General features: G+C 72.6%; 80 protein-coding genes and 2 pseudogenes. 31 read left to right on the top strand and 51 right to left on the bottom strand.

The window, feature by feature from the left end; all coding sequences use genetic code 11:
* Positions 1–128 precede the first annotated feature (128 nt).
* Positions 129–233: a class III lanthipeptide gene (locus tag ACFYXV_RS20080; RefSeq protein WP_209441813.1), complete on the top strand. Its 105-nt coding sequence runs from the start codon at positions 129–131 to the stop codon at positions 231–233.
* A gap of 314 nt (positions 234–547) precedes the next feature.
* Here ACFYXV_RS20080 and ACFYXV_RS20075 read toward each other — a convergent pair whose 3' ends face one another.
* Positions 548–796, bottom strand: coding sequence for a hypothetical protein (locus tag ACFYXV_RS20075; protein WP_385466379.1), 249 nt, complete (start codon positions 794–796; stop codon positions 548–550).
* A gap of 156 nt (positions 797–952) precedes the next feature.
* Here ACFYXV_RS20075 and ACFYXV_RS20070 point away from each other — a divergent pair, with 156 nt between their 5' ends.
* The 5 genes from ACFYXV_RS20070 (at position 953) to ACFYXV_RS20050 (ending at position 5,744) form a co-directional block, all read left to right on the top strand.
* Positions 953–2,317: a LuxR C-terminal-related transcriptional regulator gene (locus ACFYXV_RS20070; RefSeq protein ID WP_389383644.1), complete on the top strand. Its 1,365-nt coding sequence runs from the start codon at positions 953–955 to the stop codon at positions 2,315–2,317.
* Between the two features lie 190 nt (positions 2,318–2,507).
* Complete coding sequence (locus tag ACFYXV_RS20065; protein WP_389383643.1) at positions 2,508–3,227, top strand: hypothetical protein; 720 nt, start codon at positions 2,508–2,510, stop codon at positions 3,225–3,227.
* A 181-nt stretch (positions 3,228–3,408) separates the two neighbouring features.
* A complete protein-coding gene (locus tag ACFYXV_RS20060) occupies positions 3,409–3,861 on the top strand; it encodes a VOC family protein (protein ID WP_389383642.1) in 453 nt (150 codons plus the stop codon).
* A 45-nt stretch (positions 3,862–3,906) separates the two neighbouring features.
* Positions 3,907–4,446 carry an ArsR/SmtB family transcription factor gene (locus ACFYXV_RS20055; RefSeq protein ID WP_385466391.1) on the top strand — a complete coding sequence of 180 codons (540 nt, stop codon included), beginning with the start codon at positions 3,907–3,909 and terminating at the stop codon, positions 4,444–4,446.
* A gap of 17 nt (positions 4,447–4,463) precedes the next feature.
* Positions 4,464–5,744, top strand: a complete 1,281-nt coding sequence (locus ACFYXV_RS20050) for an MFS transporter (protein ID WP_389383671.1) — start codon at positions 4,464–4,466, stop codon at positions 5,742–5,744.
* A 14-nt stretch (positions 5,745–5,758) separates the two neighbouring features.
* On the opposite strand, the gene ACFYXV_RS20045 is transcribed toward ACFYXV_RS20050, so the two are convergent.
* Positions 5,759–6,658 carry a LysR family transcriptional regulator gene (locus ACFYXV_RS20045; RefSeq protein ID WP_383347521.1) on the bottom strand — a complete coding sequence of 300 codons (900 nt, stop codon included), beginning with the start codon at positions 6,656–6,658 and terminating at the stop codon, positions 5,759–5,761.
* A gap of 109 nt (positions 6,659–6,767) precedes the next feature.
* A complete protein-coding gene (locus ACFYXV_RS20040; protein WP_389383641.1) occupies positions 6,768–7,754 on the bottom strand; it encodes a LuxR C-terminal-related transcriptional regulator in 987 nt (328 codons plus the stop codon).
* Between the two features lie 187 nt (positions 7,755–7,941).
* On the opposite strand from ACFYXV_RS20040, the gene ACFYXV_RS20035 reads away from it, so the two are divergent.
* A complete protein-coding gene (locus ACFYXV_RS20035; RefSeq protein WP_385466400.1) occupies positions 7,942–8,142 on the top strand; it encodes a hypothetical protein in 201 nt (66 codons plus the stop codon).
* 130 nt (positions 8,143–8,272) lie between these two features.
* Here ACFYXV_RS20035 and ACFYXV_RS20030 read toward each other — a convergent pair whose 3' ends face one another.
* From ACFYXV_RS20030 to ACFYXV_RS19930, 21 genes are all read right to left on the bottom strand, one after another.
* Positions 8,273–9,301 (bottom strand): TauD/TfdA family dioxygenase, encoded by a 1,029-nt coding sequence (locus ACFYXV_RS20030; protein WP_389383640.1) that lies wholly within the window; start codon positions 9,299–9,301, stop codon positions 8,273–8,275.
* 5 nt (positions 9,302–9,306) lie between these two features.
* Positions 9,307–10,404: an aspartate kinase gene (locus tag ACFYXV_RS20025; RefSeq protein ID WP_385466406.1), complete on the bottom strand. Its 1,098-nt coding sequence runs from the start codon at positions 10,402–10,404 to the stop codon at positions 9,307–9,309.
* Complete coding sequence (locus ACFYXV_RS20020) at positions 10,401–11,459, bottom strand: aspartate-semialdehyde dehydrogenase (protein ID WP_385466409.1); 1,059 nt, start codon at positions 11,457–11,459, stop codon at positions 10,401–10,403. Before ACFYXV_RS20020 ends, ACFYXV_RS20025 begins: the two co-directional genes overlap by 4 nt.
* Positions 11,460–11,493: 34 nt before the next feature.
* Positions 11,494–12,414 (bottom strand): transporter substrate-binding domain-containing protein, encoded by a 921-nt coding sequence (locus ACFYXV_RS20015; protein ID WP_385466412.1) that lies wholly within the window; start codon positions 12,412–12,414, stop codon positions 11,494–11,496.
* Positions 12,411–13,733, bottom strand: a complete 1,323-nt coding sequence (locus ACFYXV_RS20010) for a methylaspartate mutase (protein ID WP_389383639.1) — start codon at positions 13,731–13,733, stop codon at positions 12,411–12,413. Before ACFYXV_RS20010 ends, ACFYXV_RS20015 begins: the two co-directional genes overlap by 4 nt.
* Entirely contained in the window at positions 13,733–14,221 is a 489-nt protein-coding gene (locus ACFYXV_RS20005) for a cobalamin B12-binding domain-containing protein (RefSeq protein WP_383347545.1), read from the bottom strand. Before ACFYXV_RS20005 ends, ACFYXV_RS20010 begins: the two co-directional genes overlap by 1 nt.
* Positions 14,222–14,341: 120 nt before the next feature.
* Positions 14,342–15,367: a LuxR C-terminal-related transcriptional regulator gene (locus ACFYXV_RS20000; RefSeq protein WP_389383638.1), complete on the bottom strand. Its 1,026-nt coding sequence runs from the start codon at positions 15,365–15,367 to the stop codon at positions 14,342–14,344.
* A gap of 7 nt (positions 15,368–15,374) precedes the next feature.
* Positions 15,375–15,854, bottom strand: coding sequence for a DUF4188 domain-containing protein (locus ACFYXV_RS19995; RefSeq protein ID WP_385466421.1), 480 nt, complete (start codon positions 15,852–15,854; stop codon positions 15,375–15,377).
* Positions 15,855–15,863: 9 nt separating this feature from the next.
* Complete coding sequence (locus tag ACFYXV_RS19990) at positions 15,864–17,276, bottom strand: aldehyde dehydrogenase family protein (protein ID WP_385466424.1); 1,413 nt, start codon at positions 17,274–17,276, stop codon at positions 15,864–15,866.
* The gene (locus ACFYXV_RS19985) at positions 17,273–17,671 is read right to left on the bottom strand and encodes a hypothetical protein (protein WP_385466427.1); all 399 of its coding nucleotides are present in this window, start codon (positions 17,669–17,671) and stop codon (positions 17,273–17,275) included. The genes ACFYXV_RS19990 and ACFYXV_RS19985 overlap by 4 nt, the downstream gene beginning before the upstream one ends.
* Positions 17,664–18,077 carry an acyl carrier protein gene (locus ACFYXV_RS19980; protein WP_385466430.1) on the bottom strand — a complete coding sequence of 138 codons (414 nt, stop codon included), beginning with the start codon at positions 18,075–18,077 and terminating at the stop codon, positions 17,664–17,666. Before ACFYXV_RS19980 ends, ACFYXV_RS19985 begins: the two co-directional genes overlap by 8 nt.
* A gap of 5 nt (positions 18,078–18,082) precedes the next feature.
* Positions 18,083–18,715: an RNA polymerase sigma factor gene (locus ACFYXV_RS19975; protein ID WP_389383637.1), complete on the bottom strand. Its 633-nt coding sequence runs from the start codon at positions 18,713–18,715 to the stop codon at positions 18,083–18,085.
* A 230-nt stretch (positions 18,716–18,945) separates the two neighbouring features.
* Entirely contained in the window at positions 18,946–19,716 is a 771-nt protein-coding gene (locus tag ACFYXV_RS19970) for a 4'-phosphopantetheinyl transferase family protein (RefSeq protein WP_389383636.1), read from the bottom strand.
* Positions 19,717–19,738: 22 nt separating this feature from the next.
* Positions 19,739–21,496 (bottom strand): acyl-CoA dehydrogenase family protein, encoded by a 1,758-nt coding sequence (locus ACFYXV_RS19965; protein ID WP_385466437.1) that lies wholly within the window; start codon positions 21,494–21,496, stop codon positions 19,739–19,741.
* Complete coding sequence (locus ACFYXV_RS19960; RefSeq protein WP_389383635.1) at positions 21,493–23,412, bottom strand: acyl-CoA dehydrogenase family protein; 1,920 nt, start codon at positions 23,410–23,412, stop codon at positions 21,493–21,495. Before ACFYXV_RS19960 ends, ACFYXV_RS19965 begins: the two co-directional genes overlap by 4 nt.
* Entirely contained in the window at positions 23,409–25,031 is a 1,623-nt protein-coding gene (locus tag ACFYXV_RS19955) for a PfaD family polyunsaturated fatty acid/polyketide biosynthesis protein (RefSeq protein WP_389383634.1), read from the bottom strand. Before ACFYXV_RS19955 ends, ACFYXV_RS19960 begins: the two co-directional genes overlap by 4 nt.
* A 30-nt stretch (positions 25,032–25,061) precedes the next feature.
* On the bottom strand, positions 25,062–32,516 hold the full coding sequence (locus tag ACFYXV_RS19950) for a beta-ketoacyl synthase N-terminal-like domain-containing protein (protein WP_389383633.1): 7,455 nt from the start codon (positions 32,514–32,516) through the stop codon (positions 25,062–25,064).
* Positions 32,517–32,689: 173 nt separating this feature from the next.
* Positions 32,690–39,814, bottom strand: a complete 7,125-nt coding sequence (locus ACFYXV_RS19945) for an SDR family NAD(P)-dependent oxidoreductase (protein ID WP_389383632.1) — start codon at positions 39,812–39,814, stop codon at positions 32,690–32,692.
* A gap of 84 nt (positions 39,815–39,898) precedes the next feature.
* The gene (locus ACFYXV_RS19940) at positions 39,899–40,786 is read right to left on the bottom strand and encodes an alpha/beta fold hydrolase (protein WP_389383631.1); all 888 of its coding nucleotides are present in this window, start codon (positions 40,784–40,786) and stop codon (positions 39,899–39,901) included.
* Positions 40,770–41,036, bottom strand: a complete 267-nt coding sequence (locus tag ACFYXV_RS19935) for an acyl carrier protein (RefSeq protein ID WP_132760294.1) — start codon at positions 41,034–41,036, stop codon at positions 40,770–40,772. The genes ACFYXV_RS19940 and ACFYXV_RS19935 overlap by 17 nt, the downstream gene beginning before the upstream one ends.
* 14 nt (positions 41,037–41,050) lie before the next feature.
* Entirely contained in the window at positions 41,051–42,352 is a 1,302-nt protein-coding gene (locus ACFYXV_RS19930) for an NAD(P)/FAD-dependent oxidoreductase (protein WP_385470029.1), read from the bottom strand.
* A gap of 457 nt (positions 42,353–42,809) precedes the next feature.
* On the opposite strand from ACFYXV_RS19930, the gene ACFYXV_RS19925 reads away from it, so the two are divergent.
* The 6 genes from ACFYXV_RS19925 to ACFYXV_RS19900 all read left to right on the top strand — a co-directional run bounded on the left by ACFYXV_RS19925 (position 42,810) and on the right by ACFYXV_RS19900 (position 50,450).
* Entirely contained in the window at positions 42,810–43,220 is a 411-nt protein-coding gene (locus ACFYXV_RS19925; protein ID WP_383347588.1) for a DUF3291 domain-containing protein, read from the top strand.
* Positions 43,217–44,773, top strand: a complete 1,557-nt coding sequence (locus tag ACFYXV_RS19920; RefSeq protein ID WP_385470031.1) for an MFS transporter — start codon at positions 43,217–43,219, stop codon at positions 44,771–44,773. The genes ACFYXV_RS19925 and ACFYXV_RS19920 overlap by 4 nt, the downstream gene beginning before the upstream one ends.
* Before the next feature lie 714 nt (positions 44,774–45,487).
* Positions 45,488–46,582, top strand: a complete 1,095-nt coding sequence (locus ACFYXV_RS19915; protein WP_385470033.1) for a SagB/ThcOx family dehydrogenase — start codon at positions 45,488–45,490, stop codon at positions 46,580–46,582.
* A 2-nt stretch (positions 46,583–46,584) separates the two neighbouring features.
* Positions 46,585–47,793: a cupin domain-containing protein gene (locus ACFYXV_RS19910; RefSeq protein WP_385470035.1), complete on the top strand. Its 1,209-nt coding sequence runs from the start codon at positions 46,585–46,587 to the stop codon at positions 47,791–47,793.
* A 117-nt stretch (positions 47,794–47,910) separates the two neighbouring features.
* Positions 47,911–49,191 carry a JmjC domain-containing protein gene (locus ACFYXV_RS19905; protein ID WP_385470037.1) on the top strand — a complete coding sequence of 427 codons (1,281 nt, stop codon included), beginning with the start codon at positions 47,911–47,913 and terminating at the stop codon, positions 49,189–49,191.
* Entirely contained in the window at positions 49,188–50,450 is a 1,263-nt protein-coding gene (locus tag ACFYXV_RS19900; RefSeq protein WP_385470039.1) for an MFS transporter, read from the top strand. The genes ACFYXV_RS19905 and ACFYXV_RS19900 overlap by 4 nt, the downstream gene beginning before the upstream one ends.
* A gap of 102 nt (positions 50,451–50,552) precedes the next feature.
* Here the strand turns inward: ACFYXV_RS19900 and ACFYXV_RS19895 are convergent, their stop codons facing one another.
* The 4 genes from ACFYXV_RS19895 to ACFYXV_RS19880 all read right to left on the bottom strand — a co-directional run bounded on the left by ACFYXV_RS19895 (position 50,553) and on the right by ACFYXV_RS19880 (position 51,939).
* Positions 50,553–50,831 (bottom strand): helix-turn-helix domain-containing protein, encoded by a 279-nt coding sequence (locus ACFYXV_RS19895; RefSeq protein ID WP_389383630.1) that lies wholly within the window; start codon positions 50,829–50,831, stop codon positions 50,553–50,555.
* Positions 50,831–51,322, bottom strand: coding sequence for a DUF2975 domain-containing protein (locus ACFYXV_RS19890; RefSeq protein WP_383349492.1), 492 nt, complete (start codon positions 51,320–51,322; stop codon positions 50,831–50,833). Before ACFYXV_RS19890 ends, ACFYXV_RS19895 begins: the two co-directional genes overlap by 1 nt.
* 108 nt (positions 51,323–51,430) lie before the next feature.
* Complete coding sequence (locus tag ACFYXV_RS19885; RefSeq protein ID WP_389383629.1) at positions 51,431–51,697, bottom strand: hypothetical protein; 267 nt, start codon at positions 51,695–51,697, stop codon at positions 51,431–51,433.
* The gene (locus ACFYXV_RS19880) at positions 51,694–51,939 is read right to left on the bottom strand and encodes a hypothetical protein (protein ID WP_389383673.1); all 246 of its coding nucleotides are present in this window, start codon (positions 51,937–51,939) and stop codon (positions 51,694–51,696) included. Before ACFYXV_RS19880 ends, ACFYXV_RS19885 begins: the two co-directional genes overlap by 4 nt.
* 30 nt (positions 51,940–51,969) lie before the next feature.
* Between ACFYXV_RS19880 and ACFYXV_RS19875 the strand changes: the two are divergent.
* A pseudogene (locus tag ACFYXV_RS19875) lies at positions 51,970–52,914 on the top strand (IS110 family transposase); the annotation flags it as partial.
* Here the strand turns inward: ACFYXV_RS19875 and ACFYXV_RS19870 are convergent.
* On the bottom strand, positions 52,875–53,489 hold the full coding sequence (locus ACFYXV_RS19870) for a hypothetical protein (protein WP_389383628.1): 615 nt from the start codon (positions 53,487–53,489) through the stop codon (positions 52,875–52,877). The pseudogene ACFYXV_RS19875 and the gene ACFYXV_RS19870 sit on opposite strands and share 40 nt — an antisense overlap.
* Positions 53,490–53,857: 368 nt before the next feature.
* Between ACFYXV_RS19870 and ACFYXV_RS19865 the strand changes: the two genes are divergently transcribed.
* Entirely contained in the window at positions 53,858–54,310 is a 453-nt protein-coding gene (locus ACFYXV_RS19865) for a hypothetical protein (RefSeq protein ID WP_389383627.1), read from the top strand.
* Between the two features lie 107 nt (positions 54,311–54,417).
* Here ACFYXV_RS19865 and ACFYXV_RS19860 read toward each other — a convergent pair whose 3' ends face one another.
* Complete coding sequence (locus ACFYXV_RS19860) at positions 54,418–55,539, bottom strand: acyltransferase (RefSeq protein ID WP_389383626.1); 1,122 nt, start codon at positions 55,537–55,539, stop codon at positions 54,418–54,420.
* Positions 55,532–56,542: an alpha/beta hydrolase gene (locus ACFYXV_RS19855; RefSeq protein ID WP_389383670.1), complete on the bottom strand. Its 1,011-nt coding sequence runs from the start codon at positions 56,540–56,542 to the stop codon at positions 55,532–55,534. Before ACFYXV_RS19855 ends, ACFYXV_RS19860 begins: the two co-directional genes overlap by 8 nt.
* A 719-nt stretch (positions 56,543–57,261) precedes the next feature.
* On the opposite strand from ACFYXV_RS19855, the gene ACFYXV_RS19850 reads away from it, so the two are divergent.
* Complete coding sequence (locus tag ACFYXV_RS19850) at positions 57,262–57,960, top strand: class I SAM-dependent methyltransferase (RefSeq protein WP_389383625.1); 699 nt, start codon at positions 57,262–57,264, stop codon at positions 57,958–57,960.
* 274 nt (positions 57,961–58,234) lie between these two features.
* Positions 58,235–58,444 (top strand): hypothetical protein, encoded by a 210-nt coding sequence (locus tag ACFYXV_RS19845; RefSeq protein ID WP_389383672.1) that lies wholly within the window; start codon positions 58,235–58,237, stop codon positions 58,442–58,444.
* Here the strand turns inward: ACFYXV_RS19845 and ACFYXV_RS19840 are convergent.
* Positions 58,420–58,956 carry a GNAT family N-acetyltransferase gene (locus ACFYXV_RS19840; RefSeq protein ID WP_385470060.1) on the bottom strand — a complete coding sequence of 179 codons (537 nt, stop codon included), beginning with the start codon at positions 58,954–58,956 and terminating at the stop codon, positions 58,420–58,422. The genes ACFYXV_RS19845 and ACFYXV_RS19840 overlap by 25 nt on opposite strands.
* 315 nt (positions 58,957–59,271) lie before the next feature.
* On the opposite strand from ACFYXV_RS19840, the gene ACFYXV_RS19835 reads away from it, so the two are divergent.
* Together ACFYXV_RS19835 and pntB are read left to right on the top strand one after the other, a co-directional pair.
* Positions 59,272–60,813: a Re/Si-specific NAD(P)(+) transhydrogenase subunit alpha gene (locus tag ACFYXV_RS19835; RefSeq protein WP_389383624.1), complete on the top strand. Its 1,542-nt coding sequence runs from the start codon at positions 59,272–59,274 to the stop codon at positions 60,811–60,813.
* A gap of 7 nt (positions 60,814–60,820) precedes the next feature.
* Complete coding sequence (gene pntB / locus ACFYXV_RS19830) at positions 60,821–62,284, top strand: Re/Si-specific NAD(P)(+) transhydrogenase subunit beta (RefSeq protein WP_383349472.1); 1,464 nt, start codon at positions 60,821–60,823, stop codon at positions 62,282–62,284.
* Between the two features lie 29 nt (positions 62,285–62,313).
* On the opposite strand, the gene ACFYXV_RS19825 is transcribed toward pntB, so the two are convergent.
* From ACFYXV_RS19825 to ACFYXV_RS19795, 7 genes are all read right to left on the bottom strand, one after another.
* A complete protein-coding gene (locus tag ACFYXV_RS19825) occupies positions 62,314–62,952 on the bottom strand; it encodes an SRPBCC family protein (protein WP_389383623.1) in 639 nt (212 codons plus the stop codon).
* An 87-nt stretch (positions 62,953–63,039) separates the two neighbouring features.
* On the bottom strand, positions 63,040–63,777 hold the full coding sequence (locus ACFYXV_RS19820) for a formyltransferase family protein (RefSeq protein ID WP_389383622.1): 738 nt from the start codon (positions 63,775–63,777) through the stop codon (positions 63,040–63,042).
* Entirely contained in the window at positions 63,774–66,902 is a 3,129-nt protein-coding gene (locus ACFYXV_RS19815) for a non-ribosomal peptide synthetase (RefSeq protein WP_389383621.1), read from the bottom strand. The genes ACFYXV_RS19820 and ACFYXV_RS19815 overlap by 4 nt, the downstream gene beginning before the upstream one ends.
* On the bottom strand, positions 66,899–68,065 hold the full coding sequence (locus ACFYXV_RS19810) for an NAD-dependent epimerase/dehydratase family protein (protein WP_389383620.1): 1,167 nt from the start codon (positions 68,063–68,065) through the stop codon (positions 66,899–66,901). Before ACFYXV_RS19810 ends, ACFYXV_RS19815 begins: the two co-directional genes overlap by 4 nt.
* Complete coding sequence (locus ACFYXV_RS19805) at positions 68,062–70,110, bottom strand: fatty acid CoA ligase family protein (RefSeq protein WP_389383619.1); 2,049 nt, start codon at positions 70,108–70,110, stop codon at positions 68,062–68,064. The genes ACFYXV_RS19810 and ACFYXV_RS19805 overlap by 4 nt, the downstream gene beginning before the upstream one ends.
* Before the next feature lie 8 nt (positions 70,111–70,118).
* Entirely contained in the window at positions 70,119–70,970 is an 852-nt protein-coding gene (locus ACFYXV_RS19800; RefSeq protein ID WP_389383618.1) for a hypothetical protein, read from the bottom strand.
* 3 nt (positions 70,971–70,973) lie between these two features.
* Positions 70,974–72,041 (bottom strand): 3-oxoacyl-ACP synthase III family protein, encoded by a 1,068-nt coding sequence (locus ACFYXV_RS19795; RefSeq protein ID WP_385470077.1) that lies wholly within the window; start codon positions 72,039–72,041, stop codon positions 70,974–70,976.
* A gap of 416 nt (positions 72,042–72,457) precedes the next feature.
* Here ACFYXV_RS19795 and ACFYXV_RS19790 point away from each other — a divergent pair, with 416 nt between their 5' ends.
* The 3 genes from ACFYXV_RS19790 to ACFYXV_RS19780 all read left to right on the top strand — a co-directional run bounded on the left by ACFYXV_RS19790 (position 72,458) and on the right by ACFYXV_RS19780 (position 74,860).
* On the top strand, positions 72,458–73,585 hold the full coding sequence (locus ACFYXV_RS19790; protein WP_389383617.1) for an alpha/beta hydrolase: 1,128 nt from the start codon (positions 72,458–72,460) through the stop codon (positions 73,583–73,585).
* 144 nt (positions 73,586–73,729) lie between these two features.
* Entirely contained in the window at positions 73,730–73,996 is a 267-nt protein-coding gene (locus tag ACFYXV_RS19785; protein ID WP_389383616.1) for a hypothetical protein, read from the top strand.
* A 171-nt stretch (positions 73,997–74,167) separates the two neighbouring features.
* Complete coding sequence (locus ACFYXV_RS19780; RefSeq protein WP_389383615.1) at positions 74,168–74,860, top strand: DUF4232 domain-containing protein; 693 nt, start codon at positions 74,168–74,170, stop codon at positions 74,858–74,860.
* A 56-nt stretch (positions 74,861–74,916) separates the two neighbouring features.
* Here ACFYXV_RS19780 and ACFYXV_RS19775 read toward each other — a convergent pair whose 3' ends face one another.
* The 3 genes from ACFYXV_RS19775 to ACFYXV_RS19765 all read right to left on the bottom strand — a co-directional run bounded on the left by ACFYXV_RS19775 (position 74,917) and on the right by ACFYXV_RS19765 (position 79,034).
* Positions 74,917–76,665 (bottom strand): methyltransferase, encoded by a 1,749-nt coding sequence (locus ACFYXV_RS19775; RefSeq protein ID WP_389383614.1) that lies wholly within the window; start codon positions 76,663–76,665, stop codon positions 74,917–74,919.
* A gap of 196 nt (positions 76,666–76,861) precedes the next feature.
* Complete coding sequence (locus ACFYXV_RS19770; protein ID WP_389383613.1) at positions 76,862–78,094, bottom strand: 4-hydroxybenzoate 3-monooxygenase; 1,233 nt, start codon at positions 78,092–78,094, stop codon at positions 76,862–76,864.
* Positions 78,095–78,323: 229 nt separating this feature from the next.
* On the bottom strand, positions 78,324–79,034 hold the full coding sequence (locus tag ACFYXV_RS19765) for a hypothetical protein (protein ID WP_389383612.1): 711 nt from the start codon (positions 79,032–79,034) through the stop codon (positions 78,324–78,326).
* Positions 79,035–79,273: 239 nt separating this feature from the next.
* Here ACFYXV_RS19765 and ACFYXV_RS19760 point away from each other — a divergent pair, with 239 nt between their 5' ends.
* Together ACFYXV_RS19760 and ACFYXV_RS19755 are read left to right on the top strand one after the other, a co-directional pair.
* Positions 79,274–79,861, top strand: coding sequence for an ankyrin repeat domain-containing protein (locus ACFYXV_RS19760; RefSeq protein ID WP_385470091.1), 588 nt, complete (start codon positions 79,274–79,276; stop codon positions 79,859–79,861).
* Positions 79,858–81,006, top strand: a complete 1,149-nt coding sequence (locus ACFYXV_RS19755) for a YncE family protein (RefSeq protein WP_389383611.1) — start codon at positions 79,858–79,860, stop codon at positions 81,004–81,006. Before ACFYXV_RS19760 ends, ACFYXV_RS19755 begins: the two co-directional genes overlap by 4 nt.
* Positions 81,007–81,107: 101 nt before the next feature.
* On the opposite strand, the gene ACFYXV_RS19750 is transcribed toward ACFYXV_RS19755, so the two are convergent.
* The 5 genes from ACFYXV_RS19750 to ACFYXV_RS19730 all read right to left on the bottom strand — a co-directional run bounded on the left by ACFYXV_RS19750 (position 81,108) and on the right by ACFYXV_RS19730 (position 84,598).
* Complete coding sequence (locus tag ACFYXV_RS19750; RefSeq protein WP_385470095.1) at positions 81,108–81,452, bottom strand: antibiotic biosynthesis monooxygenase family protein; 345 nt, start codon at positions 81,450–81,452, stop codon at positions 81,108–81,110.
* 137 nt (positions 81,453–81,589) lie between these two features.
* Entirely contained in the window at positions 81,590–82,162 is a 573-nt protein-coding gene (locus ACFYXV_RS19745) for a dihydrofolate reductase family protein (protein ID WP_389383610.1), read from the bottom strand.
* Positions 82,163–82,244: 82 nt separating this feature from the next.
* Positions 82,245–82,982: an SRPBCC domain-containing protein gene (locus tag ACFYXV_RS19740; RefSeq protein ID WP_389383609.1), complete on the bottom strand. Its 738-nt coding sequence runs from the start codon at positions 82,980–82,982 to the stop codon at positions 82,245–82,247.
* Complete coding sequence (locus tag ACFYXV_RS19735; protein WP_389383608.1) at positions 82,979–83,674, bottom strand: ArsR/SmtB family transcription factor; 696 nt, start codon at positions 83,672–83,674, stop codon at positions 82,979–82,981. Before ACFYXV_RS19735 ends, ACFYXV_RS19740 begins: the two co-directional genes overlap by 4 nt.
* A 150-nt stretch (positions 83,675–83,824) precedes the next feature.
* Positions 83,825–84,598 carry a TioE family transcriptional regulator gene (locus tag ACFYXV_RS19730; protein ID WP_389383607.1) on the bottom strand — a complete coding sequence of 258 codons (774 nt, stop codon included), beginning with the start codon at positions 84,596–84,598 and terminating at the stop codon, positions 83,825–83,827.
* 58 nt (positions 84,599–84,656) lie between these two features.
* Between ACFYXV_RS19730 and ACFYXV_RS19725 the strand changes: the two genes are divergently transcribed.
* Both ACFYXV_RS19725 and ACFYXV_RS19720 read left to right on the top strand, forming a co-directional pair.
* Positions 84,657–85,871 carry an erythromycin esterase family protein gene (locus ACFYXV_RS19725; protein WP_389383606.1) on the top strand — a complete coding sequence of 405 codons (1,215 nt, stop codon included), beginning with the start codon at positions 84,657–84,659 and terminating at the stop codon, positions 85,869–85,871.
* A 74-nt stretch (positions 85,872–85,945) separates the two neighbouring features.
* A pseudogene (locus ACFYXV_RS19720) lies at positions 85,946–86,212 on the top strand (hypothetical protein); the annotation flags it as partial.
* A gap of 221 nt (positions 86,213–86,433) precedes the next feature.
* Here the strand turns inward: ACFYXV_RS19720 and ACFYXV_RS19715 are convergent.
* Positions 86,434–87,369 (bottom strand): LysR family transcriptional regulator, encoded by a 936-nt coding sequence (locus tag ACFYXV_RS19715; protein ID WP_389383605.1) that lies wholly within the window; start codon positions 87,367–87,369, stop codon positions 86,434–86,436.
* Between the two features lie 134 nt (positions 87,370–87,503).
* Between ACFYXV_RS19715 and ACFYXV_RS19710 the strand changes: the two genes are divergently transcribed.
* Genes ACFYXV_RS19710 through ACFYXV_RS19700 form a run of 3 tightly spaced genes read left to right on the top strand, consistent with a single transcriptional unit; the run spans position 87,504 to position 90,239 of the window.
* Complete coding sequence (locus ACFYXV_RS19710; protein ID WP_389383604.1) at positions 87,504–88,745, top strand: MFS transporter; 1,242 nt, start codon at positions 87,504–87,506, stop codon at positions 88,743–88,745.
* A 54-nt stretch (positions 88,746–88,799) separates the two neighbouring features.
* Positions 88,800–89,381, top strand: a complete 582-nt coding sequence (locus ACFYXV_RS19705) for a TetR/AcrR family transcriptional regulator (protein ID WP_389383603.1) — start codon at positions 88,800–88,802, stop codon at positions 89,379–89,381.
* Positions 89,382–89,420: 39 nt separating this feature from the next.
* Positions 89,421–90,239: a M15 family metallopeptidase gene (locus ACFYXV_RS19700; protein ID WP_389383602.1), complete on the top strand. Its 819-nt coding sequence runs from the start codon at positions 89,421–89,423 to the stop codon at positions 90,237–90,239.
* 92 nt (positions 90,240–90,331) lie between these two features.
* Here ACFYXV_RS19700 and ACFYXV_RS19695 read toward each other — a convergent pair whose 3' ends face one another.
* Positions 90,332–90,976, bottom strand: coding sequence for a CatB-related O-acetyltransferase (locus ACFYXV_RS19695; RefSeq protein WP_385470114.1), 645 nt, complete (start codon positions 90,974–90,976; stop codon positions 90,332–90,334).
* A gap of 127 nt (positions 90,977–91,103) precedes the next feature.
* On the opposite strand from ACFYXV_RS19695, the gene ACFYXV_RS19690 reads away from it, so the two are divergent.
* A complete protein-coding gene (locus tag ACFYXV_RS19690) occupies positions 91,104–91,493 on the top strand; it encodes a DUF4258 domain-containing protein (protein ID WP_385470116.1) in 390 nt (129 codons plus the stop codon).
* Positions 91,494–91,663: 170 nt separating this feature from the next.
* On the top strand, positions 91,664–92,443 hold the full coding sequence (locus ACFYXV_RS19685) for an alpha/beta fold hydrolase (protein ID WP_389383601.1): 780 nt from the start codon (positions 91,664–91,666) through the stop codon (positions 92,441–92,443).
* Between the two features lie 66 nt (positions 92,444–92,509).
* Here ACFYXV_RS19685 and ACFYXV_RS19680 read toward each other — a convergent pair whose 3' ends face one another.
* Positions 92,510–93,280 carry an MFS transporter gene (locus ACFYXV_RS19680; protein ID WP_389383669.1) on the bottom strand — a complete coding sequence of 257 codons (771 nt, stop codon included), beginning with the start codon at positions 93,278–93,280 and terminating at the stop codon, positions 92,510–92,512.
* Between the two features lie 8 nt (positions 93,281–93,288).
* Positions 93,289–93,840 (bottom strand): nuclear transport factor 2 family protein, encoded by a 552-nt coding sequence (locus ACFYXV_RS19675; protein WP_385470120.1) that lies wholly within the window; start codon positions 93,838–93,840, stop codon positions 93,289–93,291.
* Positions 93,841–94,000 lie beyond the last annotated feature (160 nt).

The following is a 94,000-nucleotide window of genomic DNA, read 5'->3' as shown; positions in this document are numbered from 1 at the left end:
AAATCGCCGAGGAGGAAGGCGGCCTGCTGCTCATGAGCAGCGCCAGCTTCCAGTGCCACAACACCAGCTTCCACTGAGCCACGGGTGACACACCCGTACGCGCGACCACGGAAAGGAGGTGAACCGACATGTCCATCCTCAACCTCCAGCAGCTGGAAATCGCCGAGGAGGAAGGCGGCCTGCTGCTCATGAGCAGCGCCAGCTTCCAGTGCCACAACACCAGCTTCCACTGAGCCACGGGTGACACACCCGCTCAGCCGGTGCGGTGACGGTCCGTTCGCGGATCAGAACGGTCTGCGGGGCATCGCCCCGCAGACCGTTCCGTCGTGTACGGCGACCGGCGTGGTCGCACGCAAGCAGAGCAATCGCGCGCCGCCGTACTGCCTTACTGCTCTACTGCCTTTGCTGCCCTTACTGCCCTTACTGCCCTTACTGCCCTTACTGCCCTTACTGCCCTTGCTGCCCTTCCACCGGGTTTGGGCCCACATCCACCCCAACCGGCGGCGGATGGATTCCGCCGCCCCCGCACCCGGTCACCCGGGCGGTCCTAGTTGAGCCGCCTGTGCGGGCAGTCTCCGGTGCCCCAGGCGGTGGTGGTGGCGCATTGGCCGTCGAGGTCGTTCTGGTCCTTCGGGTCGAAGCCCTCAAGGAGCGGGTTTCCCGGATCCTCGGCCGCCGCGCCGATGACCGTACCGGCGGTGGCCGCGCCCGTGCCCGCCGTCGTGCTCCCCACGCCCATCCACACCACGCCCGCGGCGGCCAGCACCGCCATCCCCCGTACGGTCTTCCTGATCACGGCAACTCCTCTGTGACGTATCGCAAGTTCCAGGTGGGGGGTTCCGGCCGGTCATGCCGTCGCCCCCTGCTGGTCCCGACTCTGCCAGCCGCGGGATGACAGCGGCAGACCCGTAGGGGATCATCTGTGTGCCATGCATCTTTAGGAGGCAAGCACATGGAGACGGGCATGGACGCGGGCATGCCCGAGGTCGACCACTCGGCGATCGTCCTCTACCGGTGGATGCTCGTGCAGGGCGGGCTCACCGCGTCGGCCCTGCCGAGGGCCGCGGCCGAGACCGGCCTGGGGGAGGAAGAATGCTCCGCCGCGCTCCGAACGCTCACCGACAGCTGTCTGGTACAGGCCGAGGGCGAGGGCTGGCAGGCCGTCAGTCCGCAAGCTGCGGGGGCGCGGCTGCTGTCCGGGCCGGAGGCCGCGCTGCGCGCGCACGAGGAACGGCTGCAGGCGCGCCGGGACGAACTCCAGCGTCGGCGGGACGCGTTCACGGGGCTGGTCCCCGTCTACCTCCAGGCGCGGCGGCACGCCTTTCCCCAGGGCACGATCGACCACCTGTCCGACCAGTTCGCGGTACGGGCGCTGCTGACGGAGGTCATCGACAACTGCCGCGAGGAGGTCCTCGTCTCCAAGCACGGCGGCTCTTTCCCGGAGGCCGCACTGCGCGAGGCGCTGCCGCGTGACCTGGCGCTGCTGGAGCGGGGTGTGCGGATGCGCAGCCTCTACCAGCACGCCACCCGCTTCGACCCGGCGACACGGGCTCACGCGGAGCGGCTGATCGAGGCGGGGGCGGAGGTCCGCACGCTCCCCGAGGTGCTCCCGCAGATGATCATCGTCGACGGGGAGCTGGGATTCCTGCCCTCCCGGTCGGGCGGGGCACTGCTGATCCGGGAACCGGACCTGCTCGGCTACCTGTTGGACGTCTTCCACCGCGACTGGGAGTACGCGACACCGTTCGCGACGGGCCCGCAGGCGGCGCACGACATCTCCGAGACGGTCAAGCAGAGCATCCTGGTCCTGCTGGCCAAGGGGCTGAAGGACGACTCGATCGCGCGGCGCCTGGGCATTTCGCTGCGGACCTGCCGTCGGCACGTCTCGGAGCTGCTGCTCGGGCTGGGCGCCCACAGCCGCTTCCAGGCCGGGGTGATCGCCGAGCGGCAGGGGCTGACGACGACGCGCCGGACGCCGCCGGAGGGGGCGGCGCCGGGTCCGGGCGCGGGCACGGCGCCCGGCACGGGTCCGGCCACGGTCCCTGGCACGGGCTCGGGCACGGCTCCGGGCACAGGCACGGGCACGGGCACGGTTCCGGTCGCCGGTCCGGTCTCCCCTGCGGAGCCGGGGGCGGCCGCTCCGCCGGGTCCGCCCCCGTGCTGCCCCGGCTGCGGTGCGGCGCTCCCGGCGGCGCAGGGCCGCCGCGCCGGGTCGGGCCGACCGGCCCGTCACTGCTCGGCCGCCTGCCGGGCGCGGGCGTACCGGAACCGCCGCAAGCGCGGGGCCGGGGGAAACGGGCCCACGGCCGAGGCGTGACGAAACACCGTCCCGTCACGAAATCCGAGTCCGCCCGGGGCCGTCGAGCCGATGGCGCCGACCCCGGACCCGTGTTCCGCCTGCCTGGTCGCGGGTTTCGGAGCCTTTGATCCAGAGGGTGGTGTGACACCATTCGTCGTGATTGTCCTCCGCGCCGTGACGGCGCCCGACGCGACATCCGAGGAAGAACATGCGTTGGAACGGCACACGTCGGACGGCCGCGTCGGCCGCACTCGCCGCACTGGTCGCCCTCGTCCTGGCGGCGCCTCCGGTCGGCGCCGAGCCCCGGTCCGGGACCGCGCCGCCGTTCGGGACCGAGGCCGCGCGGCAGGGCGGCTCCTCCCCGACCCCCGCTCCCCCACGCCTCCCCCGTGATTTCCGCGGCAAGGGCGAGTGGATCGTCCGGGACCTGGACATCACGGTGCCGTTCACCTGGCAGGGGAGGAACGGCGACAGCCAGATGACTGCCGGAGGCCCGCAGTACCCGATCTGGTTCACCAACCTGATCTACCACGGCACCCTTTACACACTGACGTACAAATGGCCCGGTCTGGACGAGCACCCCTGCTCGCGCATCCCCGGCTTCAGCCTGGAGGATCTGAACCAGGGGCTGGCGGGATCCCGGTTCGTGGGGCGCGAGACCTTGCGGCGCGCGCCGGAGCGGCGCGTGAACCACTGGAGGGTGGGTGTGGTCTTCCCGGAGCTGCCGCCCGGGAACCACCCGCGGTTGCCGCTCGCGCTGGGCGACATCTACGTCGACGAGAACGACCGGGGCACGTTCTGGCAGGTGCTGCAGTTCGGTGTCCAGAACCTCTACGACCCCGAGCTGGACGAGTGGCTGGTCATGGACACCTTCGAACACCGGCCCGGAACCGTGGCGCTCCCCCGGGAGTGCGAGCCGCCCAGGTGAGCGCCGGCACCGAGGTGGGTGCGAGCGCCTCGACGGTGCATGACGCGGTCCCAACCGGCAGCAACTGTGCGTGGCGGAAGGGCAACTGACGGGGCGCCCCAGTTCGGTGGCGGACCGGCCGGTCAGGTATATCCGCCGGGATAGGCTGCCGCCCCACCGTCCCCCGGGAAGGCAACTCTCCGTGACAGACCAGCCGCCGTCCGCCCCCGCCTCCGGCACGCTCCACCACATCGAGATCTGGGTACCCGACCTCGCCCGCGCCATCGCCGAGTGGGCGTGGCTCTTCGAAGACCTCGGCTACGTCCTCCACCAGAGCTGGGACCGCGGACGCAGCTGGAAACTCGGCCCCACCTACCTCGTCTTCGAACAGTCCCCCGCCCTCACCGGCCCGCGCCACGACCGCCGCGCGCCCGGCCTGAACCACCTCGCCTTCCACGTCGACACCCCCGAGCGGGTCGACCTGCTGACGGCGAAAGCCCGTCAGAACGGCTGGACGCTCCTCTTCCCCGACCGCCACCCGCACGCCGGCGGCGCCCGCCAGCACGCCGCCTACCTCGAGAACACCGACGGCTTCGAAATCGAGCTCACCACCCCGGCCCGCGTCCCGGACGGCAAGCTCCACGCGACGAGTTGAACAAAACCCCTTGCCCAATGGTCAAGAAACGTTGACCATTGAGGCATGGCTACCGATGACCTCCCCGAGACGTTCCGCGTCACCACAGACGAGCAGTTGCGCGCCGTCTCCAATCTCACGCGCCACCGCATCATGGCCGTGCTCCGCTTCGAGCCCGCGACGATCACGCAGATCGCCGAGCGCGTGGGCCTCGCGAAGGGCAGTTCCAGCTACCACGTACGGCTGCTGGAGCGGGCCGGCCTGGTGAAGGTGGTGCGCACGCGGAAGGTCCGGGGGGTCACCGAGCGGTACTACGCGATGGCCGCGCGGTCGATCGAGCTGCCGGATCCCGGCGACGGAGGGCCGGATGTGCTGATGCGGCACGCGGTGGCGGACCTGGAGGCAGCGCCGGCGGATGCCGAGCGGCACGTGCGCATGGCGCATCTGCGGCTCACCGACGAGCAGTTCGCGGAGTTGGGGGCGCGCCTGGACGCGCTGGCGGACGAGTACCGGCAGCTGTCCGACCCGTCGCTGCCGGACGCGTCGTTCGTCTTCGCACTCTTCCACCCGGCATCGGGCCGGCAGGCCGGAGGGGACGCCAAGTGATCTCGGACGCAAAGAAGTTGCCGACCGGCTTCGGACGGCTGTGGACCGCGCAGACGGTGTCCTCGCTCGGTGACGGGGTGACGCACGCCGCGCTGCCGCTGCTCGCGCTGACGCTGACGCGGGATCCGATGGCGCTCGCCGTCGTCACGGCCGCCGGAACCCTGCCGTGGGTGCTGTTCGGGGTGCTCGGCGGCGCGCTGGTGGACCGCTGGGACCGCCGGCGCACGATGTGGGTCACGGACGCGGCGCGCGCGGTGCTGCTCGCGATACCGGCGGCAGCGGCGGCGCTCGACGTGCTGAGCATCGCGCTGCTCGCGGCGGTCGCCTTCCTGCTCGGGCTCGGGGGACTCTTCTTCGACACGGCAGCCACGGCCTATCTGCCGGATCTGCTCGGCCGCGATCCCGCGGTCCTGGAGCGCGCCAACTCCCGCCTGCGCGGCACCCAGACCGCCGCGGCCGGCTTCGCCGGGCCGCCCGCGGGCAGCGCCCTGCTCGCACTCGGGCGGGCGGTTCCGCTGCTCGCCGACGCAGTGTCGTTCGCCCTCTGCGCACTGCTCGTACGGTCACTGCCCGCCGTGCCCCGGCCCGTACCGCAGGCCCGTGAGTCGCTGCTGCGGCAGGCGCGGGCCGGTGCCTCGTACGTGTTCCGCAACCAGTTGCTGCTCGGGCTCGCGCTGCGTCCGGCGGTCGGGAACATCGCCTTCCTCGCGGTGGAGACCGTACTCGCCCTCTTCGCGCACGACCGTCTCGGCATCGGCACCTTCGGCTTCGGCCTGCTCCTCACGGCGGAGGCCACCGGCGGTCTGCTGGGCGCGGCCATCGCCTCCTTCCTCGGCCGGCGGCTGGGCACCGGGACCGCGCTGACCTGCACGGCCGCGGTCGAGGGGCTCGCCATCCTGGGCCTGGCCGCCGCACCCGACGCGTACGTCGCCGGCCTCGCGCTCGCCGTCTGCGGGGCGGGCATGGGCGCCACGATGGTGCTCGGCCCCTCCCTGCGGCAGGCCATCGTCCCCGCCCACCTGATGGGCCGGGTCGCCTCCACCTCCCGCATGCTCTCCATGTGCGCCGCGCCGTTCGGTGCCTTCCTCGGCGGCTGGCTGGCCACCGTCTTCGACGTGCGCACCCCGCTCTACACCGCCGCCGGTCTCCTCCTCGCCATGACCGCCGTCACCGCGAGCATGACCGGCAACCGGCGGGTCGAGGCGGCGCTGCGTGCGGCCGCCCCGGCCGGCGCTGCGGATCACCCGGCGTCCGGGGAACCCGTCGAGGAGCGGGCCGTTCAGGGCTCCGCGACCTGAGCGCCGCCGCCCGGTCAGTGGGCGGCGTACTCCTCGGACAGGAAGCGGATGGTCTGGTCGATGAAGGTGCGCATCTCGCGCGAGAGTGTCTTGCCGCGGCGCCAGGCGATCTGCGTGTGGACCTCGAAGGGGATCGGCCAGGGGAGGGCTTCGAGGGTGCCGGCTTCCAGGGAGTCGGCGACCGTGGCCGTCGGGAGGAGGCTGATGCCCAGGCCCGCGGCCACGCCCCGTTTGATGGATTCGATGGTGCCGAACTCCAGGAAGGGCAGCGACTCGCCCGTCCCGTCGTTCAGTTCCGCCTCGAAGAGCTCCCGGTAGGCGCAGCCGGCTTCGGCCGAGATGACGCGTACGCCCCGCAGGTCATCGGTGGTCACCTTCTCCGCCAGGGTCAGCGGGTGGCCCGGGGCGGCGACCACGGTCAGCGGTTCGGAGCCGAGGATCTCGGTCTGGACCCCGGGGTGGCGCGTCTCGGCCTCCATGAGGAAGCCGAGGTCGAACAGGCCCTGGCGCAGGGCGTGGCAGGTCTCGGCGCAGAGGCTGGGACGCAGGACGATCTGGAGCGCCGGGTGGCGGTGGTGGAAGAACTCCAGGAGCATCGGCATGCGGTAGGAGGTGATGCTCTCCATCGAGCCGACGGTGAGCACCCCGGCCGGCTCGTCGGAGCCGAGCGCCGCCCCCCGGGCCTCACCGGCGAGGGCCAGCATCTGCTCGGCGTACGGCAGGAGGCGGCGGCCGGCCTCGGTGAGTTCGACCCGGCCGCCGAGACGGTCGAAAAGGCTCACCTCCAGTGATTCCTCCAGGCTCTTGACGTGGCCCGTGACGCTGGATTGCGCGTACTTCAGTTCAATCGCCGCGCGGGTGAAGCTGAGCAGCGTCGCCACCTTGTGGAACGTCGCCAACTGCCGAATGTCCATGTCTCCCCCATGGCTCGGTTTTCGCCGAACTTGCAGCGCCGACACAAGGGAATCAGGAACGGGAAGGTGCGGCCAGAAATTCCGCATGTCAAGTAGCGGACACCGCCCGTCAGGAACTTGACACACCATCGCCATCGGGGATCAATCCCTGGCGGGTGAGCACTATCCCGGCCTGGAAACGGCTGGTGGCGCCGACCTCGTTCATGATGGCGGAAATATGGCGGCGGCATGTCCGGGTGGCCATTCCCAGGCGCCTGGCGATCACCTCGTCCTTGAGCCCCATCGCCATCAGGCGGATGACCGACATCCGCAGCTCCTCGGTGTGGTGGTACTCCGCGGCTCCGCCGGTGTCGAAGACCTGGCTGCCCTGCCAGTCGGACTCGAAGGAGCGGCACAGGTAGGCGACGACCGTGGGGTCCGTCACGAGGGCCGCGCCGGGCGGCACCTTGCCCTTGCGTTCCTTGGGTATGAAGGCGAGCTTGCGGTCGTAGATGATGAGCCGCTCGGAGAGTTCCTCCGCGACGCGGACCTCGGCGCCGGCTTCGCAGATCTGGCGCACGTAGGAGCGCGTGGCCAGGCTGGCCGAGGCGGTGCTCTGGTAGAGGGTCCGGATCCGGACACCGCGCTGGCGGAGCTCCAGGGTCTGTAACAGGTCCTGTTCGAGCAGTTCCGCGCTGCGGCCGCCGCCCGGCTGGAGGGTGATGCGCTCCTCGGTGCAGCGCCGCCTCGCGAGATCGATCTCGCGCCGGACGTCCTCGAAGTCGTCCAGGACGCGGATGGGTACGTCCTCGGCCACGGGCTGGACGCGCGAGCGGTACATGGCCGACAGCGCCTGCAGCTGCTGGTGGATCCCGGAGATCTCGCGGCGCCGGTGGGCGATGGCCAGCTCCAGCGGCGTCACCAGCTCGGCCTCGGCGATCTCCGGGTCGAGCGCCACCACGGCGCGGTCGTCCCCCGCGGAGGCGAGCAGCCTGAGGTTCTGGAGGACCTTGCGGGCCTCGGTGATCAGGTGCACCTCGACCCCGAGGGAGCGGGCGACGTCGTCGTCCGCGAACGAACCCGTGCGGAGCGCGTACTCGTAGGTCGCAACGGCCACTTCGTCCAAAGGGTGGTGCTCGGTCACGGTCAGCCCCCGCCTGAATGTCCGATTTGCCGCTATCCACTTATGGCCGCTCCATCATAGGACATCCCTGGCCACTCGAACTCGATCTTTAGAAGTGTGAGATTTCCAGTGCGGCGCAGAGAGCACCGCACACAACCGAGGCATACCAGGGGATAGCGACATGAGCGCACGTACTTTCCTGACCCAGGGCATCGCCGCCGCAGTTCTGGCAATCGGAGTGATTCATTCAGCCGGGCTGGCGGGCGTGACGGCTTCCGCCGGAGAAACGCGGCAGCACACGGTGATTAACGCCGACGACAAGTGGGACATCCCCATCCCCCGCGGTGCCCAGCCGCCCGTTCCCGGCGACGGAAATTCCTGATTCGACTCCACAGAACCGAGGATTCACTGTGTCCCGTACGCGTTTCCCCGCGAATACGCACCAGGTTTTCCACACGGATTCCGGAACCCTCCACTGGCCGCGGCGGCTCTCGTAGGCGCCCGCCGTCCGATCAGAAGTGCACGCGGCGGTCCTGCGGAGTCACCCGATAGCGGATGTCCCACAGGCTTCGTCGCACGTAGGTCCGCTGGAGCCAGCGGTCCCGGCCGTCATGGCGGGCGCCGAAACGCGACCGGGCGTGAACGCCCTTGCGATTGTTGACCAGCAGGGCCTGACCCGGCTCCAGCCGGACGGCGTGCGCCACCGCGCGGCACGTCTCCTGGAGCCGCTCGAAAGCTGCCCCGGCATCCCGGTTCAGCGCGCGCACACCATTGGCCGACACCGTGATCTCCGGAGAGGCCTCGCCGCCGCTGATGATCGGCACCGGTTCGGAGAGCACCTCCGCACCGCCCGCGACACTGCGGGTGTAGCTGCCCGGCGCGTTGAGCCGGAAGAACGGACCGCGCAGGAGTTCCAGCGCGTCCGGCGGCAGCTGCCCGCAGATGTCGCGGGCATCGGCGTAGTAGGTGACCGCATCCCCGAAGGGGCCGGCGCGCAGGCAGTTGAGCACCAGGAAGTCCGGGTTGGCGAGGTCGTAGCGGCCCGTCGCGTCGTACGTGATGTCGCTGTGGAAGTTCAGGAAGACCGCGGAGCTCTGGTTGGTCTGGGTCCTTTCCCCGCCGGCGACCGGGACGACGTCGTGGATCAGCCGGCCGGCCTTCTCCGTGAGCACGCCGAGGGGTTCTCCGAGGAGGCCGCTCAGGCCCAGCAGCACTCCCTCGCTGACGAACCCGCTCTTGTCCCGGCCGGGCCCGCCGTCGAGCGGGGTCGGGCCGGTCCGCGCGTCGACGGGCAGGTTGCGCACCAGGGCGACCCCGGGCGTGTCGTTGTACCGGCCGAAGTCCAGTACGGAGCGCAGCAGGTCGAGGGGGAGCATCGCGAACACCTGGTGGCAGCGGGCCGCCGCCCGGTCGACGTCCTCGCCCGGGTCGGGCAGGGCACTCAGCTCCCGGCCGATCGCCTCCCGCACGGCATCCGGCAGCGCCAGGTCCGCGAAGGTCGCGTCCCTGTTCCCCGGCACGGTCGTGATGGTTCCGCTCATGTCGCTCACGCCTCCACTCGTATGCCGGTCCGGCTCGCGGCCGGGAAGTCCATTCCGTCGTGCAGCCGTTGCGCCAGGCGCACGGCGTCCTCGCTCCCGGGGGCCACGTGCATGGTCACCTTGCTGCCCCGCACCTCCGCAACGGGCACGCCCGCGGCCCTGCCGGCCTTGATGCCGTGCTTGCGCTGGAGGGCGTCCGTGTCGACGTACCCGCCGACGACCGCCACCGACGGCCTGCGGTTCAGCCGCACCGTGTCGAGTCCTTCGAGGTGGAACGCGTGGTGGGCGGAGTCGGCGTGCGCGTCGTCCGGGTAGTCGAGCACCAGGGAGCGCTGGTCGAAGACCACCGCCGCCGTCTGGGTTCCGACCCCGCTGATCGTCGTGCCCGTCTCGTACGGGGCGCGGTTGTGGCGCAGCACGATCTCGATCCGGTGCCGCAGCGCGAGCTGCACGGAGCGGCGGTGCAGCACCTTCGCCCCGTACAGCGACATCAGCGCCGCCATGTTGTACGAGACCCGCGGGAGCATGCGGGCCCCGGCGATCAGGTGGGGGTCGGAGGTGTAGATCCCGTCGACGTCCGAGTGGATCTCGCACACGCGGCTGCCGACGGCCCGGGCCACGGCCAGGGCCGACAGGTCGGAGCTGTTCTTGCCCAGCCAGGTCGGGCGGCCTTCGCCGTCCACCGCCTGTCCCCCGGGCACCACCACCACCTCGTGTTCCGACAGCGCCTTGAGCAGCGGGGCCGGATCGGTGTCGACCACACGGGCCCACAGGAAGGAGGCGTTCGTGGTCAGGCCGAGCTGGTGGCCCGCGAGCACGGTCGCGCTGCGCCCCCTGCGGTGCAGGGCGGTGGCCAGCAGATGGGCGCTGACCAGGTCGGCGGTGGTCAGCAGGCCGGCGCCGGTCGCGGCCTCGGGCTGCCGGTTGACCTCGTGCAGCCGCCCGCGCAGCCCCTCGGTCTCGCCGTGCATCGCGCTGACGACCACGGCCATCGGGCGGGCCTCGGACCGGATGCGCTCGTCGAGCCCGCGCGCGAGCTCGTCGTAGGCGCCGTGGGTGGGGAAGGTCGATCCGCCGAACTTCAGTACCACGGGAGTCTTCACCGGGTGCCGCCCGCCAGGAAGCCGCGGCCGAGGACGTACTCGGCGATCTGGATCGCGTTCAGGGCCGCGCCGACGCGGAGGTTGTCGGAGACCAGCCACAGCCAGAACCCCCGCGGATTGTGCGGCGACACCCGTACCCGGCCCACGTGCACGTGATCGGGGTGCCCCGCCTTCAGGGGGGTCGGGAACGACGCCCGGTTCTCGGCGTCGTGCACGGTGACCTCGGGCTGCGCGGACAGCAGGGCGATCAGCTCGTCGCGGTCGACCGCGGCGTCCGCCTCGATCCACACCGCTTCGGAGTGGCAGTTGACCACGGGGACGCGGACGCAGGTGGTGGTGACGTCCAGATGGGCCAGATCGAGGATCTTGCGGGACTCCCGCACCATCTTCTCTTCCTCCAGGGTGAATCCGCTGTCCTGGAGCACGTCGATGAAGGGCACCACGTTGAACGCCAGCGGCGGCCGGAACCGCTCGGCCGGCAGCTCCGCGTCGGGGTCCCGCAGCGCCAGGTCGCTGCCCTCCAGCAGCTCCTCGACGCCGTGGTGGCCCTGGCCCGAGGCGGCCTGGTAGGTGCTGACGACGGCCTGGCGCACGCCCCAGCGGCGTTCCACCGGCTGGAGCACGCGGACCAGCGGGATGGTGGAACAGTTGGGGTTGGCGATGATGCCGCTCTCGGGCGGCTCGTCCAGGGTGCGGGAGTTGACCTGGGGCACGACGAGCGGGGTGCCCGGGTCCATCCGGAAGGCGTTGGTGTTGTCGATGACCAGGGCGCCCTTGGCGACGGCGCCCGGTACCCACTCGGCGCTGACGCCGGTGCCGGCGGAGAAGAAGGCCAGGTCGACGAGGCCGAAGTCGAAGTCCTCCAGGGCCTGGACCTCGTACGGCCTTCCGCCCACCGGGATCATCCGGCCCGCGCTGCGCGACGAGGCGACCAGGTGGAGTTCGCGGTGGCGCAGCGCCCTTTCCTCCAACAGCTCGATGAGGGTGCTGCCCACGGCTCCGGTCGCGCCGACGATGGCGATGCGCGGAGCGGCGGGGTCGGTGACGAGCGTCATCAGACTTCTCCGTTCGGGACGAGGGGACGGCGGGTCAGTGCAGCGGTACCGGGTAGTGCAGCCCGCCCGCGGTCCACAGCCGGTTGAGACCGCGCGGCACATCGAGGCCGGACGCGGCGCCGAGGTTGCGTTCGTAGACGTCCGCGTACGTGCCGACGGCGGCGAGCACCCGGTCGGCCCACTGCTCGTCGAGGCCGACGGCCGGGCCGTGGGGGTTCGCGCGACGGGCCGCGGCCCCGGGCGTCTCGTACTCGGCGGCCAGGAGCAGTTGCAGGACCCAGCGGACGAGCCGGAACCAGTACGGGTCGGTCTCGTGGACCGCGGCCGCCATCGGCTCCCGGGATATCGACGCCGGGAGGATGTGGTGGTCGCGCGGCCTGGGCAGTCCCGCCCGGGCGCCGGCGAGGGCGGTGCGGTCCAGTACGTAGGCGGCGCAGGACCCGTCCGCGTAGGCGGCCAGGGCCTCGGCGGGGTCGTCGTAGGCGACGGGTTCGACGCTCAGGCCGCGGGGGCCGTACCAGGCGTCCAGGTTGACCGCGGTGGTGCAGCCCCGGTGGACCGCGAGGCGGTGGCCTGCGAGATCGGCGGGCCCGGTGAAGCCCGCGTCCGCGCGGACGAGGAAGCCTTCCCCGTCGTAGCAGGTGACGCCGGCGAAGAGCACCCGTCGGGCGGCCTCCCGGCCCATCGTCCAGGTCAGGTTGCAGACCGTCAGGTCCGCGCGGCCCGCTTCGAGCGCCGCCAGCCGGTCGTCGGCCTTGACCGGGCGCCAGTCGACGGCCTCGGGGTCACCGAGGGCGGCCGCGGCGACGGCGCGCGCGATGTCGGTGTCGAGACCGGTCCAGCGTCCGCCGGGAGTGCGCAGCGACAGGCCGTGGATGCCCTGGGAGACGGCGGCCCGCAGGGCCCCGCGGACGCGTACGGCCCGCAGGGTGGCCGTCGAGGCCGGGCGCGTCACGACGCACGCCCGTACGGGGCCTCGGGTGAGCGGCTGTCGAAGCGGCGGCGGTTGAAGCCGAGCAGTTCGATCAGCTGCCCGGCGGTGACGGGGGCGGCGGCGGCCGTGGGCGGCGGCGTCACGGGCATGCCGCCGGCCCGGCTCCAGCCGAGCGCGCCCGTCGCGTCGATGGTGGCGCGGGAGCGGTTGGCGTTGTCGGGGTGCAGGCAGTAGGGCACGTCGAGGATCCCGCGGGCGAAGGCCCGCAGCAGGCACGCGCCGACACCGCCGCCCGGCTCCAGCACGGCGTCGACGAGCGTGCGGGCCTCTTCGTAGAGGCCGGACTCGGTGGGGCTCCACCGGGCGGCGCCGTCTTCGGCTCCGGCGCCGTCCCCGGCACCGGTCCCGGGCGCACCGGCGGCGGCCTGTGCCTCGGCCGCGCGGGCCGCGTGGACGAGTGCCGCCACGTTCTCCGCGACCGTGGGGATGCGGTGCGCCTCGGCCGGGGTCTTGACGACGAGCCGTTCGGCGCCGCCGCGTACGGCGAGGCGGGCGCTGTCCGCGAGGAGGCGGCGGCTGCCGTGCCCGGTGCGCGGGAAGACCCCCATGAAGGTGTACAGCACGATGTGGTGGGCGGTGCCGGACAGCCGCTCGTCCGCGAGCCGGCGCAGCGCCGCGAGGGCCTCCAGGTCCTGCCCGGGGTGGACCTGCTGGGCGTAGCTGAGGGAGATCCCCCGCAGGCCGTGCTCCCGGAAGAAGAGCGCTTCCAGGACCGAGAGCGCGACCAGCAGGGACGGCGGGCACAGCTGTCCCAGCATGCAGCCGCCGAAGGTCTCCATGTGGGGCGGTACGGGCCGGGCCGCGAGCAGTTCGCAGCCGGCGCTCCATTCGGCGACGGCTCGCGCCAGCGGGACCCGGCCGTAGGGCAGGCAGTACGAGACGGGTCCGCCCTCGGTGGCGTCCGCGCCGGCCTCGGCCAACGCCCGCAGCAGCCGCACCGGGCGGGGCGTGCCGTGGCGGATCTGCACGGGGAAGCCGGCCGACGCGACCTCCTGGAGGAGGGTGCGCACCGCCGGGACCCCGTGGGCGAGGAGCGGGAAGCCGTTGAGGTCGGCGGGGCGTTCGCGCAGGGCGCGCAGGGCGGCCCCGTCCTCGTGGCACCGGGTGTAGCTGTCCACGGTGACGGTGCCCACGGTGGTGGCGTCCGCGTCGCGTACGGCGCGCAGGCCGGCGCGCATGCGGTGGAGTTCGCCGAATCCCATCCGGGGCTGGACGACGAGGTGTCCGGCGTCGCGGGCGCGTCGCACGAAGCCGGTGAACCGGTCGGTGGTGCCGTCCATCAGGCCGCTGCCCCGGGTCCCGCGGCGCACCGCGTGCCCGGGCGGTCGTCGGCGAGACGGGCGAGGAAGGTCTCGAACCGGAGGAGGCCCGCGTCGGGGCCGCCCTCGGCCGCGTCGTCGAAGACGGCGTCGTACCCGGCGGCGGTCAGGTGCGCGGCGGTGGCGCCCGCGTGGTCGCGGCCGTCGATGCCGAGCTTGCCGCCGATGACGACGGGCAGGCCGCGCAGGGCCGGTACGGCGCGCAGGGCACGGATCAGGCGCAGGCCGTCGAGCCGGCCGTGGCCGTTGACGGAGCTGATGACCAGCAGGTCGGGGCGTTCGGTGCGGCAGGCCCGGAGGATCTCGGCGTCGGGCGTCGTGCTGCCGAGGTTCGACACGTGGTGGCCCCGGTCCTCCAGGAGCAGTTGGAGGTAGACCAGGTTCCACATGTGGGCGTCGGAGGACAGGCCGGAGACGACGGTCCGCAAGCGGCGCTTTGTGGAGATCATGCCGTTCATTCGATCCCCCCGGGGGTATCTGAGCGATCAGTCGTGGCAACTATCCACTTCGCCCGACGGCCCGGTCCAGCCGCGCGGGCGGCGAATGCCGATGCGGCCGATCAGGCATTCCTATGCGTCGCGGTCCTGCTCCCGGGGGTCCCCGAGGAGGCCGAGCCGCTCGGCCGCCACGCCGAGCTGGAAGCGGGTCTCCACCCCGAGCTTCTCGCACAGTCCGGCCAGGTAACGCCGCATGGTCCGGGTGGAGATGCCCAGTTTGCGCGCGATGAAGTCGTCCGACCTGCCGCGCGCCAGATGCCGCAGGACGGCCGCCTCGACGTCCTCGAAGACATGGCCGGCCGCGCTGCCCGGGCCACTCGCGCCGACCGGCTCCGCGTGCTCCCAGATGTGGTCGAAGATCACGGTGAGGAAGGCGACCACGGTCGGGTCGCGCAGCACCGCGGCGCCGCCCGCCCCCGCGGGGACGACCGCGGTCTCCTCGTCGAGGAGGATCAGCCGCCCCGGTACCACCGCTGCGGTGCGGACCTGGGCGCCGAGGCCGTCCAGGAGCGTCATGTGGTGCAGCGCCTCGCGCTGCCGGCGGGCGGTGTGCGGCAGCACCGTCCGGTACCGCACCCCGCGCGCCAGGAGGTCGCGGTCGAGTTCCCGGGCGGCGCGCAGCGTCTCGGGGCTGCCGAGGGTGGGGTGCACCGTCAGCACGCTGCGGCGCACCTGGGCCGACAGCTCGGCGAACCGCCGGCGCACGGCCGCGCCGTCGGTGAGCAGTTCGGTTCCGGTTCCCTCCAGCTCCCGGCGTCGGTGGCCCTCGTACAGCGCGCCCAGTGGGCCGAGTTCGCGGCGCGTGGAGTCGATGCGGCGCATCAGCTCGTGCACCCGGACGTGGGCGGAGGCGGTCAGCGCGAGCGCCGCGAGCCCCGGGGAGAGCGCCTCGTGGCGGTACGGTCCGTCCGGGCTCAGGAGCCCGCGGTCCGTGAGCCGGCCGACCGACTCGGCGAGGCGCGCGGGCGGGATGCCGAGCCGTTCGGCCGCCTCGTCGGCGTCCGGCGACACCTCCAGGAACTGGCGGTAGACGGCGACGTCCTGGGGGGTGAGCAGGCCGTCGGACGGGAGGACCTCGTGTTCCGGGGCCGTGCTCACGGCGGCCTCAGGCCTTCCCCGTGCCGCTGGCGCCCGGCACGGGGGGCCGCGTGCGCTGCGGGACGGACTCGGTGGCGGCGGCGATGCCGAACACCGGCATGTTCCGGTAGACGGTGTGCATCCGCTCCGGGTCGACGACGTAGGCCTCGTGGAAGATCCCGACGGCGCCGCCGTTGCCGATCGCGCGGTTGAACCAGGCCCACTTCGAGCGGTGCCTGGCGGCCGCGTTGTGCGAGTAGCGCATCAGGTCTTCCATGGTGCGCCAGTACTGGAGCACGACCACGGTCCGGTTGAACCAGGTCCGCGAGTACAGGAAGCCGTGGTCCTTGTCCTTGCTCACCTCGATCAGCATCGGGATCATCGCGCAGAACGCCGGCACCCAGCGGTGCACCATCCAGAACTTGTTGACGCGGATGCCGATCAGCAGCACCACGGTGCCTTCGGGAGCCGCGGCTATCCGCGGTTCCTTGACGACCTTGAGGTCCATTGTTTCCTCTCAGAAGGGGTAGGAACGCGCCGGGGTGCTGGTGGTGAGGGTGTGCCAGCGGGTGAAGGCCTCGCGGGCCGCCTCGCCGCCGAAGCCGGAGGAGTTGCCCGAGGCCCCGATCCCGCCGAACGGCAGTCGCGGGTCGTGGTTGACCGGCTGGTCCCCGACGTGGACCACGCCGCAGCGCAGTTGGGCGGCGAGGGCACGGCCCCGGCCGGCGTCGGAGGTGTAGACGGCCGCGGTGAGCCCGTGGTCGCTGGTGTTGGCGAGCTCGACCGCCTCCGCCTCGTCGGCGAAGGAGGTGACGCAGGCCACGGGGCCGAAGACCTCGGTGTGGAAGACGGACATCTTCGGCGTCACGTCGGCCAGGACCGTCGGCGGGAAGTACCCGCCCTGGACGCGCCCGCCGGTGACCAGGCGGGCGCCTTGGGCGACGGCGTCCTCGACGGCGGAGGCGATCCGGGTGAGCTGCCCGCGGTCGATGACCGGTCCGATCTGGGCGTCCGTCCGGTAGGGGTCGCCGATGCGCAGGGCCGCGGCGTGGCGGGCGAGGGCATCGGTGTAGCGCTCGTACACGTCCCGGTGGACGAGGTGGCGGCGGGCGGCCATGCAGATCTGGCCCTGGTGGAGGAAGGAGCCCCAGGAGCCGGCGGAGGCCGCCGCCTCGATGTCGGCGTCCGGCAGGACGACGAAGGCGTTCTGCCCGCCCAGTTCCAGCACCACCCGCTTGAGCAGCCGTCCCGCGGCGGCCCCTATCTCCCGGCCCACCTCGGTGGATCCGGTGAACGACACCATGGCGACGCCGGGGGCCTCCACCAGCGCCGCGCCCGCCTCGGCGTCGCCGTACACCACTTCCAGTACGCCCTCGGGCAGCCCGGCCTCGGCCAGGACCTCGGCGAAGAGGCGGCCGCCGCTCAGCGGGGTGTGCGGATCGGGCTTGAGCAGGACGGTGTTGCCGAGGCCGAGGGCGGGGGCGACCGAACGCATGCCGAGCAGGAGCGGGAAGTTCCAGGGCACGATCACCCCGACGACGCCCAGGGGCAGGCGCCGTACCTCGCTGTCGCGGCCCGGGTCGGAGCCGGGGCCGTGCGCCGGCCCGGGGGCGGTGGCCAGTTCGGCGCCGTGGCGCAGTTCGGCGGCGCCCGCGTGGACCTCGTAGAAGGCCTTCCCCCTGATGGATCCGCCCTCGCGCACGAGGAGGTCCTGGGCCTCCTGGGCGCGCTCCAGCAGCAGGTCGGCGGCGCGGCTCAGGATCGCGGCCCGTTCGGCGCCGGGCGTGGCGGCCCACGCCGGGGCGGCCGCGGCCGCCCGGCGGGCCGCGGATCGCACCGAGCCGGGGGTGGCCAGCGGGACGCTGCCCAGTTCCTCACCGGTGGTGATCTCGCGGCTCGTCAGCAGGGCGGCTTCGGTGACGGTGCTCACCTGGGTACCTCGGTTTCTCGGGGGGTGGGAGGGGTGGCGGCGCGGGTGAGGACGGCGTGCGCGGTGACCCGGCCCGCGCGGGTGGTCACCGAGAGGGCGACGTCGCCGTGCAGGACGCTGCGCGCGTACGGGGCGACCTCCCCCTTGAACAGCAGGGTCCAGGGGCCCTCGCCGTCGCCGCGGAGCGCGATGTCGCCCCACCTGGCCGCGATCCGGGGCGGTGCGGCGAGGGCGCGCAGGGTGGCCTGGCGCAGTGCCCAGCGGACGGCCGGGGAGCCGGTGGTCGCGGGGAGCCGCAGCGCCTCGGGGCCGTGCCGGGCGATCAGGTAGTCGACGGCGGCGGCGTCGACGCTGTAGCTGCCCACGCGCAGGACTCCGTCGCCGTGCTCAGGCATGGGCGGCGGCCTGTCCTTCGGCGAGCAGGTTCTCGACCATGGAGATGAGGTTCGCTATCGACAGTTCGGAAAGCATCCGGTCGAGGGTGAGGCTTCCCGCCCAGCGGTCGGTGTCGAGTTGGGGCATGACGGTGTGCAGGCGGCTCAGTCCGCGCCCGCTGATGATTCCCCGCGCGTCGCAGAACTCCGCGTCGGGAACGTCTCCTTGGAGGTACCGGCCGCATTTCTCGACCGTGAGGACGACCGGTGCGCTGCATTCGATGCGGAAGAAGATGTCGAGGAGATCCAGCGATTCCAGACCGAGGTCGGCGGAGAAGACCAGATCCGTTCGGTAAAGGGCGGCGGGGATGTCCAGCGTGTCGATGACGATGGACCGCACCAGTTCGCCGACGTCGTAGTGGGACATGCGCATCACTCCTGTCCGGCCTGCCCGGCCTGTCGGGCCGCCGTCTCGCGGCCTCCCCCTACCAGAGCCTTCACACGGCGCGGACCGGACACGTCCGGATGCGGCGATGCGGCGGAGCCGCACCGGGCGCGCAGCAGCTCCTGCGGGAGCCGCTCGCCGTCTTCGGCGGCGAGCAGGCGGTGCAGTCGCCGCAGGCAGCGGGTGCGGATGGGACCGACCGAGCCGACGGACATGGACAGGGCCGTGGAGATCTCGTCGTACGAGGCCGGCGGATCGGCGAGGGCCAGCATCAGGACGCCGCGGCACTGCTCGGAGAGCGTGCCGATGGCGCGCAGCGTCTCTTCCCGGCGCTGGTCGCGCAGGATGATCTGCTCGGGGCTTTCCGTGCGGCCGGAGAGCCCGTCGAGAGTGTCGCTGTCGCCGACCATGACGAGTTTGCTTCCCCGGACGAGGACCTTGAGGGATTCCCGGCGCGCGACGGTGGCGAGCCAGTCGCCGATGCGGTCGGGATCCCGGATGCGGTCGACGTTCTGCACCAGGCGGAGCCACGTGAGCTGGCGTACGTCCTCCGCGTCCACGGCGTTCATGCGGTGGCTCCGCACGACGGACCAGACCAGCCTTCCGAATCGTTCCACCATTTCGTCCCAGGAATCCTGTTCTCCCCGCGAGCACCCCGCGAGCAGTTCCGCGTTCCCTTTTCGGGGCATGAGAATTCCTCCGGGGTGGGCTGTGCGGGATACCGGGAAGTGTTCCGAAGCGGCGATTTCCATGGAAGCCGTCCCGGTCGGCAGCGGCAAGCGGGACCGGCTGTCAGCAAGCGGACCGGCCACTGGTGGACAGCGCCGGTCCGGTGTGCCGCCGCGGCAGGTCAGAGGCGCGCCGCGGCCGGCAGGAGTTCGGGGATGGCCGAGCGCAGCCGGACCGGCAGCGGCCCCCGGTCGCTGCGGTCGGCCCGGATGGCCACGCCGAGCGCGAAGCGGTCCCACACCTGGAGGACCTGTACCTGCCACAGGTCCCGTTCCGTCTCGGGGATGTCCTCGTCGACGACGGCGAGGCCCCCGTCGCGCAGCCGGTGCACGGAGAAGGCGTCGAAACCCCGGCACATGCCCATTCCGGTGGCCTTCGTGTACGCCTCCTTGGCCACCCACGAGTCGGCGAAGGCGTGCCCGCGCTGGTCCTCCCGGTTGCGGCGGAGCACCTCGTTCTCCAGCGGGGTGAACACCTTGGGGGCGAACTGCATCGCCTCGGGGTTGGCGGGAGTGGCCTCGGCGTCCACTCCCGCCGTCCGCCCGCGGACCACGATGGCGGCGATGAGGCCGTTGGTGTGGGTGATGTTGAAGTCGAGCCCCCAGGTGCAGCCCTCGACCTCGGGGCGGCCGTACATGCCGGCCCGGAACCGCCAGGAGTCGGGCGGGACGTCGGCGTAGCGGGACAGGACCTGCCGGGAGAGCAGCCGGGCGCCGAGGAAGCGCCTGCGGGCGGCGGGGAACAGGAGCCGGTCGTGCCGGGCCCGCTCCTCGTCCGTCAGCAGCTCGACACCGCCCGTCGCCTCGGCGAAACGGTCGACGTCCTCCTCGGCGAGCAGCCAGACCTCGGCCGTGTCGGCGAGCGGGTCGGCGAACGGAGCGGTGCCGTCCATGGGAGGTGCCTCCTTCCTGGAGCTACCAGTTGACGGGGAAGGACCGGAACGAGAAGAGCCGGCCCTCGCCGTGTGCGCGGTACAGCGCCTCGGCGACCACGGCGACCTCCTGCGGGCCGGCCACCCGCCGGGTGGGGTGGAAGCGCCGCAGGATCCGCTCCAGGCAGACCAGGAGCACCGCGGGCGAGCGCAGGGCCGGATCCACGGCGTCGCGGCCGTTCAGGTGGAGGTGGACGAGGGCGGCCGCGGCCGAGACGAAGGTGTACTGCTTGGCCAGGTCGTACAGTTCGGCGGACTGGCCGGCCGCCTTGCCGAGGTCGGAGAAGAGTTTGCGGTGCTCCTCGGCGATGCGGTCGAGTTCGCCGGCGATCTCGCCGGCCGTGTCCGCCGCCGCGGCCAGGCACGCGGCGTCGCTTCCGGAGGCTTCGGCCGCGGCCCGGTGCAGTGCGTCGACCGCGGAGCGCAGGGCGAGCACCGGGTCGTCCACGCCCCGGCTGAACAGCTGCTGGTCGGCGGGCTGGTAGGGCTCCATGGGGTGGGCGGGGTCGAAGAGCGCCGCGGTCCTCCCCACCGCCGCCGCCACCTTCACGGGGTCCTGGTCGACGGCGGTGGCCACCAGGTTCCCCAGCTGGAGGGCGATGTTCTTGAGGTTCACCACGGTGTTCCCGTCGGCGAAATCGGCGATCGCGAAGTCCCGGACCGCCTTCTGGAAGATGCCGTACCGGGGGTGGGTCCTCAGGTAGTGGCGGGCGCCGAGCACGGTCGCGAGCCGTGCGAGCGTCTCCTGGAGCAGGGTGGGGACGAAGTACTTCACGACCGACGACCAGATGCTCGCCTGCTCCGGCGCGAGCTGGAGGCTGCGCACGGCGCCGGTGGTCAGCGCGTCGGCGATCAGCAGGTCCGCGTAGCTCTCGACCAGCTGGAGCCGGGAGTACGGCACCTCGGAGACGGGCCCGCCGAAGATCATGCGCCGCGTGGCGAAGTCGAGGGTGGTGCGCAGCGCGGTGTCCGCGCAGCTCATGGCGATGCTGGTGATCGCCACCCGGGCGAGCTGGCTGCTCTTGAGCGCCACCTCCAGGCCCTGGCCGACCCGCCCCACGACCGCGGAGTCCGGTACGAAGCACTCGCGCAGCCGTACGCCGCTCATGTCCAGGCCGCGCAGGCCGTGCAGCGGGTCGTGCGGCAGGGGCTCGCACGCGCCCGGTGAGAGCGTTCCCTTCTCGACGGCGAACACCGTGTAGCCGCCGGGGCCGCCCTTGTCGGAGGTACGGGCGAAGACCATCACCACGTCGGCGACGGTGGCGTTGCCGATCGTCCACTTCTCGCCGTCGAGCAGCCAGCCCCCCTCGGTACGGCGGGCGGTGGTCTCGTTGGCGAGGACGTCACTGCCGTGCCTGCGTTCGGACAGGCCCCAGGCCAGCTTGCGGCCGCTCCTGATGACGTCGGCGAAGTGGCGGCGCTGCTCGGGGGTGCCCGCGGTCCACACCGACATGTAGCTGAGGGTGGTGATGACCATCGCGGTCGCGGTGGTCGGGTCGCGGCGCGCGACCAGCCGGTAGAGGTTGAAGCCGTCCTGGACGTGGACGGCCCGGCCGCCGGCCTCGACGGGGATGATCCAGTCGTACAGTCCCCAGGAGGCGAGCAGGTCGACGAACTCGTGCGGGTACTCCTCCCGTTCGTCCATGTCGAGGACGCGGCTGAAGGGCATGGGGCCGTCCTGGGCGAACGGGTCGCCCAGGTGGCGCTCCAGATCGGCCATGAGGGCCGGCAGATCGGTCATCGCGGGTCGGCCTCCTCGTTCCTGTCGTCCGTCGGGTTCTTCGCGCTGTCCGCGCTGTTCTCGTCGTGCTCGTCGTGCTCGTCGTTCGCGTTCTGCGGGACGGAGTCGCTCAGCCGCACCGGGAGGGCGGTGAACAGCAGCCCCGCCCCGTCGAGGGCGGCGGCCAGCCGGCCGGCCGGGGCGAGGTCCCGGCCCGCCGCGGTGCGCGGGTCCCGCCCGTCGGCGAGGGCCGCGAGCAGGGCGAGGACCGCGGTGAGCCACCCCGCGTCGCCGGGGGCGGCGGCGTAGAGGCCGCGGCCCTCGCGGTGGTACCACCAGGCCAGGGCCGCGGTGGCGGCCGCGTGGAGCACGCACAGGCGGTCGGCGAGGTCCAGCGGCTCCGCGGAGGCCTTCGCCGACCGGGTGCGGTCCCGCTGCGCTTCGGCGGCGCTCGCGGTCACGGCGGCCAGTGCGGCCCGTACCCCCGCGACCAGCTCCGCGGCCCGGGCCTCGCCCCGGCCGACCAGTTCGGCGGCGATCGCGTCGGCGTGCGCCGCGAATCCGAGCAGGACGTCGTCCTTCGGCCGCACCCCGAGGTCGAGGCCGGCGGCCCGCAGCTCGGGGAGCGATGCCCGGTCGCCCAGGTCGAACAGGGCGCGGAGCCGCTGTTCGCGCTCCGGGTCGGCCGCACCCCCGGACCCCGCGGCGTCCGCGAACGCCGGCGCGTACGAGGGGAGGTGCATCGCCAGGGCGCGCAGGTTGCCGAGGACGCTGGTGTCGATGACCGCGACCATCGCGTTGTCCCGTACCGCCTTGTCGAGCACCCCGCCCGGACCGTCCCGCAGGACCGACCGGGCGCCGACCACGGCGCGTGCACGGGTGACGCAGGAGGCGGTCAGGCGCGTGGCGACGTGCTTGACGACCGAGGACGCCAGACCGAACGCACCGGGTGCGAGGTGCACCTGGCGCGCGGCGACCAGCACCGCGAGGTCGGTGGCGATCAGTTCGGCGGCGGCCAGGGCGAGTTCACGTGATCCGTACGGCGTGTCCGCGACCGGTACGCCGCCCGTACGGTGCCCGCGGGCGAACCGGAGCGCCGTGCGCAGCGCCGTGTCGGCGGTGGCCAGACAGCCGGCCGTGCTCATCAGCCGGACGATCTGCTGGGCGCGCAGCGCGCCTTCCAGACCGCTGCCGACGTCCCCGACGACCGCGTGCGGCGCGACGGCCAGTCCGTCGAACTCCAGGTCCGCGAAGTCGATGCCGCGCATCCCGGTGGTGCGCTGCGGCGCCGCCCTGCGCACGCGGGGGTCGGCGAGCTCCTCGGGTCCGAGCAGCACGGCCGTGAACGCGCCGGCGCCCCGCTCCGAGGTACGGGCCACGATCACGGCGGCGTCGGCGGTGTTCGCCCGTCCGACGAGCCATTTCGAGCCGTGCAGGGTGCCCTCGCCGGTCAGCCGGCAGGTGTTGGCGAGCACGTCGCTGCCGGCCTGCTCCTCGGACAGCCCGAAGGCGATCGTGCGGCCCTCGCGCAGCCAGCCGGCCACCAGCCGGTGCTGGTCGGCCGTGCCGGCGGCGAGGACGGTCATGAGGGCCGAGATGCTGAACATGGTGGCGGGCATGACGTTGACGTCGCGGCGGGCGCAGACGCGGACCAGGATCTGGGCGTCCTCGAAGGAGCGCAGGTTCCCGCCGAGGGAGGCGGGAAGGTGGCACAGGTGGAAGCCCTCCGCGCGCAGCAGCTCCTCGGCCTGCCGGGGGTACGCCTCTTCGGCGTCCCGGGCCGCGCCCGCCGCGAAGCCGAAGGGGTTCTCCGGCGACCAGGGGTCGCCGAGCCGGCCGTCCAGGCGCTCGGCTTCGGCGTGGGGCCCGGCCGGCTCGGCGGGGGCCGCGCCGGGCACGCGGGCGCGGCCGGCGGCGGGCGGGCTCGCGACCGTCACCGTCCCACCCCGACGGCGCGGTCGAAGGAGGCCGTGTCCTCGGGGGACGGCCGCGTGGTGATGCCCGCGGGGAAGGCGATGCCGGCCGCCCGCAGCATGGCGAGCCGCTGGTGGAACGCCGCACCCGTCATGATCTGCCGGGCCACGTCGGCGACCCTGCGGTGCTCGGGCGCGGCCAGGTAGGTCCCGCGGACCCATGCGTTGAAGCTGCCCATCGCCGGTCCGCACCAGATCTGGTAGTCGACGGCGCGGTCGGCCTCACCGGTCTTCGCCCAGCGCGAGGCCATCCCCAGGTACCAGCGGAAGACGAGCGCCGCCCGCCGCTTGGGGTGCCCTTCGGCCCGGACGAGCTGGTCGGGGTCGCGGCGCCGGAAGTACTCGGCGGTCTCCTCCCAGACGCTCTCCAGGGGCCTGCGGAAGATCTGCTTCTCCACCCGCTCGCGCACGTCGGCGGGGATCTCCTCGATGCCGTCGTACGTGCGGTAGAGCTCGTAGAGCTGCTTGGCGCGCATGGGGAAGAACGTGCCGCGCTTGAGGACCTGGAGCTCTACGCCCATCTCGAACATGTCGGCCGCCGGGGCCATCTCGAAATCTGCGATGCCGGCCTGGGCGAGCATCTGCTTGACCTGCGCGGAGGTGCCGGCCTCAAGACACGACTGGTTGACGGATCCGGTGACGATGTAGTCGGCGCCCATGGCGAACGCGGCGGCGGCCGCGTCCGGGGTCCCGATGCCGCCGGCGGCGCCGATCCGTATGCGCTCGGGGTAGCCGGCCTCCTGCATGATCGCGTCGCGCTGCCGCATGATCACCGGAAGCAGGGCGGGGAGCGGCCGGCGGTCGGTGTGTCCTCCCGAGTCCGCTTCCACGGTGATGTCGTCGGCGAGCGGTACCCGCGGGGCGAGCCGGGCCTGTTCCTCGGTGATGAGGCCGTCGGCGAGCAGCTGCCGCACGATGGCCTCCGGCGCGGGACGCATGAAGAGCTCGGCCGTCTCGGTACGGGAGATCTTGGCGATGACCCGGTTGGCCGCGACGACTCCGTGCGGGCCTCCCGCGCGCAGACCGGCCAGCCGGTAGCGGACCAGGTGCGGGGTGAGTTTGAGGAAGGCGGAAGCCTCCACGCAGGGCACGCCGTACGCGAGGAAGAGGTCGACGGCGGAGCGCTCCAGGCGGTCCTCGCTCGGGCTGTGGATCAGGTTGCAGGCGTAGCCGAGGCCGGGGATCTCGTCGCGGAAGCGGATCAGGGCCTTCTCCACCGCCTCGGGGAGCAGTCCGGCCGCCCCGTACGAGCCGAGGAAGCCCGCCCGGGCCATGGCGACGACCATGTCGGCGGAGGCGATGCCGTTGGCCATGGCACCGCTCATGTAGGCCTGCCGGATGCCGTGCGCGGCGAGGAAGGCGGCGCTGCCGAGCCGTTCGGGGCCGAGCGGCGGTACGGCGGCGACGATCTCGTGGGGGCCGTCGGCGGTGACCTGCCCGCCGGCGGCCGCGCCCAGCCCGTACGGTCCCCGCACGATGTGGACGGGCTCGTCGAGGCGCATCAGGGTTTCGTAGACCCCGGTGTCGCCGACGGCCGGCTCTCCCGGCCCGGTCCACCTCGGGCGGTACTGATCGCTGGTCATGCTGCGTCTCCTGTCGGTCGTGCGCGGGGATCAGACCTGGTCGTGGTGGATCTCGATGCCGATGCCGCCCAGCTGGTAGATCCGCAGGGTGGACTTCCAGACGCTCGCGTCGCCGATCAGCCGGATCCGGCCCGGCTCGCGGACCACGTCCTTGACGTGCACGTCGAACTCCATGTCGGGGTCGTCGCGCAGGATCTGGCCGCGGTACGACCAGGTCGTCTCGGTGCCGGAGAGGAGGGCGAAGCGCGGGTTGACCAGGCCGTCGGTGAGTCCGGTCTCCACGGCGTACACCTGGAGGCCCTGGAGCAGTGCCTCCACGCCGAGCGAGCCGGGCATCACCGGGTCGCGGTGGAAGTGGCAGGAGAAGTACCAGTCGTCGGGGCGGATGGAGCGGTGTCCGCGCAGGTACCCGCGGCCGTGGTCGCCGCCGGCGGGGACGACGTCGATCCACTCGACCAGGTCGAGGTGGCCCGCGCCGAGGCGGGGGGCCTGCCGGGCGGCCTCGGCGGCGCGGTAGCCGGCGAGGTCGACGCGGCGGACGTCCGCGGGGCGCGGGGAGGACCGGTCCAGCCAGGGCAGCACGTGCTTGCCCTTGTCCAGGCCGACCTGGTTCTCCAGGGCCTTCGCGCTGAAGTACCCGAAGAGCGACTCGCCCGTGTAGAAGACCTCGCCGTCCGCGGAGAGTTCGTAGCGGTAGTTCTGGAGGATGGAGCCCGGCATCTGGTCGCTGGAGAGCAGGGTCGAGCGGTGCTGGATGGTCTTGCCCCGCAGGTCGATGTCCTTGACCAGGGTGGCGCGCCCGTCGAGGTTGCGGATGCTGAACTGCTCTTCGGGGAAGGGCAGGGTGGCGCCCAGGTAGTAGCCGAGCAGGATGGCCGCCTGGAGGCTCGACTCCATGTACACGCAGTTGGGCATGGACGGGTGCCCGTTGTGGGCGTAGTACCAGGCGTCGTCCGGGGAGTCGTACTCGGTGACCATGACGGCCCCGCGCTTGAGGACGCCGCGGGTGCCCTCCAGTTCCATGACGCGGTCGACGAAGAGGAAGTCGCCGTTGGGGATGTACGGGGCGCGGCTGTCGGCGTAGACCTCGAACTCGGGCCCCATCGCCGTGGCCAGGTCCCCCTTGGCCGCGTGCGCCATGTGGAACTCGTTCAGCAGCGCCGGCCGGCCGGTGGCCGGGCTCAGGCGGCCGAGGAAGTGCGCCACCTTGCCGCCGGCCTCCGGGCGGTACGGGGTGCCCGGCTTCTCCACCAGCCGGATGCCCAGGCCGGTGACGCTGATCGACGCCTTGCCGTCCCTCAGGACGACCACGTCGGCGGTGATCGACGGGCGGGGCAGCAGGGTGAGCGAGGTGATGTCGACGCGGTACTCGATCTTCTCGGTGTCGGGGGTGATCTGGCCGCGGACCTTGACGTCCGTCTTGAGACCGGGAACGGGCTGGAAGCGGGAGTCGGGGAAGGACAGGTGCAGGCCGAGGGAGAGGGCGTACACCTCCAGGAGCTGGACGGCCCCCTCCGCGACGAGCGAGCCCGCGAGGACCGGGTCGTCCGGGAAGTGGCTGGTGAAGTACCAGCCGTCCGGGACGAGGTGCTTCACGGCCTCGATCCGTCCCAGCCCCGAGGGGCCGCCCTTGCGGTCGAGGAGGGTGATCTCGTCGGCCATGCGCAGCCGCTCGGTCGGGAGCCGCAGGGAGGTGTTGCAGTCGGCGGGCTGGCGGTGCGCCGGGCCGAACACCTCGGCGATGCGCCCCTCGGCGAGCCGTGCCAGGTCCCCGGCGGTGAGCGAGGTGCGGTCGGTGCGGGCCAGCGGCTTGAACGCGCTGGAACCGGAGAAGGTGCCGCCGCCGGCCGGCGGGCGGACCTTCGCCTGGAGGATGCCCAGGGAGCTCTCCAGTTCCTCGTCGGTGAAGAAGCCGGCGCAGGCGTTGTGGAGCTTGAGGATCAGCTCGCCGTCGGCGTAGCAGTCGTAGTGGAAGAAGAAGAGGAGGGTGTCGCCCTGCTGTACGAACTGGTCGATCCAGATGTCGTAGCGCAGGGTCTGGCCGACGCGGGGCAGATCGCCTTCGAAGCTGAGGGTGCTGTCGAGCAGCCGGTAGACGCGGTCGCCGCGGTTGGTGAAGTCGGCGCCGAGGTAGCTGATCAGGAGCAGGTCGCACTGGCCGGCCTCGATGGTGACGGCCGGGGGGACCTGCCCGTCGACCGCGTACCAGGCGTCGACCGGTACGTCGTACTCGGTCCGGATGAACGAGGGCTTGAACTCGCCCGGTTCGGCCTCCAGGGCGGTCACCCTGGTCGCGAAGTGGTAGGGCGGGGCGGGGAGGCGGACGCGGCGGCGGTACCCGTCGATCTCGGCGAAGCGCGGGCCGAAGACGTTGCCGATCTTTCCGGTCGCGAACTCCAGGAGGTCGTGCTCGTCCCAGACGACGCCCTCGGGCTTGGGAGGGCGGGGGGTCTGCGGCGCCGGGGCCGCCGGGGAGGCGGCAGGCTTCGGGGACGTCGGGGCGGGCTCGCCGGCGGAGAGCAGGGCGACGAGCTGCTCACGCAGGTCGCGCTGGGCCCGGAGCACCTCCTGGTGCGCCTCCAGCATCTCGCTGCGGAGCCCGCGCACGAGGGTGGCGGCGGTCTCCTCGCCGGCCCTCGCCGGGGTCCGCGCGGGCTGCGGGGCGGGCCGGGGCGCATCGGTGGCGGTGCGCCCGGGCGGGGCGTCGGGGGTGGTCGGGCGCGGCCCGGCCGGCGGCAGGGCGGCGCCGGCCGGAATCATCGTGATGGGCTCCCGTTCCAGTGCCAGGGCTGGCGCCGGCGACTGCGCGGAGGGGTGGGTCGGCATCGCGGTGTCCCATTCCGTGGTGGTTGCGGAGCCTTGGGCAGGCGCCGGATCGGCAGTGAGGAGGCCCTGCGCCCCGGCGGCGGGAGCGGCCTCCGCCAGGCCCGCGCCCGCCGGCGCCGCGAGCGGGGCGGCGGGTCGGGCGGACAGGGCTGCGGGGATGGTGGCGGGCGTGGGGGCGGGGGCGGGCGTGGCGGCGGGGATGGCGGTGGGGATGGGCGTGGCAGTGGGGGTGGGCGTGGGGGTGGGCTTGGGGGTGGGCTTGGCGGGGCTCGGGGTGGCGGCGGGGCTCGGGATGACGGTGGGGGCGATGGAGACCGGCGCGGACGGCCGCGCCGGAGCGGCCGCCAGGCCTCCCACGGTCGGAGCCGCGGCGGCCGCCACCAGGGGCGGGACCGGGGCGCCGCCCGTGGGGAAGACCCGCAGGCCCGGCGAAGGGCGGGGGCCGTGCGGCAGCGGGGCGAAGGCCCCGAGGTCCACGGGGATGCCGTGGGCGGCGAGGCGGGCCGCGAGGCGGGCGATGTCCGTCGCCCCCCGTGCGCCCCGCCGGTCGACCGACACCGCCAGGTGCGGCTCCCCGGCGAGGGTCTCGTGGATCCAGCGCGCGCAGGTGCTGCTGGGGCCGACCTCGATGAAGCAGCGGTAGCCGTCGTCGTGGGCGCGCCGTACCAGCCGCGGGAAGTCCACGGTCTCGCGCAGCGTCACGGCGATGTTCCCCGCCACCGCGTCCGCGTCGAAGTCCGTCACCGGCGCGTAGTGGCGGCTGCTGTAGAGGACGAGGTCCCCCACGTCACCCGTCGGGTAGCGGTTGAGGTCGGCGAGGTCGGTCAGGACGCCGTCCACCACGGGGCAGTGCATGACGTGGTTGGCGGGCGAGCGGGCGCTGCGGCACGCCAGCTCGGCGATCAGGTCGCGGCACTGTCCGGGATCGCCCGCGACCACCGTCTCCTGCGGTGTGTTGACGTGGGTGATGAACACCCGCTCGTAGCGCGGCAGGGCCGCCCGTACGTCCTCGGCCGGCGCGAGCAGCACGTGCGTGGCCCACACCTGCGCGTCAGGGACCTCGTCGCCCAGACCCCACAGCGCGCGCACGGTCCGCTTGGGTCCGCGCAGCATGTCGTCGAAGAGCGGCGAGGCACTGATCTTCTCGTCGCCGCGCGCGCTCTTCACCCAGCCGCCGGTGGCGAAGAGCATGCTGCTCTCGCCCAGGCTGTAGCCGAAGGCGCCGTCCACCGGGACGCCCAGGACCTCCCGCACCAGGTCGGTGGAGAGCAGGGCGTAGCTCGTGCCGGCCGCCAGCATGAGCGGGATGTCCTCGACCAGTTCCCCTTCGAGCCCCATCAGCTCGCGCCGGCCCAGCGGCTCGCGCGAACGGGGGTAGAGCGCCGCGGAGCGCAGGAGTTCGGCGGGGCGTTCGGCCTGGGCCTCGAAGCGGGGCAGCAGTCCGGGGAAGGCCCGGAACATCGAACGCCCGAGCCCCAGGTACGAGTTGAAGGCCCCGGGGAAGACCAGGGCGACCTTGGCGCCGGGACCGAGGGGCCGCGCGGTGAAGCAGCTGCCCGACGGGGAGGACCATTCGCCGCCCGACCGCCACACGCCGGGCAGGTCCTTGATCGCCTGGTCGATCTGCCGGACGAGTCCGGCCGGGTCGTCGGCCACCAGTACGGCCTTGACCTCGGCCGGCCGGTCGGCGAACTCCGCCCACCAGTCCGGGGTCCCCCCGCCGTCGGTGATCACCGTGCGCAGCCGGGCCAGCCGGCCCAGCAGTCCGTCGAAGTCGTCCGCGGCGACCGGTACGACCAGGCTGCCGCCGGAGCGGCTCCAGTCCGCCTCGGTGATCTCGCCGCGGACCCCGCCACCCGTGAGCACGAGGTGGGCGTGGCTGCCGGCCGTGCCGACGACGCTGACGGAGGCGGCGCGCCGGCCGTCGCGGTGGGCGCGCAGCCAGGGACGGGAATCGGCGGCCAGGAAGAAGGCCGAGCCCTCGGGCGCGCCGGCCCCGATCCCCTCCGGGGCGACGGGGAAGTAGGCGTGGTGCAGGCAGAGCGCGGCCCGGATGAGTCCGGCGAGCCCGGAGGCGCATCCCGTGTCGCCGACGGCCGCGCGGACCGAGGACAGGGCCGTGCGCAGCTCTCCGCCGGCCCTGTCCGCGGTCCAGACCCGGGCGAGAGCGTCGACTTCGGCCGCGTGCCCGCCGCCGGCCTCGACCAGCTCGACGTCCGCCGGGCCGAGACCGGCCGCGGCGAGCGCGTCCTGGGCGGCCCGTTCGACGAGTTCGCCGCGCACGTCGGGGGTGACGTCCGGAGCGTGGTGCAGGGCGATCGACTCGACCGTGGCGTACACCCGGTGTCCCTGCGGCACCGCCTCCGGCCGGGTGACGACGACGGCGCCGGCGCCTTCGCCGAGGATGCGCAGCCCGTCGCGGACGGTTCCCGGTTCGAGCAGCTCGCGCGCCAGGGTGTTCTCCGGTCCGGCGGCCAGGTCGACCGCGCCGACGAGCACGGCCTCGATGGTGGGGTCGAGCAGCAGCAGCCGGGCCACGTCGAGGGCTTCGACGCCGACCGCGCTGTCGGAGGACAGCGTGAAGGACGGGCCGGTGAGGTTCCACAGGGAGGAGACCCGGCTGGCCATGATGTTGCCGATGTAGCTGAGGACCTCGTTGGGCTCGATGGAGTCGTGGACGCCGTCGCGCGCGGCGCGGGTGAGGGCCGCCAACTGCTCCGGGGAGGGCTCGACGCCGGCGGCCGCGCACCATTCGGCGAGCTTGCGGCCCAGTTCGTAGCGGGAGCCGTGACCGTGCGCGCTGGGCTCCATCTCCATGCCGATGACCACGCCGATCCGGCGCGGGCCGGAGCCGGCCGCGGCGGCACCCGGGCGCTTGCGCTCGTACCCGGCGTCGCGCAGCGCCTCGTCGGCGACGCGCATCATCAGCAGCTGCTGCTGGTTGAAGTGGTCCAGGTCCTTGGGCGGGATGCGGTACGAGGTGGTGTCGACCTCGAAGTCCTCGATGTAGGCGGCGCGGGGGGCCGCGTCACCGCCCAGGCCGGCCCGGTCCAAGGGGCCGTCCTCCACGGTCTCGAAGCCGCGCCAGCGCTGTTCGGGCAGGTCCCGCACCGCGTCCAGCCCCTCGTACCCCGCACGTTCGAACGCGTCGAGGGTGGCGTGGCAGCCGAAGTGGGCGCCCATGCCGATCACGGCGAGCGGCGGCGGCTCGGCGGCCCCGGTCGCGCCGGCAGCCCCGGTCGACTCGGCCACCCCGGTCGCTCCGGTCGACTCGGCGGCCCCGGCCTCCGGTGCCGACAGCACGACGTGGGCGTTCGTACCGCCGAAGCCGAACGCGGAGACGCCCGCCCGGCGGGGAGCGCCCGGAGCCGGGTCGGGCCAGCTCACGGCCTCGCGCACGACCCGGTCGGCGATCGTGTCGGGCAGCGGCCGCTCGACACCGATGGTCGGCGGTATGACGCCGTTCGACAGGGACAGCACGACCTTGAGGAGGCTGGACATGCCGGCCACGGTCAGCAGGTGGCCGATGTTCGCCTTCACCGAGCCCAGCAGCGGGCCCCGGCCGAAGAAGGCCTCGGCCCCCGCCAGTTCGGTGGTGTCGCCGAGCGGAGTCCCGGTGGCGTGGCACTCCAGGTACTGGATCGCGGACGGGTCGACGCCCGCCTCGCGGTAGGCGAGTTCGTACGCGGCGAGCTGCCCGGCCTCGTTGGGCGCGAGGAGGTGCTTGCCGGGGCCGTCGTTGGTCAGGGCGAGGGCGTCGATGACGGCGTGGATGCGGTCGCCGTCGCGACGCGCGTCGGCGAGCCGCTTCACCGCGATCATCGCGGCCCCCTGCCCGGTCACGATGCCTCGGGAGCGGGCGTCGAAGGGCTGGCTGAAACCGTCCTGCGGGTAGGCCCTCAGGTCGGAGAAGGAAAGGTGGATCACGGTCGGATCGGGTGCGCAGACCCCGCCCGCGAGCATCAGGTCCGCGCGTCCGGTCTCCAGGTGCGCGCAGGCCAGCTTCAGCGCGTACAGGGCGGAGGAGCAGGCGGCGTCGAGGGTGAACCTCGGCCCCTCCAGGCCGAGGGCGGCCGCCACGACGCGGGCCGGCATGCCGCCCGCCCAGAGGTTGTGCGCGGTGACCGCACCGGGCTCGGGCGAGCCGCCGGACGCGACCGCCCCGGCGGGGACGGGCAGTCCGGCGTCCGCGAGGCCCCGGGCCACGGCCGAGTCCCAGAACTCGCCGGCGAACCGTCCGGAGGCCGGGGTGGGGAACGGATAGTTCCCGAACACCACCCCGGTCCTCCGGCCCTGCCGGCCGGCCGCGGTCGGGGGATGTCCCGCGTCGGCCAGTGCGTCCCCGGCCACCCGGAGCGCCCAGTGGAACGAGCGGTCCAGACCGGCCAGGTAGTCGGAAGGAAGGAGGTAGCCCTCCGGATCGAAGCCCTCGGCACCCGTGGCGTTCTCGTCGTACGTGCGCAGGAAGCCGCCCCGGGTGCAGTAGATGCGGTGTCTGTCCTGCGGGTCGGTCTCCCGGGTCTGCGGGGAGTGCCCGAAGATCCGGTCGTCCCCGTCGGTGCGCGAGTCCACGCCGCCGATCAGGTTGCGCCAGTAGGCGTCGGGTGTTCCCGCCCCCGGAAAGAGGCAGGCCAGGCCGACGATCGCGTACTTGCCCATGATTGGGTCAGCCTCCGGGTGTCCGAATGGATCGGTTCGGGAGTCGGGGTCGGGAGTCGGAGTGGGGTGGGGCGGGGACCCTGGGTCGGGACCCTGTCGTTCGGGTGGGCGCGGGTCCGGGCCCGGGCCCGGGCCCGGAAGGATCCGGGCCCGGACCCGCGTCCGAGGGGGGGTCAGACGGAGACGGGCGCCGTGCCGGTGCGCTCGATCGCCCCGAACTTGCCCTCCAGCTGCGGGTCTTCCACGAGCGAGACGCCGTCCAGCACCTGGAGCACACGGCCTTCGCGGTCGAGGGCGGTGACCGAGCAGGAGATGCCGCCCGGTCCGGCGACCACGTTTTCCACCGCGATCAGGAACTCCTGGTCGGCGGGGAGCTCCGCGTGGAAGCGGACGCTCGCGACCTCCATCGGCAGGCAGGCCCGGTTGCGGAAGCGCCGCACCCACACCAGCGCCGACTGGAGCAGCAGATCGGCCAGGACCGGGCTGTGGAACCGCCCGTGGTACGCGCCGCGCGCCGGCCGTCCGTCATCGAGCCGGGCGGCGAGCAGCAGCAACCGCTCCTCGGCGACGAGGACCGAGCGCAGGCCGCGGAGCGCGGGGCCGTGGAAGAGCGTGCCGTTCCGGTAGAAGGGGGCCGCGTCCGTGCGGGTCGCCTCACGGGCGGCCCGGGCGAGGTCCGTACGGTCCGCAGGTGCGGTGTGCGCGACCGAGGCGAGCCTGGCCCCGTACGAAGGCCTGCTCTGTCCGGCGTCGTCCACCGCGGAGGCCAGCACCTCGACCGAGTCGGGGCGGGTGGCCGGTCCGGGCTCGATGAACAGTCTCAGCCGCGAAGCCGCCGGGCCCTCGGCCGCGTCCATCACCAGGCCCTTGAAGACCTTGAACGCGGACACCTCGGTCACCGGCTCGCCCGTCACCCGCTCCGTCGCGTTGACCAGCGCGCCCAGCGCGGCGGTGGCGGGCAGCACCCGCTTGCCGTCGATCGCGTGGTCGGCGAGCACGGGCTCGGCGGCGATGTCGGCGAGCGTGCGGTCGATCAGCAGCGAAACCGGGGCGGAGGCGTCGGCCGAAGCCGGCGCGGACAGCGGTGTCAGCGGGCCGGCGACGATGACCGTGTCCTGGCCGCGCGCGGCCGTGAACTGCTCGGCGAACATGCCGGCACCGGTCGCGACCGGCACCAGCACCACACCGCGCGAGGCGAACATCGAGCGCAGGTCGTCGGTGACCATCCCGCCGTCCCACGCACCCCAGTTGACGGAGGTCACGCGGGCCGAAGGCAGCTCGTGCCTGAGGCGTACGGCGAGCCGGTTGAGGGCCTCGTTCGCCACGGCGTAGTCCGACTGGCCCCGGTTTCCGAAGAACCCGGCGACCGAGGAGAAGAACACCAGGTGGCGCAGGTCGGCCGTGCCGCGGAGCGCGTCCAGTACGTTGCCCAGGCCGACGATCTTCGTACCGAGGACGCGCTGGATCTCCTCCGGCGTCTTGTCGGAGATCAGCCGGTCGGCCAGGACGCCCGCGCCGTGCACGACGCCGGTGACGCGCGCCGCGTGCGGTGCGAGGGCGCCGCGGACCGCGGCGGCGTCGGTGATGTCGACCACCAGGTACTCGACGTCCGCGCCGGTCGCCCGCAGCCGGTCGAGGTTGTCCCGGACGTCACGGCTGCCGGTCACCTCGCGGTAGACCGCCTCGACCCCGCGCGGGGTGGGCTTCTCCCCCGCGCCGGTGATCCGCTTGACGATGGCGCCCTTGAGCGCCGCGCCCTCCAGGCCCCGGGCCCAGTCGGGCTCGGCGCCCACCTGGCTGCGTCCGAGGAGCAGCAGACCCGCGGGACGGGCCTCCACCAGCGCCAGGAGGCAGTCCGCGGTGATCCCGCGGGCGCCGCCCGTGACGACGAGGAGGTCCTGTGCGCCGATCTCCGGTACGGCCGTCACGTGGCCGGCGGGCGGCTCGGCGGACGGTACGACGGTCCGTCGTCCCTCCGCGTCGTGGCCCACGTCGGCGGTGTCGGTCGACACGTCGTGGATCTCGTCCAGGAAGCGGGTCACGGCGGTGCGGTCGTCCAGGCCGGGGGCGAGGTCGACGGTCCGGGTGAACAGGGACGGGACCTCGATGGCGAGGGTCTTGACGAGCCCGCTCACGCCACCCAGCAGGGCCGCCCCGCCGCCGCTGCCGCGGTAGCCGTTCGCCCCGTCCAGCCGGGTCACCGCGATGAACGCCGCCCTGCCTCCGGCCGCGGCCGCGGCCTTCAGGGGGGCCTGGGTGCGCTTGGCCACGAGGACGGTGTGCGCCAGGCGGCGGACCCCCTCGGTCCACTCCCGGCCGCCCTCGGCGGCCATCTGCACGACGAGGTCGAGCCGCTCGGCCGTGACGGTGGCGGCGAGTTCCTCCTCGTCCCAGGTACGGAGGGACCGGACGGAGTCGGCCCGCCCGGAGAACGCGGCGGCGCCGGGAAGTCCGAGGACGTCCACCCGCCAGCCGTCGGCGCTGAGCCCGTCGACCAGAGCGGGGGTCAGCTCCGAGCCGTCGTCCAGGACGAGCGCGGTCCGGCGCTCGGCATACGCCCCCACCAAGCGGCAGGGCGCCGGCAGCTCGCGTACGGCCGCGAAGGTCCGGCCCACGCCGTTCGCCTCGGGGTACGTGACGACGAGCGGGGCCTCCGCTGCGACGGGTGCCGTCACCGCGGCCGGGGAGGACGCCCCGGAGGCCTCGGCGAGGAAGCCGGCGATGTCGTCCAGGGTCCGCAGCTCGGCCATGCGCTCGGGATCCACGTCACCCGAGACCGGGAAACGCTCCTGCAACGCACCCATGATCTGAACCCGCTTGATCGAGTCGATCCCCAGATCCGCCTCGACGTCCATCCCGGGTTCGAGCATCTCCACCGGGTAGCCGGTCTTCTCCGCCACCACTTCGAGCAGCGCTTCGAGCACCGCCGCATCGACCTCGGCGGACGGAACGGGAGCGGCAGGGGCGGCAGGGGCGGCAGGGGCGGCAGCAGGAACCTCCGCCACCGGAGCCACCGACACCGGCTCAGCAGCCGGGGCGGGGGCGGATGCGCCGGAGGCCTCGGCGAGGAAGCCCGCGATGTCGTCCAGCGTCCTCAGCTCGGCCATGCGCTCCGGATCCACGTCACCCGACACCGGGAAACGCTCCTGCAACGCACCCATGATCTGAACCCGCTTGATCGAGTCGATCCCCAGATCCGCCTCGACGTCCATACCGGGCTCCAGCATCTCCACCGGATAACCCGTCTTCTCCGCCACCACCTCCAGCAGCGCTTCGAGCACCGCCGCATCCACCTCAGCCGACGGAACGGGAGCGGCAGCGGCAGCGGCAGCGGCAGCGGGGACGGCCTCGACCACCGGGGCGGCAGCCACCGGAGCAGGAGCGGACACGCCGGACGCCTCGGCGAGGAAACCGGCGATGTCGTCCAAGGTCCGCAGCTCGGCCATGCGCTCCGGATCCACGTCACCCGACACCGGGAAACGCTCCTGCAACGCACCCATGATCTGAACCCGCTTGATCGAGTCGATCCCCAGATCCGCCTCGACGTCCATCCCGGGTTCGAGCATCTCCACCGGGTAGCCGGTCTTCTCCGCCACCACCTCCAGCAGAGCCTCCAGCACCGCCGCATCCACCTCGGCGGGAGCAGCGGGAACGGCAGCAGGAACCTCCGCCACCGGAGCCACCGACACCGGCTCAGCAGCCGGGGCCGGTGCGGCAGCCGGGGCCGGTGCGGCAGCCGGGGCCGCAGCGGGGGTGGACGTACCCGACGCCTCGGCGAGGAAGCCGGCGATGTCGTCCAGGGTCCGCAGCTCGGCCATGCGCTCCGGATCCACGTCACCCGACACCGGGAAACGCTCCTGCAACGCACCCATGATCTGAACCCGCTTGATCGAGTCGATACCGAGGTCCGCCTCGACGTCCATACCGGGTTCGAGCATCTCCACCGGGTAGCCGGTCTTCTCCGCCACCACTTCGAGCAGCGCTTCGAGCACCGCCGCATCCACCTCGGCGGACGGAGCAGGCGCGGCAGGGGCGACAGCGGCGGCAGGTGCCTCCGCCACCGGAGCAGGAGCGGGGGCGGGGGCGGGGGCGGCCTCGGCCAGCGCGGCGGGGGCGGGGGCGGGCGCCGGGGTCTCCGTCGGCGGCTGTCCTTCTCCCCTCAGCGCCTCGATCAGAAGCTGCGTCGCCCGGTCGTGCGCCGTCGTGATCGAGGCGCCGTGCTGCTCGATGAGGCGCAGCGCCGCGTTCGCGTCGGGGTGGGCGCCGGAGCGGACCGACGCCTCAAGGGTCTTGACGGCCTCGCGGATCGTTGCGACGTGCGCGTCGAGGATCTCGGCCTGGAGGCCGAGCCCTTCGCGGGCGATCTCGCCGAGGCCCTCGGCCTCGGCGCCGGCCCCGGCCGGTACCGCCGCGGGCGCCGCCGTCGGCGCCGTCGCCGTCGCCGTCGGCAGGGACTCGGTTCCGGCCCGCGTGACGGGCTCGGCCAGGGACTCCTTGTACGCCGCGCGCCGGGCGTCGGTGACGTAGTTGATGCCGCGCAGCGGGATGGCCATGCCCTTGCCCGCCGGCGCCGCCACCACCGCGGCGGTGTGGTCGTCGAGGCCCGAGACCGGCAGGCCGAGCACGGCCAGTTCGATCGCGGCGTACTTGAGCGCGATCTCGCTGTCCTTGGCGGGGCCGCCGTCGACGGCCACGGTCACGACGCCCTCACGGCCTTCGAGGACCTTGTCCACGAGGTCCGAGAGGACCCGCTTGGGTCCGAACTCGACGAAGACGCGGAAGCCGTCGGCGTACATCTCCTCGATGCGGTCGGCGAAGGCGACCGGGCGCAGCAGCTGGTCGACGAGGGTGCGCCGGCCGGCCGCCGTGTCCGTGCCGTAGGACGCGCCCGGGGTGTTCGCGTACACGGGTATCCGGGGCGCGGACAGGTCGACGCTCTCGACGGCCGCGCGGAAGGTTTCGGCGGCGTGGGCGACGAACCGGGTGTGGAAGGCCGCGGAGACGGGGAGCCGCTTGGCGGGGATCTTTCCGCCGGAGGCGGCGTCCGCGACGAGACGGTCGATCTCGGCGGTCGGGCCGCCGACCACGATCTGGCCGGGCGCGTTGATGTTGCAGACGCTCACGTCCCGGTACCCGGCGATGAGGGCCTCGACGGCCTTCAGCTCGCCGCGCACCGCGGCCATGGCGCCGGGGTCGAAGTCGGCGGAGGCCTGTGCGGGCGGCGCCATCGCAAGGCCCCGGGCCCGGGCCAGCTCTGCGAATCCGGCGTCGTCCAGGGCCCCGGCCGCCCACAGCGCGGTCAGCTCGCCGAAGGAGTGGCCGATCACGCCCTCGGGGGCGAAGCCGAGCTCACGGAACCAGGCGAACTGGCCGGCGGACAGGGCGCCGATCGCGGGCTGCGCGAACTCGGTGCGCCGCAGCGTCTCCTCCTGGGCCTTTCGGGTGGCCTCGTCGAACGCGGGCGCCGGGAACACGACCCGGCCGAGGGTCAGGGTTCCGCCGGTGAGCCGGTTCGCCCGGTCGTACGCGGCGAGTACGGGCGGCACGGCGAGCGCCGCGCTGCGGCCCATGCCGGTGTACTGGCTGCCCTGGCCGGCGAAGACCGCGGCGGTCTTGGTGCCGGCGGGGAGAGCGGAGCGGCGGTAGGTGATGCCCTTGGGGTGCTGCCAGGCGTCCGCGCCGGGCTTGGCGCGCAGCAGCCCGACGGCGGTGGAGCGCAGTGCGTCGAACTCCTCGTCCGAGCGGGCCGCGATGCCGATGCGGGCGTCGCCCGCGGGGACCCAGCCGAGGGGGTCGGGGGCGGCGCCCTGCTCCAGGCGGCGGGCGAGGGCCTCGGGGTCGGCCGCGTGCCACAGGCCGGTGCGGGCCACGGGGCCGAGCACCTTGCCGCCGGCGGTGTCGTGCTCCTCCAGGACCATGTGGAAGTTGGTGCCGCCGAAGCCGAAGGAGGACACGGCCGCCCGGCGCTTGTCGCGGCCGGGGTCGGCGATCCAGGGGCGTGCCTGGGAGTTGACGTAGAAGGGGGTGTGCTCCGGGTCGACGGCCTTGCTGGGCTTCTCGACGTTGATGGTGGGCGGCAGGATCTTCTGGTGCAGGGAGAGCGCCAGCTTGATCAGCCCGGCCGCGCCCGCGGCCGCCTTGGTGTGTCCGATCTGGGACTTGACGCTGCCGATGGCGGCGTAGCCGCGCTCGTCCTGCTCCTCGGCGACGAAGGATCCGAGGGCGGACAGCTCGGTGTGGTCTCCGACGGCGGTGCCCGTGCCGTGTGCCTCGAAGAGCTCGATGGATCCGGGCGCGACGTCCGCGTCCTCGTACGCCCGGCGCAGGGCGAGCTGCTGGCCCTGGGCGCGCGGGGCGTAGATGCTCTTGAAGCGGCCGTCGCTGGAGGTTCCTATGCCGCGCAGGACGGAGTAGATGCGGTCGCCGTCGCGCTCGGCGTCGGCGAGGCGCTTGAGGGCGAGCATGCCGATGCCCTCGCCGATCAGGGTTCCGTCGGCGGATTCGTCGAAGGGCCTGATCATCTGGGTCTTGGAGAAGGCCGGGGTCTTGCTGAAGCACATGTACATGAGGATCGTGTTCTCGGCGTCGCAGCCGCCGGTGATCATCAGGTCGGCGCGGCCCTCGACCAGCTCGCTCACGGCGAGCTTGACCGCCGCGAGGGCGCTGGCGCAGGCCGCGTCCACGGTGCAGTTGGTTCCGCCGAGGTCGAAGCGGTTGGCGATGCGTCCGGCGACGACGTTGCCGAGCATGCCGGGGAAGGAGTTCTCCTCCCAGGGGATGTACGCCTTCTTGAAGCGCTCGGCGACCTCGTCCGCCTCGGCCTCGCTGAGGCCGACGCTGCGGACGACCTCCTTGAGGATGGGGGTCTGCAGGCGTGCGGAGAGCGGCTGGGTCAGGGAGTTGGCGCCGGTGACGCCGAGGATGACGCCGGTGCGCGAGGGGTCGTACCAGCCGGAGTTCTCGGTGCCGGCGTCGCGCAGGACGTCGCGTGCGACGGTCAGCGAGAGGAGCTGGAGGATGTCGGTGACCTCCAGCGTGTTGGGCGGCAGGCCGAATTCCATGGGGTTGAAGGCGATCTCGGGCAGGAATCCGCCGCGCCGGGCGTAGGTCTTGTCCTCGGCGGTGGGGTCCGGATCGTAGTAGTCGTCGAGGTTCCAGTGGCCGGCCGGAACGTCTTCTATGCAGTCGTTTCCTTCGACGATGTTGTGCCAGAACTCGCGCAGGTTGCGGGACTGGGGGAACAGGCCGGCCAACCCGACGATGGCGATGGGTGTCTCGGCCAGACGTGAGTGGTGCACGACGGTCCTCTCGTTCGAGTGCGGCGGGTGGGCGGGGCCTGATCCGACCTGATCGGCAAGACACCCCCAAGATCCACGGGTGTTTCAGACGACGGCCGAGCCGGCCAGCAGGCCGACGAGCGCGTTCACGGCCTCGGGGTCCCGAAGCATCGTGTAGTGGTCGCCGGGGACGTCCACCTGCCGTACGGGGTGGCTGCTGAGGCCGCTCCAGCCGAGGTCGCCCTCGGCTGGGAGCAGGGAGCGCTCCGGCTTGACGAGGGCGAGGGGCCGCTCCAGCGGGCCCGGCTCGTAGGGTGCGGTGCAGCGGTTGTTGCGGGACAGGCCGCCCTGGTAGGCGGCGTACAGCTTGCGCAGTCCGGCGAGTTCCGTGTCGGCCGGCAGGAGGCCCTGGGCGACGGCGGCGTCGAGGACCAGGTGCAGTCCGTCCTCGGGTACGGCGAGCGGCGGGATGCTCACGGTGAACGGACTGCGGCGCTTGGCGCCGAGGTACATCACGAACCAGTCGAGGAGCATCGCCGCGTCGAGCAGTTCGTCGGTGCGCTTGAAGGCGGGGACGGGTGCGATGCTGTCGAGCAGGACGAGGTCCCGCAGGAGCGCGCCCCGGCCGGTCGCGTCGAGGCGGGCGGCGATCTCGTAGGCCACGACTCCGCCGAAGGACCAGCCGGCCAGGGTGAACGGCCCGGTGTCGATCCGTGCCGCCGCCAGTTCGTCCAGGCAGCGGGCGGCCAGGTCCCCGATGGAGACGGCCGGCGCACGGGGGTCCAGGGCGGCGGTGAGGAACTCGGGGACGTTGCCCAGGTCGAGCAGGTGCAGGGCGGTGTCCGCGGGCAGGCGCGCGGCGAGCGTCTCCCACTCGGCGGCCGCCAGCGCGCCCGGGTGGACGGCGCAGATCCGGCGGCCGGCCGGGCCGTCCGCGTCCCGCAGGAGCCGCAGGACGGGACGGGCGGCGGTCGGGTCAGGCCGCGGCGACATTGCGCGCGCTCTCCTCGGCGATGTGCTCGGACAGCGCGGCCACGGTGGGGTGGTACCAGAGCGCGGTCGCCTCCAGCTCGAAGCCGAGCCACTTCTCCAGCTCGCCGGCGAGGATGAGGGCTTCGGTCGAGTCGAGGTCGAACTCGTCGAAGTAGCGGTCGACGTCGATGTCGGCGGGCTCGACGCCCAGCCGGACGGCCAGCTTCTCCACCAGCCAGGCCTGTGCTTCCACTGCGGTGACGGTCTGCATGGGACTGCCTCGATTCACTTCTTGACGGCGCGGGGGTTGATGTCGCGGTTGATGGACTCGGCGGCCTTGAGTCCGGAGACGAATCCGGCCTCGTGGGACCCGATCAGGTCGTGGCCGATCTTCGGGGAGTGGAAGTACGAGCCGGCGAGCTTGATCCGGCCGGTCTCGTTGACGTCGTAGATGGTGCGCTGCATCGTGCGGACGTCGAGATCGATGATCGGATGGGTGAAGGGCAGCTCGCGGATGACGAACTCGTCGCGCGGGACGATCGGGGAGTCGAGCGTGACGAAGTAGTCCTTGCTCGCCGTGAAGCCCTGGAGCGAGTTCATGTAGTACGCGACCCAGGTGCGGGTGCGGCCGCCGACCGTCTTGAGCCCGTAGTTCCAGCTCTGCCAGCGCTCGCGGTGGGGCGGCATGGCGGCGGGGTCGGTGTGCAGGACGGCGCTGGTGGAGCTGTAGCGGACCTTGCCCAGGATCTCGGCCTGGAGGGCGGTCGGCCCCTCCAGCATCGCGAGGGTCTGGTCGGCGTGGGAGGCGAGGACGGCGTAGTCGTAGCGCTCCTCGCCGTCGGCGGTGGCGACGACCACGCCGTCCGCCTCTTCGCGGACCCGGGTGACCGGGCTGGAGGTGCGCACCTTGCCGTTGATGCCGGCGACGACCCTGCGGACGTATTCGATGCTGCCGCCGGCGACGGTCTTCCAGGCGACGGTGCGTCCGCCGAGACCGCCGGGGTCGTGCGACATGAAGAAGGCGATGACGGTCGTCGCGGGCATTTCCCAGATGAGTTCGGCGGGGACCGACCAGACGGCGGTGGCGAGCAGCACCACGTAGCCGTACTTGAAGGCGTCGGAGTAGCCGCCCCGCCGGAGGTACTCGCCGAGCGCCATGTCGGTGCGCTTGCGGAGGAAGTCGCGCGGGGCCTCGCGGTGGAAGCGTTCGGCGTCCCGCCACAGGGTGAGGAAGTCGGCCGGATAGCGCCGGGCGATCTCCTCCTCGGAGAGTTCGAATTCAGCCGTCCCGTAGTCGAGGCCGCGGTCGAGGTCGAAGAAGTCGAAGCCGCCCGTGTGGTCGAGGGCGGGGGCGCCGATCTCCTCGAAGAAGGCCGTGATCTGCGGGTACGTACGGGAGTTGAACACCACGAAGGCGGTGTCGATGCCGATCGTGCGGCCGTCCTCCTCCTCGACCTCGACGGTCAGCGCGTGGCCGCCGGGCCGGTCGTCCTTCTCGTACACGGTGACTTCGACGTCGTCCGGCAGGTGGTGGGCGGCGGACAGTCCGGATATGCCGGCACCGACGACAGCGACTCGGGTGGTCATGGCAGGCAGCCCTTCGGCTCGAGCGTTGGTCATGGAACCGGTCGCGTTGCGCGACGGCGGCTGGAGCGCAGAGGGGTGACACCTCTGGTGGGGGCGGGACTTCGTGCTGTCGCCCGCGCGGCGACGGCGGTGGCGGGGCGCGAGACCCGGTGTGGGGATGGTGACGGCGGCGGCAGCGGTGGCGGGCCGGCACGGCTCGAAACGTAGGTGGGGCACCGCGCGGGGGTCAATCAGCGCATCACGGATGCCCGGGCGCCCATCGGGATGGCCGATGGCGCGGGGGGTCGCTGTCCGGATCCGCACTCGTTGCGCACAGGGCGGAATCGAGCCAACTGTTCCCACGATATGAAGTTCCTCCTTCCGCGCTGTCCGGATGCGCCGGCCGTCCGCCTCTTGTCAGAGGCGGGTCGTTCCGCCGTGGTCCTGCGTTGCATGCCGTAGTAGAGGAGAGAGCTCCATGCCCACCATTCCCTGGATGCCAGGGGCCGCCGCCGGAGCCGCGCCAGCCGACACCGGCCAGGCCGTGGTCATGGCGTCCAAGCTCCAGGTCACCTCCCTGCTCCACGTCCCCAAGTTCTTCCTGCTGTCGCTGGTGGTCTGGAAGCAGGTGCGTTCGGCGCCGGGGGTGATCGGTGCCTCGCTGCGGGCCGAGCCGATGAAGAAGACCTTCTGGACCCTGTCCGCGTGGTCGGACCAGGAGTCCCTCGACCGGTTCTCCCGCTCCGATCCGCACGCCCGGATCGTCGGCCGGCTGCGGAAGGTGATGGACCGTTCGGTGTTCGTCTTCTATCCGGCCGACCGCGACGAGCTGCCGGTGGCCTGGGACGACGCGGTGGCACGGCTGGTCGAGAAGGAGGGTGGCCGATGAGCACCGCTGTGGGCCGGACGCCGGCCGAGACGCCGGCCGAGGCGCCGGCGAAGCCGGTGATCGAACACGGCAGGCTGGTGCTGGCCGTCGCCTGTCTGGGACTGTTCATGTCCTTCATCGAGGTGACGGCCGCGATCTCGACCTTGCGCGCCCTCCAGGTGGACATGCAGGTCCCGCCCGCCGACCTGAGCTGGGTGTCGAGCACGTACACCCTGGTCGTGGCGGCCTGCGTGCTCTCGGGCGGGGCGCTCGGCGAACGCTTCGGCCGGCGCCGGGTGTTCGTCACCGGTGTGGTGGCGCTCGCCGCCGGTTCGCTCGTGGTCGCGACGGCGAGCGGTTTCGCGCAGGTGCTGGTGGGGCGGGCGATCAGCGGGATCGGCGGCGCGCTGGTGCTGCCGACGTCGCTGGCCATCATCACCACGACCTTCTTCGTCGACCTGCCGCGCATGCTGCGCTACATCACCATCTGGGTTTCCATGTCCGGGGTGGGTCTCGCGGTCGGGCCGCTGCTCGGCGGCGCACTGCTCGACCGCTTCGACTGGCCGGCCGTCTACCTCGTGAACACGCCGATCGCCGTGGTGACGGTGGCGCTGGCGCTGTACGCGGTGAAGGAGACCAAGGTCGCGGACCGGGCCCTCGACCTGGGCGGCCAGTTCCTGTCCGTCGTCGGCCTGGGCACCCTGGTGTACGGGATCGCCGTCGGCGGGCGGGCCGGGTACGACGACCCGGTGGTGGTGGCCTCGCTGGTGGTGGCGGCGGTGTCGCTGACCGCCCTGGTGCTGGTGGAGCGGCGGGCTCCCGTGCCGATGCTGGACGTCCGGATGATGGGCTCGCTGCGGGTCTCGGCCACGCTGGTGGTGTCGGCGAGCGCGCTGTTCACCTTCGTCGGCGTCATCTTCCTCGAAGTGATGTTCCTCCAGCGGGTCCAGGCGACCCCGCCGCTGGAGACGGGCTTGAAGCTGCTGCCCGCGATGGTCGCTTTCGTCCTGTCCACGCTGGTGGCCCAGCGGATCGCGGCGAAGGTGGGACCGGGCAGGCTGCTGGCCGCCGGATCCGTGATCACGGGCGCCGCCGCGGTCGTCCTGGTCGGGCAGCGGCCGGACAGCGCGTACGGAATCACGGCCCTGGGCCTGGCCCTGCTGGGTCTGGGCAGCGGTCTCGTCGTCGCGCCGTCCACGGCAGCCGCGTTCGCGGTGGTGCAGCCGGCCCAGATGGGCTCGGCCTCCAACGCGGTCACCGCTTTCCGGCAGGTCGGTTCGGTGCTCGCGACCGCGGTCCTGGGGTCGGTGCTCGCCGTACGGTTCATCGGCGTGCTCCCGGACCGGCTGGCGGCGGCGCACGTGCCCCAGCCGGTCGCGTCGGCGGTCGTCGAAGTGGCGCGCAGCGGCGGCAACGGCAGCGGCCGGTCCTCGGCCGCCGTGACCGAGGCCGTCAACGCCTCGTTCAACGCGGGCATCGGTACCGGAATGTGGGTGGTGGCGGGAGTGTCCGCGCTGGCGGCCGCCCTGTCCCTGGCATTCCTCTCCCGGAAGGAAAAGGGCGCCGGCGCCTGAGCCCGTCAAAAGGCGTCCGGAAAGGCTCCGGAAAGCTTCCGCAGGCGCTCCGGAAGAGCCCGGGAAGGTCTCCAGAACGGCCCCGGAAGGGCTCCGGAAGGGCTCCGGAACGGCTCCGGAACGGCTCCGGAAGGGCCCCGAAAGGGCTCCGGAAATCCTTCGCCAGGCACGAACCCGGCCCCATCGTTGCGGCTGCGGCACGGATGACGTGCCGCAGCCGCCTTCGCCGTTCAGGGGCCGGTTGCCGGATCGGAATTCCAGAAACCCGAATTCGGGAACGGCGATGCCCCGCAGATCCCCCGCAGAAAACCCTTTGCTCGGCGCCCCGAAAATGGTGTCATTAATCCAACGCGGAAAGCACACCGCGGGAAACCGGAAACAGAAGGGAGGTGCAGAGAAATGGACATCGTCATCATCGAGGACCGTGAGGTCGTCGCTCACCACCCGAGCCTCTGACGACCGGCGCATTTCCGAGTTTCCGAAGGGAGGTAAGGAAATGGACATCGTCATCATCGAGGACCGCGAGGTCGTGGCTCACCACCCGAGCCTGTAGTGAGCCCAGGACCCCCACGTGAACGGGGTCCGCACAGAAAAAGCGTCCGGCTGCGAGACGGGCTATGTCTCGCAGCCGGACGCTGCGCTCCACCAAGCGACCGTGCTGATTCCACCGTAAGCCCCGCAACGCGCCCAGGACACCGATGAGGAGACTCGATCATGAAGGTCCGCCGCCGGGAACACCTGGTCCTCAGCTGGCATCCGGACGGACTGCGCATGGGAATCCCCGGGCAGCGCCGCTGGATCGAGGTCACGCCTGATCTCCTCGCGCTCCTGACGGAAGCCGGCGACGGGGCCGATGCGCAGGAGCTCGCCGAACGCCACCCCGCCGAGGAGCGCGCCCGGGTGCGGAAGGCCGTGGAAACCCTCACCGGCCTCGGCGTCCTGGTCCCGAACGAGGACGCTCCGCCGCTTCCCGAGCTGTGGGAGCGCTGGGGCGCCGTCACCGAGCGCTTCCACGACGAGGCCCGCAACGCCAACTACCTGGTCCACTCCCCCCAGCGGGTCGAGCTCGTCGAGGAGATCACCTCCGAGGGCGGCGCTCCGGAGATGTTCAAGGAGTACCCCGGCAACCCGGTCGTGATGCTGCCCCGCAGGCCGCTGCGCCTCGACGCCCCGGTCGAGGACGTCTTCGCCACCCGGCGCACGCACCGCAGGTTCACCGGCGCCCCCGTCTCGCTGGACCAGCTCGGGACCCTGCTCTTCCACAGTTTCGCGCCGCACCGGTTCATTTACGGGGGCCCGTTCGGCCCCCAGCAGTGCCGGGTCAGCTCCTCCGCGGGCGGCCGCCACGAGGTCGAGGCGTACGTGGTGGTCTACGACGTCGAAGGCGTCCAGCCGGGCCTCTACCACTACGCGCCCGCCCGTCACGCCCTGGAACTGCTGGACCCCGACGCCCCGCGGGAACGGGTCGCGGAGCTCACGTACCACCAGGAGCCCTCGTACGAGGGGGCCTTCACCATCTTCACCACGGCCGTCGCCAACCGGCTCGCCTGGAAGTACCGGCACCCGCGCGCGTACCGGCTGTGGATGTACGACGCCGGCCACTACGGCCAGACCTTCGCCCTGACCGCCACGGCGCTGGGTCTGGGCCCCTTCCAGACCGTCGCGTTCGCCGACGACGAGGTGGAGCGCTTCCTCGGAGTGGACCCCGCGCAGGAGTTCGCGGTGTACCTGCTCTCCGCCGGCGTCCCCGACAGCCCCGGGCCGCTGGTCCCGGCCGACTTCGCCTTCCCGCCCCCTTCGAAGGTCTGACGATGCGAACGGCAACCGCCCCCGCCACGACCGCACCCCGCGCGCCCGCGTCCGCCGCCCCCTCGGACGGCGGCGGCGCACTCGCCCCGCTCGTGGGCGACCCCGAGGAGTTCCTGCGCCGGCACTGGACCCGCACGCCCCTGCTGCGCAAAGCCGTCTCGCCCGACGCCTTCGCCGGCCTCCTCTCCCTGGCGGACCTCGCCGACCTCCTCACCACCCGGGCCCTGCGGCTGCCCCACGTCCGCCTGGTCCGGGACGGGCAGCAAGTTGCCGAAAGCACCTACACCGGTGTCCGCCGCATCGGGCACGGCACCGTGACCGACGCGATCGCCCCCGAGAAGGTGCTCAGCCACTTCGGTCTCGGAGCGACCCTCGTCCTCGACGCCGTGGAACTGCTCGTGCCCGCCGTCGGGTCGCTCTGCGAACGGCTCGCGGCCTCCCTGTCCTGCCCGGTGGACGCCGTCGCCTTCCTCACGCCGCCCGACCGCAAGGGCCTGGCCCCGCACATCGACGACGAGGACGTCTTCGTCCTCCAGCTGTCCGGCAGCAAGCAGTGGACCGTGCACGAGCAGTTGCGCCCGGTACCGCTCACCCCGGGCGCGCTGCCCGCTGCCGCGCTCGGCCCGGTCGCGCTCACCCCGCTGCTGGAGCCCGGCGACGTCCTGTACGTCCCGCGCGGCACCCCGCACCACGCCGAATCCACCGGCGGCCACTCCCTGCACCTCTCCCTCGCCGCCCGACGGCCCACCCTCGGCGCCCTCACCGCCGACACCCTGCTCGCGGCGCTGCGCGCGTCGGGGCCCGACCTCGATCTGAACAGCCTCGACCCGGCCGAGGAGATCGGCGCCCTGGTGCACGCGCACGCCTCCGGCGCGCTCGAACGCCTGGACGCCGTGCCCGTCGCCGGCGGCGGCGCGGAGCGGGAGGGGGCCGCACTGGCCGGCGTACTGCGCGCACTCGCGGCCCTGGCCGCTCCCGGCGCCCGCTACGCGGCGAACGGCGACATCGGCCTGACGTACGAGGACGACGGGGCGGTGGTGGCCGACTTCGGGCGCCTGCGCGCCCGGTTCCCGGCATCCGCCCGCGCCCTCCTGGAACGGCTCTCCGCCGGGGACAGCGTCGGCGCGGCGGAGTTCACCACCGACGGCGATGCGGGCAGCGGCCCCCTGAGCCTGCTCCTGGTACGCGGAGCCCTGCGCCTCGCTCCCTGATCCCCGCCCGCCGCCCCTGATCCCCGCCCCGCCCCCTGTCCCAGTCCTCTGCCCCCGTCCTCTGTTCTCCGTACCGGCGCGACGACCGAAGATCCGACCACCCGAAGGGAGCGGACCATGGCCCTGGAACGCTGCACCTCCGCATCACCCGACACCTTCCGCACCCGGATATTCGGCCGCCGGCACCTGCACAGCACGGCCGCCGAACTGCCCGGCGGCTTCGGCGACCTCTTCTCCCCCGAGGCCCTGGACGACGTACTCAGCGCGGGCCTGCGCACCTCCTCCATCCGGCTGCTGCGCGACAACGCCGAGGCGCCCGTCGCCCGGGGCGCCGCCGTCGAGGACGGTGACGCCCCGGGCTCGGCGCCGTTCGTGTCGACGGACACCGTGCGCGCCGCGCTCGCGTCCGGGCACACCCTCATCATCCGGTCCCTGCAGCGCTTCCACCCGCCGCTGCGCCGCTTCGCCCACCAGTTGTCGGCCGAACTGGGCCATCCCGTACGCATCAACGCCTTCGTCACCCCGCCGCACTCTCAGGGCGTCGACCTGCACTACGACACCGAGGACGTGCTCGTCCTCCAGATCACCGGGAGCAAGAGCTGGGAGCTGCGTACCCAGCCGTTCACCGATCCGCTGCCGGCGCACGCCTGGTTCCACTCCACGGACCGGCGGAGGGACGAACTGCGCGCCGCGAGTGAGCCCCTCACCGAACTGGTGCTGCGCGAGGGCGACTCGCTGTACTTCCCGCGCGGCACCTTCCACTCACCGCGCACGCAGGAGGAGCTCTCCATGCACCTGACGATCGCCATCCCGCCGGTCACCCGCCACGACCTGCTGACCGAGCTGGTCAGCCGGGCCGTCCAGGACGACGCCTGGCTGCGCGCGACGGTCTCCCTCGACGACCTGGAGGAGGACGCGGAGCTGGCCCGTACCGTGCTCGCCGAGGCGGCGGAGCGGCTGGCCGCGTCCGCGAAGACCACCGACACCGCCGACGTGCTCTGGGCGGTGCGCTCCGGCGCCTTCAAGTCCGTCGTCCCCGAGCCCGTTTCCGTACTGCCGGGGCCGACGTCCGCGCCCTACCGGCTGCGCGACGGGGCGGTGTTCCGGGTGACGGAGGAGCCGGACGGCACCGCGCTGCTGCGGACCGGCACCCGCACGGCGCGCGTGCCGGCGGCCGTCGCACCCGTCCTCCACTCCCTGCGCCGCGGCCCCGAGCTGAACTTCGGCGCCCTGGCCGAGGCCCTCGGCGTACTGGAGGCCACCGAGGTCTCGCAGGCGCTGGTCGGCATCGGGCTGGTGACTCCGGCCGACCCCCGCGCCCAGGCCCGGGCGGACGAGGACGTGGACGTGGACGCGCACCAGGACCAGGACGCCGAATCGGAAGGCGTCGCCGCATGAGCACCGAAGTGGCACCCGAGCGGGCCGACACGGCCGCCACCGCCGCCGGGACCCTGCGGGCGCACCCCCGGTTCCTGCGGGTGTGGCTGGGCCAGGCCAGCGGCGCCGTCGGCGACCAACTGCTGCCGGTGGCCCTGAGCCTGTACGTCCTCCACTCGGGCGGCGGGGCCGGCGAGGTCGGCCTGGTCCTCGGCGGCCGCGCCGTGTCGCTGGTGGTGTGCCTGCTGGCGGGCGGCGTACTCGCCGACCGCATGAAGCGCACCCGGATCCTCTTCGGCGCCGATCTGTTCCGCGCCGTCCTGATCCTCACGGCCGCCGCGCTGCTGCCGTGGCTGCCCGTCGCCTCGCTGCCGCTGCTGACGATGCTCATGGGCGCCGGAGAGGCGATGTCCCGCCCGGCGGCCCGCTCCCTCATCCCCTCGCTGCTGCCCGACGCGCTGCTGGAACGCGGCAACGCGCTGGTCGCCGCCGCGCACCGGAGCTCCGCCGTGCTGGGCGCCCTGGTGGGCGTATCGCTGGTGGCCCTCGTGGGGGTGCGTGCGGCGCTGGTCCTGGCCGGCCTGGTCTTCGCCCTGGGCGCGCTGACGGTTCTGAAGGTGCCGGAAGAGGTGCCCTCCTCGGGCCAGGCACGTCGTTCGGTGCTCGCCGACGCGGCCCACGGGCTGCGGGCCATCCGGCGCAGGCCGTGGGCGACGGCCGTGATGTTCACGGTCTGCCTGCACCTGTTCGCCGGTTCCGCGACGGCCCTGACCCTGCTGCCGGTGGTCTCCCGCGAGCACTTCGGAGGCGACGTCGCCTACGGCGTGGTGCTCTCCGCGATGGCGATCGGCGCGCTCCCGGCGATCGTGGTGGCGGGCCGCTGGCGCCCCAAGGCCCCGGGCACGGTGGCGATGCTCGTGCTCACCGGCTACGCCCTGGTCCCGCTCTCCCTGGTCGGGCCCTTCCCCCTGGCCGGGGTCGCCGCCTGTTTCGCCCTGGGCGGCTTCGTCGTGGAGATGTACTTCGTGTACTGGGCCTCCGCGCTCCAGCGCGCCTTCCCCTCCGACGTGCTGGGCAAGGTCTTCGCGCTGGACCAGCTCAGCGCCTACGCCCTCCTCCCCCTCGGCTACCTCCTGGTCGGCCCGGCCGTCGACGCCTTCGGCTCGGCCACCGTCCTGACCGGCGGAGGCGTCCTGGTCATCGCGTCGAGCCTGCTGTGCCTGGCGGTTCCGGGGGTGGCCCGCCTCGGCGGCCGGGCCGGCGAGGAGCTCCCCCGCTGACGCCGGCGGCGCCCGGCCCTCCGGACCGGGGGCGGGCGCCGCGGAGGACCGTGATCGCACGACGCGCGGCGGCCCGGCCGCGGTACGCGGCCGCGGGCCGGATCATCCGTCCGCGGCCTCCGCGGCCTCCACGGCCTCCACGGCTCCCACGGCTCCCACGGCTTCCGCCGCGGGGTCGTCGGCCTCCCAGCGCAGCAGATCGCCGGGCTGGCACCTGAGCACCTCGCACAGCGCGGCGAGGGTCGCGAAGCGCACCGCCTTGGCGCGGCCGTTCTTCAGTACGGCCAGATTGGCGGGAGTGATCCCCACGCGGTCCGCGAGCTCGCCCACGGACATCTTCCGCCTGGCCAGCATCACGTCGATGTCGACGCTGATCGGCATCAGATCACCTCGTCCAACTCGGCCTGCATCCGCGCCGCTTCGACGTCACGCGCGACGGCCTGCGCGAGCAGCATCCGCAGGACGAGAACCATGAGCGCGACCCCGAGGATGGCCACCCCGACCCCGGCCATGATGACGGTGACGCCCGGGTCCTCCCGCTGCCCCGGCGCGTTGATGGCCGTGACCCCGAACCACACCAGGGCGGCCGACACGATCGCGCCGATCATGACGTCCACGTACCGGAAGGCCGCGTGGGAGAAGACGGTTCCGCGGCGCACCATCGACACCAGCCGCCATACGCAGACCAGGGCGACCTGGGCCGACACCATGCCCAGGATCGTGATCACGCGAAGCGGGGTCAACGGCAGCGACCCGTCCTCCGGATCGTTCCCGCTGATCAGCGCCCACACCATTCCGGCCTGCACGAACACGGTGCCGGCGAACACCACCACGAGCACCGCGCGCAGCGCACCCACGGTCAGCTTTCCCATGACCCACCCTTCCATCGAGTTACGATGGGAATCTATCGAGAATCGATAGATTCAGCAAGGGTGGGGTGCCGACGGCCGACGGCCCTGGTTCCCGAGCCGCCGCACGCTTTACGCCAGCGGCGGCGCCCAGCAGTCCGGGCCGCCGCCACGCCAGTCGACCAGAGCGGGGTCCGTGAGGTCGAAGTCCTCGGCGTCCTCCATCCCCGTCGCAGCGAGGAAGACGGCTATGTCGCTGATCCGGTACGCCGTGCCCAGGCTCCGCCCGTCGCACCGCACCCGGCGCCACCCCCGGTGGTCGGGCGGATGGACGACCAGCCGGGGCGCGGGGCCCGGCGCGCCGGGGCCCTGCTCGCTTCCGGGGCAGGCGCTCGTCATGCCGCCCTCGCCCAGGCCCGGGCCCGGGCCCCGGCCGCGCGGCGGAGCTCGGCCGGGCCCCCCGCCGCACGGGCCGGGCGCGACCAGTACGGATGGGTGGAGATCGCGCACGAGAGGGCGATCAGCCGACGGCGGAGCGGGGTCGCGCCCGCGGTCGCGGGCCGGGCGGCCAGCGTCCGGTACGTACGGAGCCAGTCGGCCTGGAGGCCGACCAGGTCGTCAGGGAAGGAGGTGCACTGCATCCACCAATTCAATCACGTGTTCGATTTCCGCTGCGAGCACAGCGCACCTCAGCCGGATACCGCGGCGAGGGCAAGACCGACGCGCGTGACGCCCTGGTGATCGCTGACCAGGCCCGCACCCGCCGGGACCTCAAGCCAATGCGGCCCACCGATGAGGCCACCATCGAGCTGAAGATCCTCACCAGCCGCCGCACGGACCTTGTCCGTGACCGGACCCGGGCCATCAACCGTCTGCGTTCCACGCTGACCGGCATGTTCCCTGCTCTGGAACGCGCCCTCGTCCTCACCAGCGCCGGTCCATTGGTCCTCCTCGACGGCTACCAGACCCCGGCCGCGATCCGGCGCATTGGCACAGCCCGGCTGACCCGCTGGCTCCGTGCCCGAGGTGTCCGCACCCCAGAGGAGCTCGCGGCTACGGCAGTCGAGGCCGCCGAACAGCAGCACACCGCAGTCCCTGGAGAGGCGGTCATCGCCCAGCTGGTGAGGACCCTTGCCGCCGACGTTCGGGTGTTACACGAGAAGGTCTCGGAAGTCGACCGGTTCATCGAGGACCGCTTCCGCGCCCACGACCTCGCCGAAATCATCACGAGCATGCCCGGCATCGGCTCCCTCCTAGGCGCCGAGTTGCTCGCCGGCGTCGGCAGCGGCCTCACCTTCTTCGCAACTCCGGACCGACTTGCCGCCTTCGCCGGGCTCGCACCAGCGCCGCATGACTCAGGCAAGAAGAGCGGCAACCTCCACCGCCCCCGCCACTACCACCGCGTCCTCCAGCGCGTCTTCTACATGTCCGCCCTGACCAGCGTCCGCCATGACCCCAATTCCCGGACCTTCTACGACCGCAAACGCGCCGAGGGAAAACGCCATACCCAGGCTGTGATCGCTCTCGCCCGTCGCCGAGTGAACGTCTTGTGGGCCCTGATCCGGGACCGGCGCCTCTACGAAGTCGTTCCGCCGGGCGTCACGGCGTCGCTCTGATCTTGGTGCCGTCCGTCAAGGACTGCCTGTACTTGACGGTGACCGGCTTCTTCGCGAGACCAGACGAGCGTCCGGCGGCGCGGATTCTTGTGGTCCCAGCTGTCGTAGTCCATGACGGCAACGGTGTCCGACAGCCGCCACCGCGAGGAACCCCATGAGGCTTCAGGCACCTCCACCAGGCCGTCGAGGAGTTCGATGGCCGAGGTGGCAAGGCTGCTCATGGGCCATGGCTTCCACGTTGCGACGGTGTCGGTGAGGGCATGTGATTCGATCAGATTCGGGAGCGACGGGGCGATGGGGAGGTAGGGACTACCGCCGTCGATGTCGGTGCCCACGCTGCCGTCGGTGTGGATCAAGTCCCGGCACGGCTTCGACACACGCTCGCCGGTCCATTCGAAGTACCAGCCTCCTCTTCCTGGGTCCTGCCATGCTGCCGTCTGCAGACCGAGGTGGTCGTACTCCCACACGCGGGCGGTCTCGTACCGGTCCCCGTTCACAACCCAGCTACGGCGTACCTCGTAGCGCAGGCCACCGAACTTCTGCTCGAATCCCTCGCATCGGATGATGAGATCCATGGGAGCTGGGACGAGTTTCCCCGTGTGGTCGCGCACTTGCCAGAGCTCTATCGGCAGCCCGAACCGAGAGGCGCACTCACGCCGGGCTGAGCGACGCAGGAGGTCTTGTGCGCGTGCCGAGAGCTCAGATGGATCTTCCAGGATGTGCATCCTGAACTTCTTTTCCAAGGGAAGGTGTGGCTGCCAGGCAGTCAGGCTACCGGCCGTTAGCACGGTTTCTGCGGCTTGGCTTCTCCATTGGGAAGCCACTGAGCGTTCTAGTTGGCCGGAGCGGCGCAAAGCGCGCCGAACCGGGGGCTCGACCGGTGACGCGGGAGTCCTGGGAAATGGAGGTGCTGCCTCCCGGCCTGCGCAGGCAGGATCTCCCCATGTCGACAGATGTCAGCGGAATGATCGAATGCCGGCCAGGGGCCCGCCTGTGGGGCCCCGACGACGAGGACTCCGCATGGGAGGTCGGCATCGATCTCTTCCTCCTCAACAGGGGCAACGCCTACGACGGCCTGGCCTGCCTCTTCGGAGTCCGAAACTCCTTCGGCTTCCGTCCTTTGGCGGAGGATCGTGGCTTCCCGGACGACGCCTCGGATGGGCTGCGAGGTGGGTTCGCTGGCTACGGAGGCCCCCACGATGTGCACGGGACCACCTGGCTGACCTGGGCCGAGCTGGACACCACGGACTGGCACGAGACCGACGCCTCAGGTACACGAACCCGCGCCTCAGCCGCGGGGGTCGACACCGACTGGGGCCGGGTCTGGAGCGTCATGCGCATCCTCAGCGAGGTCCACGGGGCCGAGAACGTACGCCTTGTCGTCTGGTTCCACTGACTCGTGGCTGCGTACCTGGTTGACCAGACTGGCCAACTACGACGCTCAGTCACAGCGGGCTCGCACGGCACCCCCCTTCCTCCCCGCAACCGGAGAGGCCAGGGCTGCTACGCGGTCTTGGATCGCCCGCCGCGTTCGAGGGAGCGGAATGCGGCCCAGCACGCGGCAAGTGCCAGGGCGAAGGCGGGGATCCACACGATGCGCTCAGCTATCCAGACGGTGCTGTCCGGTGGGGTGCCCAGGCCGGGGAGTGTGCCGACGGTCGTGCCTAGTGAGGTGATGATCAGCATGGCCGTCTGGTGCCAGAGGAAGATCGTGAGCGCGGAGAGGTTGACCAGGGCCACGCCTGCCCACAGGACGGGTCGTCGCATCGCGTGGCGGAGCGGTTCGCGCAGTAGGAGCGCCAGTCCGCACTGGGTGATGCCGAAGGTGACTGCTGCCAGGGTAGGGGGGCTGAGGTTGGATATGGATGCCCCTGGTACACCGACCATCGAGGCCGGGTAGCCGCCCCACAGCAGCAGGGCCGCGGTCGCGACGCCGCCGCCGAGCACCATCGCCAGCACGGTGCGTCGGCGGGTGAAGGCGCCGCGTGCCCAGGCGGTGCCCAGGCAGTAGGGCACCATCCATCCGGCTGCCACGTTGGCCCAGCCGATCCAGCCCGGGCCGCCGAAGCCGAAGCGGATCAGATCCACATGAAGGACCACTGCCAGTGGCCACAGCGGATTGAGCCGGGCGATCAGCGGGGTGGCGGCGGTCAGCGCGATGTACACCAGCAAGAACCACAGCGGTGAGAGCACCAGTTTCAGCAGCGTGCTCAAGGTCTGCGCGCGCACGCCTCCGGCCAGCAGGCCCACGGACGCCAGAGCCCACAGGAAGAGCAGCCCGGCCACCGGGCGGGTGAGCCGCTGTATGCGGATGGCGGCCCAGGTGCGGTAGCCGATGCCCCGGGCCTTGGAGCGTTCCCAGCTTCCGGCGGTCGAGTGCCCGCCGACGAGGAAGAACACGGCGAGGGTCTGGAAGATCCAGGAGACGGGCGCCAGCTGTGGCAGGTGCGTGAGGGGGCTGGCGCCCCTCAGCGCCCCGGAGTCTGTGGTCGTGACGGCGGTGACCAACCAGTGCCCCATGACCACGCCGGCGATGGCCAGGGCTCGCAGGGTGTCGATGGCGCGGTCTCGGCTGGCGGGGGTGGCGTCGTCGATGCGCCGGGCGACGTGTAGCAGGTCACGCATGTGCGGACTCCGGGTCCCGGTCGAGGATGATGCGGGCGAGGTTGTGCAGGGAGAGAGAGTCGGGCGTGAAGTAGTCGCCGTGGCCGCCGTGGCCCGCGTCGAAGCGGCGGGCTCCGAAAGCTGCGGCGGTGGGGTCCTGGCCAAAGCCGAGGGTGGCGCCGCCGGGCAGGTGGATCCTCTGATGTGGGACGTTGGCGATCCAGTCGCCGCTGCCGCGGCCCGCCCACACCACTGCGCGGGTATGGAGGGCTGCCACGTCGGGTTTGTCGGTGCCGGGGCTGGCGAACAGCACGATGGACGCCACGTCCAGCCGGGGACCTGCCTGGCCACAGAGCACCGCCCCGTAGGAATGGCACAGCAGGGTCTCCTTGGCCCGCGGGTTGATCCGGTGGACCTCGGCGACGAAGGCGTTCAAGGCGGGTGCCGCGGCTCGTGCACGCGAGTCGGTCAGGACCTGCGGACTGGTCGGGCCGGGTGTGTCGTAGCCGAGCCAGGTGACGACGGCCACTTTGGCCGCCGGGTCCTGTCGGCACAGCTCCCTGCGCAGCTCCAGGCCCGCGCCGCCCAGCGACTTGTGGTCCACCCGCGTGGCGTCGCCGGCGGGTGCCGCGCACGAGGAGGCAGCGTCGTCGCGGCGGACCAAGTCGGCGGGGAGACCGCCGCCCAGGTTGTCGTAGGTGTCCAGGCTCGTGTCGGCGCCGGGGACCAGCACCGCTATGCGGTCCGCATGGGCCAGGTCGCCCATGACTTCAACGACTCGGCCGGGGCCTCGGCCGTCGAAGGCGAGGTACTGCCGGCCGTCTGCCGCCAGCGCCCGCAATCTCGCCGCACGCCCGCTCGCGCCGGCCGCTGCGGCCTCATGAGCGGCCCGGAGGATGTTCGTGTGGTTCGCGGCGTACGCCTGCGGCAGCGTGGCCGCCGTCGCGGGTGCCAGCCGGGCTGGGGCTGGGGCAGGTATGTGAGGGCGGCTCGCCGCAGTCAGGGGCACGACCACGGCCGCCATGACGGCCAGGGCCAAGAGCAGGCGGCGCACCCGGGAAAACCGGAACATCAACGCGGCCGGACCTCATGTGCCGTCCAATGCCGTGACCCGGGGCTCCCCCTCTCCGCCGACCTTGCAGAGCCCGACCGCGGCAGCCGCCGAACAGCTCCTGCGTCCCCGATCGGTGCGGTGACAGCAGAAGAGGAGGCGGCGTGGCTCATGAACGGGCTCCGGACACTACGGGACGGCAGAGGGGCGGAATCCAAGGCTCCATGCGGTCCGCATGGTGAGGCGCCCCCTGATCGGCCCACGTGGGGGTGGGTTCCCATGCGCCCTCGTGGTGGGCCTTGTCTCCGGGGTTTGGATACCGGAGAGAGTCAGATCGTGATGGTCAGGTGGAAAGGAATCCCCGTGGGGACAGAGTTCCAACGCCTCGATTTCGAGGCGGATGTGGTCGTGTTGGGGTGCCGGCAGGAACCGCGTCACCGTCACCAATCGCAAACGATCATGATCTTGGTGTCCCACCCCACCTGTGCGGCGATGCCGGAGGTCGGTCGCGCCCAGGAGACCGTCTTCGGAGGAGGGCGTAATTCCCCTGCTGCGTCGTCTGATCGGGGGGATGGGCGGTCGATGCGCTGCTGGCAGCCTTACCAGTGACGAAGCCGGCTACGTTCTCGCACGGTTTCCGCCATGCCTCTGATCTGATCGGTCAGCACTCGGATTCTCACGGAGCACGCCCTATGCACCGACCCATCGAAATCGACCGCGTCATTCAGCTGTACCGGACTTACGCTGATGACCTGGACCGGGTCCGGAAGGAGCAGCGCAAGCTGTTGGCTCCGCCAACTTCGCTGAAGGCCCAGCTCGATGACATCGAGGCGGAGATCACCTACCTCCTCCTGCGTGAGGCCAGGCCGGAGACGGTGGTGGAGATAGGTACCTTTCACGGCTGGTCCACGACCTGGATACTTCAGGCGCTGCGCGACAACGGCAGCGGGCGCCTGTACTCGTACGACATCGTGTCGCACGTCGAGCGCAACGTCCCTGAGTCGCTGTCCGCGGGCCGCTGGACCTTCACGCAAGGCGACGTACGGGAGAATCTGGAGAAGATCCCGGATACAGCGGATTTCCTCTTCATCGACGCGGCCCACTCGGCGAGTTTCGCCCGCTGGTACATCCAGCACCTGATGCCGCGCATGACGCCGGGCATACCGGTGTGCGTCCACGACGTGTTCCACGGTCGGCATGCCTTGCCGTTCACTGAGGGTGCGGTCGTCCTGCGGTGGCTCGCCGAACGGGACAACCCCTACTTCACCGCCTCACGAGCCCGCGAACCGGAAATCCAGCAGCGCCTCAACGACGTCAAGAAGAACCTGTCCCTGGGAGACCGTCTCAAGGACAGCAAGAACAACCCGATGATCTTCTTCGTGCTGCGCTGACCCTTCGGCAGGGGCCGGAATTGGCTTGGTCTTTGACCTCGCTCGTCACCCGACCTGCTGATCTGCGGTGTTTCCCGGGACAGCGAAGGCGGCCGTTCTCCACGCTTCGAGATGTCGAATCACGAAGTACCAGAGAACGGCCGCTGTGTATGAGCCTGTCTGCTGAGGTGTCCGGACGCGAGGCGTTGGGCGTGTCGTCCCGCTTTCGTGTTGAGTTCTACGACTGCCCTTACTCCCGGGCTGACGCGCTCTTCGAGCTCGTCGATGCGGTGCCATGCGCCGACGGTCCGGTCAGGTCGCTGCCGGCGACCCCGACGCCGTCCAGGCCGTCATGCGGACCTGGTACGGCAACCACCCCGACGAGACCCGCGCCGCCACCGGTATGTTCGGCCCCGCCAAGCCCGCACCCGACGACGCCCCGGACCTCGACCGACCCGCCGCCTACGTCGGCCGCACGGTCTACCCCTCCCGGACCACGACCTGAACCTGAGCGTCGTTCGGGCGGGGGTCGATGACCCAGTGGTTGGTCCGCAGGACCCGGTCGGCGAAGGTCACGTCCCGCTCCTCCAGGAGCCGGAATCCCAGCGAGCGGCATATGCCGTTCGACGGGACGTTCGCCGTCGCGGGAAACGCGTGCACCAACCCCCACCGGCCGTCGGCCCCGGCCAGGTCAAGCAGTGCGCGGACGGCCTGTTTGCCCACCCCTCGTCCCTGGAACTCCGGCAGCACCATCCAGCCGATCTCGGACATCCGCTCGCCGTCTTCCGTGTGGGACCACAGGGTCACCGTTCCCGCCGACACCGCCGGACGCGCCTCGTCGAGAACGATCATCTTGATCCACTGCGTGCCCGCCGCCGCGTTCCGGACATCGCGACGGACCTTCTCCTCCATGCCTTCCCGGGGAAGCGGACCACCGAGATCCGCCATCATGACCGGGTCACAGCGCATGCGAACGTACGCATCGACATCGTCGGGCCGGACATCACGCAGTTGCATCACTTGCTCCTCTGTCGGCTGTCCTCTTGCGGTGTCCCGATCATCCCGGACATCTGATCAATGACTTCGGCAGGCATCCGCGGTTCCGCTGCGAGCGCACGCAGCGCGGCCCGCGGCCGCAGCCCGGCCCACGGCCCCGGCCTGGGCCGACATGTGACGGAGTAGCGGTCCACACGTGTCTCGAAAGGATGCCCACGTGATCAGAATCTGGGCGGGCTCGTGCGCGGTCATGGGTACTGATCTGCGGCGGCTTCGGACTGCGGCCGCTGTCGGCTTCGTTCCACATCCACGTTCATCACACAAGGGAGGTAAGCCATGGGTCATCCCACACCGCAGCGGATCGGTGTCGCGGCCGAGACGGGGCCGGGAGAGACGCGCGTGGCGGCCACGCCGTCCACCGTGCGCCAGTTGGTCGCTCTGGGATACGAGGTCGTCGTCGAGTCGGGGGCGGGCACGGCCTCCGGGTTCACCGACGACGCGTACATCGCGCAGAGCGCGAAGATCGGTGACGCCTGGGGCGCCGACATCGTCTTGAAGGTGAACGCACCGTCCGGCGAGGAGATCGGGCAACTGGCCGACGGCGCGACGCTGGTCAGCCTGATCGGACCGGCGTTCAACCCCGGCCTGGTCGACGAGCTGGCGCAACGCCCCATCACCGTGCTCGCCATGGACGCCGTACCGCGCATCTCGCGAGCGCAGTCCTTGGACGTCCTCAGCTCCATGGCCAACATCGCCGGCTACCGCGCGGTCGTCGAGGCGGCGCACGCGTTCGGCCGGTTCTTCACCGGTCAGGTGACCGCGGCCGGCAAGGTGCCGCCCGCGAAGGTCCTCGTCGCGGGCGCCGGCGTCGCCGGGCTGGCCGCCATCGGCGCCGCCAGCAGCCTGGGCGCGATCGTACGCGCCACCGATCCGCGCCCCGAGGTGGCGGAGCAGGTCCGCTCCCTGGGCGGGGAGTTCCTCGCCGTCGAGGTGGAACAGGCCGCCAGCACCGACGGGTACGCCAAGGCCACCTCGCAGGAGTACGACCGCCGGGCCGCGGAGATCTACAGCGAGCAGGCCGCCGACGTCGACATCGTCATCACCACGGCGCTGATCCCCGGAAGGCCCGCGCCGAAGCTGCTCACCGCTCAGGACGTCGCGAGCATGCGGCCCGGAAGCGTGATCGTCGACATGGCCGCGTCGCAGGGCGGGAACGTCGCCGGAACGGTCGCGGGAGAGGTGGTCGTCACCGCCAACGGCGTGACGATCATCGGATACACCGACCTGCCCGCCCGGCTGCCGGCCCAGGCCTCGCAGCTGTACGGGACGAACCTCGTCAACCTGATGAAGCTGCTCACCCCGGCCAAGGACGGCCGGCACGTGATCGACTTCGAAGACGTGGTGCAGCGGTCCATGACGGTGGTGCGTGACGGCGAGTCGACCTGGCCGCCGCCCCCGGTGCAGGTCTCCGCCGCCCCGTCGGCGCAGGCGCCGGTGGCCGCGAAGGCGGCCGTACCCGAGAAGAAGCCGATGTCGGCTGCGGCGAAGTACGTGCTCGCCGGCACCGGGATGGGGGCGCTCTTCCTCCTGACCGCCTTCTCCCCGTCCCAGCTGATCGGCAACTTCACCGTCTTCGTGCTCGCGATCGTCATCGGCTACTACGTCATCGGCAAGGTGCACCACGCCCTGCACACGCCGCTGATGTCGGTCACGAACGCCATCTCCGGGATCGTCGTCGTGGGCGCCCTGCTGCAGATCGCCCACACGGACACCACGATCACCGTGCTGTCGTCCGTCGCGATCCTGCTGGCCAGCATCAACATCTTCGGCGGATTCGCGGTCACCCGCCGCATGCTCGCCATGTTCTCGAGAGGCTGATCCCCCTATGACTGCCGCCACGGCCGCGCAGGCCGCCTACATCGTCGCCGCGCTCCTGTTCATCCTCAGCCTCGCCGGGCTCTCGAAACACGAGAGCTCCCGCTCGGGTCTCGTGTTCGGCGCCTCCGGAATGGTGATCGCCCTCGTCGCGACCATCGGCCTGGCCTCGCGCAGCATCACCGCGACCGGCCTGACCCTGCTCGTCGTCGCCATGCTGATCGGCGCGGGGGTCGGGTTCTGGCGTGCCAAGGTCGTCGAGATGACCGGCATGCCCGAGCTCATCGCCCTCCTGCACAGCTTCGTCGGCCTGGCCGCCGTACTCGTCGGCTGGAACGGCTACTTCGAGGTCGAGGCGGACGGTCCCGGGCATGCCGCGGTGACCCAGGACCTGCTCGGCATCCACCACGCCGAGGTGTTCATCGGCGTGTTCATCGGCGCCGTCACCTTCAGCGGATCGATCGTCGCGTACCTGAAGCTCTCGGCGCGCATCAAGTCCAGCCCGCTGGTGCTGCCCGGCAAGAACCTGATCAACCTCGGGGCCCTCGCCGCGTTCGCGGTCCTCACGGTCTTCTTCGTCATCCACCCGAGCCTCGGTCTGCTCATCGCGGTCACCGCGGTGGCGCTCGCCCTCGGCCTGCACCTGGTCGCCTCGATCGGCGGCGGCGACATGCCGGTCGTGGTGTCGATGCTCAACAGCTATTCCGGCTGGGCCGCGGCGGCGTCCGGGTTCCTGCTGAACAACAACCTGCTCATCGTCACCGGAGCGCTGGTCGGCTCCTCCGGCGCATACCTCTCGTACATCATGTGCCAGGCGATGAACCGCTCGTTCATCTCCGTGATCGCGGGCGGCTTCGGTGTCGAGGCCGCCGCGAGCGAGGACACCGACCTCGGGGAGCACCACGAGATCACCGCCGAAGCCACCGCCGAACTGCTCCTGAACGCCTCGTCCGTCGTGATCGCGCCGGGGTACGGAATGGCCGTCGCGCAGGCCCAGTACCCGGTCGCCGAGCTCACCCGCAGGCTGCGCGAGCGGGGGGTGGACGTGCGTTTCGGGATCCACCCCGTGGCCGGACGACTGCCGGGGCACATGAACGTGCTGCTGGCGGAGGCGAAGGTGCCGTACGACATCGTCCTGGAAATGGACGAGATCAACGACGAGCTCTCCGACACCACGGTCGTCCTCGTCATCGGCGCCAACGACACCGTCAACCCGGCAGCCTCCGAGGACCCCGCCAGCCCGATCGCCGGCATGCCCGTCCTGCGGGTGTGGGAGGCGCAGAACGTCGTCGTCTTCAAGCGCTCGATGGCCACCGGATACGCGGGGGTGCAGAACCCCCTCTTCTTCCGTGACAACACCCAGATGCTCTTCGGCGACGCCAAGCAGCGGATGGAGGACATCCTCGGGGCGCTCGGGTCCGACGCCGCGTCCCCGTCGCACCGCTCGCCCGTCGGGGCCGCTCGTACGGTGTGACATACGAGGGGGCCGCAGCCGCGGCCCCCTCAGGACCGCTCGTGGGCGCGGGACTCCGCGGCGGTCTTGAGGTCCTTCAGCCATCCTTCGAGGCCCTGCCGGAGGATGGCGGTCGCGGCGGGGACGTCCGCGTCGACCTGGGGGCCGGTGTGGGTCTCCTCGGTGGTCACCCGGACCCCGTGCGGGGTCCGGGTGAAGTTCCATACGTGGACGCCGTCGATGCGCAGTCCCTCGCCGGTCGCGGGGCCCGTCCAGCGCAGGCAGGAGTGGCGGCGGAGCTGTTCGACGGTCGAGGTGATCTCCAGGCTGGTGGCCGGAGTCGGGTTGGGCGGTACCGGAACGCTCCAGCGGAAGGCCGAACCCGGGCGGAGGGGGCCTCGGTCGAGGCGTTCCGCGGTGGTCACGGGGGCCTGCCAGGCGGGCCAGCGTTCGACGTCGGTCTGGAGCTTCCAGACCGTGCTCAGCGGTGCGTCGATGAGGATCTCGGACCGGTACCGGACCCGGGCACCGGGGTCCACGCCGGCCCCGCGGCAGGTCAGGGACGGGGTGGGGCGGTGGCCCGGAAGGGTGGCCGCGCCGGCGGGTGAGGCGGTGGCCGCGAGGAGGCCGGCGACGAGCGGCAGGGCGAACAGGGCGGCGGGGACGAGGGGTCGGCGGAAGGCGGACACGGGGTTCTCCTCTGGCGTCGGGCACGGGAACGAACGGCACGGCACGGCACCGCACACAGAGCCATGCGCTACATGCTTGTGCTATCGTTAGAGGGTATAACCCGATCGGGGTGAGAGGCAATGCCCGGCGTGAGACCCTGTCACCGCCTCGATCGCCGCGGCCAGTTCGGGGGCGTGCGCGGCGAAGGGGCCGAGGTCCGTGGCGCGGGCGTACGACGGGTGGTCCCGGTGGGCCGCCAGTCGGTCCAGGGAGCGGGTGCCGTGGTACGCCGAGGGGCCCGCGGGGGCGGGCGGGGGCGGGAGCGGTGCGCCGGAGGCGACCGCCGGCAGGGTTTCCTCGAACAGGGTCTGGCAGGCGCGCACGCCCTGGAGCATGACCTCGAAGTGGCGGGCGTCGGGGGCGATCGGGAAGGGGCGTACGGCCAGGACGCGGCCCGTGTCGATGCCCGCGTCCACCTCGTGGAGGGTGGCGCCGTACTCGTGCTCGCCGTTCAGCAGGGCGAAGAGGACGGCCGCCGAGGGCAGTCCGCGGTGGCGGGGCAGCAGGCCGTTGTGGACGTTGAGGATGCGCAGGCCCCGGGAGAGGAGGGGTTCGCGGAAGATCCGGCGGTTGTTGAGGGACCAGACGATGCCGTCCGTGCACGTGCCGGCGAGGTCGTCGGCGTGCGCGTTGACGTCGGCGGGGGCGGGGAGGTGCAGGTGCGGGGCGCCGCCGCCCGTCGCGTCCTGCGGGTCCGCGGAGCAGACGAGGTCCACGGGGTGGCCTTGCGCCGCGGCGTGTGCCACGGCCCGGCGCAGGAGCGCGCCGTCTCCGACGAAGATCATGCGGGGAGCTCCTCCCGGGCGGCGGTCAGGTGGGCGCAGACCTGGCCGAGCGTCAGGTTCCGTACGAGGCAGTCGAGGCCGGCCATGAAGCGGCCGGCCTGGACGGGTTCCAGCAGGTCCCCGGAGACCGCGGTGAGCATTTCCACCAGGGCGAGGGAATCGCCGCCCAGGCTCTGGAAGTCGGAATCCGCGGACAGCCGGGCGGTGTCCACGGCGAGGATCGCGGACCAGTGGGCGGCCACCCGGGCCTGGAGGGCGGCGGGGGCGGGTCCGGCCGGGTCGTGGACCGGGGCGGGGACCGGGCTGCTCGCGGAGGTGAAGGTGAAGGGGTCGGGCAGCGCGTCGAGGTCGGCCTTGCCGCTGACCGTGCCGGGTATGGCGTCCACGCGGATGATGTGGGCCGGGACCATGGCGGCGGGCAGCAGGGCGGTGAGCGCGGAGCGCAGCGCGGCGGTGTCGTACGGGGCGTCCGCGCGGGGCACCACGTACGCGCACAGGACCGGCGTGGTGGTGTGCGGGCGGCGGCGGACGGCCACCACCGCGCGGCTCACCCCGGGCCGGGCTTCGAGCGCCGCGACGATCTCCGCGGGCTCGATGCGGTGCCCGGCGATCTTGAGCTGGCCGTCGATGCGCCCGGCGAACTCGACCGCCCCGCCCGGCAGTCGGCGCCCGAGGTCGCCCGTTCGGTAGGTACGGGTGCCGTCCTCGGCCTCGGTGAACGGGGAGGGCCGGCCGTCCGGCGCGCCCAGGTAGCCGCGGGCCACCTGGGGGCCGGTGACCACGATCTCCCCCGTACGGCCGGCGTCCTCGGCGGCGGTTCCGATGCGCTCGCCGTCCTCGGTGACGAGGTCGACGCGGGCGTAGGGGCCGGGGGTGCCGATGGGGAGGGTCGCGGAGGCGGTCGGGTGCGCGTCGTCGACGACGTGGGCGAGGCAGGCGACGGTCGTCTCGGTGGGGCCGTAGCCGTTGATGATCCGGCAGTCGGGGCCGAAGGCGGTACGGGCGGTGCGCACGGCGGCCGGGGTCAGCGGTTCGCCGCCGAGCAGCAGGGTGCGTATGCCGCCTGTGCCTGCGCCCGCGTCGGTCAGCAGGGGCAGGTGGGAGGGGGTGAGGGCGAGGGTGTCGGCCCGGTGGTCGGTGACGAGCCGGCGCAGGGTGGCGCGGGAGGGCGCGTCGGGCGCGAGGACGACCGTGCCGCCGGCCAGGAGGGGCAGGAAGAGGGGGAAGCAGGAGATGTCGAAGCCGTAGGAGGACGCGAAGCCGAAGCGGGTCCGGGCGTCCACGCGGCAGACCCGGGTCATCCAGTGGACGAAGCCGGCGAGGCTGCGGTGCTCGATCTGCACGCCCTTGGGGCGGCCGGAGGAGCCGGATGTGTGGATGACGTACGCGAGGTCCCCGGGCGCGGGGGCCGGCGGTAGGGGGTGGTGCGGCGGCGGGCCGGTGACGAGGTCCTCGGCCGCGACCAGGGGGCAGGGGGCGAGTGCGGCGAGGGCTTCGGCGAGGTGGCGCCGGGTCAGGCAGAGCCGGGCCCCGCAGGCGCGGAGGATCCCGGCGGTCCGTGCCGCGGGGTGGGCGGGGTCCAGCGGCACGTAGGCCGCGCCCGCCTTGAGGATGCCCCAGAGGGCGCAGACCCCGGCCGGGGTGCGGTCGACGACCAGCCCGACGAGGTCCTCGCGCCCGATGCCGCGGCGCAGCAGCGCGGCGGCCACGGCGTCGGAGCGGCGGTCCAGTTCGGCGTACGTGACCACCCCGCCGGGCCCGTCGAGCGCGGCCGCACCTGGCGTACGGGCGGCCCGGGCACGGAACAGCTCCACGACGGTGTCGCCGGGCGCGGGCGCCGACTCGGGCGCGGGCGCGGGCGCGAGCGTGGGCGCGTGCTCCGGGAGTGGCGCGGCGGCGGGCCGCGCGGCGGCGGGCGGGAGGCGGGTCAGGATCTCGTCCAGGAGGCGGGTGGCGCGTTCGGCCACGCCGGGGCCGCCGCGGACGCCCATCGTGAGTTCCGTGGCGGTGTCGGTCTCGGTGGCGACCATCGAGACGGGGACCAGCGGAGCGTGGACGGGCAGTGCGTACAGGGTCGTCGCCGTGAATCCCCCGCCGGAGAACTCGGCCGGGTCCAGGCGCCCGAGGTGGGAGACGACCGCCGAGGCGAGGTGGCGGTCGGCCCGTACGGTGCCCGCCTGGGCGGCCCGCAGCAGGAGGCCGGCGGCGGCCGGCGGCAGCGGGAGGAGGGCCGGCTCGAAGCCCCCGGCGAGCTCCCGGCCGTCGGCGAGGGCCCGGAGCAGGGTGACCTGTGCCCTCGGCCACTCCTGTCCCGGGTCCAGGTCCAGGAACAGGGGGAGGGTGAGGTTGCCGGTCGCGGCGATGCCGGGGCGGTGGCGCCGCAGGTCGACCGGGATCATGACCCGCGTGCCGCCGCGGCCCGCGCCGCCGGAGCGGGTGCCGGTGGCGGCCGCGCTGTCCGTCAGGGCCTGGGCCAGGCGCGCCGTGAGGGCCGGGTGGCGGGTGGGGAGGGTGCGGCGGAGCCAGAGGGTTCGCTCGGGGCCCGGAGGCCGGGGGCCCAGGGGGGACGGGTGGGCCGGGACGAGTGCGGGGCGCCTGGTGGTGGAGCCCAGGCGGCGGAGCAGGGCGCGGTCGGTGTCCCGGGCGAGGGCGGGGGTGCCGGGTTCGCCGCGCAGGGCGCGGAAGACCTCCCGTACCCAGGTCAGGGCGCCGTGACCGTCCATCAGGGCGTGTGAGGCGCTGAACACGAGTGTGGCCGCCTCGGAGGCGTTGCCGGGGATCACCAGGACCTCGCAGCCCGGTGGGGCGTTGCGGTGCGGGTGGCCCGTGAGGAGTGCCGCCGTGGCCGGGTGCGACACGTCGATGCGCCCGGCGGCGGGAGCCGCGTACCGGATCGCGGGCAGCGGGCCCTCGGCGGTCCAGACGGCTCCGCGTCGTACCAGGCGGGAGCCGGGGCAGGTTTCGGCGGCCCGGGCGATCGCCGCCCGGAGCGCGGCCGGTCCGGGGGCGGTGCGGCCTTCCACGACGATGCGCAGGGCCATGGCTCCGCGGGCGTGCCCGGCGGCCAGGTAGAGGTGTTCGGTGGGTGATACCGGGCGCCGGTACGGGATGTGCGGGGGTGTCATCGTCGCGTGGTTCCTTCGTCGGTGCGGGTTCGGGTGCCGGTGCCGCTTCCGGTACCGCTTCCGGTGCCCGTGCCAGTGCCAGTGCCGGTGCCAGTGCCGGTGCCAGTGCCCGTGCCGGTGCCGACCGGCCGTGTCCAGGCTCCGGTGCCGCCGTTGGCGCGGACCCAGCGGATCAGGCCGTTCACGCCGTCCTCCTGAGTGCGCGGCGGGTCGTAGCCGAGGTCCCGGCGGGCGGCGCCCGTGTCGTACGTGGTCGAGCGGGTGAGGAGGGCCGTCATGTAGCGGCTCAGCGGCGGCGGGCAGGTGGCGGCCGACGGGTGCAGGCGCCATGCCGTCTCGACGGCGGCGGCGAGTACGCGGGTGGCCGGGAGCGGGACGCGGGGGTGCGGCGGCGGGCAGTCCAGGAGGGCGCCGACGCGGGTGAGGAAGGCCCAGAGGTCCGTTTCCTCCGCGTCGGCCACGAAGTACGCCTTGCCTCCTATGCGTTCGGCGGGGGCGGCGGTCGCGCGCAGGCAGGCGTCGACGGCGTTGTCGACGTGGCACAGCGAGACCCGTACCCGTTTGCCGCCGGACAGGTCGGGCAGTCGGCCCGCCCGCATCGAGGCGATCATGCGGGGCAGGAAACCCGCGTGGTCGCGGGGGCCCCAGATGCCGCGCGGGCGCAGGGCGCAGGTGGTGAAGCGCGGGGTGTTCGAGGCCAGTACGTACTGTTCGGCGATGGCCTTCGTCTCGCAGTAGTGGTTGAAGAAACGGGTGGGGTACGGGGTGCTCTCGTCGATGCCGAGGCGGTCGCCTTCGCGCAGGTGCATGAGGGCGCTGGGGCTGCTGATGAAGACGAAGCGGGTGGCGCCCGCCGCGCGGGCCGCCGTCAGGAGCCGCTGCGTTCCGGTGACGTTGGCTTCCTCGAACCGGGCCCGGCTGCCGTGGTCGACGACGCGGGCGGCGCTGTGCAGGACGGCGTCGCAGCCGATGGCCGCGCGGGCCAGGGAGGCGGTGTCGGCGAGGTCTCCGGGTACGAGTTCGAGTCCCGGTCCGAGGGAGCTCAGGCGGGCGGTGTCGCTGCCCGGCCGGACCAGGGCGCGGACCCGGTGGCCGTCGCGCAGGCAGGCGTCGGCGAGGTGGCCGCCGAGGAAGCCGGTGGCGCCGGTGATCAGGATGTTCACAGCGCCCGCCACCAGGTGGCGCCGTAGAGCATGGTCAGCGCGGCGGTGGCGGCCCCGCCGCGGCCCGCGGCCCTGCCCCGGGGCAGCGCGAGGGGGATCTGCGCGGCGTGCACGGGGATGCTGAGGAAGGCGTCGGCCCACCAGAGCAGGCGCAGGAGCGGTACGTCGGGGACGTCGGCGACGGCCGCCCAGAGGGCGCCGCCGAGGAGGTACGCCCAGCCCGCGAGGGGTACGAGCCGGGCCGCGCGGGCCCGCGAGAACGGAGGCGGGGCGAGGCGGCGCTCGGCCCAGCGGGCCAGCTGTTCGCGGCCGATCTTGGCGTTGTGGCGGACGTCCACCGGGAAGGCGGGGTGGTGCAGGAACTCCTCCAGCCCTCGGGTGGGGCCGTGTTCGGCGGCGAGGGCGCGCAGTTCGGCCACCAGCTCCCGCCAGGCGGGGCCGCCGGCGGGGACGGTGGTCTCCACGCAGACGACGGGGCGCTGGGCTCCGGCCGGGCCGATGCCCACCAGGGCGCTGCGGCGCACCAGCGGATGGGCGTTGAAGACGCCCTCGCAGCGCACGGTGTGAAGGTCCCGGCCGGCGGCGCGCACCCGTTGGGAGGTGCGGCCGCAGAACCAGAGCCGGCCGCGGTCGTCGAGGTAGCCGAGGTCGCCGGTGCGGTGCCAGGTGAGGGCGGCGGCGCCGGGCCGGCTCTCGCGCACCTTGTGCAGGGCGTCGGAGTGGGGCGCCCGGTGGTAGCGGGGGCTGACGGATTCGCCCTCGACGAGGATCTCGCCGACGCTGCCGGCCGGCAGGGCGGTACCGGCGTGGAGGCGGGGGAGCGGGCCGTCGGTCACGGGGATGACGCGGACGCGGGTGCCGGGGACGGGGCGGCCGATGCAGGTGCCGGCGCCGCGGGCGCTGCCGGCGGAGGTCTCGGCGAGGATCTCCTCGGATTCGATCGAGGTGATCGGCAGGACCTCGGTGGCCCCGTACGTGGCGTGGACGGACGCCTTCCCGTCGAGGACGGTGCGCAGGGCGGAGACGACGGAGTCGGGGACGGGCGCGCCTCCGGAGACGATGCAGCGAAGGTCGGGCAGGCTGCGGCCCAGGGTGGTGAGGTGGTCGGCGAGGTTCCGCAGGAGGGCGGGCGAGGCGAACATGGTGGTCGCGCCGAATCGTTCCAGCGCGTCCACGAGCAGGGCGGGGTCGGCCCGGGCGACCTTGGCCGGTGCGAGCGGGGCGAGGACGGTGGTGGAACCGTAGACGAGGTCGAGGATGCCGTAGAACGGCAGGGTCACCAGGGAGGTGTCGTCCCGGGTGCGGCCGTGGGCGGCCTCGATCTGGCGGGCGATGGAGAGCGCCATGCGGTGTGTGTACTCGACTCCCTTCGCGGGGCCGGTGCTTCCGGTGGTGAACCCGATCATCAGGAGGTCGTCGCCGCCGACCTCGGCGGCGGGGGTCCTCGGTCCACCGGCGGTGCGGAGCGCGGCGAGGGTGTGGCCGCCCCAGAGCCGGCGGCGGCCGAGGGTGACGGGGATGCGCACACGGCTGAAGGTGCGCCGGCCGAGGACCCGTACGAGGTGGGCGAGCGGCGGGCCGATGAACGCCTCGGCGCCGACGGCGCGGTGGCAGTGGAGCATCCGGCGCACGCCCATGCCCGGGTCTACGACGACGGGGACGGCGCCGAGGCGGAACAGCGCGAAGGCGAGGGCGAAGAGTTCCGGGCCGGGCGGGGCCATCAGTACGGTCTTGGTCCCGCGCGTGATCCCGGCGCGGGCGAGTCCGTGGGCGATCTCCTCGACCGTGTCCTGTAACTCCCCGTACGTGACTTCGCGGTAGCGCGGGCCGCCGCCGGGCTCGCGGCCGTCGGGGTGGATGACGGCCGGCTTGTGCGGGAAGGCGGCGGCGTTGCGCGCCAGGCAGTCGGCCAGGCTGCGCGCGGCGTCCGCGGTCGGTGCCGCCGGTGACGTCGGTACGGGAGCGGGAACGGTACTCGTACTCGTAGTCGTACTCGTAGTCGTGCTCGTAGTCGTGCTCGTGTTCGTGTTCGTGTTCGTGCTCATGGCTCTCGTCACCAGCCTTCGGGCCGGTAGGACACGCAGGCGGCACTGGGGCCGGCGCCTGCGGCGACCAGGAGCAGCCGGTCGCGCTCCCTGGGGCGCGGGGCGGCCACGGCCTGGAGGTATCCGAGGATCGGGGCCGCGGTGTGCGGCTCGCCCTCGTCGTGGACGTGCTCCCCCGCACCCGGGCCGACCACCAGCGTGCGGTCCAGGTCGATGCCGTGCTCGCGGGCGTACCCGGCGGTGCAGGCGGAGGCGAGCGCCGCGCGCCGCGCGCCGTGTCCCTCCGTACGGCGGACCGTGATCCGGGAGCGGCCGTCGCTGCCCATGGCCGCTGTGTCGAGGTACCCCTCGGTGTCGGTGGGGCCGTCGCCCGCGTAGGTCGAGACGGGGCCGAACCCGGCCCCGGGTTCGGCGCTGCGCTGGAGGAGGAGGGCGCCGCCCAGGTCCGCGTACGGGTAGTCGGGGTCGCGGCGGGCGTCGCCACCGGGGTGCACGTCGGCGGCCGTGATCAGGACGCGTTCGGCGCCGGCGGTGTCCAGGAGGCTCTGGGCGAGCTGCACGGCGTTGAGGACTCCGCAGGCGCCGTTCATGAGGTCGAAGGAGAAGCCGGCGGCGGGGGCCGGGTCGGCGATGTAGTCCAGGTTGATGCCGACCTCCTTCTGGACCAGGGCCGCGAGGGCGGGTTCGAAGGTGTTGGACTCCCGGTAGACGCCGACGTTGATGAGGACGCCGACGGATGACGGGGAGACCTGTGCCCGGGCCAGGCAGGCGCGGGCGGCGCGGCTCGCGAGTTCGACGGCGGAGGCGGGGCCCGTGCCGTGGTGCGTGGCGGTGTGGGCCGCGGCGATGACCATTCCCATGGTTCAGACCCCCATGTTCGTGATCGTGGCCGACAGGGCGCCGGTCACCACGCCGGAGGCGGCGGGGACCATGAGGAACCGGGATCCGGGCCGGGCGGTGCCGGCCCGCAGGTGCTCGCGCAGCGTCAGGAAGTGGGAGGTGGTGGCGGTGTTGCCGTACTTCTCGACGGTCGCGAGGGAGGTGGGCATCGGGGCCTCGAACTCCGCCTCGCCGGTCTGGTTCACGTAGTCGATGAAGCGGGTGCCGACCTGGTGCTGGATGACGTAGTCGAACGCCTCGTCGGTGAATTCCCGGCCCTGCTTGGCCAGGAGGTCCCGGTGGAAGCGCGGCCACAGTTTGAGCCGGTCGCGGTTGTGCATCTTCTTGTTGTCCGTGTAGAGGGCGATGCCCTGACCGCGCTCGCTGGGCATGCCCATGCACAGGTGCGAGTACGCGGAGCAGGTCATCAGTTCCACGTAGTGGATGCGGTCGGCCTCGTCGGTCGATGCGTCCAGGACGACGGCGGCCGCCGAGTCGCCGACGGAGAGCGAGGCGAACTGCGGGTCGTAGGAGTCGGTGACCTCGCGGGCCGCCGTCTCGGCGACGGCGGTGGCCTGCTCGCCGCTGACGACGAGGCCGTTGCGCACGGCGCCGGAGCGGATCATGCGGTCGAGCAGGTGGACGCCGGTCATCATGCCGGCGCATGCGTTGGACACGTCGAAGTGGACGGCGCGTCGCGCGCCCAGTTCGCGGGAGAGCACCGCCGCGAAGGACGGCTCGAAGGTGAAGCGGCCGCCGTCGGTGAACCGGGTGATGGAGGCCGATATGACGACGTCGAGGTCGGCGGCCTCGTAGCGGGAGGCGGTGAGGCAGTTCCGCGCGGCGGACAGGGCCATCGAGAAGGAGTTCTCCGCTGCTGCCGGATCCGGGTCGTACACGCGGCGCTCGGTGATTCCGGTGATCCGCTGGAGGTCCGCGTCACGGACGGCGGATATGCCCTCGGTCAGCTCCCGGTTGGTCATCACGGTCGCGGGGAGGTGGGCCCCCAGGGCCTCCAACCGGCTGTGGCGATCCAGTGTGCTGGTGTTCATGCTTCGCGTACTCCATGGATATCCCCGTTACAGACAGCGAAGTTACCGTAGCGTAGGGATCAGTTCGCATGCCCCGCAAAGGGACTTGAACGGTGCAGATGGGTCGATTACCAGCCAGGCGTCCCATGGACCACATTTCGCCAGCACCCGGCAGCGACACCTCCCGCCTCTCCGATCTTCGGCCGGAACATCACACAGGGTGCGCAAAAGCTGTCCGGAAGCACTCGGTCCACTCGCGCCCCGGCCGCTCGGCCGCCCCGCCGCTCGGCTGCCTGCTCTCGGGCGACCCCGAAATGACATTTTCCGCACGTTTGTGCAACCCGCTGGTCGAAAACCGCATCCAAACAGGAGAGCCCACCCACCGGTCCATCCGTTCTGCCCGCCCGAGGGCAGCCGCACTTTTCGGAGCGAAGTTCGTGCACGTGTACCCGCAGCCGCAGCAGCAGCCGCCGCAGCAGCAGCCCAGGCGACGATCCCGTAAGAACGTGTGGATCGGCTCTGCGGTGGCCGTGGCCCTGCTCGCCGGTGCCGGTGCCGGATTGGTCTACTGGACCACGGACTGGTTCGACGGGAACGGGGAGTCCGTCAGCTACGCGAAGCCCTCCGCCGGTGCGGACAAGGGCCAGGGCAACGGCAAGGACACCGGGGCCGGCGCCGGGAAGCAGCCCTCCGCGCCGAGCGCCGACCCGGACGTGTCCTTGCCCACCGGCCCGTTCACCGAGTTCAAGCAGACGGTCAAGCTGGACGACGGCACCCGGATATCCAAGGCCAAGGTGAAGGGCGCCAAGTCCGGTTTCGAGGGCAGCGTCTGGGTGTGGACGCCCAAGGAGTACGACCGTCCGGAGTACGCCAAGAGCGCCTTCCCGGTCATGATCGCGCTGCCCGGAGGCAACGGGAACGCCGACAACTACTGGGCGACCATGCCGCAGCTGGGCCTCCAGAAGGCCGTCGCCGAGGGCGCGGCGGCCGGGAAGAGCCTCCCGTTCATCCTGGTCATGCCGATCCTCAACCCCGACGCCAAGTACTACTACGACGGCTCCGACATCCCCGGCCAGGCCAAGATGGGCACCTGGATCGGCGAGGACGTGCCCGACATCGCCCGCGCCAACTTCCGTACGTACAAGTCCCGCGACGGCTGGGCCTTCATGGGCAACTCCTCCGGCGCCTTCGTCGGCCTCAAGCAGCTGCTGCAGAAGCCGGACCGCTTCCGGGCCGTCATAGCCAACGGCGGCGAGATCGTCCCGGACTCCCCGCTCTGGAAGGGCCACCAGGCGGAGATGGACGCGAACAACCCCGAGAAGATCGCCCCGAAGCTGATCGGCGGCAAGGGCCCCGAGGTGAACGTCTTCTTCCAGTACGGCACCAAGGAGGGCGGCCGCGACCGGATGGAGAAGTTCCAGCAGCAGTTCGGCCAGGGCCCGATCAAGGTCACGATCCACGAGATCCAGGGCGGCGACCACAACGGCTGGGACTACGTCCGGGGCATGAAGGACGGCCAGTTGGAGCAGCTCAGCAAGCTGATGAAGGGCCCGAAGCCGCAGTAGGGGAACCACCGTCACCACGGACCGCCCGCGCGGCAGCCCGGTACTTTCGGCTCGGGCCCCGGGCGGTTTCCGCGACGAAAGTTGATCGCGCGGTCATCCTCCGTGCGGACGAGGACGGCGGTACGGGTCCCTAGCCTGGTCCGCATGACCAGTGACACGGGGGACGGGGCGGACGGGCGCCGGTGGGTGCGGATGGCGGCGGGGGCCGTGGCGGGGGTGCTCGCCGCGGCCGGCGTGTGCGCGATCTTCTGGCGGCTGGGGCTGAACCTGGGCGTCGGTGCGGCCTGGCTGTCCGGCAAGGCCGCCGTGAAGGCGGGCTTCTTCGTGGCCGCCGGCGGTCTCGCCGGTGTGAGCGTGTGGTGGCGGGGACGCCGCGCGGCGCGGTCCGCCCCACCGCGGGAGAAGGACTGAGGCCCGGGCGGACGAGGAGCTGTCTGTGTAACAGGAATGTATTAGGGGGCGGTTGGGCGGAACGGTTCGCCGGGTCGGACGGGTCCTGGTGCTTGGAAACGCCCGCCGGTACCGACTCGTGTCGACCCGTACCGGGCGGGCTGCGCCCCCGACTGATCCGAGGAAGAGACGATGCGCGTTCACAAGCTCACCTTCGCGGCCCTGACCCTCGCCGCGAGTGTCTCGCTCACGGCCTGCCAGAACGGCGACGGCGGCACGGGGCAGAGCGGCCCGTCGTCCGCGTCCACCGCCTCTTCCCCGTCCTCCCCGTCCACCCCGTCCTCCGCGAGTGGTGGTACGGGCTCGGGGAGTCCGGAGCAGGGTGGTGGGAAGGGCTCCGCCGGGAAGGGCGCGGCGGCCGGGCAGGGCGCCGCCGCCGGGGCCGGTACCGGCGGGAGCGGCCAGTCCGGCAAGTGCCGGACCGACGAACTGGCGATCACGGCCATGGACAGCACCATCGACGGGGACGGCGAGGGAACCGTCGCGGTGACGCTGAAGAACCGCGGCAGCCGGGACTGCGCGATCTCCGGGTACGCGGGCGTCGACCTGAAGACCGCCTCCGGTTCGCTGTCCGCGAAGCGCAGCGGTGAGCAGTCCGGCCCGGGCGTGCTGAAGCCCGGCAAGTCGGTGTCCTTCGGCATCAACTACCCGATGAACACGTCGGGCGGCTCCGGCGTCCGCATCACGGGCCTGGTGGTGACCCCGCCGGACGAGACGAAGCCGGTCACCCTGGACTGGCCGGGCGCCGCCACGCTGCCCGTCACGGAAGGCGGCGGTTCCCCGGTCAAGGTCGGCCCGATCGGCAGCGCCGGCCAGGGCGGCTGACCCGTCGCGCGGCGGTCGAGCCGCCCCGGCCGGGTCACCGTCCGCCGCGTCCCGGTTCAGCTCCGCCGGGCGGTGGGGTCCGGGACGGAGGCCCTGCGGGCGTGCAGCACGTGCGCGTCCAGGGGCAGGGGGCTGTGGCCGACGAGTTGCAGGCCGGCGTCGGCGAGCAGGCGCGCGTAGTGGTCGGCACGGCGTTCGCGGCCTCCGACATTGCACAGCATGTGCAGGTCCCAGGCGGTGGCCAGCGAGGGGGAACCGTCGGCGGGCAGCAGGCGTTCCACGATCAGCAGGTCCGCGTGGGCGGGCATGGCGTCGGCGAGGTGGCGCAGGATCTCCCGGCAGCGGTCGTCGTCCCAGTCGTGCAGGACGCGGGAGAGGACGTAGACGTCGCCGCCGGGCGGTACGTCGGCGAAGTCGCCGGCGCGGTAGTCGCAGCGCGCCCCGCAGCCCGCCGCGTCGAGCAGGTGGCGGGCCGCCTCGACCGCGTGCGGGCGTTCGAGGAGGACGCCGCGCAGGCGCGGGTGCGCGGTGAGGATGCGGCCGAGGAGTTCCCCGTTCCCCCCGGCGACGTCGACGACGGTCGCGGGCTCGGGTGCCTCGGCCGCGGCCGTGACGACCGGGTGTTCGGGGAGCGGCTGGAACATCCGTGAGCTCGCGGCCATGGACCGGTCGAAGAGGGCGGCCAGTTCGGGATCGCGGGCGAAGTGGTCGAAGTGGTTCTCGCCGAAGAGGCGGTCGAAGGCCGGCTCTCCGGTCCGTACGGCGTGGTCGAGTTCGCCGAAGGAGCGGTAGAAGGGGCCTCCGTACATGAGGGCCAGCGGCCGCATCGATCCGGGCGCGTCCGCGCGGAGCAGGGCGCCGAGTTCGGTCAGGCGGAATGCCTCCCCCTCCGGGTCCGGGGCGGGTGTGACGGCGCCGAGCATGGCCAGGTAGCGCAGGAGCGTGGCGAGACCGCGGGGGTGGGCGCCGGTCAGCAGGGCGAGGTCCTCGGCGCTGTGCGCGGTACGGGTGTCCATGGCGTCGGGCAGGCCCAGTCGGGCGAACACGGCGAACGCCTGTGTCGTCCACGCACCGGTGAGGAGCTGAAGGAGCGTTTCGGCGGGCGGTCGCTCACCGCCGGCGGGGTGTTCCAGGTGGGCGGCGAGGGCGGCCCGGTGGTCGCCGCGGGCGTAGAGCTCCAGGCGCCGGTAGCCGCAGGCCGGATCGGCGGGGGTGGTGAAGTAGAGGACGGTGCCGTCCTCGTGCGGGTTGTAGCCGCCGCCGTCGGGGCGCGCGCCGTGGCGGACGAGGATCGCGCACAGGCCGCGCAGCGCGAGCGGGTCCGAGTGCTCGATCTCGAAGGCGAGGTGCGCCTCGTGCCGACGGGTGCGTTCGTAGGCGGCGATCCGCTCCAGGCCCGAGTGCGGGGGCACGGTCAGGGCGAACACCTCGACGGCACGGCGCTCGCCCGCGCAGCCGTGCACCTGGGGGCGCAGGATCCGTACGTCGAGCTCGGCCGGGTCGCGCCGGTGGCGCCGGGCGAGGCGCTCGCGGACCACCACGCTCGGGTGGGAGGGGGTGTCCGGGGCCAGCCCGCAGTCGGCGAGCTGGGCCCGCAGGCCGTCCGCGTCCGGCGGGAAGAGCAGCAGCCCGGCGTGGGCGAACCGGCAGTGCCCGGCGAGCGCCCGCAGGTCCGGTCCGCCGAGTCCGGGCAGGAGGAGGGGCAGCAGGGCGGCGCTGTCGTGCTCGCGGACGAACTCGGCTGCCGCGCGCAGGCGGGCCGTGTCGTCCAGGAGCATCGTTTCGTCAGGGAGCGTCGTCGTCATCGTGGGCGTTTCCTCGGGCCGGTACGGGGGCGTGACAGGGCAGGGCGAAGCGGGGTGGAGGCGGGGCGAGGCGGGGTCGGAGGCGGGCGGCCGGAAGTCCCGGCCGGCGAGCGGGCGAGCGGTACGGGTGCGAGTGCGGGTGCGGGTGCGGGTGCGAGTGCGGGTGCGAGTGCGGGGCGCGGCGGCTCGCCGGCCGTCACACGCCGACGTAGTTCTCGGCGAACCACTCCTGGTGGACGCGCGAGGTGCGCAGCGAGGCGAGCCGCGAGCGCCGCAGGGCGGCGTGGAAGGACGGTCCGGCGCCCTGCTCCCCTTCGGGGGCCGCGTGCAGCAGCCGGGTCATCCACCCGGTGAACTCCTGCGCCCGCCAGATGTGCGCCAGGCACTGGTCCGAGTACCCGTCGAGTCCCGCGGTGTCGCCCCGGGTCAGGGCGTCGGTCAGGGCTCCCGCCAGGATCTCGGCCTCCAGGACGGCGAGGTTGGCGCCCTTCGCGGCGGCCGGGGCGAGCAGGCTCGCCGCGTCGCCCGCCAGGAAGAGCGAGCCGTGGCGCAGCGGTTCGACCACGTCGCAGGTCAGGTCGAAGATCCCGCGTTCCAGGAGGGAGCCCCGGTGCAGCGGGCCGTGGTCGGCGGCGCGCATCCGCAGGTCCAGCTCGTCCCAGATCCGCTGCTCGGACCAGGCGTCGGCCGGGACTCCGCGCTGCCATTGGAGGTAGTAGCGGGTGACCTCCGGGGTACGGGCCATGTGTCCGGCGAAGCCCCGGTCGTGGACGGCGTAGCCCACGGCGTCGAGGCTCGGCCGGGCCTCGGCGAGCAGGCCGAGCCAGGTCACTCCGTGGTCGTGGTGGTGGCGGACGGCGTCCGGCGGCAGGGAGCGGCGGGCCGCGCCGTGCCGCCCGTCGCAGCCGGCGACGTAGCGGGCGGTCCAGCGGGTGGGCCGGCCGTCGGGTTCGCGTGTCGTGACGTACGGCCTGGTGCCGTCGGCGTCGCCCACCGCGAGGGCCTCGGTGTGGAAGCGGATGCGGCCGCCGTGGTCGAGGTAGTGGGTCAGGAGGTCGGTGACCAGGTCCTGCTGCGGGTAGACGTGGTGCTCCCCGCCCTGGCCGCCTCGGCCGCCGTGTCCGAGGGCGCCGTAGTCGAGCCGGAAGCGGCCGTCCCGCGTGCGGAACTCGCAGGTGCCGTGGCGGCTGCCGTTGCGGTGCAGTCCCCCGGCGAGGCCGTGGCGGTCCAGGATCCGCCCCGTGTTCGGGGCGAGGAACCCGGCGCGGGCCCGGGTCTGGACGTGGGTGCGGGAAGCTCGTTCGAGGAGGACGCAGTCGATCCCGGCTGCGTGCAGCAGGTTCGCGAGAACGAGCCCGGCCGGACCGGCACCGAGGACGATCACGTCGGCTGATTCCCTTGAGGCGCGGGAGTTCTGACTTTCCGTCATAGCGCGTGAAGCATAAGCACGCGAAGATCGATGAACCTACGCAAGCCATCCCTAGGCGGGAATAGAGTGACAATAAGCCTTGACGCGGCGGGCCCGTGGCGACGGGCCGGGAGCCGTGTCCGCGGGCGGGTCGGTGGTGCGCTCCAGGCGTGCGCAGGCACACACACGCCCGGCGCACACCCCGCCACGGACCCTGTCGACGCAGGCCCGCGCCGGCCGGCCCGCGCTGTCAGGGGAAGTCAGGACACTCCTCGACGAAGCCCTGTGAAACGGGCTGCCAGGCAGCGCGGTCCTCACGCGCACCCAGGCGCTCCATCTGCTGGACGCACTCGGCCAGCTGGGCTTCCGTCAAGGACACGGCGGCCCTGAACACGCCCCCGGCATGGCGGCAGAGCACCGGTGGTCGGAAGTCCGCCGAGTACGGCTCGCCGACGACGGCGAACAGATCGGGCAGCCACCACCCCAGCGGGCCGGCCACCGCACACAGCTGGTGCCGCCGGTGCGGGGACGGGGGCCAATCCCGCACCATGCCGCGCAAGGTACTCAGCGACAGTGCCAGGTAGGGGAGCTCTTTGATGCTGAAGCCCCGGTTGCGGATCAGCCCGTTGAACACGGAGCCGAGACCACCCTCCGCGGGCATGAAAAACGCCGAGACCGGTTGCACGTACGGCCCAGGAGCTTCGAGGTGTGGCAGCGAGCGGACGAAGCCTTCCAGCGAGGCCAGTCGCACGTGGTCGCAGTGGCTGACGTGGTGCGCGAACCGCTTCATGAGCGCGGCGTCGCGTTTCGGCGGGAGGAGTTCGGCCGGCACCGGGTGGCCCGCGATGACGAGCAGGTCGGCGAGCGGTATGTCGAACTCGACCGCGAGCTCGGCGAGAGCCTCGGGGGTGGTGCCGGTCCCGCTCGCGACGAGCGTGCCGAGGATGTCGGTTCGTTCCATCCCGGGAAGGTAGCGGCGTTCCCCTGCGCCTCCCCCGGCGGGGACGGGCGCTGGACGCGGAGGCGGGGCCGGAGGGCCGTCGGCTGCCGTACTGGTTGCGGCTCCTCGCGCATCAGCCGATCGGATGACGAGCGCGAGCCGGTCCGGGGGCGGGGCGGGGTCGCGGGCGGGGGGAGGATCGGGGGCAGGACAGGCAGGGCAGGTGGCCGCGAGGCCGTGGAGCGGATGAGGGGTACGGGATGAAGGCCGTCGATCGTGAGCTGCTGGACGCCGCGCGGGCCGGGGACGCCGTTGCCGTACGGGCGGCGGTCGACGGTGGTGCGGACGTCGAGGTGCGCGACGAGGAGCTGCGTACGCCCCTGCTGCTCGCCTCCCTCGCCGACCGCGTGGAGGCGGCCCGGGTGCTCGTGGCGGCGGGCGCCGACGTCGACGCCCAGGACGCCCGCCAGGACAGCGCCTGGCTGGTCACCGGCGTGACGGGCAGCGTGGCGATGCTGCGCGTACTGCTCCCCGCGGGGCCGGACCTGCGGCGCACCAACCGGTTCGGCGGCGTGTCGCACATCCCGGCGAGCGAGCGCGGGCACGTCGCGTACGTACGGGAGGTGCTGGCGGTCACGGACATCGAGGTCGACCACGTCAACCGGCTCGGCTGGACCGCCCTGCTGGAGGCCGTGATCCTCGGCGACGGCGGACCGGCCCAGCAGGAGATCGTACGGCTGCTGCTCGCGGCCGGGGCGGACCGGGAACTGGCGGACGGCGACGGGGTGACGGCCCTGGCGCATGCGGAGCGGCGCGGCTACGCCGAGATCGCGGAGCTGCTGCGGTGAGGGCGTGGCGGGCGCGCCGGCCCGGGACGCGCCGGGCGGCGCTGGTCCTGGCCGGGGCGGCTCTGCTGGCCGGGTGCGCGGGGGTCGGGGACGGGGGCGGCGGTGACGCCGGCACCGGCACCGGCACCGGCACCGGCGATCGTGCGGGCGTCCCCGCCGGGGCCGGTGCCGCCGCGGCCGTGCCCACGGCGCACGGCACGCTCCTGGTCGCCGACTTCGGCGGTTCGACCGTGACCTTCGTGGACCCCGGGCGCGGCCCGGTCGGCTCGGTCGAGGTGGGGACGGCCCCGTACGGACTGGCGCTCGGCGCGGACGGGCGGGCCTGGGTCGCGACGGCCGAGGGGGTCGCGGTGGTGGACACCGCCGGCCGCACCGGCCTGGGCCGCATCCCGTACCGCACCCGGACCGGGCCCGTGACGACCGGCGAGTACCGGGGCGGCGGGATGGGCATCGCGCTCGCGCCCGACGGACGGCGGCTGTACGTGGGGGTCAACGTGCCCGGCGGGCCGGGCGCGTTGGAGGTCATCGACACGGCGACCCGTACGGTGACCGCCACCGTGCCCGTCGGCCGCCGCCCCTTCGACGTGGACGTCGCGGCGGACGGCAGCGAGGTGTACGCGACCGGGCACGACTCCTACGACGTGACGGCGGTGCGCGCCGACACCCTCGCGGCGCGGCGGCTGGTGGTCGCGCCGTACGGGGAGCGGGGCCCGGGCTCCTGGCTGAAGCCGCACTACGCGGTGGTGAGGCCTTCCGACGGGCGGCTGTTGCTGCCGTTCGAGGGCGAGAAGCTGGCGGTGCTGGATCCCGGTACGGGGCGGGTCGCCGTCGAGCCGATGACCGCGGCCATCCACCAGCACGGGGCCGCCCTCGCCCCCGACGGCACGCTGCTGGTGGTCGGCGCGGCGGAGGGCCGGGACGGGGCCTCGCTGACGGTCCGCTCCCCCGGCGGCGCGGAGCGCACGGTCCCCCTGGACGGGCCGCACGAGGACGTCGCGGTCACGGCGGACGGCCGCACCGCGTACGTCACCGGCGGCTTCACCCGGGACGGCCACTGGGACGGGATCACCGTCGTGGACCTGCCGAGCGGTACGACGCGCCGCCTGCCGGCGGGCGAACGGCCCCTGGGGATCTTGGTGCTGTAGGGCCGCGGCCTGATCCACCCCGATCGGGACGACACCCCGGTCGGCACGACGCCCGGACCGGCACGACGCCCCGGGCGGTAAGACGCCCCGATCCGCTTCGGCTACACGGACGAGGGCCGGGGGTGGTGGGAGACCACGGTGAACAGGCGCGGCTGGACGTCGGTGGCGATGGCGGCGGCCTGGTCCATGTGGACCTGGGCCCCTGGGTCGGCCCGCATGGCCCAGTAGTGGTCCTCGCTCTCCCACTGCGCGTAGTTGATGACGCGCTGCCCGTCCCGGCTGGCGTGGAAGTTGGCGCAGATGAAGCCCGGCTGGTGCTTCATCGTGGTCTCGGTGGCGTGCGTGAGCAGGTCGATCAGTTCCTGCTGGCGCTCGGGCGGGACGGTGAACACGTTGATCAGCGTCGCGACGGGGCGGCTGCTGTCGATGTTTGCGATGACGTTCATGCGCTCATCGCTCCCCCGCCCCGCCGCTCCCCCGCGCGGGGCGGGAGGAGCTTCATTCGATCCGGTGTCGTCTACCTGGCGGCCTTAATGCCCTATATCTGCAATTGAGAATGCATTGCAGTTCGCCGGAGGGGCGGTCAGCGGACGACGTCGAAGACCTGCTTCTGGAGGCCGTTGGAGTAGGCCTCGTACTCGACCAGCTTCAGCTTCTGGGTGTCCTTGTCCGTCGTGCTGAACAGGCGCTGGCCGGCTCCGAGCAACAGCGGGAAGACCAGCAGGTGGTAGCGGTCGATCAGGCCCGCGTCCGAGAGGTCGCGGTTCAGGCGGGCGCTGCCGTGGACGATGATCGGGCCGCCGTCGGTCTCCTTGAGGGCGGCGACCTCGTCGAGGGAGCGCAGGATGGTCGTCTCACCCCAGTCGGAGACGAGACGGTCGTCGGTGAGGGTGGTGGAGACGACGTACTTCGGCACGCTCTTGTAGTGCGCGAACTCGGCCATGCCCGGCCACACGGGGCTGAAGGCCTCGTAGCTGGTGCGGCCCAGCAGCATGGCGGTGGACTCCTCCTGTTCCCGTCCCTTGATCTCGAACGCCTCGGGTACGAAGTCGACGTCCTTGAAGGTCCAGCCGGAGTTGCGGTAGCCGGGCTCGCCCCCGGGGGCCTCGACGACGCCGTCGAGGGAGATGAAGGCCGTACTGATCAGGGTGCGCATGGGAGTTCCTCTTCTTGTCTGTCGGCTTCGCCGGCTTCTTCGGCTTCGCCGTCTTGGACGAAGGTGATGACGGTGCTGAGGGTCAGGAGAAGAGGCCGGTCAGCCACTGCTGCCAGGCGGCTTCCGCGCCGTCCGTGTCCCGGCCGAAGAGGTGGTGGAACATCAGCGCGATGCCGGGGCCGTGGTGGAAGGTGTGGAGGCCGTCGGCGGTACGGACCTCGAAGCGTTCCTCGTCCGCCCAGGTCACCACGCCGTCGAGCGGGGGCAGCCCGGCCGGCTCGGCATGCGCCCGCGCGCCCACCGTGACCGGGCCCGCCAGCGACAGCGCGCCGACGAGGGCCGCGCGGACCTGCGGCGCGGGCCGCTCGCCCGTGGGGGCGAGGGCGAAGACCGGGGCGCCGGTGCGTCCCGGGAAGTGGGTCAAGTACTCGCGGAGCGTGTGGAGGTGGAAGGGCCAGCCGCGGCGCAGCGCGTCGTACTCGTCCTGCCAGTCGTCGCCGAGCATGCCGCTGTGGACCACGCGCAGGACGGTGCTGCCGCCCTCGCGTCCCTCGACCAGGTACTCGAAGGCCATGAAGCGGCCGTCGGCGGCGGTGTCGGTGCGCGAGGCGAGGCGCTTGCCCGGTTCGTAGGCGGTGATCCGCGCTTCCTGCCGGTTGCCGCCGGTGTCCATGGCGGCGGTGCCGCCCACGCGCGGCTCCAGTTCGTTGCGCCCCATGAACCACGAGTCGATCCCCGGTCCGGTGGCGATCGCCTCCCAGACCTGTTCGGGGCTCGCCGGCAGGATCGTCTCCTGCTCGATCTCGAACGGGTGCGTCATCGCGCGTTCTCCTGTCGTGCTTCGGGTTCGGATCCGGGGTCGGGATCGGGATCGGGAGGGGGATCGGGAGCGGCCCCGGGGCCGCCCGGGGCGCCGTCCGGAGTGCCGGGCGGCGTGCCGGGGATCTGGTGGAGGCCGACGATCACCCGGTGCGTGCGGCCCTGCGGGGCGGCCTCGTCGTGGTAGCGGCTGACGAGGGCCGTCACGGCCTGCGTCAGCTCGTCGGCGAACGCCATCCGGTCGGCCGCGGAGGCGAACCGCACCTCCGCGTCGACGGCGAAGGTGGCGACCCGTCGGCGGGCCCGGGTCGCTCCGGTCACCAGGGCGCCGACCTCCTGTACGAGCCGGGAGCCCAGGGCCAGCAGCCAGTGCGCCGAAAGCTGGTCCGGGGAGCGGGAGGGGTCCGGGCTGACGGCGGCCAGCGCACGGGGGGAGATGACGTAGGAGGCGGCGGTGGCGGCGAAGATCCGCTCGGTCACGTTGCCCTTGCGCCTCTCCTCGGCGAGCTCCACCAGCCCGTGCCGCTCCAGCTCCTTGAGGTGGTAGTTGACCTTCTGCCTGGGCAGTCCCAGGCGGACGGCCAGCATGGCGGCCGAGCCGGGCTCGGCGAGGGCGGCGAGGATCCGGGACCTCATGGGGTCCAGGGAGGCCTCGGCCGCGGCGGGTTCTTCGATGACGGCTACGTCCAGCACCGCTCCAGGATCCGACCGACAAAAAAATTTGTCAAGACGAGGCGAGTTGTCGGTGAGGGGGTGGGCGGCCGCGCCGGCCGCCGGCCAAGCACCGGTCGGCCGCCGGGCGTGCACCGGTCGGCCACTGGTCGGCCGCCGGTCAGCCGCCGGTCAGCCGCCGAGATACGCCTCCAGCTCCGCGGCGCCGGTCAGCATCGCCCTGCCGCGGGCGGACAGACGCGCGCGCCAGTCGCCCAGGGCGGCTTCCAGCGGCTCCGGGCCGCCCGCCTCCCGGACCTGGCGGATGAGCGGGGCGATCTGCTCCAGCGGGTAGCCGCCCCGCCTGAGTTGGTGGGTGAGCCGGGCGTCCCGAACGTCGGCCTCTTCGTAGACGCGGTACCCCGTCAGCGCGTCGCGGCGCGGGTGGACCAGCCCGGCGCGCTCCCATGCGCGCAGCGTCGCGGGCCGGATTCCGAGCGTCTGCGCCAGGGGTCCGATGAACGTGCCGCCGGGCCCGTCCGCCGCGGTCGGCCCGGGGGCGGCGGCGGAGGGATCCAGGTCGCGCAGGGCCCGCTCCACGGCCTGGAGGGTCCGCCGGTCGTCGAGGAGCCGGGCGTGGCTCTCGTCGATGAGGCGGAACGCATCGTCGACCGCGCCCTGGTTCACGGCGCACATGATCGCCGTCGCCGTCGGGTGGCCGTGGGCGGGCACCAGGGCGAGGAACGCGCGCAGGGCGGCCGCGTGCAGCGGGGTGTAGGTGCGGTAGCCGTGGGGCGTGCGCGCGGCGGCCGGGAGGATGCCGTCCTCCTCGTAGTTCCTGACCGCCTGTGTGGACAGACCGTGCCCGCGTGCCAGGTCCACCGGCCTGAGCCGTTCGCCGCTCCGCGGGGTTCGCGGGGCCCGACGGCCTTCATGGTTTTGCGGGCTTTGAAGGTTTTGCCCCATGAGGCCCCCGATATCGCGCAAAAGTTTCAACCGAAGGTTCAAAGATAACGTTGAAGGCATGGCTACCGACATCAAAGACGGCGTCCGTTCCATCGAGGCTGCCGCCGTCATGGGACTGCTCCCTGCCCGGCCCCGGCTGCTCGCCCTCGGCGAGCCCACCCACGGCGAGGACGCCCTGCTCCGCCTCCGCAACGAGCTCTTCCGTCAGCTCGTCGAGCAGGAGGGATACCGGACGATCGCCCTCGAAACCGACTGCATGGCGGGCCTGGCGGTGGACGACCACGTCGTCTCGGGCACGGGCACGCTCGACGAGGTCATGGAGCGAGGCTTCAGCCACGGTTGGGGTGCCCACGGCGCCAACCGTGAGCTCGTGCGCTGGATGCGCGCCCACAACGAAGGCCGGCCGCACTCCGATCGGGTCCGCTTCGCCGGCTTCGACGGCCCGCTGGAGATCACCCACGCGGCGAGCCCCCGGCAGGCCCTCACCGCGCTCCACGGCTACCTGGCGGCCCGGGTCGACGCGGACCTGCTCCCCTGCACCGCGGGGACGCTCGACCGCCTGCTCGGCACCGACGAACGGTGGACCGATCCCGCCGCGATGACGGACCCGGCCCGGTCCGCGGGGCGCTCGGCCGAGGCGCGCGAGCTGCGACTGCTCGCCGACGAACTGGTGGCGCTGCTCGACGCGCAGGCTCCGTACCTGATCACGCGGACCTCACGGGAGGACCTGGACCGGGCGCGCCTGTACGGACGCACCGCGACCGGCCTGCTGCGCTACCACCACGGGATGGCCGACCCCTCACCGGCCCGCATGACGCGGCTGTGCATGCTGCGGGACCTGATGATGGCCCGCAACCTGCTCGCCCTCGCCGCCGGGGGTCCGGCACTCGTCCACGCCCACAACTCCCATCTCCAGCGGGAGAAGAGCTCGATGAGGATGTGGCAGGGGCCGGTGGAGTGGTGGAGCGCCGGTGCGCTGGTGAGCGCCGAGCTCGGCGAGGAGTACGCCTTCGTGGCCACGGCCCTCGGCACGATCCGGCACCAAGGGGTGGACGTCCCGCCCCCGGACACCCTCGAAGGGCTCCTGTACCCGCTCCCGGAGGACCGCTGCCTCATCGACACCGCGCGGCTCGCCACGGCCCTCGGCGACACGCCGCCCGCGCCCCGCGTCTCCCCCTGGTTCGGCTACGCCCCGTTCGACCCGGCCCACTTGGCGGGCAGCGACGGGCTCGTGTTCGTCAAGGACGTCCCGCAGAACCCCGCCCCCGCGTGATGCGGCCTCGTGTGTGGGGGGGTGATCCGGCGTGATGCGGCGTGGGCGGCGCCTTCTCGCGGCAGACTGGGCCCATGACGCACTCCTCTTCCCGCACGGTCGGAAGTTCCCCGCTCTCCTTGTGGTCGAGTGACTCCATCCTGTCGATCGGCTCCGTGGGGTCCGTACTGTCCATCGGGTCGGTGGGCAGCGCGCTGTCCATCGGATCGATCGGCTCCGCGCTGTCCGTCGGTTCGATCGGGTCCTCCATGTCGCTGGTGTCGGCCGGGTCCCTCCAGAGCATCGGAAGCGTGCTGTCCGTGCAGGGGAAGTGGTCCCTGATGTCCGCCGGCTCGTGCCGCTCGATCGGCTCATCCGACTCACCCGGCCCATCCGACTCACCCGACTCACCCGAATCACCCGAATCACCCGAATCACCCGAATCACCCGGCTCGCGTGCCGGGCTCACCGTGCTCGGCTTGGGCGTCCTCGCCACGGTCGGCGCGCTCGGCGCCGTCGGCGCCGTCGCGCTGCTGCGTACGCGCAACGGCAGGCGATGACCGGACCCGGTCGCCGGCGGGTTTCAGTGCGGGCGCACCCAGTCCGGCGTCCAGGTTCCGCCGGCTTCGGGGGCGGCCGTCGTGCCGGCCAGGAAGGCGCGGAGGGCGGACAGCGCCGGGTGGGGGTTGTCGCGGTGCCACAGGAGTGAGTGCGGGTACACGGGCGTCGGGCCGGTCACCAGAATACGGCGCAGGCCGTGACCGGCGGGCCAGACGAGGCGGGTGTGTCCGCCCATGAAGGTGGCCAGGGCAGGGGTGTCGGCGACGGTGTCGAGGAGCGCGTCGGAACCGAAGTTGGGGCCGGTCGCCTCGATGGTGAGGCCGAACTCGGCGACGAGGTCCTCGTAGTAGGCGGCCCACTCGGTACCGGGGACGATGCCGGGCATCCAGATGCGGTGCCCGGCGAGCTCGGCGAGGGGCACCGACCGGGCGCCCGCGAGCGCGTGGGCGGGGCCGGTGAGGAGCTGGAGCGGCTCGTCGAGGACCCGTACGGACTCGATGTCCTCGGGGAGGGGCCGGCCGGGCGCGGCGACGGCGCGGAAGGAGGCGTCGATCTCGCCGGAGCGGATGGCGGCGACGGCCGTCTCGATGTCGAACAGCATGAGCACGTCGAGCTCGACGTCCGGGTGCGCCTGGTGGAAGGCGCGCATCAGGCCCGAGGCCGCACCGCGCGAGGCGATGATGTCGACGCGCAGCGGGCGGCGGCCGGTGCGCACGGAGGCGGTGGCGCGCTCGGCGACGCGCAGCAGTTCGCGGGCGTGGGGGAGGAACGCCTGCCCGTCGATGGTGAGCTCGGCGCCGCGCGGGGTGCGGGTGAACAGCCGTACTCCGAGGCTGCGTTCCAGTGCGGCGATGCGCTTGGAGACGGCCTGCTGGGTGACCGCCAGCTCGGCGGCCGCCTCCTGGAACCGGCCCGTGTCGGCGGCGGCGACGAAGGTCCGGACGGTGTCGAGGTCCATACCGGGATCCTAGGGCGTACAACCACGGGTTGTGGATGTCGGCCCTTCGGTTGTTTGATCCGAGGTCGTGCCGCTCGCTTTGATGGCTCCGTACGCGGATCGGTTGTACGGAGGACTGGCGGAGGGCGGCGGGCGTGGGGAGCGGGCACCGGCTGGGGCGGGCGTTCGGATGGCTCTGGTGGGCGTACGGGACCAGCGCGCTCGGCACGTGGCTCGCCTTCGGCGCGCTGCCGCTGATCGCCATCCGGGTGCTGGACGCCGGACCGGCCGAGGTGGCCGCGCTCGCCTCCGTGGGGGCGGCGGTGGGCGCCGCGGTGGCGGTGCCGCTCGGCCCGTGGGTGGAGTTCCGCCGCAAGCGGCCGGTGCTGATCGCGATGGACCTCGTACGGGGCGCGGCGCTGCTGACGGTCCCCGCCGCGTTCGCGCTCGGCGTGCTCACCTTCGTTCAGCTCCTGCTGGTCTCGGTCGTCGTCGCGGCGGCCGACATCACCTTCCGCGCCGCCTCCGGCGCGTACCTGAAGACGCTGCTGCCGGCCGGGGACCTGCTCGTCGCGAACGCCCGTTTCGAGTCCACGGCCTGGACGACCACGATCATCGGCCCGCCGCTGGGCGGCGCCGCGATCGGGCTCCTCGGCCCGGTGGTGACGGTGGCGGCCGACGCGGTCAGCCACCTGCTCTCGGCCCTGGGCATCCGGGCGATCGGCGGGCACGAGCCGCCGCCCGCGGAGCGCCCGGGGGGCGGGGCGCGCCTGCGGGCCGGGGAGCTGCTCGACGGCTGGCGGTACGTCCTCGCCGACGCCGTGCTGCGGCCGCTGTTCTTCAACACCGCCTTGTTCAACGGGCTGGTGATGGCCGTCCAGCCGCTGCTGGCCGTCCTGATGGTCGGCCGGCTCGGGTTCGCGCCGTGGCAGTACGGCCTCGCCTTCGCCCTGCCCTCGATCGGCGGGCTGCTCGGTTCGCGGCTCGCCGGACCGCTGGTGGCGCGGTTCGGGCAGCGGGAGGTCCTGGCCCGGGCCGGGGCGCTGCGTGCTCTGTGGCCCGTGGGCCTGGCGTTCGTGGGGCCGGGGACCGGGGGCCTGGTGCTGGTGATGGGCGTCGAATTCGGGCTGATCCTCTGCTGCGGGGTCTTCAACCCCGTCCAGGCCACCTGCCGCCTGCGGCTCACGGCCGCCGACCAGGTCACCCGTACGCTGTCCGCCTGGGCGGTGACCACCAAGGCCTCGACCGCGCTGCTGACCGCCGTGTGGGGGGTGCTGGGTACGCTGCTCGGCCCGCGCACGGCGATCGCCCTGGCCGGCGTACTGCTGCTGACGACCCCGCTGCTGCTGCCCCGCCGTCCGGCTGTTCCGAGCGCCGCCGAGCCGCCGCTCGTGTGACGCGGCCGCATATGATTCCCGGGGCCCGGACGGGCCCGAGACCGAGGAGGACCTGTGGCCCAGCGCCCGGAGCGCGCGGACGCCCAGCGCAACCGAGAAGCCGTCCTGGCTGCCGCCGATGCCCTTTTCGCCGCCAGCAGCAGCCCCCGCGGCGTGTCGATGGACGACATCGCGGCGGCCGCGGGCGTGGGCAAGGGGACCCTCTTCCGCCGCTTCGGCGACCGCGCCGGCCTCATCGGCGCCGTGATCGCCTCCCGCCTCGAACCCCTGAACCAGGCCGTGCGGGAGGCCCGGGACGAGGCCGGTTCCTCGCCCCGGGAACGGGTGCTGAAGCTCCTTGACGCCTCGCTGCGGTTCAAGATCGAGAACCGGCATCTGATGGTGGCCGCGGAGGACGCGGGGGTCAGCAGCCCCTACCGGGCCGGGCACTACGGCTGGTGGCACGCGACGCTGCGCGCGGAACTGGAGCAGGTGCCCGGCGTCCGCAACGCGGATTTCACCGCGCACGCGCTGCTGGCCGCGATCCGCGCCGACCTCGTGACCCACCTGATCGAGGAGCAGAAGACGACACCGGAGGGTCTGCGTTCCTCACTCGCGGCTTACGTGGACAACGTACTGGGCACCGCTCCGGCGTAGGCCGATCCAGGCCTGGAACCGGAAACCGGAACGGAAGCCATGAAGAAGCGAACGCCCACGCTCGTCACCGCCGGTGCAGTACTGGTCCTGGGGTCCCTGGGGTCCCTGGGGTCCCTGGGGTCCCTCACCCCGGTCGCGCACGCCGCGCCGGCGTCGAAGGCTCCGGCCGATTTCGTCGCGCTGTCCTCCGTCGACCCCTCGATCATCCAGGACATGCGCTATGCCACGAAGGTCAACTTCATCGGGCGGCGCATCGACGGCTACCGAGAGCCCCTGTGCATTCTCACCAGGCCGGCCGCCGAGGCGCTGCACCGGGCACAGGCGGAGCTGCTGCCGCGGGGCTATTCGCTGAAGGTGTACGACTGCTACCGGCCGCAGCGGGCCGTCGACCACTTCGCGCGGTGGGCGAAGGACCTCGATGACGAGCGGATGAAGGCGGAGTTCTACCCGCGGGTCGCCAAGGACCGGCTGTTCGCGGACGGCTACATCGCGGAGAAGTCCGGCCACAGCAGGGGCAGCACGGTGGACCTGACGATCGTCGAGCTGGGATCCCCCGGAGCGGTGGGCGGACCGGCGCGACCCGTCCGGCCCTGTTACGCGCCGCAGGGCGAGCGGCGGCCCGACGACTCCGTGGACATGGGGACCGGGTTCGACTGCTTCGACACCCTCGCGCACACCGACGACCCGCGGATCGAGGGCGTCCAGAGGGCGAACCGGCAGTTCCTGAAGGGCACCCTGGCGGGCGAGGGCTTCGTCAACCTGCCCGAGGAGTGGTGGCACTTCACGTACAAGCCCGAGACGTACCCCGACACGTACTTCGACTTCCCCGTGGCGCATCGATCGGTGGCCGGGCACTGATGCGGACGTGGTCCACGCGGTCCGGACCCGGGCCGGGTCCGGAACGGGTCCGGAACGGGTCCGGTCCGGCCCCAGGCCGGATCCGGGCCGGCTCAGGTGCGTGGTGCGGCCTCTTCGAGGTCCTTGACGCTGCCGGACATGACGGTCCGGACGTGTGCGGTGAGGTGCTCCGCGGGCCAGTCCCACCATGCGAGGGCGAGCAGGCGCGCGACGTCGTCCTCGTCGTAGCGGGTACGGATGAGCCGGGCCGGGTTGCCGCCGACGACGCCGTAGTCGGGGACGTCGTCGACGACGACGGCCCCGGAGGCGATGATCGCGCCGTGGCCGATGCGCACGCCGGGCATCACCATGGTGCCGTAGCCGAACCAGACGTCGTTGCCGACGACGGTGTCCCCCTTGCCCGGCAGTCCGGTGAGCAGGTCGAAGTGCTCGGCCCAGGAGCCGCCCATGACGGGGAAGGGGAACGTGGAGGGGCCGTCCATGCGGTGGTTGGCCCCGTTCATGATGAACCGCACGCCGGTGCCCAGCGCGCAGTACTTCCCGATGACCAGCTTCTCCGGACCGTAGTGGTAGAGGACGTTGCGGGTCTCGAACGCCGTCGGGTCGTCCGGGTCGTCGTAGTACGAGTACTCCCCCACCTCGATCAGCGGCGAGGTCACCAGCGGCTTGAGCAGCACCACGCGCGGCTGGTCCGGGAACGGGTGGAGGACGGTCGGGTCTGCGGGAACACGATCCATGGCCCCCACTCTCGCATCCCCGATGGCTGCCGTTGATCCTCTGCTGATCACACGTGGACCGCCGCCGGGCACCTTTGTGCCCAGCGGCCGGCCGGCCGCGCGCACAGCACCCGGAAGAGGAACCACCGTGAACACCTCGAAGCGCCTTCGGCTCCTGGCCCTCGGCCTCGTCACCTCCGCCGTGATGGGGATCTCCGGCCCCGCGATGGCCGCCACGACCACCGCGGGCCCGCCCGTCCGCGGCGGACACGAAGTGGCCAACCGCTGCTACTCGGATGTCGCGCCGAGCTCCTACGACCGCATCACCCAGCACGCCCGCGAGCGCATGAACGAGCGCAAGGTGACCGACGAGGACATCCAGAAGGTCGTCAGGCTCGGTGCCAAGAAGGCCTCGTGCCAGCAGAACGGGAACTGGCGCTACATGCTCGGGCTCTCCAGCGGCGGCGAACTGGTGGTCATCGTCGGTCTCGGCGAAGGCGGCTGGAACGTCGTCACCGTCTTCTGGAACGGCGAGTAACAGCCGTCGGCGGATCGGCCCGGCGACACTGCCGGGAGCGTGCTGTTCCGCTGCCGGCGGCTTCGTCGCCGGCAGCGAGACCGGCACCCTGCTCCAGGAGACGCGGGGGTTCACCACGATGGCCGGCGCCGCGCGCTCTCAAGACGGCGTGGCGCTGGCAGAGTGGGGCCATGGCGCACGCTGAAATCCATGGAGCCGAGCTGTATTACGAGACGGCCGGCGAGGGGGACGCAGTCGTCCTGATCCATGGCTGGGGAGCAAGCCTGCGGGTCTGGGACCGTGTCATCACCGACCTCTCGGCCGATCATCACCTGATTGCCTACGACTGGCGCGGCTGCGGGCGCAGCGACCGCACCTCGTGGGGCAACACCATCGTGCAGAACGCAGCGGACCTTCGGACGCTCGTCGACCGTCTGGGCCTGGAACGGCCTGTTCTTGTCGGCAGTTCGGTGGGCAGTTTGTTCGCGTGCCAGGCGGCACGTACGGACGGGGGTCGATTCAGCGGCATCGTGGTCATCGACGGACCGGGCCACTGGGCCCATGTGAGACCCGAGCCGCTGCGCGGCCTGCTCGGCTCGATGGCCGCAGACCGGGCCGCGGCCATCGCCGGATTCACCGACAGCCTGTACACCCGGCACTCTTCCGAGGCTCTGCGAACGTGGACGGCACGTCAGATCCTTGACGCCTCCCCGCACATCGACAACCTCATGGAGGAGCAGATCGCCTGCGACCCGCGCGAGTGGCTGGCCGACATTGCCGTTCCCCTGACGTACATCCACGGCTCACTCGACTCCGCTGTCCCGGTGGACGTTCCGCAAGAGCTCGCCGCACTCACCGGCAGCACGCTCACCGTCATCCCCGACGCCGGCCACCTGCCCCACCAGGAACGCCCCCTGGAAGTCGCCACCGCGATCCGCACCTTCGTAGCCGGACTCCGACTGTCTGGTTGAGAACCCGAGTCTTGGCAATGGGGAAGCGTGACCTGCTCCGAAGCCCGGCGTCGGGGCGCGAGCCGGTCAGGACCGTCCGGGGTGTTCCGTGTGGGCGGGGAGCCATCGTGCGGTCGCGGCGGCTGTGAGGAGGTAGAGGGCGGCGGCGGCGGTTGCTGCGACGTGGTGCAGGCCGGCGGTGAAGGCGGCGGCGTTGGCGAGGAGGGCCATGCCCCAGCCGAAACGTCCGCCCTCGATCAACGTCGGGGTGCAGCCGGTGAGGGTGAGCGCGCCCAGGAGGGTGCCGGGGATGTCCAGCCGTCTTGCCGTGGCTCCGCGGCTGGGCGGGACCGTCCTGAGTACCGGGTAGAGGGCGGCGGCGATGATGGGCAGATTGATCAGGAAGACCCGTCTCCAGCCGGGCCCGGCGACCAGCAGACCACCCAGCAGGGGGCCGAGCGGCAGGGAAAGTCCTGCGACCGCGGCCCAGATGCCGATGGCCTTGGCCCGCTCCGTCTTCTCCGGGTAGGCGTGCGTGATGACGGCGAGCGTCGCCGGCAGCCGGGCCGCCGCCCCAACGCCCTGCACGGCCCGTGCTGCGATCAGGACGCCGGCTGTCGGGGCGAACCCGCAAACGGCTGAGCCCAGGCCGAAAATGGCCAGACCCCACAGGACCAGGCGGCGGTGGCCGTAACGGTCGCCGAGAGCACCTCCGGCAAGCAGCAGCGAGGCGAACGGGACGGCGTGGCCGTCCACCACCCACTGCAGGCCGCTGACCGAGGTGCCCGGATCGGCCCCGATCGTGGGCAGCGCCACGTTCACGACCGTCACGTCCAGCTGCACCAGGAACGGCCCGATGCACGCGCTCAGGGGGTGGGCGGGGTCCAGTCGGCGGGGAGGCCGGACTGGGCGAGGACCGCGGCCAGGCTGTACCGGTCCTCGTCGGAGGCGATCCGGCAGTGGTCCGGGTCGAGTTCGAGCACGGTGGTCATCGGCACGGCGAAGGGCTTGGGAGCGCCCTTGAGGTGGCCCGAGTAGACGGAACGGACGGTGACGCGGTCGCCTTCGACGCGGGTGGCGCGGATGCTGACCTGGACGTTGTCGATCATGCTGTCGGCGCGCGCCTTCCATCCCGCGATCTCCTTCCGGCCGCGGAAGGTGACGCCCACGGCTTCGTCGGTGTAGACGCCGTCGGCGGTGAACAGGGCGCCGAGTGCCCGGGGTTCGGTGCCGTTCCAGGCACGGGCCCATGCGGCGACGATCCCCGGCGACGCACGCCGGGCGGTGTCCTGCGGGGCGTGGGCTGCGGTGGCCGTGCCGGTGGCTGAGGCGGAGGCCGAGGCGGTGGCGGCGGCGGTGGCGGAGAGGGCTGCCGTGGCGGTCAGGACGGACAGGGTGCGGATCACGCGGGACGTCATGGCGGATGTTCCTCCGGTGGGGTGGGGGCGCCGCCCGGTCGGCGGCGTCCCTGGCCCACAGGCTCGTACCGGTCGGTGTCCACTCTCCAGGCCCTGCGGGGGCCGGGGCTGTCCAGCACTGCCCGCCCCTGTCCACAGAACGCCCCCCGGGGGCGGGCGA

The sequence above is a fragment of the Streptomyces sp. NPDC002181 genome (genome assembly GCF_042890485.1).
Classification (GTDB): Bacteria; Actinomycetota; Actinomycetes; order Streptomycetales; family Streptomycetaceae; genus Streptomyces.
This window is presented reverse-complemented; position numbering and strand designations above follow the sequence as displayed.

Excerpts from the sequence above, each read along its gene's own strand:
- ACFYXV_RS19760 (WP_385470091.1), top strand. The coding sequence starts at position 79,274 with ATGAAGGCCGTCGATCGTGAGCTGCTGGACGCCGCGCGGGCCGGGGAC.
- ACFYXV_RS19915 (WP_385470033.1), top strand. The coding sequence starts at position 45,488 with ATGAAGGTCCGCCGCCGGGAACACCTGGTCCTCAGCTGGCATCCGGAC.
- ACFYXV_RS19995 (WP_385466421.1), bottom strand. The coding sequence starts at position 15,854 with ATGGACCTCAAGGTCGTCAAGGAACCGCGGATAGCCGCGGCTCCCGAA.
- ACFYXV_RS20065 (WP_389383643.1), top strand. The coding sequence starts at position 2,508 with ATGCGTTGGAACGGCACACGTCGGACGGCCGCGTCGGCCGCACTCGCC.
- ACFYXV_RS19860 (WP_389383626.1), bottom strand. The coding sequence starts at position 55,539 with ATGCGTGACCTGCTACACGTCGCCCGGCGCATCGACGACGCCACCCCC.
- ACFYXV_RS19850 (WP_389383625.1), top strand. The coding sequence starts at position 57,262 with ATGCACCGACCCATCGAAATCGACCGCGTCATTCAGCTGTACCGGACT.
- ACFYXV_RS19805 (WP_389383619.1), bottom strand. The coding sequence starts at position 70,110 with ATGAGCACGAACACGAACACGAACACGAGCACGACTACGAGCACGACT.
- pntB (WP_383349472.1), top strand. The coding sequence starts at position 60,821 with ATGACTGCCGCCACGGCCGCGCAGGCCGCCTACATCGTCGCCGCGCTC.
- ACFYXV_RS19925 (WP_383347588.1), top strand. The coding sequence starts at position 42,810 with ATGCCCACCATTCCCTGGATGCCAGGGGCCGCCGCCGGAGCCGCGCCA.
- ACFYXV_RS19730 (WP_389383607.1), bottom strand. The coding sequence starts at position 84,598 with ATGGGGCAAAACCTTCAAAGCCCGCAAAACCATGAAGGCCGTCGGGCC.
- ACFYXV_RS19935 (WP_132760294.1), bottom strand. The coding sequence starts at position 41,036 with ATGCAGACCGTCACCGCAGTGGAAGCACAGGCCTGGCTGGTGGAGAAG.
- ACFYXV_RS19745 (WP_389383610.1), bottom strand. The coding sequence starts at position 82,162 with ATGCGCACCCTGATCAGTACGGCCTTCATCTCCCTCGACGGCGTCGTC.
- ACFYXV_RS19890 (WP_383349492.1), bottom strand. The coding sequence starts at position 51,322 with ATGGGAAAGCTGACCGTGGGTGCGCTGCGCGCGGTGCTCGTGGTGGTG.
- ACFYXV_RS19725 (WP_389383606.1), top strand. The coding sequence starts at position 84,657 with ATGGCTACCGACATCAAAGACGGCGTCCGTTCCATCGAGGCTGCCGCC.
- ACFYXV_RS19885 (WP_389383629.1), bottom strand. The coding sequence starts at position 51,697 with ATGACGAGCGCCTGCCCCGGAAGCGAGCAGGGCCCCGGCGCGCCGGGC.
- ACFYXV_RS19795 (WP_385470077.1), bottom strand. The coding sequence starts at position 72,041 with ATGAACACCAGCACACTGGATCGCCACAGCCGGTTGGAGGCCCTGGGG.
- ACFYXV_RS20080 (WP_209441813.1), top strand. The coding sequence starts at position 129 with ATGTCCATCCTCAACCTCCAGCAGCTGGAAATCGCCGAGGAGGAAGGC.
- ACFYXV_RS19840 (WP_385470060.1), bottom strand. The coding sequence starts at position 58,956 with ATGCAACTGCGTGATGTCCGGCCCGACGATGTCGATGCGTACGTTCGC.
- ACFYXV_RS19740 (WP_389383609.1), bottom strand. The coding sequence starts at position 82,982 with ATGACGCACCCGTTCGAGATCGAGCAGGAGACGATCCTGCCGGCGAGC.
- ACFYXV_RS19865 (WP_389383627.1), top strand. The coding sequence starts at position 53,858 with ATGTCGACAGATGTCAGCGGAATGATCGAATGCCGGCCAGGGGCCCGC.
- ACFYXV_RS20045 (WP_383347521.1), bottom strand. The coding sequence starts at position 6,658 with ATGGACATTCGGCAGTTGGCGACGTTCCACAAGGTGGCGACGCTGCTC.
- ACFYXV_RS19980 (WP_385466430.1), bottom strand. The coding sequence starts at position 18,077 with ATGTCCCACTACGACGTCGGCGAACTGGTGCGGTCCATCGTCATCGAC.
- ACFYXV_RS19820 (WP_389383622.1), bottom strand. The coding sequence starts at position 63,777 with ATGATCTTCGTCGGAGACGGCGCGCTCCTGCGCCGGGCCGTGGCACAC.
- ACFYXV_RS19800 (WP_389383618.1), bottom strand. The coding sequence starts at position 70,970 with ATGGGAATGGTCATCGCCGCGGCCCACACCGCCACGCACCACGGCACG.
- ACFYXV_RS20020 (WP_385466409.1), bottom strand. The coding sequence starts at position 11,459 with ATGACGCTCGTCACCGACCCCGCCGCTCCGCGCATCGCCATCGTCGGC.
- ACFYXV_RS19675 (WP_385470120.1), bottom strand. The coding sequence starts at position 93,840 with ATGACGTCCCGCGTGATCCGCACCCTGTCCGTCCTGACCGCCACGGCA.
- ACFYXV_RS19970 (WP_389383636.1), bottom strand. The coding sequence starts at position 19,716 with ATGGACGGCACCGCTCCGTTCGCCGACCCGCTCGCCGACACGGCCGAG.
- ACFYXV_RS19930 (WP_385470029.1), bottom strand. The coding sequence starts at position 42,352 with ATGACCACCCGAGTCGCTGTCGTCGGTGCCGGCATATCCGGACTGTCC.
- ACFYXV_RS19835 (WP_389383624.1), top strand. The coding sequence starts at position 59,272 with ATGGGTCATCCCACACCGCAGCGGATCGGTGTCGCGGCCGAGACGGGG.
- ACFYXV_RS19880 (WP_389383673.1), bottom strand. The coding sequence starts at position 51,939 with ATGCAGTGCACCTCCTTCCCTGACGACCTGGTCGGCCTCCAGGCCGAC.
- ACFYXV_RS19770 (WP_389383613.1), bottom strand. The coding sequence starts at position 78,094 with ATGACGGAAAGTCAGAACTCCCGCGCCTCAAGGGAATCAGCCGACGTG.
- ACFYXV_RS19715 (WP_389383605.1), bottom strand. The coding sequence starts at position 87,369 with ATGGACCTCGACACCGTCCGGACCTTCGTCGCCGCCGCCGACACGGGC.
- ACFYXV_RS19695 (WP_385470114.1), bottom strand. The coding sequence starts at position 90,976 with ATGGATCGTGTTCCCGCAGACCCGACCGTCCTCCACCCGTTCCCGGAC.
- ACFYXV_RS20070 (WP_389383644.1), top strand. The coding sequence starts at position 953 with ATGGAGACGGGCATGGACGCGGGCATGCCCGAGGTCGACCACTCGGCG.
- ACFYXV_RS19975 (WP_389383637.1), bottom strand. The coding sequence starts at position 18,715 with ATGGTGGAACGATTCGGAAGGCTGGTCTGGTCCGTCGTGCGGAGCCAC.
- ACFYXV_RS20005 (WP_383347545.1), bottom strand. The coding sequence starts at position 14,221 with ATGATCTCCACAAAGCGCCGCTTGCGGACCGTCGTCTCCGGCCTGTCC.
- ACFYXV_RS19750 (WP_385470095.1), bottom strand. The coding sequence starts at position 81,452 with ATGAACGTCATCGCAAACATCGACAGCAGCCGCCCCGTCGCGACGCTG.
- ACFYXV_RS19910 (WP_385470035.1), top strand. The coding sequence starts at position 46,585 with ATGCGAACGGCAACCGCCCCCGCCACGACCGCACCCCGCGCGCCCGCG.
- ACFYXV_RS19870 (WP_389383628.1), bottom strand. The coding sequence starts at position 53,489 with ATGGATCTCATCATCCGATGCGAGGGATTCGAGCAGAAGTTCGGTGGC.
- ACFYXV_RS19775 (WP_389383614.1), bottom strand. The coding sequence starts at position 76,665 with ATGACGACGACGCTCCCTGACGAAACGATGCTCCTGGACGACACGGCC.
- ACFYXV_RS19785 (WP_389383616.1), top strand. The coding sequence starts at position 73,730 with ATGACCAGTGACACGGGGGACGGGGCGGACGGGCGCCGGTGGGTGCGG.
- ACFYXV_RS19900 (WP_385470039.1), top strand. The coding sequence starts at position 49,188 with ATGAGCACCGAAGTGGCACCCGAGCGGGCCGACACGGCCGCCACCGCC.
- ACFYXV_RS19940 (WP_389383631.1), bottom strand. The coding sequence starts at position 40,786 with ATGTCGCCGCGGCCTGACCCGACCGCCGCCCGTCCCGTCCTGCGGCTC.
- ACFYXV_RS20010 (WP_389383639.1), bottom strand. The coding sequence starts at position 13,733 with ATGGACGGCACCACCGACCGGTTCACCGGCTTCGTGCGACGCGCCCGC.
- ACFYXV_RS20055 (WP_385466391.1), top strand. The coding sequence starts at position 3,907 with ATGGCTACCGATGACCTCCCCGAGACGTTCCGCGTCACCACAGACGAG.
- ACFYXV_RS19985 (WP_385466427.1), bottom strand. The coding sequence starts at position 17,671 with ATGCCTGAGCACGGCGACGGAGTCCTGCGCGTGGGCAGCTACAGCGTC.
- ACFYXV_RS20030 (WP_389383640.1), bottom strand. The coding sequence starts at position 9,301 with ATGAGCGGAACCATCACGACCGTGCCGGGGAACAGGGACGCGACCTTC.
- ACFYXV_RS19905 (WP_385470037.1), top strand. The coding sequence starts at position 47,911 with ATGGCCCTGGAACGCTGCACCTCCGCATCACCCGACACCTTCCGCACC.
- ACFYXV_RS19920 (WP_385470031.1), top strand. The coding sequence starts at position 43,217 with ATGAGCACCGCTGTGGGCCGGACGCCGGCCGAGACGCCGGCCGAGGCG.
- ACFYXV_RS19955 (WP_389383634.1), bottom strand. The coding sequence starts at position 25,031 with ATGACCAGCGATCAGTACCGCCCGAGGTGGACCGGGCCGGGAGAGCCG.
- ACFYXV_RS19895 (WP_389383630.1), bottom strand. The coding sequence starts at position 50,831 with ATGCCGATCAGCGTCGACATCGACGTGATGCTGGCCAGGCGGAAGATG.
- ACFYXV_RS19855 (WP_389383670.1), bottom strand. The coding sequence starts at position 56,542 with ATGGCGGCCGTGGTCGTGCCCCTGACTGCGGCGAGCCGCCCTCACATA.
- ACFYXV_RS19815 (WP_389383621.1), bottom strand. The coding sequence starts at position 66,902 with ATGACACCCCCGCACATCCCGTACCGGCGCCCGGTATCACCCACCGAA.
- ACFYXV_RS19950 (WP_389383633.1), bottom strand. The coding sequence starts at position 32,516 with ATGGGCAAGTACGCGATCGTCGGCCTGGCCTGCCTCTTTCCGGGGGCG.
- ACFYXV_RS19965 (WP_385466437.1), bottom strand. The coding sequence starts at position 21,496 with ATGACCGATCTGCCGGCCCTCATGGCCGATCTGGAGCGCCACCTGGGC.
- ACFYXV_RS20035 (WP_385466400.1), top strand. The coding sequence starts at position 7,942 with ATGAGCGCACGTACTTTCCTGACCCAGGGCATCGCCGCCGCAGTTCTG.
- ACFYXV_RS19845 (WP_389383672.1), top strand. The coding sequence starts at position 58,235 with ATGCGCCGACGGTCCGGTCAGGTCGCTGCCGGCGACCCCGACGCCGTC.
- ACFYXV_RS19685 (WP_389383601.1), top strand. The coding sequence starts at position 91,664 with ATGGCGCACGCTGAAATCCATGGAGCCGAGCTGTATTACGAGACGGCC.
- ACFYXV_RS19700 (WP_389383602.1), top strand. The coding sequence starts at position 89,421 with ATGAAGAAGCGAACGCCCACGCTCGTCACCGCCGGTGCAGTACTGGTC.
- ACFYXV_RS19765 (WP_389383612.1), bottom strand. The coding sequence starts at position 79,034 with ATGGAACGAACCGACATCCTCGGCACGCTCGTCGCGAGCGGGACCGGC.
- ACFYXV_RS19780 (WP_389383615.1), top strand. The coding sequence starts at position 74,168 with ATGCGCGTTCACAAGCTCACCTTCGCGGCCCTGACCCTCGCCGCGAGT.